Origin of the sequence: Paenibacillus sp. CAA11 (assembly GCF_003060825.1) — a bacterium.
Taxonomy (GTDB): Bacteria; Bacillota; Bacilli; order Paenibacillales; family Paenibacillaceae; genus Fontibacillus.
The window spans coordinates 4,037,843-4,153,185 of record NZ_CP028922.1; the positions used below are offsets into that span (position 1 = coordinate 4,037,843).

Here is a 115,343-nt window from a genome sequence, read left to right on the forward strand (position 1 = left end):
TCGAGTCCTACCCAACTCACTTTACCGGAAACCCCATCCCAGTCCGTAAAGGAATAATACATCCCCATCAGAAACGGAATGACCATCATGAGTATAAAGCACAGAGCTGCCGGGCCTAGGAAAAAAAGCTGCTGGCCCAGCTGGGACCGCTTGCTGCCGCGCATATCATGGTTCCCCCTTTCTTTCTATCGCCTGTTTGTGATCTAATAATATTATCTGGATTTTGAAAGGGCATACACACCCACATAAGTGATCTATCAGGTGTAATATATTGATCGGGAGTGACATGATTTGACAAGATGGAACAGTATTCGAACAAAACTCACACTATTCCTGGTGCTGCCTACCATTCTCTGCGTGGCTGCCACGATGGTCATCAGTTACTCCTATACGACACAGACCCTCCGGACAAGGGCTGTAGATGAGAATAAGAATCTATTGTTTCAAGGGAACCGGAATATCAGCAGCCTCATTCAGGAGATTAACCGGTTCTCCTTAACGGTCTATTCCGACTCGGATTTCTACCGTATGATTGGGGCCGGGTATGACAATATATCGGCTAATATTCAAATCTACACCCAGCTTAACTACATCGCCAAATCTATGCCCGATATATTTCAAGTCTATTTATACAGTGTAAAAGACAACAAGGCGACACTCGTTACCCAGAATACGCCCAAACGCTGGCAGTCCCTGAAGCCTTTCCCCGATTCCGTGCCCGCCCAAGATCGCTCCCTCTCTATCCAAAGCACTCATCCCAGTCATAATTACGGGCTTACAGCACCGAATCCACAGACGACGGTCAAGCCGGTATTTACCCTTCATCGCCGTATCGAACAGGTTCCCTCTACCCGCTCGCTCGGTTACCTGTCCATTGACGTCAAATTGTCTGCCTTAAGCAGTATCATGGACCAGTTATATGACCACCTGCGGGAAAAAATCTATCTGCTGGACAGCAGCGGCAATATGATCTATGCGAGTGCTCCCGAGTTGACCGGCACCAGGCTGCAAAGCAGCTGGTATCCGTCCCAGCTTACCGCAGCGAGTGCCGCTCAGGGCTTTTTCGAGCAGGACAAATCCGTCTTCGTCTATCAGCGCATTACCGATAACGCCGACCTGAATTGGACGCTGGTCAAAGAGATCCCTGTCTCTGTGTTGTTCCATGAAGCGAAGGAGTCGGTTCGCATTAACCTCCTGCTGCTGGCACTGCTGCTGATTACCATGATCAGCGTGATCGTGTTCATCTCCTTTCGCATTACCGCTCCGATCAAGCAGCTTGCCCGCTATATGACTCAGGTGCAGACGGGAAACCTAGAGATCGACATCCGCCCCTCAGGCAAGGATGAGGTTGGATTTGTGACTGAGCGGTTCCGCAGCATGATGGATACTATTAACAATCTCATTTTAAGAGAATATAAGCTCGAACTTACCAGCAGGACGCATGAGCTGCGGGCGCTGCAGGCTCAGGTCAACCCCCATTTTCTGAACAATGCGCTGCAGATCATCGGGACTCTGGCTCTGGAGCTCAAGGTTCCCCAGATTTACTCCTTGCTCTCCGCCCTCGCCAAAATGATGCGCTACAGCATGCGCAATGACGAGAAGGTCGTCACGCTGCGCGATGAGCTGGAGCATGTGAAGGCCTATATCGAGCTGCAGAAGGAGCGCTTTGAGAACAAATTCAGCTTCCGGTACGATGCGGAAGAAGCCGTGATGGATGCGAAGCTGCCCAAGATGGTGCTGCAGCCCATTGTCGAGAATTACTTCAAGCATGGATTTCGGCTTGCTGACCCGGGCAGCTGGATTGAGATCAAGGCCCGCAAGCAAAGTGCGCAACGGATTGAGATTGTAATTCAGAACAATGGCCGCTCGATATCCGCAGAGTCTCTTGCCCGGCTGCAGCGTGAGCTGGAGCGTCCGGACGGCCTTCAAGTGAGCGAGCTGCATGAGGAGAATCGCCTGGAGGTCAATCCCGGCAGCGGGATCGGCCTGTCCAATGTGCTTGCCCGGCTGAGGCTGATCTGCGGTGATGATGCCTCGCTAACGGTAATACCCATAAGTCCAAACGGTGTAAGTGTTCGATTGGAATTCGAAATACAAACGGAGCGTGAAGCGAATGAAGACCTTAATTGTGGATGATGAAGCGCGTGTGCGCAAAGCGATTCGACTGCTCGTAGACTGGGAGGCTCATCAGATGGATGAGATTGTGGAGGCCGCAAGCGGCAGCGAGGCCATTCAGCTGATATGCGAGGACAAGCCCGCCATTGTCATCATGGATATCATGATGGATGACGGCAATGGCCTGGAGCTGATGAAATGGGTGAACGAATATGCAGGGAGTATCAAATTTATCGTGGTCAGCGGACATAATGATTTCGAGTTTGTACGGCATGCCGTTCAGCACGGGGGCATCGACTACATTCTCAAGCCGATTGAAGCTGAAGTCATCAATGCAGCGATGGCCAAAGCCGCTGCTGCCTGGCGCGCCGAGGAGCAGGAGCGAGCGGCAAGACAGCTGCAGTCCATTCGCCTGAACGAGTTCAAGCCTGTCTATGGCGAGAAGCTTCTGTCCGCCCTTATTGACGACCCGCTGAATGCCGAAGCCTCCTATCGCCGTCTTTGTGACGAAGGGGTTGTCCCCCGCCAGGTGAATGCCACCCGTCTGATTCTGCTCCAACTGGACCTGGGGCATGGTCCGCTCTTGACCCGGTTTGGCGGGGATAGTGAGCTGCTGCGCTTTGCCATGATTAATATCTGCAATGACTTCCTGAGCCTGCCGAAGCGGGGTCTGGCCTTCCGCTACTGGGGGGCTGCCTCCGAGATCGCCATCCTATTCTGGGATCAGCATACTGCTATCTCCTCCTGGATCGACAATCTGAATCAGGGCATGTTCCGTACGCTGCAATGCCGCGTGCATTTCGGAATCAGCAGCCTGGGGGCTTTCCCCAAGCAGGCATCCAGACAATATGCCGAGGCGGCCGGAGCCTTATCCCGGCGAAACCTGCTCGATCAAGAGACTTATGCGCATTTTGCCGCTCACGAGGACCAGCATATCCACAGCATAGCTGAGCACCGGATGGAATTTGCTGATGTGCAGGAGGAATGGAAGATCGCTGTGCTCAGCGGTAAGCCGGAGCTAATGGAGGCCGCTGCCCAGCGCTGGATTGATGCGTGGAACAGAGGCGGTGTGGTGACTCCGGAAATGCTCAGGGCGTGGCGTGCTGATTGTCTCTCGTTCCGGGCTAAAATGGCCCGCGATCACTTAGGAGAGGGCTTTGAAGCGGTTCTTGGCGAGCTGGAGCAGGCCGATCACACATCCCCGGTTCCATCTGCCTCGGGCTATTCCTTCTCCATGTATTCCTGGCGTGACTGGGGGACCCGGCTCATGCAGCAGCTATCAAGAGAGCTCCTAGCCCGAAGAGTTCAGGAACGGACTATTATTAACAACATCGTAAAATATATCGAGCAGCACTACTCTTCCGAGCTCTCGCTTCAGGAGGTTGCCGGCAAATTCTTCGTCAGCCGCGAGTATATATCCCGCAAATTCAAGCAGGAGCTGGGCATTAATTTCTCCGAGTACTTAGCGGAGTTCCGAATTCAGAGATCCAAGCTGCTCATGCAGAACCCCCGGCTGAGTATCTCACAAATCTCCGAGATGGTAGGCTTTCAGGATGTGAAATACTTCAGCAAAGTATTTAAGAAGATCGAAGGCGTCTCGCCGAAGGGATACCGGAGCAAGCTGGATCTATTGTGAGTAAGGATGCTGCTCGGGAGCATCCTTCAGGCTTCATAAAGGCGTTGTTAACGCGGGTACAATAAACCGCTTCTGGTACATATAACTGTGCTCACCTGAACATTTGCAGGGTTTGTCGATCAGTCAATCAGCAGCACTCCAATTCCTGACGGCAAAATTGAACCCTACCCAAAAGCGGCCGCTCCCGAACCTCTGCCGAGAACTGCCGCCTTTTAGTTGTAAGGCTATACCCACATGCGAATGAACGTACTGATGTGATAAGAGAGATTCTTCCGGGCTTGGTCTGAGAGGCTGCCCGGCTTGCTGCTATCCAATTGTGCCAGGAATTTATTCAAGAATTTAAGCGCTTGTTCCTTGGAGCCTTTATTCAGATGGTGCTCCGCCTGCTTCAGCGAATTCCCTAACTGCGCGCGCAGCGAACTGGTCAGCTCGCCGCCCTCTGCATATGCATCCAGCATGCGGTAAGCGGCTGGCAGCATGCCCGGCGCCTGGTAATCAGGGACGGGAACTTCCGCGAAATCGGTGTCTGATGCAAAATAGAAGCTGGTGTATGAAGGCTGGTTATAGGTCGTATTCTGGCGGGCGACCTCTGCCCGGTACTGTGGATCATGCATCAGCGTGTACAGCTTCCGGCTTGTGATCTCTGTGCTCAGATAGATGCGCAGCGCCTTGCTGTCCGTGGTCCGCAGGACAAGCTCCTCGCGCCAATCACCTAATATATCCGCAACGAGGCCTGGATTGCCCTTGGTTCCGTTGTTCGCACGTGTTCCCTCAGCGGTAAGCAGCACTCCTTTCCCCCATGCCTCTATGACTGGGGTCTGATCCAGATTGCCGTTTACAATCTGAGTCGTCATATCTGCAGACCACTTGATATTCATATTCGTACCCGGCATATCATCTGAAATCCACTTCCCGTCTGCGGTCCAGGTACCTACCGCCCAAGCCTCAAGCCCCCGCCGGGTCGGATCAATGTCCCCGACCATGCCGCGGCCGGTGTCCTTACCGGTGTAACCTCCGAAGATCAGCTCGCCCGTAGCTGCATCTCGCATCGAATATCCGTAAGGGGCATACGGTCCACCTTCATGCACCATGAAGATTTCAAGGCCCGGCCGATCCGGATCGATATCGGTGACGTGCATCGCATCCCCATGTCCCAGCCGGGCCACGGTGCCGGGAACCGCACTCTCAGGCGGCATTACATCCATGGAGCTGTACAGCAGCGTGCCATCATGATCGATGGTGGCGGAGCCGTACACAATTTCTTGCTTGCCATCCCCATCCACATCAGCCGAAGAGAGGGAATGCGCCCCCTGTGTCGTCAGCTTGCCGAACACCGGATCAGTGCCATCCCGGCCATGCGGGCCATCATTGAACGGATTGGTCATGGGAGTCCATCCGGAATCAACATACCAATGCTCGCTCAGCTTGCTGCCGTCCCACCTATAGGATGCAAGCGTGGAACGGGTATAATATCCTCTGGCGAATACGGCATAAGGATGCTGTCCGTCAAGATAAGCTACGGTAGCAAGGAAGCGGTCCACCCGGTTCCCCGGCTCGATCCGGGCCATCGCGTAATCGCCCCACATCAATCCGTCGTCATGCCGCTGGGGTTTATACGGGACTTTATCCAGCTCCTTACCTGTGGCTCCCTCAAATATGCTGAGGTACTCCGGTCCCTCCAGGATAAAACCCTCGAAGTCGCGCAGCTTGTTGCGTTCACTCCGCTGCGGCGCATAGGTGTCCATGAAATAGTCAACCAGCTTCTTGGCATCCGTTCGGGAGAGCGGATAAGTGTACTGCCGCTTGATGCCGAAGCATTCCTCCAGTGTGGCCGGCCACTTCCCGCTTACAACCTCCTCATGCTGCTGCCAGTTCATGAACAGCTGAACCATGTGTTCGAAATAATCCGCCTTGCTCATCCGGTAATCGTCGGTCACCCGGTAGCCAGCCTTCCAGTCTTCGGGCAGGATGGAGAGATAGCGTTCCGAGGTCTGGCGCCCATTCTTATCATAATGAATTACTTTGCTTCCCGGAGCCGTCTGGAGCATCAGTTCGGCTTTACCGTCTCCGTCAAAGTCGTACACCATGAACTGAGTATAATGAGCACCGGAGCGAACGTTCAACCCGAGATCGATCCGATAGAGCAGCGTCCTCTCTAGCGTATAACAGTCGATATAGGTATTGCCGGTATAACCGACCTGAGAGACGTCCTTAGCGTTTGAGGGGTACCATTTCACAAAAAACTCGTATCTTCCGTCGCCATCTACGTCCCCCACGCTAACATCATTGGCAGAGTACGTGTAGGTCTCTCCTGCCGGCGTCACGCCGTCGGCTGGCTTCTTCAGCGGCAGATCATAATGGCTGTCTTCCCAGCGAATGGCCGGATTACGGTCAACCTCCTTGCCGCCGATAACAGCAGCTACCTCATACGTAGAGGATGCCGATCCGGCTGGATCTAAGTAATTTGTGCTGTCCGTCACGGTGGCAATCTTCTTTCCATCGCGGTACACATGGAAGTTCGCGCCAGTCAGACCGTTCTTGCTGTACCCCGAAACTTCATGGGCCAGCAAGCGCCAGCTCAGAAATACCCCCTCCTTCGTCACCGCAGCAACCAGGCCGCGGTCCAGATGCTCCAGCTGAATTTTCCCGCTGGCTGGAACCGGTTTGGCCGGGGCGGCAGCAGACGAGGTATCGACCGGGCCAACAGCGAATAGGGGTAAAATCAAGACGGCGGACAACAGGCCGCGAAGTAACTTTTGCGTTTGGCTTAACATAATTCACCTTCCCTTTACAGAACTCTTTTCCATGACAATGTACATGAATGCGGTTTCAATAAAGCCAATGACACCTCCCTCATTCACCTTGAGGCATATGGCGATTCGTGAATTCCCCGTTATTTTAAGCCTAAGCCGGGCGCCAAGAACATTTAATAATCCGGTCAATTTCTTCACAAAACCGGGTTTTTCTTGCTTTTTGACAGATGTATTGAAAGAGCGAGAAAGATGTGCTAGGATAAGGCTGAAATTTAGTAAATTTATTAACTAAACAAAGGTGTGAGCGCTGTGGCAACGATCAAGGACATTGCCCGGGAGGCTGGAGTATCCGCTGCAACGGTGTCCAGAGTTCTCAACAACGACTTATCTCTGTCGGTTAGCGCGGAGACGAGAAGCAGCATATTTTCAATTGCCGAGCGACTTCAGTACAAGCCTGCCCGTCTAAGACAGCTCAAGCAGAACACGGAACGGGCCGGAAAGACGGTCTCTCTGCTGCTGTGGTGTTCTATGGAGGAGGAGCGGGACGACCCCTACTACGCTTCCATTCGGCGCGGCATTGAGGTGCGCTGTGAGGAGCTTGGACTGACGCTCGGCCAGACCCTGCGGGGCCGTTCTTCCATCACCCAGCTGCAGAACACCGACGGACTTATCGTTGTCGGAGGGGTAGATCCCAAAGAGATCATCCAGCCCTATACGAACACAGGAACGATCGTCTTTGTGGACCTTTATGAGGAACTGCTCGAGTTCGATACGGTAAAACTCCACTTTCGGCAAGCTGTCGAGCAGGCGCTCGGACATCTGCTGGAGCTGGGCCACCGTAAAATTGCCTTCATCGGCGGCGAGAGCACTGGAGAGAGACGGGCGCATTATTTCAAGAAATTCATGCAGGAACGGGGTCTGTATACCCCGGAGCTCGTTCGTTTAGGCGCCTGGAACAGTGCCGATGGCTACCGTATGATGAACGAGCTGCTTGCAGAGCCCGAGAGGCCGACAGCCATCTTCGCTGCCAGCGATCCCCTCGCCGTCGGTGTCCTGCGTGCGCTGCACGGCCAAGGAGTCAAGGTGCCCGAAGAGATGGCCGTCGTCGGCTTTGACGACATTGAGATGGCAGCCTTCCTGCAGCCTCCGCTCACAACGATCCGGGCTTATCCCGAGCAGATGGGCAAGGCCGCTGTTCAGCTGCTGGCTGAGCGGCTTGGAGGGCGGGAAGCCCCTGCTCACAGCGTCATTGGGACGAAGCTGATCGTCCGGGAAAGCACGGCTCCAAGCCGCCGCTGACCGCTTTAAGTCAGAAGCTGCGGCAGCATGATTACATGCATCCAAGTCATCCACGCAATCATTATCTATGACCTATGGGAGTGATATTATGAAAATCCATGTAGACGAAGCGCTCGGCTTATTCCACCTGCAGTCCAAGGACTCAAGCTATATTTTTCAAGTAGTAGAAGGCTACCCTGCCCACCTATACTGGGGGGCACAGCTGAACCATGACGCCGGTCTGGCGCATATTCTGGAGCTGCGGGAACGCTGCTCGTTCTCCCCGAATCCGGTGCCTGCGAACCGTCCGCTATCGCTGGACACGCTACCCCAAGAATACCCCCAATACGGGACCAGCGATTTCCGGCAGCCTGCATACCAGGCTCAGCTTGACGACGGCAGCCGGATTACGGAGCTCAAATACAGCGGCTACCGCATCGCACCCGGCAAGCCTAAGCTGACAGGACTCCCCGCCGTATATACCGAGTCGGAGAAAGAAGCCGCAACGCTGTATCTGTACCTTAAGGATGAGTATTCCGGCCTCAAGGTAACCCTACTGTACACCGTATTTGCAGAACATAGCGCCATTGCCCGGTCTGCTTTTTTTGAACAAGAGGGAAGCGCTATCATCCGGCTTGAGCAGGCGATGAGCGCGTCCGTGGATTTGAGTGACTCCCGCTATCAGGCGCTGTACCTCTCTGGGGCTTGGGCACGCGAGCGCCATATTCAGCGCAGAGACTTGGCTCCAGGCGCCCTGCGCCTGGAAAGCCGCCGGGGTTCCAGCAGCCATCAGATGAACCCCTTCCTCGCCCTGCTCCGTCCGGAAGCAACAGAGGATCATGGCGATGTATACGGGTTCAGCCTGGTGTACAGCGGCAACTTTGCCGCCCAAGCCGAGGTTGAACAGTTCAACCAGACCCGGGTCAGCATCGGCATAAACCCTTCCGACTTCTCATGGAAGCTTGAGCCGGGCCAGTCGTTCCAGACTCCCGAAGTCATCATGGTCTATTCCGGGGAGGGAATCGGCGGCATGTCACGCACCTATCACCGCCTGTACCGCCAGCGGCTGTGCCGCGGCAAGCACCGCGACCAGGTACGGCCGATTCTGATCAATAATTGGGAGGCCACCTATTTCAATTTCGATGCCGACAAAATTGAAGCTCTAGCCCAAGAAGCCCGTCCCCTCGGCATTGAGCTCTTCGTCCTCGATGACGGCTGGTTCGGCAAGCGGGACAATGACGACTCCTCCCTCGGCGATTGGTTCGAGCATGAGCGTAAGCTGCCGGAAGGCCTAAGCGGACTGGCCAAGCGGGTGAACGAGCAAGGCCTGCAGTTCGGGCTATGGGTTGAGCCCGAGATGGTATCCCCGGACAGCGAGCTGTATCGCCAGCATCCGGACTGGTGTCTGCACGCGCCGGGCCGCCGCCGGACCGAAGCGCGTTCCCAGCTGATCCTTGACCTCTCGCGAGAAGAAGTGTGCGATTATCTATACGATACCTTGAGCAAGGTATTCGCTTCCGCACCCATCACTTATGTGAAGTGGGATATGAACCGCAACATGACGGAGATTGCCTCGGCGCAGGCACCAAGCGATCGGCAGAAAGAAACAGCCCACCGCTACATGCTCGGGCTATACGATTTGCTGGAGCGCCTGACCACAAGCTTCCCGGACATCCTGTTCGAAAGCTGCTCCGGGGGGGGCGGGAGATTCGATCCCGGGATGCTGTACTATATGCCGCAGACCTGGACCAGCGATGATACCGATGCCATCGAGAGACTGGCCATCCAATACGGAACGAGCATTGTCTATCCGGCCAGCACAATGGGGGCACATGTGTCAGCCGTGCCGAACCATCAGGTTCACCGGATGACCTCCTTTGCCCTCCGCGGAGATGTTGCAATGAGCGGGAACTTCGGCTATGAGCTGGACCTTAGTTCACTCTCCCAGGAGGAGAAGACGCTTGCGGCCAGACAAGTTGCCCAGTACAAGGAGATCCGTTCGCTTGTGCAGCAGGGCGAGATGTACAGACTCCTCAGCCCGTTCGAAGGGCGCGGAGATACCGCCTGGATGTTTGTCAGCGAAGATCAGTCCGAAGCGTTTGTCGCTTTCTTCCGCGTACTGGCCGAGCCGAATGGGCCGATCCGGCGCCTTACGCTGAAGGGCCTCGATCCGAACAAGAGATACAAGCTGGAGGCCGGAGTCTCGGCTGCGGCAGCAGCATCCGGCGCAAAAGGTTCTGCGGATGACGCGTCTGCTTTCCGGGAAGCGTTCGGCGGACAGTCCTTCATGGGCGATCAGCTGATGCGCATCGGGCTTGTCGTCTCCGACCTGCAGGGCGATTTCGCCAGCCTGACGTTCCGCCTGCAGGCCGTCGAAGCTTAGATCAAGTTATCACATGCAGAAGTAACAGCCAGTCACCGGGGATATCCCCCCGGGGGCTGGCTGTTTGTTTGTTTGTTGTTCATTTTGGGCAAATCAGAGGCTCACTGCTCTACTCTGTCCCTTTGCAGTTGACTTTGCCCTTAGGATAAGGTGTATACAAGAATAGAAGAATAACGTATCGATACTTCAAGCATGCGCATGCCCCTACCAGGATCAAAATAAATCATGGAGGTGACCCCTTGCTGTCGATTGGAGAATTTTCAAAAATCTGCAAGGTCTCTACAAAGACCCTTCGCTATTATGACGAGATGGGATTGATTCATCCAGACGAAATTAATCCGGAGAACGGATATCGGTATTATTCCATCCGCCAACTCAAGAAAATGCTCTTTATCAATCGTCTGAAATCGTATCATTTCTCTCTCGAAGAAATTAAAGCTCTGCTGGAATCGGAAGAGAATTCGTCCGAAGAGCAGCTAGCCTCTGCCCTTCACCGCAAACGGAGAGACATTCAAGAAAAGCTGGATGGTTTGCAGTACACCCTGAAGCAGATGAATCATGACATTGTAAATCTAGAGATGGGCATTCCTTTGATGGCCTATCTGGAGCAGATTGAAGTACAGCTTGTCCAGAGTAGGGCTATGAATATTCTCTCTGCGCGCCTATTGCTGAATAAGGATGACTATGCGGCGGGATATGGACAACACATCGGCAAACTATATGAGAGAATCGCTAAGGAGAATCTCACCCTGCTGGGCCCTCCCATGACCATCTATCACAGCTCAGAGTACGATCCTGCCGGGAATGATACCGAGTTTGCGATCCCGATCAAAGAGGAGGTCAAGGGAACCCGGGACTTGCCTGGCTGCCTTTGCGCCCGGTCTGTATTAAAGGGAGCCTATCCTGAGCTGACCTCGGTCTATGCCAAGCTTAAGGAATGGATAGAACAGGAAGGCTATACCCTGGTGAGCCCGCCTTATGAAGTGTATATAACCGATCCCAACCAGGCGGCGGTGCCTGAGGATCTGGTGACAGAGGTTTATTTTCCGGTCAAGAAAAGATAGAGGTAGACACATCTCATATAAGGGAGAGAAGCACATTATGCCCAAAAACTATTGGCCCACTGCACAGTGGAAAGCCGCAGACCCGGCAGACTTAAATCTGGACTCTGCTAAGCTATCCGAGCTTGAGTCTCTGATCGCATCTGAATATAGCAATATCAGCGGGATCGTTATCGCAAGATACGGCAATCTTGCTTACGAGAGTTATCATCACGGCTGGGGACCCGACGACCCCAAACATGTCGCGTCTGTTACGAAGAGCATCCTGTCCGCCCTCATAGGCATAGCTATACATGCAGGATATATCCATCATCCGGACCAGAAAGTGCTGGATTTTTTTCCGGAGTACATTCCAAATGCGGCTAATCCCAAGGTACGGGAAATTACGATCCGCCATCTTCTTACGATGACAGCCCCCTATTCATTCGAGGATTGGCGCGAGCCGCTGGACAAGCTGTGCATGGCACCTGACTGGGTGAAGTACACCCTGGATATGCTGGGTCAACAGGGGGACATCGGAGCGTTCAAGTACTCTACCGCAGGAGCGCACCTGCTATCCGTTATACTCAGCCGCAGCACAGGCCGAAGTGCCCGTGAATTTGCCAATGAGCATTTATTCAAGCCCACCGGTATGAGAGAAATCCCGGATCATCCGATGGCTTCCTATGGGTTTGAGGATTTGTTCGGAACGCGTGTACAGGGCTGGGTTAAGGACCCGGCTGGAAATTCCACCGGAGGCTGGGGACTTACACTCACTCCCCGGGATATGGCGCGTTTTGGGCTCCTTTATTTAAATCGCGGGCGCTGGCAACAGCATCAAGTGATTCCGGAGGCATGGGTCCTTGAATCTACAACAATGACTCCTCATAGATATGGTTATTTGTGGTGGCTTATGGAAGAGGAAGGCGTATCAGCCTTCTCAGCCCTAGGCGATGGCGGAAATATCATCTGCTGCATTCCGGACAAAGACCTCGTCATCGCCATTGCCTCCGAATTCATGATGAATCCCCGGGATCGCTGGACACTGATCAAGGAGCATATCCTTTCGGCTGTACTAGAAGAGTAGCTCCCTTGCCCCTATGACGTTATGGGAATCACTGAAATCACATGTATCACTGAAATCACTGAAATTGCCGGAATATAGAAGGCTCTAATACGTGTTTTACCTTATAAAAAAGAGACAGGGCGACGGCATGAAGATGCTGTCACCCTTGCTTCTTGTTCGTTCCTGAATCAATCCACTTGAACGAAGTTCTCTTGATACCAACGGGCCGCTGCCTGCGCTTCCGACTGCGTAAGCTGATGCCCAAAGCTCTCCCAGTGCACCGTCACCTTAGCGCCCGCATCCTCCAGCAGCTTCTGTAATTCTTCCGTTTCGCTCGGCGCGCAAAGCGGATCATTCTTCCCGGCCCCGATGAAGATGGGAATACCGGACAGATCGGGAAGCTGTAGGCCCCGGATTGGAACCATCGGATGATGGAGAATCGCCCCGCGAAATGCATCCTGATAATGAAACAGCAGACTGCCGATAATATTTGCCCCGTTAGAGTATCCAACCGCTACAAGCTTCTCCCGATCCAGCTCATAATCAGCAGCTGCCTGCCCCAGGAAATCGTAAATCTCCTTGGTACGATACACCAAGTCTTCCTCATCGAAGACACCCTCGGCCAAGCGGCGGAAAAATCGCGGCATCCCGTTCTCCAAGACATTCCCTCTTACGCCTAGTAAAGACGAGCCTCGAGAGATCAGTCTGCCTAATCCAAGCAAATCCCTCTCTGTCCCCCCCGTCCCGTGGAACAACACAAGGGTCGGTGCATTCAGATCCTGTCCTTTTTCAAAAATATGCTTCATAACTTCTTCGCCTCCAGTTCACGAACCTGAATCGGTTCCAGATTAGCTTCAATTTCGACCCGCTGCGGCTCGTACCAGGATGGAAGCATGAGCTTCTCCCCCATCGCTTCTGCCGGCTCATCGACTGCAAATCCCGGAGGATCGGTAGCAATTTCAAAGAGAATGCCTCCACCCTCACGGAAATAAACGGCGTTGAAGTATTGACGGTCGATAATTTGGGTTGGCTGATAGCCGGACGAGGATACCATCTCCTGCCAGAGGGCATGCTCCTCGTAGTCTTTAGCCCGCCAAGCAATATGATGCACCGTGCCTGCACCGCCGGCTCCCCACGGCATATCTCCCATCCGCACATCAATGATATTGCCGATATTGCCGGATGCCTTAAAGCGTGCATATCCCGCATCTTCGCCGACCTTCGTCAAGCCGAGAATGTTCTCCAGCGCGTCCATCGTCTTGCTTGCATGGACACTATAGAGCACGGCTCCGCCAAAGCCCTTTATCGCCTTATCGGCAGGGACCCCGCCGAAGGACCATTCACTATTTGAGCCTTCTTCCCGTTCGACAATCTCCAGGCGCAGACCATCGTTATCAGCGAATTGCAAGTAGTCTTCAGAGAAGCGAGTGGTCTTGGTTACTGAAATGCCAAACTGTTTTAACCGTTCTTCCCAGAAGCCAAGCGCACCCACCGGCACCACATAAGTGGTGATCCCAACTTGCCCGCCGCCGATTCGCCCTCTCCGGTTCCCGGATGAAGGAAAAAATGTAATGATGGTGCCCGGATCGCCAGACTGGTCGCCAAAGTACAAATGATAGACCTCCGGAGCATCGAAATTAATCGTTCGCTTCACCAGTCGAAGCCCCAAAATCCCTGCATAGAAATCAACATTTTTCTGCGGATTACCGGCAAAAGCTGTAATATGATGAATTCCAGCTGTTTGTAAAGTCATGACTATTCACTCCTTCTAACCAAGTAGTATTTTTAATTTAATTATCTTAATGCAAAGACTTCGGACGAACCTTTCCTACTTCCCCCTGCTTTTCTAACCTTCTGCTTTTCTAAGCTTCTACTCTTCAACGCCTTTGCCTAATTTCTTGATCAATTCAATCGTATTAAGCTTCTCATCTGTGGTGAGTGTATTCATCATGCCATGGATCACATCGGCATGCTGCGGGAAGATACGATCGAAGAGATCGTCCCCTTCCTTCGTAATTTCCGCATAGGTTATTCTGCGGTCCTCAGCGCTGGGGACCCGTCTTAATAGGCCCTTTTTTTCTAATTTATCAATATTATAAGTAATGCTTCCGCTCGTAATCAGAATTTTATCGCCAATCTGCTGCAGCGGAACCTTACGTTTCGAGTAAATCACTTCCAGGATCATAAATTCCGACGGGGAAAGCCCGTGCTGCTTCATATCCTTCGTCGCCCGTTCCATCATCGTCTTGTATGCTTTGGACAACACCACAAAGAGCTTCAAGGATAGCATCGCTTCATTATTCACTACATTCACACTCCGGCACTTTTCTTCTCAAATTGATTTCTAGACTATTCCTTAACGGGGCCTCTCAATAGTAAATATCTCCCCAACGGCTGCATAGTCATTGCCAGCCAATCGGCTGACCGCAGCCAGTTTATAAGGATCAATTCGTCCTTCATGATAAATCTCTTCATTTATATGGAACTGTACGACTCTGCCAATGATCAAATCACAGCCGGGAAAGTCCATGTGCCGCTCTAGCGTACATTCCATTCGGACTTGGGCTTCTTGAACCCCTTGGACGGATATGTTCACACTATCCACTGGAGTGAGTCCAGCTAGTGTAACTTCACTTTGTTCTGGAGGGAGATTAGCCGCAGTTTGATTCACCTTTTCCACATTATGCTGGTCCACAATATGAACCACGAATTCTTGTGCCGTCAATATATTTCTTGCCGTATCCTTCCGCTTGTCTCCAGCGTGCTGAATCGATAAAGAGATCATTGGCGGATTGGATGAGACAATATTGAAATAGCTGAAAGGCGCACCGTTAAGAACTCCGTCCTCAGATCGTGTTGTCACAAACGCAATAGGTCTTGGAATAATGCTTCCGATTAGAAGCTTATAGTTGTCTCTCTCCGTCTGGCTAGCCGGATCTATGGTTATCACAGCACATCAGTCCCTTCTTGGAATGATTCAATCTAACTCCCTTACCTCAAATGGAAGCAATACACGTTCAAGCTGTTCCCGGTGCGGCTCATACTGTGCCGGAAGCATGAGATGGCTTCCCATCGTTTCAGCGGATTCATCCTGAGCGAATCCTGGAGGATCTGTCGCAATCTCGAACAGGATCTCCCCGTGTTCCCGGAAGTAAATCGCATTAAAGTAATTACGGTCCCTGACCGGAGTTACTCCATAGCCACTCGCAGAAATATAGTCTTGCCATTCCAAGTGATCCTGATCATCGGCTGCCCGCCAGGCAATATGATGAACCGTTCCAACTCCCATATCTCCGCGTGCTACCGCCGTTAATTTCAGGTCGATGATATTTCCAATTTCAGCAGTGGACCGGTACCGGGCGATATCCCCTTCTTGACCGACATAGTCCAGTCCCATAACCTTCTCCAGGAGTTCAGCGGTTCTCTCAGGCTGTGCGGACAGCAGTGTAGCGCCGCCAAAGCCCTTGATCGCCACCCCAGAAGTTACCTCTCCAAACGTCCATGTGTTCCTTTCGCCTTCTTCTCTCTCAACAAGCTCCAGGTGAAGCCCATGTGGATCGTCAAATTCCAGATAGTGCTCCCCAAACCGCTCTAACTCGGTAAAAGGCACTTTGAATTTATGAAGTCTGTCTTTCCAGAACTCCATAGCGCCAGCGGGCACTACATAAGAGGTTACGCCGACCTGGCCTGCGCCAATCTTGCCTTGATAAGCATTCGCCCAGGGGAAGAAAGTTATAATGGTTCCCGGCTTCCCGCCTTCATTCCCGAAATAAAAATGGTACGTCCCTGGATCGTCAAAATTGACCGTTTGCTTGACCAGTCTCAGCCCCAACACGCCGGCGTAAAAATCTACATTTTCCTGCGGATGACCAACAATCGCCGTAATATGGTGAATTCCTGCTGTTTTCTTTGTCATTCTCATTCACTCCATTCTTAGGATTATTCCGATATTATATATCTTAGATCAAAGAATCTTAAATTAAAGATATTTGTTAATTTCATTTTATGATTGATCAAGCTAAAAGTCAATAGTAATTTACTATATTTTTTATAGTGGAATTTGATCCTTGGATGGAATCGGTATGTACACAGATCCTGCCGCCCTAATGAAGTAGAGCGGTATGGTATAATTTTATAATATAGTAGATATGTAGCAAATTTTAATATATTGATCATTCTGGAGTTGATGATGTGATGCAGCCCTATATTTTAACGGTGGAAGACGATCTGGAGATCAGTCAGCTGATCGTGGATACACTCTGTGAAGAGAACTATAAGGTAGATGCGGTATATGACGGGCATACGGCTTGCGAAGCCTTACAGAATCAAGTTTATCATTTGGTCATCCTTGACATCATGCTTCCTGATATGGACGGCTGGGATGTACTGCAATGGATTCGGGAACATATGAATATTCCTGTTCTGATCTTGACCGCCCGGGACTCGGAGCTTGATACCATACATGGGCTTAATCTCGGTGCAGACGATTATCTCACCAAGCCCTATCATATGGGCGAATTCATAGCGAGGGTCAATGCCCAGCTTAGACGATACCTGAAGCTGAACGAGCAGACCCCGGAAGACGCCTCGGTGCTGATTCATGGTGACCTGATGCTCAACTGCCATACGTGCGAAGCCACGGTCCGGAATCAGACCATTCCTTTAACCGCCAAGGAATTCGCCATTTTGGAGCTGTTGATGCGCTCGCCTAAGCGAATATACAGCAAGTCTCAAATTTTCGCAGCGGTATGGCACGATGACTATACTTCGGATGACAATACGGTCATGGTTCATATTCGAAGACTACGCAGCAAAATTGAAGAGGACCCTTCTCATCCTGTCTATATTCAGACGATTTGGGGGATCGGCTACAGAATGGGCAAACTTGATCCGGAGATCGCGTCATGGTGATGCTCCTATTCATATATGCCTCGGCAGCAACTCTGCTGCTTGGAGGGCTGATCGTCAGGCAGAGACACCTGCTTGGGCAAATCCGCAAAATAACCCATACGCTGTCCCGCATCCGAACAGCCAATGACCATCAGCGTCTGCGTGTTCAATCCTCTATGCAGCTTCTGCATCATCTGGCCGATGAGCTTAATCAATTCTTGGAACATCATAAACAGCTAGGGGAACGCTCCCTCTTTTTAGAGGAGGAACGAAACCAGATGCTAATGCATCTCTCCCATGACTTAAGAACCCCGTTAACTTCGTTGTTAGGATACGTAGAGGTAATTCAGCGAAAGGCGGCCAGCTTATCTCCTAAAGACACGCATTCCTATTTAAATGTAATCCATGCTAAGGCCATGAAATTAATTACACAGATCAATGACTTTTTTTACTTTGCAAAGCTTGATTCCACACAGTCCCCGCTGGATCTCGCTTCCTTTGACATTGTTGCTGTTGTTCAGGAGGTCCTTCTATCCCTGCATCAACCTATAGAGCTCAGTCAGATTGAGCCGGTGCTGAACCTTCCCGGTCACCCGGTGTTTGTCTACGGTAATGCGCTTGGAACAGAGCGGATTCTGCTTAATTTGATGACCAATGCGTATCGCTACGGAGCAGAAGGCGGGCTGCTAGGTGTGGAAATCCGGGAGTCTGCGCATGAGGTCGTTGTTGAGGTGTGGGACCGTGGAAAAGGGATTGCGCCATCGGATTTGCCTTATATTTTCAACCGATTCTACACAGGCCAGCGATCCAGAGGACATCATGTGCAAGGAAACGGTCTCGGCCTAACCATTGCTAAGAGGCTGGCCGAGAAGCAGCATGGCTCCCTGACCGCTACGAGTATCCCGTACGAGAAAACGTCCTTCCGCCTCACCCTTCCCGCTCATCCGTAAGGATTATGTAAGATCTTGGAATTACAATCTTAGACAAGAAAGGAGTGGCGATATGGAGCCTATTCTAAAGACTAATAATCTAACTAAGGTTTATGATCAGCATGTAGCGGTCAACCGGATCAATATGTCGATCCACAAGGGTGAAATTTATGGTTTTCTCGGACAGAATGGAGCCGGAAAAACAACGGCCATCCGCATGATGCTGGGTCTCGTGAAGCCCACCTCGGGAGAGGTCGAAATGTTCGGAGAGAGAGTCACTAAGAACAGTTTTAGGGCTTTTGAAAGAGTCGGCGCCATCATTGAGACGCCCGGTTCATATAAGAACCTTACAGCTTATGAAAATTTGGATATCCACCGAAGACTGATGGGAATGTCCGCAAAGTCTTCCATTGAAGAGGCGCTAGAGCTTGTAGGTTTGCTGGATGTGCGAAACCGGAAAGTTGGCAAATTCTCACTGGGCATGAAACAGCGGCTTGGACTAGCCCGTGCCCTGCTCCATCAGCCTGACTTCCTGATCCTTGATGAACCCACCAACGGTCTGGACCCTCAGGGGATCAAAGACATTCGGTATCTCCTGCTTGATTTGGCCAAGCGCCGTGATATTACCATTCTAGTATCCAGCCATATTCTTAGTGAGATTGAACAGCTCGCCACCCGAATTGGCATTATACATCAAGGGCAGCTTCTGGAGGAATTGGATATGGAGCAGCTGCGGCAAAAGAACCGGCACTTTTTGGAGGTCACGGTCTCGAATGACCAGCAGGCTGCATTTATTCTACAAGAGCATCTGGGTATAGCGGATTTTATAATCACAGAGCTGGGGAAAATCAGAATTTATGAACGTATGGATGAGGCTATGCTCATTAACCGGACGCTGGTTGAACATGGGGTCGATATCGCGGAGCTGCTGCTCAATAAAGGGAACCTGGAAGAGTATTTCCTCCAGCTTACAGGAGGGAATGCTGGTGTCTAATCTTCTCTATACAGAAATCACCAAGCTCAGACGTTCTCCGGTTGCCGCAGTCTTATCTATTTTCATTCTGTTACCGCTGCTCCTGCAGACTGTTATTAGCCTAGGGATCTTCAGCAACGGGCAAAATGTAGGTTGGTTTGACATTTGGGCTACCCATGAATTCCTGGTCAATTTACTGCTGGCACCCGCCTGCTTTGCCCAGATCGCTGGCTTCATCTTTGCGCGTGAATATCAGGAGAACACGGTCAATTATATCTTCATCTCCCCCTACTCAAGATCGAAAATCTACTTCACAAAAGTTCTCTTGTTGGGACCTATCATTCTATGCAGCTTGTTCTTATCCTATGTGCTTGTAGGAATTGTGGGGCTATTCCTGACCCAAGAACAGCTAACCGGTGAGACGCTAAGTATCCATGCAATCAATCTACTTTTTATTGCGATATGGCATTACGCCTTATGCTTTATTGCCCTCGTGCCGGCTATTTTGTTAAAAAACAGCTACTCCAGTGTGATTGTAGGCGCAGGAGGCGTGGCCGCTTCCATCATGACCGTCCTTACAAGCGTGCCACCCAAATACTCTTCACTTAACCCTTATTACTTCCCTGCCTACATGGTTAGTCAATTAACGGCAGGCAACGCGATCGCTGATGAGATCCTATGGAGAGGCTTGATCACCCTGTTCGTTTTTTTTGCACTCAGCCTGTCGATTACCCTTTACAGTTATACACAGTCGGATATTCACAGTGGTATATAGAATGAACTAAAGAAATGAATGTTATAGGGCCGTATTAGGCCGTGATCATAGAAAGTTCAATATAAAACTTTAGTTCAATCTATATAGCTAGAAAATAAGCGGAGGTAGTCCAATGACAACCGTTCTATATACCGAACTCTTGAAATGCAGACGGGCTTCAATCTTATGGATTATTGCGGCCTTGATTGCCATTCCTTCTCTCATCTCGCTGTTTCTCGGTTTGGGTTCACTGTTTGTGCTAAATTCCCCACCGAAATGGAGCGGATTCTTAGTATTCAGCCAATCCTTAATTAATATGTTAGTGGGACCTCCTGTGTTTGCCATGCTGGCCAGTTTCCTGTTTGCCAGAGAGTACCAAGAAGGAACGGTTAACTCCATTTATTTGTATCCCCGACATCGCGCTTCCTTCTTCTTCGGTAAACTGGGCATTCTGTTCCTGCTAATCGCCACGACCATCATAGTGATCTTCCTCATTAACCTGGGAATGGGCTTCTTATTTACAAAAGCGCCTTTGACCCAAGATTTATTTGTCGGGAAAGTTCTGGAGCTGTTGAAGATTATAGGACTGCAATTTCTTCTGCTTCCGATCGCTATTGTTGCAGGAGTGCTCAGCCGCCAGATCATCGCCGGAATCATCGTAGGAATTGCGGGAGTCACTTCTTCGGTCATTCTGATGATTGCCGCCACGCCGCTGAAATACTCGGTCTATAACCCTTATTCCTTCGTCACTTTTATTATTGATAGCCCGCTGGAAAGCCCGCTTATGATCCGCGGATTTGGAACCTTACTGACCTTGTCCGTCCTATGCACGGCCATTAGCTACTATTATTATGTATCCAGTGATGTGCATGGTGCTGGAGTGTAACAAGCACGTTCATCAATAGTTAAGGATGCTTGATCCCATGTAAACAGCTCTTTAATTTCTCCCATAAGGCGTGTGCTCTAGATCCCTAATCGCTGTGAACGATTAATTTGGCTAGCAGGCACGCCTATTTGCAGTACGCCATTGTACTGAGCTTCTCCCCTGCCAAACCTATTAAAAATGCACCCCTTATAATTCATCGGTTGCCTAAACAGGACCAATGTCTATTATTAGGGATGCACTTCATACTAATTGTAATTAATGCCCATTGATGTTCTAAATATCACATTTTGGACCGTAAGTAGGACAACCTTTGAATGTAGTAAGCCAACAACGATCTCCATCACAAGAACCAGGAGTACAAATCAATCTGCTCTGAGCCAATTGTGCACTTGCCTCTTCTTTCACCGACGTTACTTGAACATCCAGATCAAACATGGAGTTTTTAGCCATTTGCCTTACCCCTTTCAAAAATTTTTTTGTAGATCATCTACACTTTCATCTTAACATATAATTCTATTTTTACAATATATTTCTATTTTATTTTATAAGAAAAATAGAGTCCCATGCCATTTCGCTCTCAAATACAGTATCCAATAGTGCTAGACTGATTCCTGCCAAACCTTCCAAAAGTCCTGGTTTGCTTAATTCCACCAACTGTCCATCCACGGGAACGACATCTAAATATCTAAATGGGGCATTGGGCTGATACGAATCAAGAATACGTTGAATAAGCCGGTTGCGTTCTCGCCGCAAGTCCTCGTGTCCGCTCTCTTTCCACATCCGACTCGTAATTTGCAGCAGTCCACTCCACCCATGGCAAAATATTGGAGAGAACAGATTCCACTCTTGTTCGGGTCTTTTAAAAGTCGCAAGCATTGCGGCTAATGCTGTATCTTTCCATTCTTGTTGATCTACCGCAGTACCGGCTAGCCATAGTGACCTTGCGACACCGGGTGAACCATAACACCAGGCTTCTCGGCTTTTGGGCTCCCTCAAGAATGTCCCGGCTATCTGTTCTTCCCAGCTGATACAAGCAGGCCACATAAGCCCGTATTTATCCTCCCTAGCCCATTGAATAAGCCAATGGGCAACCGTATCGATCGCTTCATCTTGCCCCTCAACAGCTATGCCTTGTTCATAAGAAATCGACAGGAAAGCCAATACTCCAGGAATTCCGTGGCTCAATCCGCAATTAAACAGGCCGTTAGGATATAACTCACGCTCATGTTGATGGATGAGAAAGCGGGAAGGAATATGCCATCCTGGTACAAGCTGACCGTCTACAATTTTAGGCTGGGCAACAAGCACACAGTATTTCAATATATCTTCTACGGCCTCTCTAATTCTGGGATGGTCTATGAAGTTTAACAAACAACGCCCCATGCCGCTCCACCCCTGGATCACATCATAGTGAAACATATCAACTCCGGTTGATATGGCTTCTACAGCAGCCTTCAGCTGCGGTTTATAATAATCCGCAAACAAATCCAGCATCTGGTCTATAAAATGTGTATACCGGGTACGATCACGCGATAAAGCTAGCGCCCCCATAAGGATCCCCGATAGCCCGCCCCATAAAGAAAGCTGCTGAATGCCTTCCTTGTCGATTCCAGCCTTCATATCCAGCATATATTGGTGTCCTATCTCGTCATAACCCTGATCGGGATCCATGCGATCCAACTGTCCAAACAATATACAAAGACCCGGCAATCCATGAGACAGGCTCAAGTCTCCCCAGGAGACTCCTAACAAGGAGTGCAACTCCGTCTTCTCTGCCTCCTGTAACACCCTTTCCCGGACGTATTCACGGTCTCTAAGTACAGCGGCTGCTTCAATCACCTCGGACAGCACTTTCTCCTTCAGCGCGTCTTCTTCTAAACCGATCAGATCTACTTTTGTCATATTTCCACCACCTTTTCATTATCTAGATAAGCCGAAGCCTGCATGGTATACAATTCGTGATATAGACCTCTCATCGCCATTAACTCGTAATGACTGCCGTACTCCACAATTCTTCCTTCATCCATAACAGCGATTTTATCTGCGTACCGAACAGACGAGAAACGATGGGATATAAATATGCCCATCCGGTCTGCCACAAGCTCTCTAAACATTTGGAAAACTTCATACTCTGCTTCCGGGTCCAAAAACGCGCTAGGTTCATCCAAAATGTAAAGATCGGCATTTCGGATATAAGCCCTGGCGATGGCAACCCGCTGCCACTGCCCTCCAGAGAGCTGATGTCCTTCCTCAAACCACTTGCCCATTTGCGTATCCAGCCCTTGAGGAAGCCGGTTAACCAAAGGTAAAATCCCAGCTTTCCTTGCAGCCTCCATAAGCTCTTCGTCATGATCTACCTGTTGAACCTCACCAAACCCAATGTTATGCCTCATAGGCATTTCATAATGTACAAAATCCTGAAAAACCACACCGATCTTCCGCAATAGCTGGGTTTGATCCAAGTTCCGAGCAGGGTATCCATTAATGAGAATTTCCCCGGCATAATCTTGGTACAGTTGAGTGAGTAATTTCACCAAAGTCGACTTGCCCGAGCCATTTTTGCCGACCAAGGCCAGCGTCTCTCCTTGGTTCAGCTGAAGACTGATCTCTTGAACAGCATTTCTGGAGCTTTTGGGGTACTTAAAACTAACTCCTTTAAGCTCTAACTGTTTTATTCTGTAATTCCAAGGATCTCCCGTTTCCAGACGGCTGCCTGTGTTCTCCACCTTCAAGTCCAGAAATGCAAATAGCTGTTGCATATATAGGTTGTGTTGGCAGAGCGATAGTAAGTGCTGAAGCACTCCCTGGGAAGAGGATTGTGTATTGCTTACAGCCTGCACCATGGCTACAAGACTGCCGATCATGATTTCTCCGGTATAAGCAGACCATAACACGAGGAGGATAACGGAACTGATCACCGCAAGATTAAGCAGCTGAAAAGCGCTGGAAAGCGAAAACCTTCGAAGCGCCAGCTTCTTATCTTCAGCAAAAAACTGCCGGTATATTGCCTGATAGTGACCCAGCAAATAATTGCCCAGATTGTACAGTTTGATTTCTTTGAAGCTAGCATCTTTAGTTAATAAGAAAGATAGATACCAGGATTCCCGCATTTTGGGGGCCCGCTTGAAATGAACGTCAAACTCGCGCTGGCCTAATTTTAAATAGGAGACAAATGAAGCTACAGGCAGCAGGATCAATATCACTGCCACCCACCACCGCCAGACTAATAAGATAGCTGCAGTAGAAATGAGCGTAACCGTCCCGCTAATTAGAGAGAGAATCGTCATAAATATCTGGTAAGGCCGGCTATTCGCTTCGCTTTGCGCCCTAGTTAGCTGGTCTTGAACTTCAGCATCTTCAAATGTCGCCAGGGACAGCTTTATAGATTTCTCCATAATTTTGATATTCACTTCATTGGAGAGCATGGTTTCAAACAAATGATGAAAATAGTTATCCGTATAGCCTAAAAGCTCGTTGAATAAGGTAATGGCCACCAGCCAGATAAAGGAGGTGATAACACCTTCAAAGACGCCATTACCATGTGCGATAATCACACTGTTGATCAGGTTCTGGGTCGCCAGCAGCAACGCAGCGGGAATGAGGCCCTTTACCACATTTAAGATCAAAATGGTAAGGAAGTAGAAGTGGTGGGTCTCCCATAGTATTTTAAAAACACGTGGAAGTAACTTAAAGGAGCGAATAATATTGATTACTTTAAAATGAAGAACCTCTTCCCTGGCTGTCATGACTTCACACCTCGTATCTGCGCTAAGTTCCTCATGGTGTGTCTAACCAGGGTCAAAATCCGCCATTCTCTAGCCCGGTCTGTTCCAATCAACCGGTTTAAATGCATGTGAATGATACTTCTTACTAAGTGCTGCGGATGATTCCGCAAGTCTCCCTGCAAGCCGATCCTCCGCACCTGTTCAGCATACTCCCGAATCGAAGCGCGCCTTCCCTCAAGCGACTGCATGACCAGAGGGCGGTCGGTATTGTCCGAAGCCTTGAATAGACCAGGTTCAGTCCAGCTTAGCAGCCTAGTACGGTATTTACGGTATAAATCCAAATGTTCCTTATGATCTGCCCCGGGGATAAGCCAATCCATAGAATCAGATAACACATAGCTGAATTGCTCCAAAATATCCATCACACTCACGATGCCAAAGAAGTCATAATCCATCTCGAGCAAACCTGACTGCTTGTTCCGAATCCACTCCGTAACCATAAGACTATCCTGGCTAAATACGCTCTCGGCCGCCGAAATAAGCGCCCTACCTCCGTATCTCTCAATTTCAGGATCATAGCTATCAATAACCATCCGCGATAGTAAGCCTTCCTGCTGAAGGCTTCTCGCCCACTGATAGAGCTTGGGAATCCCCTTCTGGACTAACCCCGCAGAACTCCCGTGAAATCTAATCCGCAAATGTGAGCCCTCATCATAGTAACGAATAAAGAAAAATTGGTCTGTCCATCCCTCTTGCAAGGACTCTCTAACAAAATTGTACAGTGGACCCGCAATAAGCTCTTCTTGCCGCTGACTAAAACCATACAATTTGACATACAGCCAGTCACTACCTGGAAGCTGCAGACGCTCTGCCCTTGGAATATAATCATGCTTAACAAGGGGAACGGAAGAACCCGAACCTTGGGCTGAAGCTTTAGATCTGACCAGCGGCACTACGAACTCTGTCATATATCTGCCTTCGGGGCCTGTACAGCAGTGATCTTCCGGGTGCATTCCGGTTTCTGTTAAGCGAATCAACTCACCAGGCTGCAACCGTTCATATTCCTGGCGAATTAAATCCACATGGAGGATCTGATCCAGATTTAGCAGCAGACGATGATCCTCTTCTCTCAAAAAGACGTACTGAGGGATATTCATTCTCTTCCGCCAGGCTGTGAAACTATGCATCCACTCTTCGAGTGACATCCTCTCATCCACTTCAAGGGTACTGTGATTAAGCCTCCATTCAGCCGGGAGCAGCACTACGCGCCCTACGCGAAAGCGCGGGACAAACGGGAGAGTCTCCTTGCTGGTCCAGTGGAGGGGAGACCATCTTCGTTTGCCTTCAAAGGCCAGATCCGCTAGAAACCGGTATAGGTTAGGAGCTTTAGTCCAGTCAAGCATGTTGTTAATATGAGGTATAATTCGTTTGCCTAGTGACTTCGATTTCAGATAAAAGCAATTATCATGGCAGCCTACCAAAATATCCGTAACGGCAAGGGTATGTTTCTCAGACTTTGAAGAATGCGTACCTATGGCCAATTCATAGAACGAGTTATTTTCACTGATGACTAAATTTGCGGAACGTCCAGCTGAAGGCAAATAAACAAGCTCTACCCAGATTTCATCCTCGCTAAGCCTCTTTTCCTCTTCATGTAATCGCTTAAGCTTGTCTTTCATAGGCTCGTCCATCATATGCATGAAACGTCCGAACGTCTTTCCTGCTCCCAGGGAGCCAGGATTAGCGGCAAGAGTAAGTTGATAATCCCCTTGATCCACAGCAGAGCTAGAGGCAGCAAATAGGTTAAAATAGAGCTCCATGGAGGTAGGCAGTTCGTGTTCTTGGAGTTCCGCTTCCTGAAGCTGATGGATCTTCTCCTCTGTCAGCTCAATCTCCATACCGTTTTCCCTAATCGCATGTTGAATCCACTCTTCCACTAAGACATCCCTTTTTTTATGAAAAATCTCTGGTTTCTGTCCCAGTGTTCGACTGGAAGGGGGATATAAATAAGTTGCTGGCGCTCCCAACCCTAAATCAGGATCCAACAATTCCACTAATGGAATTTCCTGATCGACCCCATAATGCTCCATAAAATCATTAAGATACGATTGTATATGAATGGACCCCGTCATAGTAGGTGATAGTCTCCATAGAACATCTGCCGTACGTTCAATTTCCATTTGAACGGAGTTGTGGATGTGAAGAGGTTGACCAGCCAAAGACAAATCTACTTGCAGGAGATCCTTGGTTTCATGGATTTGCTTCATGAATTGCTGCATGTTTCTCAGCTCGGTCTCCCCTTCTCCGATCGGCAACCCGTTATAGTCCTGCAGCATCTTGTAAAGCATATCTAATGCATCCTTAATATCTTCTATCCCGTTAATTTTCCCGAGCTCTTGCAAGAAGTAAGAGAAAGGCTCTGTATTCATTAATGGAGGCCGCAGCGAAGTCATTAAGAATTCCTGGCGAATGAGCTCTTTTAAAAATGGCTTAATCACTTCACGGTCAGTATCAGGATATTGATTGTAAACCCAATCTACTAATTCATGAAAAGGAAGAGGTGTTTGAGCTTTATCTAATACGTCTTCAACAACCGGAGTCCAGCGTATCGTCACAGAATCGTTCTGAAATGATTTTCCTACTTTTAAATTTTGTCCATACCCTGTATGATAAGGATTTTTCAATCTGCTCCCCATTCTGTAAACCGAGGTGTTGCTTTGAACCGTAATGGCGCCGATCACCCGGTCATCCTTTTCCAGATCACTCATTAATTTCAGTAACCATTCCATATCGGGACGTGTGTATTTCTTGTAGCTTCCTAAAGGTTCTAGAACCAACTGGGTATGATCAGTAAAGGTGCCATAATCAAGACCTGACAGCAATCCAAAAGGGGTTGGACGGGTTGTTATGCGTATCAGATAACGAATTAAACTGCGAACTCGCTGCATGCTCTTCTTATGGCTGAAAGAGAAATCAAAATTGTCGAGGGAAGCTAGCAGACTGGGGCTTGAGACCGCAATCGCTTCCCGAATGATGGGATGAAGCGCATTTTTCACAAGGTAACTAGCACGAGCCTGATACTCATTTAGAGTACGATCCTGCTTTCTTTCTTCCTGACTAGAGAAAAAAGCATCGTAGAAATCGAGCGGTAATAAAGGAGTACGAAACATGAAAAAGTCTGTTGTTTTGAAAGAATAGGACGCTTGTACTCTTTCTAGTGTCATTAGACTTGAATCCGGCATTTCTACCACTCCTTAATGATGAAGTAATATGGGCGCTAAATCGAAATGAATTGTCAATAAAACCATTTTTAATCCAATATATGGGTATATGATAACATAAAAAATAGAGTATAGCATATTTAATTGGTTTATATAGGATAAAATACCACTTCAACCAATCCAGCGTGCGCCATCGCGGTTAGCAATCGTCAGATTATACGAACATCGTGTTTAGAACTGGCCTGATAATAGAAATAGCGGCAGCCACTGGACCAAACTTAAAGTCCTAGGCTCCCGCTGTTTTAACAAACCCACCTGTCATTTATAAACTACAGGCGGGTTTCTGCTATTTCGTAAAGGCACTCGCTATTTTGTGATTCTTATGAATATCCTCCGTCCCGGCATCCAATGCAGTCCTATAATATGAGCATTTATGTTCAATGACTTCCATGGTCTTTTTCAGTTCTTCCATCTGTGCTTCTACAGTGGCTTTGCGCTCCATGAACATGTCATATCTTTGCTGCAATGTAGCATCTCCCTCAGAACACCAATCAATGAAATTTTTAATTTCCTTGATCGGCATCCCAGTACATTTCAAACATTCAATGACTTTTAAAGCCTCAATATCAGATTCCTTAAATGATCTAGTTCCGCTGGGTGTCCGTTCTACAAAGGGCATAAGCCCCTCCTTGTCGTAGTAACGCAAAGTATATGGGGTAAGATTCAATTCCTTGGCAACTTCGCTGATAGAATAGCTCTTCATTCCGCATCTCCTATTCATCATGATATAGACTTCGAGTTAACTCTAAAACATAAAGGGACTTTATCATGCAACTTGTTGAATGTCAAAATCAGCATCTTTCTAATCAAGGAGCTTCCCAAGAAAATAAAATCTACGGCTTGACTTAGAGTTAACTGTAAGGATTAACATGGATTTGCAAAGAGCAACAAGTAGGGCTAGAAAGTAGAAATTTTAGGAGGTTTTATGATGATCACTGCAAAAGCACGAGCTGTCGATGGTCCAGACCAACCGTTTCGCACGGCTGAAATTAAACGACGGGATCTGGATTCCCACGACGTCCTAATTGAAATTAAGTATGCCGGCATATGCCATTCCGATATTCACACAGCCCATGGAGAATGGGGTCCGGTAAACTACCCGCTGGTACCAGGACATGAGATCGCAGGAATTATCACAGCTGTGGGACCAGAAGTTACAAAGTACAAAGTCGGTGACCGAGTTGGGGTTGGCTGTATGGTTGATTCCTGCGGCGAATGTGAGAACTGCCGTAAAGGCGAAGAGCAATACTGTCTCAAAGGAAATATCCCTACTTACGCTGGTGTAGACAAATACGGTGAGCCAACCCAAGGTGGATATTCTACTCACATTGTCGTAACCGAAGGTTTTGTCGTTAGAATTCCAGACAACATTGAGCTTGATGCAGCTGCTCCATTACTGTGCGCAGGGATTACGACCTATTCGCCGTTAAACCACTGGGGAGCGGGTCCAGGTAAAAAAGTAGCGGTTGTGGGAATGGGCGGTCTTGGCCATATGGCGGTCCAAATTGCACATGCTATGGGAGCCGAGGTGACCGTTCTCTCACAATCCTTGAAGAAAAAAGAGGATGGGCTACAGTTAGGCGCAGACAACTACTATGCCACAAGCGATCCAGAAACATTTGAAAAGCTTGCCGGGCACTTTGATCTGATCATTAACACGGTAAGTGCAAGTATCGATATGGATGCTTATTTCTCCCTGCTCACGCTGGATGGAACTTTAGTGAACGTTGGTGCCCCTGGGGAGCCGCTGTCAGTCAATGTGATGTCCCTCATAGGACATCGCCGTTCGTTTGCCGGTTCCATGATTGGAGGCATTCGCGAGACACAGGAAATGCTGGATTTCTGTGCAGAGCACAGCATCGTGCCTAAGATCGAAGTCATAACGGCCGACCAGATTGACGAAGCCTACAAGCGCGTACTAGCTTCAGATGTGAAGTATAGATTCGTAATTGACATTAGTACAATGTAAGTTGCGTAAAGAGACGGAGAATTATCGGGTACCTATTTCCATCTCTCCTTAAAAAAGAGGGCAATCCGTTGATCTGGATTGCCCTCTCCATATTCATACCTTTCCCTGAGCTACTCCCTTTGCTCACTCACTCTAACCCTTCATAAACGATTAGACATTACTGAATAATATCAAATTACATTCCCCACCACATTCTTCCTTAACAATCCGCTGGCCGTGCTTACACTTGTGCTCAAGCATCCCAGATCCCCAAATGCAAAAAAGTGATCTTTGGCCCGGGAGACCGCCACATTCATCAGACTCTTGTTTGCATCCATAAAATAGCACCCATCCCCACTGCCATACACCGTGGATAGAATGATCAGGTTCCGCTCTGCGCCTTGAAAAGTATGAACCGTTCCAACACTCACTTTGAAGAGCAATTCCGGAGCCCTCCTTCTCATCTCGGCGCGAATGCAGCTAACCTGTGCCTTGAAGGGAGTGATGATGCCCACAAGATTATTTTCTTTTTCGGACGGATAAGCGGCTTGGATTTGATCAAAGTTTTCGATGAGCCACTCCACAATTCGTGCGGCTTCCGGGCGGTTGTATCTGCTTGATCCTTGTTTGCTCGATTTCGTGCTGCCGATCTGGTGGTGGCCCATCTGCGGCCAGTGTGCTAGCGCTCGTCCAGTCTTTTCGCTGCCTTTGCCTCGTTTGGGCTCCAGCTTCCCCTTATATACTAACTTGTTACAGTACTCAATAATTTCGTCATAGCAGCGACGATGTTCGGAGAGGAACAATCCTCTTTGCTCATATTTCTCATAGTTACAGCTCTTAGTGGCAACCTTCATCACACTGGAGTCGAAGCTTGTTAACCCGCTCTGTTCCAGACGCTCATATTCATCCAGTGAACCGATCGCGCCATGACTCCAAGCAAGGGCTTTATCCAGCGCCCTATTCAGACTCCACACCGGCTCGATCTGATGCACGTCCCCAACGACAATGGCCTTCTTCGCAAGAGAAAAAGCGCCAGCCGCAATCTCAGGAGAGACTTGGCCTGCTTCATCCACGATTAACAAGTCAATAAAGTTGAAAAGATGGGACTTCTTCTGCTCACCATAAGCGGCAAATTGTCCTGGAAGCACAAAAAACGTCATTACAAGACAAGGTGTGATCATCGCCAGCCGGCTATAGAACTTTTCTAATACATTTTTATGGGTTGTGCCTGTTTGCTTCGCAGTCAAAGCATCTTCTCCACTAGCCCACCTACACTCGTAATAATGGACGGCTAGCCAGAACTCCATGTAACGGATTTTCCGATCCAAAATTTCATTCATCCTGTCACTCGTCATTTCGTATGTGGCTGCCAATTCATCATGTAATATGACACCGTGTTGTTGTAACACAGCCAATTCATTATCATACTTGGTTATCCACTGCTCTACCTGGTCCTTAAGCTTCTTCAGGTCCGCCAGTTTCCGGTTAACATCCTGGTAACGAAGACTGTAGGCTTCCTTGATGTCTTTGTATTTCATATTTTCATTTAAAAAGTCCAATTCGTCCTCATTCATCCACAGCCGGACCTCCGTCCGTACTCGCTTGGAAAACCATCTCAAAACAAACGGGATCCTGCGAAAACATTCCCGCCATTCCTCAAGCCTCATGCCTATAGCCTGAATAGAAGCTGTCAACTGCTCAATCTCTTTTTCCAGATAGGCTAAATAGGCATCTACAGCCCTCCCCTGCAGATCGAATTGGCCCGCTTCTACATATAAATTAAGCAGACTATTTCTGCGATTGTCGAAAAACTTTAATTCCTCATGCAGCTTCGCCTGACAATCACTAAGACTCGTATAATGGGTACCAAAATACTGATTGCAGCTTTGCAGCATTTTAGTTACAGAGTTCTCCAGATTATTCTGCGCTTCAATATCACTGACAAAATGGTGCCCTCTCGAATTTGTAAACTGATATCCCTGATCACGGGCTTCCTTCACTTTGGTACTGGATGGGAAATAAGTTGCGAAACTGTGCACGCCTTCGATCCAGCGTTCCTCCAGATTCGAGATGCCTACTTTAGGAATATTTCCAAAAGAAGCGATAATGTTCGTTACCGCCTGATTATTCGTTGAAGTCGCCACGATTAGAGGTGCTTTCTCGGTGGCCAGCGCTCTCTTCACATACATATCCGCCACGACAGATTGCAAAAGAGTGGTTTTTCCCGTTCCCGGTGGACCATTCACGGCCAGGATCTCACCTTCTTGAAGGAGGTTCATATGATGAATGGCTTCCCTTTGGGATGGAGATAAAGGATACTCGCCCCCCATTTGCCCATGGTGAAGGCGCATATTGTCCACACTATTCGGGACCAAGGGACGCAAGCTGGCGGGCTCTATAGACATGAACTGTTCATATAACGGTTTTGGATCTTTATTCTGAAGCAGCTCATTGTACAGATCCATAATTTGTCTTGTGGTGTTCACCGTCGGATCGAGCACAAGGTATACTTTCTGCTCCAGTTCAACGGGCGAATCCCCATCCTCCATGTTAGGAAGCGCATTATCTTCAAATCCGACCTTCGTTACCGACTCATAGAAATCTCTTAAATACGCCGCATAATCAGACCAAGTCTTTATTTGTTCCTTCTGATCCACATGGCTGCTGATGAATTGATCCACCTCATCTACATACCCAATAGACAATTTAGGTTCGACCATAGGTTGCAGGTATTCTCGCGGGAACCATGGGAGCTTGTTATTCTCATCATCAAACGCCAGTTTCCCACTTTTGTAGAGGATGGCCGGAATAAAATAAACACCCGTTAACTCATCCACTTCGTCCTGTGTTTTGACAAAATCTTTGTAATTGGTTTTGACCGTCTTGGCACTGATCACTACATTCAGTTTCTCTTGAGACTTTTGTCCTTTATTCTTCTTGCTAGCTTCAGCAAAGATCTTCGCACTCGTCTCCGTTGATATCTGACCGTCCACTAAAATACTTGGATCCAGTATATGAAACGATTCATTTTTAAAATCAATTCCCAAGTGCAAGGCCCCCGCGATTGCACTTCGAAAATACTGCGTCATAGCTTTATGTTCTTTATTCATTGGATTCTTCTAAGTCTTATGTAAGTGTTCCTGTTCATTTTAAATCCTACCATATCTTGGGTTATGGTACGTGGAGAAATTATACCTACTCTTGACACGAACAGAGGCATTGAAAGATTGGAGAGGACTCTATAGATGAAAATAAGCTTTTTTTGTTAATATAAGGGGATTATTTATATGGGGATTACACACAGGTATATTAGTTGGATGAGGGTCATTTGGTACTTGGTGGTAGCCCGTGATGATATTTCAGTATTCTTGATAATTTATTTGACCTAAGTAATTTAGTATTCAAATCACTTATTTGTTGTAACAATTTTAATGTGCTATTGTTAATCTCATTATTAAACTCTACATAGTCAATAAATGTTTCTGGATCGTCTACACTTAGTTGGACAGAAAAAATAAGGGCTAGTAGAATGAAAACAACACTATGAGGAGCGGATCTCTACAATGCCAAAACAACAACGTCGAACCTTCACCTCTGAATTTAAAAAGCAAATGGTTCAACTCTATGAAAACGGGAAATCCAGAGTAGCTATTGTGGAGGAATATGGCCTCACAGCTTCAGCTTTAGATCGCTGGATCAAGCAAGCCCAGACGTCAGGTTCCTTCAAGGAAAAAGACAATCGTTGGTCAGATGAAAACGAACTGGTGGCCTTGCGAAAAGAGAACCAGCGTTTGAAGATGGAGGTCGATATTTTAAAGCAAGCCGCGCTGATCATGGGACGAAAGTAGCTATCATCCAGAACAATCGTGATAAATACTCGGTATCAGCAATGTGTGACGTCCTGCAAATCGCAAGAAGCACCTTTTACTATGAAGCGAAAGAACAACCGAATGAAGACGAGATCACAGAAGCTATTGTGGGTATCTTCCATAAAAACCGAAAAGCCTACGGTACCCGAAAGATCAAAACCAAACTTCAGGAACAAGGACTTATCGTGTCCAGACGCCGTATTGGCCGAATCATGAGCGAGCAGGGTCTGGTCTCAACCTATACCATTGCCCAGTTTAAACCCCACAAGACGTCCTGTAATGAGGCGGCAACGACGAATGTGTTAGATCGTGAGTTTGATCAGGCTGAAGCTAAGCGCTTCGTCGTTAGCGATTTGACGTATGTGAAGGCGGGGCACCGCTGGCACTACATTTGCGTCCTCATTGACCTATTCAATCGAGAGATCATTGGCCATAGTGCAGGTCCACATAAGGACGCTGTTCTGGTTTCGCGTGCCTTTGCTACGGTAGAAGGCGACCTAAGCAAAATCCAGTGGTTTCATACGGACCGTGGAAGTGAATTTAAAAACCAGAAGATGGATGAGCTACTGGAGACCTTTAGGATCGGTCGGTCGTTAAGCGCGAAGGGGTGTCCTTATGACAATGCTGTGGCAGAAGCTACCTACAAGGTCATGAAAACGGAGTTCATCCACCAGATGGATTTCCAGAGTCTTGATCACCTGCAGTTGGAATTATACGACTACGTCAACTGGTTTAACAAACATCGAATCCATGGATCACTGGGATACATGACGCCTGTTCAGTATCGCCAAGCAGCCCTTAAAAAAGCTGTCTGATTTAATGTTGACAATCCACTTTCGATGTTGATGAAGAATCCACATCCGAACAACTGATCTCCAAAATAGAATCGGAATCTCCAGTATCATTTGTTGAATCTAAATGATAACTTTGTACATTATTGAAAATAACCTTAATTTCTTTCATTTCATCTTCCTCGCCACTGTAATTTTTCTGTCTCCAATTACATAGATCAATAACGAGAACCAATTTCTCACTCTTAATATTAATATCTTCCATCAGGCTATCATGCAGATCGTATTCTTTAATAAAGGTATCTATCTTCATACCTACTCACCGTCCTTTGTTACAATATGAAAGGCTTTAGAACCTTTACCAACTTCGAAACCTCTCTTGCAGCTTTACTTCTTTCAATATTATCATCTAGTACTAACTTTCGTAGCTCTTCTCTAAGTTTATGGTTTAAAATTAAAGCGTTTAATGTGCGTACAACCGAGATGAAGTAATCTTTATACAGGTATTACAAAGGTTATATGTGTTATTTGTTGGATGATGGGTTCATTCGCACTGGGGGTGATCTATTTCATCTACCCGCCATACATATAGAGGATAAAAAAGACCACAACACGGGCGGCTAGCTCGCATTGTGGCATTGTTGGTTGTTTTGTACTAACTTATTGTTAAGGTTTAAATGGCTCTACACAATCTATTTTACAGATTCATTTTCTATACTCTTAACTTCTAACATTTTTTGTTCAATCCAATTCATAACCATTTCTGCCTCCTCTAGAGCAATCACTCCCCTCTCGCTTTTATATTTATAAGTTTCGTAAGCCCATAGTAATATAATTTTCACAAATTCAACTGTCTCTAATTTACAGATCGGTTCAATTTCATCTTCTTCCTCATCATAAAATGGATCTTCAATTATTGTATAGTCTTTATAAGATATAACGCTGGATGCATTTCCTCCATGTCTATATTCGGGTATATTTCCCCTTAATAAATCAACATAATTCTCAATATCCTTTTTCAAATCTTTAAATCTCCAAGGTATATCAGATCCTAAGGGATCACTTATCATACTGGCGAACTCTAGTGATTTTTCCTCGTCAAAATCCAATACAACCATATTAAATTCATCCATATATTTCAATTTATATTTATATTTTATCATCATTGAAGTACCCTCCAATTCAGTATATTGGATATGCTGAGATTATCTTATCATTTCTTAAAATAAACTCTATTTCCATTCCCGTGCTTGTTTTCCCTATATATTTGTTGTTTTTTATATTTACTTTATTATTAAAAGCTTCATTTACTGAATCTATTACCTGTTGTGGTGTCCATTCCTTTGGAAAAAATGTAGATTTAGGTCCTTTTAGTACTCCATTAATTTCAACATTGGCTTGATAGACACCAAACTCATTAGGTGGGTCAACATTCCCGACAATTTTACCGTTACTATTTGGCATCCCTTCATAATGAAAACCATTGGCATTCCCATTCTTGAGTATTTCACCATCAAAAATATGGTTTAATCCATTTTCTTTAGTTCCTTGTTTAAAGTTATCTGTGTTTTGTAGACTCCCGAGCCATTTCTCTTTCTCTATAACAGACTTGGGAATTTCACCCTTCCCCTCAATCCCCTGCCGTTCCTCATGAATCACTTTCCAAAAGTTCTTCTGCGTATCGTTCTGTTCAATCCGTATATCCGGTACCTTCGTATCCGGGATCGTCATATTAAATCCGTGCTCTGTCATGCCGACCGGCTGCTTTTTCAAAGTGTCGGCGATCTCAGGGAGCACCTTTTTCAGCTTCTGCATAGCACTGCTGGAGAGTTTGATTCCCGCTTTACCGGCGCTAAGGGCAACCAGAAAGACCTGAGCCACCTTCGTGACAGCCCTTCCGTACTCCACACACTGGGCGTAAGTCGCGTCCCCGTTCATGACCTTCCAGGACAAGCGATCCAGCGTCTTGAACGGCTCCTTATATTCCTCTGCCAGGCTCTCCCCTATGCTGTTCTTGATATCCTCAAAGCTAATCTCTCCGTTGCAGATCGCCTTCGCCAGCGTATAGGATTGCGGTACAAAATTGATGATCCCCGTCACGGTATCGACGGCATCGTCCCCGACCTGTCTGACGACCCCTTCGGCTACACCTACAGGCGTGAGCCAGCCTGCTTCTTTGGAATTCTCTACTAATTGTACTAGCTGCGCATCGATTTTTCCATCCGGCTGGGTGTTCCCGCTCAGCTGCTGATAGGTCTTCATCGCCTCTAGGAACTCCTCGTCATACTTGCCATTCACTTCTCCAAAATACAGTTCCTGTTTCTTTAAATACTCCTGTACTTTCTCAATATCCTCCGATGAAATCTCACGGTTGTACTCTTCAATTTGGCGCTCCCGCTCTTTACGTTCCTGGATCATCTTCTTAACTGCCGTCTCGATCTGGGGATAATTCGCCTCTGCCCAGCTGCGGTACTTCCCATCCAGCATGCCAATCTCAACAACAAGCACGAGCTCGCTCTCTTTGGGCATGGGCGACCCGTCTGTAAGCAGCGGGTTATACTTACAAGCTGTGCTCGGAGAGCCTTTAAAGTGTACTCTCAAGTCTACCCCCGGCCCATACCACTTGGAATCGACGCCGAGCCCGGCCAACAGGTTTCTTTGCCTTTCCGCCTCCGCACGAGCCTCATCCATATATCCCTGTCTCCCATACGCCTGGTAAACCCTGTAGGCTACCTGGCTTTTGGAGATTTCGCCAAAGGCTGCAGAGATCTTCTCCAGCTCTTCCCGTGCCCAAATCTGGTCCTTCTCTTCTCCCGTATGTAAAATGTCCAGCAAGGACGCGATCCGCTCATCTTCCTGGAAGGGCTTCAGCCTGCGCTCCAGCGAGAAATCCTTCGCTTGATTCACCAGCGCCTTAACCATATCCATCAGGGTGGGCGGATTCCTCAGCAGATTTATGTAGGTGTCCATCATTTGCTGACGCAGCTCACTTGCCCGCTCCGTAAGCTGGGTGAACGTCCACTTCATCACCCCGAATTTTGAGGAGAGGCTCTGCTTGGTTTTGGCCTTCGCTTCCGCCTCTGCCTTCCGGTACTGTTCTGCCGCCCACTTAAGGTCCGCTTCCTTCTTCTCCATGCTTCCAAACAGCTGATCCATGATCCGCTTCATCTCGCTGAGCAGCTGGTCCACTTGCCCCGCTGCCTGCCGGACATAGGCCTCCGAATAATCCTTACGCGTATTGTCCACCAGTCTCTGAATCTCCCGGTGCACCCCGATCGAATGGTTCTCCACGGCACTGCTCAGGGTCTTGAGCTGGCGGGATAGATCCATAACCTTGGCCGGGTCTACCTTTTGCTCCATATAAACCTCCTCATTCAAGGCTATATTTAATCCTTCATCCCTACTTATGTACATGCTCGATTTGCTTAAGGATAATTCTGTAAAAAACTCCGTTCTATGAGCATACTCCATTCCCTCGCAGCCAGAGAAGGTGCTTAGGTCTGTTTCCTTATGTGGCGAAGGAACTATTTTACAATTCAAAAAAGCTCTGTTCCGTAATAGTGCTTGGTACCTGTAGTAATAGCGGCATAAATCGGCTGATTCGTCGTAATCCACTCCCGCGCGTCTTTCTTTTCATTATGACAGGGGAAAGTGACTTCAGGTTCTCAGCGAATATCTGTTCTATGATGCACTAAAAACTAAACAACCTAAGCCCATGTGAAAATCGGACTCAGGTCGCTTAAGGTTGCTTTTTCAATTACGGGCCGAACTCTGTTCTTTCACTTCGATTCCATTATTGGTCTTCGTCACCCTACAACCTCTTTAATTCTCTAAAATAAGGTAACTTAGTAGCCCGCTTAATGTTGCATTCTTTAATTTGGCATTGGAAGATGCATAATAAACGTTTTGTATAACTTTAATAACATCATCTTCGTTTACATCATCACTTAATCGAACAATGAAGGTTTTCTCATTGCCTTTTAAAAATTTTAGAAGGTTATTTTTATATTCAGTCGGAGAATTAATCTCCAGCCCCTTCGTTCTGTAATAATCCAATGACTTGTCTTTACTAACAAATTGCTTCAACCCTTCATCTGTCCAATAATCTTTATCAAAGGTAAACTCCAGATCCTCTGCTGTTTCATCGTCAGAATTATATAATAAGTAACCGACGCCCGAGTTTGTTTCATTATTGGTTGAATCGACATTGTACCACTTCCCATTGATCTTCACCTTATTCCACGCATGCGGTACGCCTCCAAGGTAACCTGTTACGACGATGCTATCTAAGCCTGCTAAATCACTAAGCAGCTTGTAGGTTGCCGCGTAGCTAGCACATACTCCAATTTTGTTTACCATGATTCCATAGGCCGTAAAAGAATCATTAAATTTTTTATCAATCGTCTTAAAATTGTTTTTCTCGGCATTTTCCAAAGCTGCGTCATCATATTTTGCATGATCATTTAAATAATCATATATCGCTTGTTGCTTTTCGGCATCACTCATATCATTTGTAATAATCTGCGAGAGGATTTTGCGCGCTTCTTGCATGATTTCTTTTTGTTGCTTGGCAATATTATCTTTACTCTCGCTATAACTAATAAATAGAGTGGATTTTTTAAAATCGAAGCCATAATTCTCAACATCTAATATTAATGGATTTTGGTATTTTACTTTGAGTAAGGTATCCGCTAAAAAGTCGATATTTAGGGCCTCTGGGAATGCCTTCAATGAAATCTCTTGGTTTGCGGCAATTAAATTTAAGGCCAAGTACTCTTCTAATGCAGAATCTGCATTGATTTTATAATCATTAGCCGCTTCTGTTAGAGGAACATATTCTTTATTGCCCTCATCCAGCTGCTCCCGTGTATTTGCTTTCTGATGTTCAATCAAATCATCATTATGACTTGTTGAATTATCGACAATAGAAGGGTCGGGAGCGTACTCCATGACGTTTTCCGGCTCAAGTAGACCTCCATTGCTGTGATCTCTAGTATCCTGCTTATCTATAAAGGCACTCCATTTTTGTTTATCAAATGAGTATACTGTGGTTGTACCGCTAATCGCTGTTCCTTTCACTTTATAAGGAATTAGTGCAAAGCCATCTTTGTCATATTCAATATGATTTTCATAAATTAGATCCCGCTCCAAAATCGTTGTATTATCTATTGCATACAATTTGATTTTTTTAGGTAACTCATCAATGGTTTGAAATCCTGAGTAATATAGTTCGTGCAACTCTTCCATACCAATTACCAGGGTTTTAGATAAATGAAATGTGCTAACTGCAGGGCTGAAATTTGATTCATTTCCATTTTCATCAACAGCCGTTACATAGAACTCTCCTTCGACCATCCTATTTTGTGCGATCGTTGCCTTTCGTCTGGAACCATGCGGGTTCCGATCTCCATATAACAATCCTTGATTTCCATCTGATGCAAAGTCTTGAAATTCCGTATCGGTAACCGTGCCAATTAAATAGGGATATGTATGTTTAAAACCTTCCTCCGCCCCACTGATTTTTTCGGCATTATGCATGGACATTACATTATAAACATTATACTTCTTAGCACCTTTTACCTTGTTCCATACCAGTTTAAATCTTCCATCAGCATCAATTTGATAGGCAGCATTCGGTGATGGTAGTGGAGATTTGATTGTAAAAGGTATAATTATCGGTTTTTTCAATTTTGTCGGTGTTTTTGCATCTAAGTCATAACGGATACAAATATAATACATAGGGGCGTTTCCCCAAGAGTTTTCTGTATCCCTAGTAGAATCAAAAGAGGTTAATACCGGCTTGAATGCACTTAGGGTTAACACACTTTGACTAGTATTAGTGTCTTCAACTGCTTCGAGTGTAGATACTTCACTTTCATATAAACACCTTGGGTCTGTATGTACAGTTGCGATACTTTTCTTAAATCTAACAGCATCATCTTGTCTAAACCGTTCGGCAATTTCCTTATCGCTATGAGCGAAGGCATGTGTAGAATATAAATTTGAGTTGAATTTTATTTTAAAAACTTGATTGTAATTCACGTTGTACATCGGTGATAAGTATTGCGTTTCCTCTTCTCCGTTATACTTCTTTTTTAGATCTGACACCGTTGTATGTGTTGTATGCGTTGTAAGGGCAGGTGACTTTTCTTCTGTTTTTGATACTTTTTGATCCTTTTTCTGGTCCTCCACACTATTTCCTTCACAACCCGATAATATAAAAGCAATTACTAAGACTAGAGACAGTATTCTTTTCAAAATTTTTCGCTCCTTTGAGTGATAATAAAGCAATATATCGTTAGGAATCCGGCAAACTCTATTTAGAGATTCACCACACGACTAATTCCGAATATAAGCTTAGTAACCGTGATCAAATTCTAAGTCATATATATATGCCCAATTAATAAGGGCCATTCTAGATAAACATCCTCATACTTAAAAACAGCTCCTCTCAACTACCTAGCAGCGCTCTTAGTATTATTGGCTTGGCACCTTGCTATCCCCGCTAATGACTTCAAGCTCTTCAATAACCAAATGCTTCATTAAAGCAGGCATCGATCAGCTATATTTGTCCCCCATCCAAACTTATGTACATGCTAGATTTACTTAAGGATAATTATGTAAAAAACTCCGTTCTATGAGCATACTCCATTCCCTTGCAACCAGAGAAGGTGCTTAGGTCTGTACCCTCATATGGCGAAGGGACTATTTTACAATTAAAAAAACCTTGAAAGCCACGAGTCTGCATTTCAAGGTTTGAATTTTACACAGGATAAGTTATGAATCATAGTTTGTGTAGACTCAAAAGCCCAGTAGAATGAAGCAGTATAAACAAAAAGCCCGAACGCTTCGTCCGGACTTTCCCTTTCACTTATTACAGTTCCATCTTACTTCCCGCTTATTTATGCTTATTAATCATCTCTTGCAGCGCGCTTTTGGATTGGACGCCAACGGCACCATCGACGGGTTTGCCGTCTTTGAACAGAATTAGTGTCGGAATGCTCATGACTTTGAATGCCTGCGCAGTCTCTGGGTTTTCATCCACGTTGAGCTTAGCAATCGAAGCTGCGCCGCCCAGTTCCTGATCGAGCTCTTCCAATACAGGAGCGATCATGCGGCATGGTCCGCACCATGGAGCCCAGAAGTCCACCAGAGTCAGCCCGCTTTGAATGTCACTCGCAAAAGTTTGGTCATTAGTATGTGCAACTGCCATTTTACATTCCTCCCAGTTTTATTAATATAAATGGTTAACCGTTATAGATGTGATGCAGATGATCCAGCTTCTCTCGCAAATCCCCGAACCGTACAAAACGATCCTCCCGCAAATACTCCCTCTGCCCAATGATCAGCAGCATGATCGGCGCACTTAGAATCAGCAGCTTCTCCGCCACCTCCGGAACCTCACTAGCATCCACATGACCGAAATGGATTAGCGGGTAATCGGCAAGCAGCTCCCTTAGCTTCGGTAAAAGCGCGTGGCAAGTGCTGCAATCCGGACTGGATACGTATAAAAAACTCCATTCGTGCTGCTCAACAAATGCTTCAACTTCCCGGATTGATGTCAGTTTCAGTTCTTTTTTCATCGTTCCACCCCATTTTACGAAGCCTGCCCCAAACGCAACTGTCCGAATGCTAACCATCCCTCATAAGCCGACTCAGGCAGCTACTATTCGTAGGTTTCACTTAAGCTGTGGTCCGTGATTCAGGGTACGTGGTACGTAATTCTAATCGGTAAAGCATGATCGCGTAACACGATTCCTTAAATTTGTTTGTAGAGCATCTGTCATCATCCAGCAAATATAAACCAGTTAACTAGTTAAATAATCATTTATGTATATAGAGTAATCCTAAACCTTCACATTGTCAAGTTACGTGGGAAACTTGATTTTTGCTGCCTACTTCTTTAAGCTTTAGTTATCTAAATCAATAGACAATTAAGAAAGCGGGGCACTTAAGCATGAAAAACACAGGCTTGATTTTGAAAATTGATCCCCACTCTCCGCTGCCCATTCATATCCAGCTTAAAGAACAGATCAAATGGCTAATCGGCAAAGGTCACCTCGAACCTGGAGATACACTTCCCTCCACCAATCAGCTTGCTGAACAGCTGTCGATTAACCGGAACACCATTCAAAGCGTGTATGCCCAGTTAAAAGAAGAGGGTCTCCTTTTGATGCAAAAGGGACGGGGCACACAGGTCGCAGGTGAAGAACAAATCGCCCGTTTCCAAGCAAGAAACCCTCACTTTGCTTTTGTGGAGCAAATGATTAATGAAGCCCGCTCTTTACATTTATCCGTAGATGACCTGCTGTTATCGGGTTTTGCTTATGTCCAATTGTTTGATCAGCGGCCCAAAGGAAAGCAGCGCTATCTGTTCATTGAGTGTAAGGATGCTTCCTGCATGTTTTATTTAGATGAGATTAAGAAACTAAGCTATGCTGAAATTCAAACGATTGACGTCTCATCAAGCTCAGACGAGGCGCTGATTCGTGCGGTTGAAGAAGCTGATGTGATTGTCACAAGATCCGATCTGGCCGAGAGAATGAAGAAGATTGTAGACCATGCGCAGAAAACAGTGATTTCCGTAGGCTCGACTGAGGATATTTCACTGCTGCTTAATATGACTAGGCAGCCTTGACTTTAGGCATCCTGAAATACGGCTCCCGTCGGGAAGCGGAGGAATTTGTGCAGGAGCACCTGCACTTTAGTTTTTTTAGAGCAAGCGTGGGCCATTGAAGAAAGCATGGATAAATGAGACTAGCAGCGCATCCTCCTATTGGCTGAAGAGGAACTGCGGCAGGACAGCCCCCTCACGGGATGGGTTAGCCCATGGAAAAGGGCCGCATATGTGGCCTATAAGAAGCTGTTTTTGCCCAAACAGCAAGCCCTACTGGCGAAAGAACTTTTGCTGAATGGAGATTATACCTATTATGACGAGCTGGAGTCTCTGTATGAGGGCGGTAAAGAAACCTTTTACCGGAGCGTTCTTTCCGAACTAAGGGCAACCGGAGATTTTAGAATCCGTCAAGTGTACCTCAGACTGGTTGAGGATAAAAATCCATACGGCTGAATTATTGAACTCAAGACACAGTACAATCAGCGCCCCGCATTTCTGGACGAGCTGAGCAAGGCCGATTAACCTCCATATAGACGCATGATATTAGCCTAACCGGATGAAACATGCTTTAGCTTTGGCCTGATAAAGACAAAAAATAGACCGCTCCGACAAGGACACGGTCTATCTTCGCTGCGCTCTGGATGTTGTTAATATGCTCCGCTTTGGCCTCTAAATGAAGGCCCCTTCTACTACTCCCCCGCCTCAACAACATTCCTGCTTTCAAAATCATCGAGCAATGCACGCACTTCAGTCGTTGATTTTGTGTTCATTAAGGTATTTCTTAACTCGCTTGCCCCGCGAAATCCACGAACATAGATTTTGAAAAAGCGTGGAAGCGGCTTGTAGGAGCGCTGTTCCAAGGATGAATATTGATCATGAAGATCCAGATGCAGCCTTAAGAGATCCAGCAATTCCTTGCTGCTATGCTCTTTTGGCTCTTTCTCAAAGGCGAATGGGTTATTAAAAATACCACGCCCGATCATAACGCCATCAATTCTGTACTCATGAGCGAGCTTCAGCCCAGTTTGACGGTCAGGGATATCCCCGTTAATCGTTAGGAGCGTGCCTGGTGCCACCTCGTCACGGAGCTTCTTAATCTCCGGGATTAACTCCCAATGGGCAGGTACCTTGCTCATTTCCTCTCTTGTGCGCAGATGAATGGATAGGTTCGCAATGTCTTGTTCCAAAATGTGGGTTAGCCAACCCTGCCATTCGTCTACAGCCGTAAAACCAAGCCTTGTTTTTACGCTTACGGGAAGCCCGCCTGCTTTTGCGGCTTGGATTAAATCTGCTGCAAGTTCTGGACGACAGATCAGGCCGCTCCCCTTGCCATTCTCTGCAACATTAGGGACAGGGCAGCCCATATTGATATCGACCCCCTTGAACCCTTGCTCCGCCATGCCGATACTCATTTGCCGGAAATACTCCGGCTTATCTCCCCAGATATGTGCCACAATCGGTTGTTCATCATCTGTAAAAGCCAAACGCCCACGCACACTTTGGTGCCCCTCCGGGTGACAATAGCTCTCTGTATTCGTAAACTCTGTAAAAAACACATCCGGCCTGGCCGCAGCACTTACCACATGACGGAAAACAACATCCGTCACATCCTCCATGGGAGCCAGTACAAAAAAAGGCCGTGGCAATTCACGCCAAAAATTTTCAACCATATAAAAAATCCTTTCATTATGGATACCAGGACTTAATTTTATCCCAAAATTCAAAAGCAAAAGCACCATGCTTCTGCCTCTTTTACACTTATAGCATGCCCAAGCGCCTTTAGCAAAGACAGTAAATGACAAACTTATAAGCTATAGTTGACCATCAACAGAAATAAACAGAATTTGATTTAATTTATGTATTGACAAAATTTTATATTTGTGCTATAATTTACATCTATTCTATTCGTGTGTATAATAAGATTCTCCTGGCCAGGGGAATCTTTTTTTGTTATATCGGAGGGTTATTGTATGAAGAAGAATGAATCAAGTTTAACTTCCTTAATATCAGCCTTTGGTCGAGCATATCATAGCATATATGACACACCCAAAATTTTTGATGATTTTATTGCCAAAGATTTAATTTCCCAAAAAGAATTTGAAGATATTCGTGAAAACATGATTAAAGGAATTCAATTCTTTAATATTGAAATTGCTCAAAGATTTCATGATGCTCCAGAAGAAATATTAAAATGGATTACCCAAGTTCAGCTTTCTCCAACACCCTTAGCTCGTTCTGCGTATTGCGAAAAGGTATTATTTAATGAACTTAGGTTAGGAGTAAAACAATATGCCATACTTGGAGCTGGACTAGATACCTTTTGTTTCAGACACCCAGAATTGGAAGACAGCTTAAAAGTATTTGAAATTGATTACCCCTCCACTCAGGAATTTAAAAAACAAAGGTTAGCTCAGGCGAATCTTAAAATCCCAAGTCATCTACATTTTGTATCTATGGACTTCACCGATAAGTTCTCTTATCAAAATCTATTACAAGAAGGATTTGAAAACAAAAAAACGTTCTTTAGCCTTTTAGGGGTTTCATATTATTTAACCAAAGAGGACAATGCAAGACTGCTCAATGATCTATTTACCCAAGTTCCATCAGGAAGTTCTATTGTTTTTGATTATGCAGATGAGAAACTCTTTGAGGAGAAGGGAATATCTAACCGAGTTGAAAATATGGTGAAAATGGCATCAGCGAGCGGAGAACCTATGAAGTCATGTTTTACTTATGATGAAATCGAGAATATATTAGACAAGTCAGATTTACTGATATATGAACACTTATCTCCAACTATGATAAACGAGCGTTTCTTTAATCATCGGTCGGATTATTTGTCAGCATTTGAAACCATTCATTATATCCATGCTGTAAAAAAATAATATTCTATTTCGCTTACCGCTCAATCCAGATGGTTGAGCGGTTTTTAGTTAATCTATTTCGACATAGCATGTATGTCCCTATTTTAATATTAGACATCTTATTTTTTTGAAATGTAGCGCATCCGTAACCATGATAAAAGATATATAAAACACAAGAAAATCCAAAAGTAATTTTCAAATATAGGCTGTTGAATGATTATCGATAAAACAACATGGTAAACACAAGTGAATATAAAAAATGACAATAATAGCATGTTCGCTGTTTTGTATGACATAGATCTTAGTTTTAAATTCTTAGCAATCATGTAGAGAGTGATTAAAACTAATATTATTGAAATTAGTGGTCTGTACGTGTGGTTATTTGGAAGTAAGTCCTGCAAGGTTATTATGGCTGTAAGAAGAAGGAATAAAGCGATAATAAAGCTGTTGTTATTTTTCACATTTACCTCCTTGATAATATAAACAGATCCTTTATTTGTAATTATACATCTGTTTTTCGGAACGTCACCGGTTATATCTGTATTTATTTTACAAAGTAGTGAATTGGTCGATCTGTAAATTTTATATTACATTTTAGTTTAATTATTGGCCGGATTATCAGGCTATGTGCGCCAAAGCGAACTATTGTTGAAGCAGAAACAAAAAATCAATATAATTGTTGTAGTTTACCAAAGGGCGGAGGACAGACGGCCATGAACAAACAGGAACTGGTCATGATGGAATTCAGGGACTTATTTAACAAGATGGTTTGGCTTAATAAAAATAAGTTGGAAGACAGTCTTAAGGGCCATAAACCTTCAGAAGTTCATTGTATTGAATACATTGAAAGAAATGTAGATCCAAATGTAACAAAACTTGCGCAATCCCTATATATGACCAAAGGCGCCATAAGTAAACTAACGAAGAGGCTTATGGAGAAAGGCCTCATTGAATGCTACCAGAAGCCTGATAATAAGAAAGAAGTCTATTTTAGGCTCACTGAGCAAGGGAAGGAAATTTATAATATCCATGAAGATCTGCACCGAGAATTTCAAGAGCGGGATAAAGACATATTTGGACAGGTAACCGAGGAACAATTTGAAAGTATGCTTAGCTTCATGAAAAAGTATAGTCATCATCTGGATGCAGAAATAAAGAAACAGGGTCTAGAAATTAATTAAGCTGAAAAATTTGAATATTGAAAGTGAAACCACAGGCAGCCGTCTCTTTTCAGAGATAGCTGCTTTGCTTTTTTACGGACGTAATTTTGTTGACCAGGAAACTAAAATGATATATCATTTTGTTGACTAGGAAACAAAATAACTTTTTAAGAGGAGAATAAAATGGCAAAAAATAAAATGAAGAAAATAGGATTACCCAAAGAAGTCCTTATGGCGGCCTGGGCTATTGCACTTGGAGCTATAGCCCCTATGCTTGACTCCACGATGGTGAATACCGCCATCGACAAACTGACGAAGGACTTCAGCACAACATTGGATGTTATTCAATGGGCGATTACTGGTTATGTTTTAGCTCTTGCGGTTGCGGTTCCCATATCCGGCTGGCTTATGAACAAATTTAACGGCAAGAAAATTTTCGTTGGGGCCGTCATCGCTTTTGGTGTAATCTCTGTTTTAGTAGGAGTTAGCTGGGACATTTCCAGCTTCATCGTTTTCCGTTTGCTTCAAGGTTTTAGCGCTGGAGTAATTACCACGCTAATGTTCACGCTTTTAGTCAAAACAGCGGGTCAAGAAAATCTGGGCAGAGTGATGGCAATCGTCAGTACCCCAATGATCTTCGGTCCCATCTTAGGACCTGTTATTGGGGGGTTCATTGTTCAAGGGGCATCCTGGCGCTGGATTTTCTTTATAAACGTGTTCATCGTTTTGGTTTCTACCCCGTTTATGATGAAAAAGGTGCCCCATTTTGAACCGTTCAACAAAGATAGTAGACTCGATTTTTTTGGAATTATCGATTTGTCGCTAATGAGTGCGGCATTGATTTATGGAATTACGAAAGCCGCGGACCATGCTTCATTTAACAATAGCGAAACTATTATTTGGGTTGGCGTTGGCCTGTGTTTAGCCGTCATCTACTTCGTATATAATCTAGTAAGAAAAAATCAAACCGTGCTCCCATTGAATTTATTTGCACATAAGAGCTTCACAGCCTCCAGCATCGGGTTATTCTTGACAAATGCTGCTATCCTGGGACCTATGATAATTCTTCCTTTGTACTTCCAGAACTTTCGTCATTTCACGGCGACCGAAGCAGCGCTTGCGTTAATTCCTCAAGGGGTCGGGATGCTTGTGACCAGACCTTTGATAGGAAAAATGATTGACAAGATCGGTGCGAAATACGTGGTTATGGTTAGCTTAGTACTTGCACTTGTTGGGTCTGTTCCGCTTATCTTTATCACCGATAAAACAAGTATGATTTGGATCTCCATTATCTTGTTTATTCGTGGTGCCAGTGTTGGAGGAATCAGTCTTCCTTTGACAAGTGATGCATATACAGGACTTGACAGCAAACAACTTCCTGAAGCAGGTGTTGGGATTAATATTATAGAGAACTTGGGCTCAAGCTTTGGTTCAGCTGTTATCGCAACCGTTGTCGCAGCTGCCCTACAAGGATTGCAGCCAACCATTGCAAATAATTTAAAGGGTTATCAATCTGGATTTTTATTATCCGCTATTGCTCTAGCGGTAATCTTCATTCCAAGTCTCTTCCTTACAAATAAAAAGAATGCCTAGCAAAGAACCTGCGCTTGAACATTTGAGCGAAGCTAAAGACTTGAACGTGTGGTGTCACCAGTCCAAACCTTTTCGACAGATTGGCGGATTCATTGAACTAAACTGCCTTGTTAGCGTAATGAAGCACCCGCAAGTCTAAAGCTTTATGCTCTCAGTCTACAACTTTATTTTCCCTGCCCCACTTTCACTTAATGTTGCTTGAGAAATCCCAATCAAGTTTGAAAATTCATTCTAGTATATTCTGTTTGTTTTGCGGATAATTCTAAATTGATCTCCTAATTTTTGATACTCATAGTTTAATACATGCCCTTCCTTCTGCATTATCAGTAATATCAGAAGACCCATTTACCATAGCGTTCAACTCCTAAAATAGCTCCGATTCATGAAGAATGCAAAGGCCATATGTGAGATATTAAATTGACACTTTTTATAAAAAGTGATGTAGTAATAACGTGTTTTAAAATGGTATTATTTATCATTTAAAGGAAATGTTGAGATATTCAATTTCTAACAAAAAAGGATGATTGCTTTGAAACTCGCATCCGAGCGGCATGGGGAAATTATACGTTATCGCAGTGGACATATCACGATGGAAGAAGATCTTATCGTTACGGAGCATCCGATCACAATCAAAATAAACGGTGATGAATTCGTCACTCTGGTATGCACGCCTGAATATATCGAGGACATGGTAATCGGTTATTTGGCATCCGAAGGAATCATTAGAGGGTTCCAGGATATCAAGGCGATTTGGAGTCAGGAAGAAGAAGGTTTCGTCCACGTAACTATAGACCACTTAAGCCCATTACACCGTCAGCTGTTTGCCAAACGATATGTAACTTCCTGCTGCGGGTCTAGCCGGCATGGCTTCGTCTACATTAATGATGCCAGAACGGCCAAAATTGCGGACGGGGTACATGCATCACTTTCTTTCGACGATTGTTTCCGCTTAATGGAGGAAGTGCAAACCGGATCAGAGCTGTTCCACCGCACCGGTGGCGTCCATTCTGCTGCAATTTGCGATGCCGGCGGGGTGCTGCTGGCCCGCAGCGACATTGGTCGTCATAATGCACTGGACAAAATTTACGGCTACTGCCTGAAGCAAGATTTGGAACTCAATGACAAAATTATTGTTTTCAGCGGACGGATCTCTTCGGAAATCTTATTGAAAGTAGCCAAAATAGGCTGTGAAATGATTTTGTCCAAATCTGCCCCCACCGGACTAGCGCTTGAGCTGGCGGAACAGTTAGGAATCACCACCGTTGGTTTCATTCGTCAGAATTCATGTAATGTGTATACCCGTCCGGATCGAATCTCCGGCTGTCCCGCTTTCCCCCCTCCGTGAATCTCAAATTTCAAGCACAAAAGTCACTGTTCTCTATTTTTACTTTTGTTACAATTTTTTCTAGGTAATCGCAATTGTTATTTTTTGGTTATATGATTAATCCCCTCCAGGATAGGGAGTGATGTCAACGGAACAATTGCTAGATCGATTATATGAAGAAGAATCACTGGAAGCTCAAGAGATCATTGCTGTGCTGAGGAACCCGGACCAGAATCTAAAAAAGCGGCTTCATCATCTGGCCCATCTGAAAAGAATGGAATGTTATGGCGACCGTGTATTTTTGCGTGGGCTGATCGAATTCTCCAATATTTGCAAACAGAACTGCCTGTATTGCGGCATACGCTCCGGCAATAAGACAGTCCGCCGCTATCGGCTCCAACCTGAAGAAATCTTGGAATGCTGCCGGGAAGGATATGAGCTGGGTTATCGTACCTTTGTTCTACAGAGCGGAGAAGACGACTGGTACACCACTGAGAAGCTGGCCAAGCTCATTACACGCATTAAAACACTCTATCCGGATACCGCGGTAACACTGTCGATTGGTGAACGGGATGATGAGACTTACGCTACACTGCTCGCGGCCGGAGCTGACCGTTACTTGCTGCGCCATGAGACAGCCTCCCGTAAGCTGTACCAAGCCCTGCACCCGACCATGACCTTTGACAGTCGCCGGAATCGGTTGGAGGCTCTCAAGTCCCTCGGCTATCAGGTGGGTGCAGGGTTTATGGTTGGTTTACCCGGTCAAACGCCCGAGGATTTGGCTGAAGACCTGCTATATCTTAAGGCGCTAGAACCGGATATGATCGGCATTGGCCCTTTTTTGCCGCATCACGCCACACCCTTAAAGGACGAGCCGGCCGGAACAGTAATAAATACACTGGATATGATTGCTCTTGCCCGCCTCTTCGTGCCGAAAGCCCTAATCCCTGCTACAACAGCCATGGGAACCGCTCACCCGAACGGGCGGGAGCTGGCGTTGCAAGCAGGCGCCAATGTGGTCATGCCTAATCTCTCTCCTTTGAATGTACGAGCCCAATATACGCTCTATAATAACAAAATCTGTCTGGGCGACGAATCCGCCCAATGCAGATTCTGTCTGGAACAGCGGATTGAAGCTGCCGGATTCCATGTGGATATGGGCCGGGGAGATAGTCTGAATCATCTATCCCGCACTTCTGCACAGCACGTTCCATTGTAAGGAAGCCAGCGAATCAGCCTGTTGTCATCTCGCAACCGAGTTGGAAGAGTTCAAGTCTGCTTGTCAATCTAATAATAAACCCAGAAAGAAGTGGATGTTCGTGAGCAGAGTAAATGAAAGTCGTCCGGCGGATTTCATTCAGGACGAAGAGATCAAAGAAGCGCTGCGATTTGGAGAAAATGCGGGATCGGATCGGGCCAAGGTGTCAGCAATTCTTGAGAAAGCCCGACAATGTAAAGGACTGACCTCACAAGAAGCAGCTGTTCTCTTAAATGTGGAAGATCAGGAAACACTGAATGAGATTTATCAGGTATCCAGAGATATCAAGGAACGAATCTACGGCAACCGGATTGTATTGTTCGCACCACTCTATGTCAGCAACTACTGTGTCAATAATTGCGTGTACTGCGGTTACAAACATTCCAATTCTGAATTCACACGCAGCCGCTTAACCTCAGATGAAATTGCTCAGGAAGTTACCGTTCTGCAGTCTCTGGGACACAAACGGCTTGTGCTGGAAGCAGGTGAGGATCCCCGCAATTGTTCCATCGATTATATTCTCGACTGCATAAAGACCATTTACGATACGAAGCTGGACAATGGCAGTATCCGCCGGATCAATGTCAATATCGCTGCAACAACAATCGATGACTACATCAAGCTGGCTGAGGCGGGAATTGGAACTTATATTTTATTTCAGGAGACTTATCATAGACCTAGTTACAAGCAATACCATCCTCAAGGACCCAAAAGTGATTATGATTGGCATACGACCGCCATGGACAGGGCCATGAAAGCGGGTATCGAGGATGTTGGTATCGGTGTCCTGTATGGGCTCTATGATTATAAATATGAAACGATAGCCATGTTAAAACATGCCGAGCATCTGGAACAGGCCTATGGCTGCGGACCGCATACGATTTCCGTCCCCCGCCTGCGCGAAGCGGAGAATGTGAACCTGCACAATTACCCTTACTTGGTCAGCGATTCGGATTTCGCCAAAATCGTCGCCGTTCTGCGAATAGCCGTTCCCTATACAGGAATGATACTCTCTACACGCGAAGACGCTGAATTTCGTGATCAGATAATCAAACTGGGCATTTCCCAGATCAGCGCAGGCTCCGCCACGGGTGTTGGCGCATACAGTGTGAACAGAGATAAAGATGACAAACCGCAATTCATGGTAGGCGATCACCGCTCCCCTATGGAAATCATCAAAAGTCTCTGCCAGGACGGGTATGTGCCGAGTTACTGCACCGCCTGTTACCGGGAAGGCCGCACGGGAGACCGTTTCATGCAGCTGGCAAAATCCGGTCAAATCCATAATGTCTGTCAGCCGAACTCCCTGATGACGTTTCAGGAATACCTGCTGGATTACGCCGATGAGGAGATGCAGGCCATTGGAGAGCAGACGATTCATGACAATCTGGAGCGCATCCCCAAGGAATCGGTCAAAAAAGCGACCCTAAAGCAACTTCAGCGTATCCGTAACGGCGAACGAGATCTACGGTTTTAGGTCGCACCCAATGTACGCTGTCACAAAAAGGGGGTGTTCCAGCAGCCATTCAGATGGCTTTTGGAACACCCCCGCTTTAATATACGCATTAATGGTATACCCCCTCCTCCCAGGCTAGCATTGCAGACGGAAACATTTCGATGGCTCTTGGGAACACCCCCTGCACGTAGGCAATAAATACACCATAATTCACAATTGGAACACCCGCATGTTCCGCCTCTTCAAGCCTCCCCAGCATCGCCCTGCGGTTCAACATACATGCTCCGCAGTGAATGATCAGTGAATAACCCCCGAGTCCTGCGGGGAAATCGCTGCCTGCGGCATGTTCAATTTGAAGCTGCTTGCCTGTCAGTTCCCGCAGCCAGCGGGGAATCTTCACAGAAGCAATATCATCGGATTGCCGGTGATGCGTGCAGGCTTCCGCAATGAGTACCCGGTCTCCGTCCTGCAAACGACCAATAGCGCGAACCCCGCGTACAAGCTGAGGAAGATCCCCCTTATACCTGGCAAACAATATGGAAAAGGACGTGAGCGGGATATCCTTTGGGGTATCTGCCTGAACCTTAAGAAATGCCTGTGAATCCGTGATGACCACATTTGGCTTGCGTCCCAGCATCTTGAGCGTGTGTCCAAGCTCCTGTTCCTTGGTGACAACAGCAACTGCATCACATTCCATGATGTCGCGAATGGTCTGCTGCTGGGGCAGAATCAGTCTTCCTTTAGGTGCTGCCTTATCGATCGGCACTACCAGAACAGCCAAGTCTCCGGGATTCAGCAGGTCTCCCACTAGCCGGAACCGGTCTTCGTCCCTCGGCAGCTCCCGGACGATTGAAGCTTTTAGATCCTTGATCCCAGTATTCCTGAGAGCACTGAATAGCACTGGCTTCAAATGAAGCTGTTCTTCTACCTTTGCCGCCACTACAGTGGGTTCCTCACCGTCACCATGCTCTTCGAGCAAGTCTACTTTGTTCAAAAGTAGAATGACCGAAATCTTCTTGACAGACAGGTTCTGTAAAAGATTGTGCTCAAATTCACCTACTCCTTGGACAGCGTCTATCACCAGCAGCGCCAGATCGGTTTTGCTCAGAACCTGATTTGTTTTGCGAATCCGCTGTTCACCCAAACTTCCGCTATCATCCAATCCGGCGGTATCAATGAGCACTACCGGTCCCACCGGCAGCAGTTCCATCGGTTGATAAACCGGATCTGTCGTTGTCCCGCTTACCGGAGAAACAATGGACGTCTCCTGACCGGCTAAAGCGTTAATCACACTGGATTTGCCGGCATTACGCCTTCCAAAGACTGCAATGTGCATTCGTTCTCCACGCGGGGTATTATTTAAGCTCATAACATGCGCTCCTTCGTTATCCTAGAACCTTTATAAATCACTTGATCTTCCAGGGATGCCTGGTTTGGTAACCTGCAGCGGGTGCAGAATGGCATCGATCTGCTTTTTCGTCATCAGTCCTTGTTCCAGCAAAATCTCCTTTAACGGCCGGTCCGAGGCCGCCGCAGACTTAGCCAGTTCAGCTGCAGCGTCATAACCCAGATACGTCACCGCTGCGGCAGCCATGACGCCAGAGCGTTCCAAATGCTCCAGACAATGCGCAGTATCGACTTTCAACCCACGCACGCATCGCTCATGAAAGAGCCGTACAGCCTCAGTAAGAATTTCAAGAGATTCAAGCAGAGATTCTGCGATTAAAGGAGCAAAGGCATTCAGCTCCAGCTGTCCGCTGGCCGCCGCCAAAGTGACTGCTGTATCATTGGAGATCACCTTCATAGCGACTGACCCGGCCATCTCTGCGATGACCGGGTTCATTTTACCGGGCAGGATTGAAGAACCTACCTGCATGGGCGGCAGGATGTATTCTGCAATTCCGCCGGAGGGCCCGGAATTAAGCAGCCGGAAATCGCCAGATATCTTCAGCAAGTTCACCGCAGCAGCTTTGAGCAAACCTGAAACTTCCACAAATACATCCATATTCTGTGTGCCATCCATCGGAAAATCGCTGCGGCACAGCCCCATTCCGGATAGTTCCCGCAGCTCTTCTGCAATGGCATAAATATAAGCAAGGGGGGCATTCATTCCTGTGCCCACTGCCGTTCCTCCAAGGTTAATCTCCCGAAGCCGTTCCTCCGCCTTGTACAGCCTCCACCTGTCCCGTGCAACCGCTTTGGCATAAGCTCCAAAGCTTTGTCCGGCCATGATAGGCAGTGCGTCCATGAGTTCCGTCCGTCCTAACCTTAACACATCGGCGTATTCCCGCTCCTTCTCCTGCAATGCCTCCTGAAAAGAGGCAAACTCTTCACTAAGCGAGCGAAGCAGCGGAATCATCGCAATTCGCATGGCAGTGGGATACACGTCATTGGTAGATTGATAGAGATTCACATGATCTATCGGATGGACCAGCCGGTAATCCCCCTTATGTCCACCAAGTTTCTCGATGGCCAGATTGGCTATCACCTCGTTAACGTTCATGTTCGTACTCGTTCCCGCTCCGCCCTGATACGCATCCACAATAAAATGTTTATCCATCTGGCCTTGCAGAATTTCATCGCAAGCGGATAAAATACCCGACGCCACCTGCTCGGAAATATTCCCTTGCCTGCCATTTACTTTGGCTGCCGCTTTCTTCACCATTACAATGGCCCGCGTGATCCGCGGATTCACCGGCCGGCCGCTGACCGTAAAATTATCCCGCGCCCTTACCGCGTGAATTCCATAATAAGCCTCACTAGGAACCGTTTCACTCCCTAGAGCATCCGATTCCACCCGAAACATTGGATCGTCGTTCAATGTTTTTCACCCCCCAATTTGCGACATCAGGCGCATTGTGGCCTTCAAGGGTGGCTTGCTACCCGGTTGGTCCATCATTATATGCTGGCCAGGTTTGGCTTCCAAGGCGCGCAGAAACAATTGCTTCAGCAGCTCTGATTGAGCGATGTAAGGCCGGATATACAGCTCTTCGTTCCAGAAGAGGCACGGCTTAACGTGACCGTTTGCTGTAATACGCAGCCGGTTACATGAATTACAAAAATGCTGGCTGACCGGATGAATCAAGCCAAATTGCCCTGCCGCACCTTGGATGCGAAAATAATGGGCCGGGCCGGAATCTGCTGCTTTTTCAGTCGGCTCATCAGTTGTCCTACCCGAGTCTGGACCTGCTTCAAGACTAAAACCAGCCTTGACACAGCGCTCCAGTATTCCATCCAAAGGCATATATCCCGCTTCCCATCCGTTGATATCATGACCCATGGGCATATATTCAATAAAGCGGACGTGCAGCGGATATTTCTGAGTCAGCTGTAGAAAGGATTCAATTTCATCATCGTTTACACCTTTCATCAAGACCATATTCAGCTTCAGTATCTCGAAGCCAGCCTTAAAACCAGCTGCTAAAGCATGCAACACCTTGCTGACATCGCCGCCCCCAGTGATTCTGGAATAGCGTTCTGGAATTAGAGAATCCAGGCTGACGTTGAGATCTGTAAGCCCGGCATCACGCAGCTTCTGCACTTTGGGGGCGAGCAGCAGTCCATTCGTGGTCAGACCGACACGTTCGATCCCGGAGATGGCCCTTAACCTGGCAACCAGTTCTTCCAGGTTCGGACGAATCAACGGTTCTCCTCCGGTAAGACGCACCTTGGTTACCCCCATCTCAGCGAGTACCCTTACGATCCGTTCAATCTCGTCAAAGGTAAGCGGATTACCCTCCACAGCCTTTTCTACTCTGCCCGGATTGCAATACTGACAGCCCAAGTTGCAGCGCTCTGTAACGGAGATACGTACATAATTATGTAAACGTCCAAAGTGATCGACCAAGATATCGGACAAACGCTCCACCTTGCTTTCTGCGTTATAGTGACTGAATTAGAGATGCGGAAAACCGCCGAACTGCAGTAATGACTGCGCACTGGCCAGTCTTTTTCGGGAAATGGAATCCTCAATCTGGCTTGGTACGGTGAATTGGAGTGCATTGGTGGGGCATACCCGCACGCATTCCGGGCCATTTCCGCTACCTTCACACAAATCACATTTGTTCGCCACAATTCTCTCCTTGCGGCTCCATGAACCCGCTGTATTGGAACGAAGCCCGGATTGAAGTTGCTTTTGGCCACCTTTATGTGCCGGAACCATTGTAATCGCCCCATAAGGACATACCAGCATACAGGTCTTGCAACCAATACAGCTATCCTGATTGATGAAAATGCTGTCGTCTTTGTTCGTAATGGAGCCATTCGGGCACACATTGGCACAAGGAGCATCCTCGCAATGTCTGCACTGCACCGGTGCGGTAACTTCGCCGGTCTCGACGACTGTCAACCGGGGATAGAAGTCGGCCCCGCTCTCTTCTTGAAGAAACATATTATTCCCGGCATGGGCAACTACGCAGGCCACTTCACAAGTATGGCAGCCTATACATTTATCGGGATCGGCAATGACAAACCGGTTCATGACATCTCCTCCTTTAAACTTCTGTCAACAAATTTGGTATGCAGCAAATGATGTGAAGTATGGCCTAACGGTTCACCTAAGAAGTCCTTATACAATTTGATAATATCTGGATTCTCATGAGATTTGCGGACCTTCTGATGAGAGTCGTGGCGGTAAACGGCGCTCTTTCTGGCCTGATAAGCAATTTTCCGTTGCGTTTCCAACAGGAGCTTGGGCTGTCCGCCGCCGCTGACACAGCCTTCGGGACAAGCCATCACTTCAATGAAATGATACGGGCAGGTGCCCTCTGCAACTTTTGCCAAAACAGCATCCACATATTTCAGTCCTGCGACTACTGCCACTTTGAGCTCCAATTCGCCAATCTGAACTTCTGCCGTCCGGATGCCTTCCTCTCCCCTGACAAAATCCAATTGCAGATTGGGAATCTGCTCATGGGTGATCAGTTCATACCCCGTTCGTATCGCAGCTTCCATCACACCGCCTGTGACGCCGAAGATTGAGCCTGCTCCTGAGTATTTGCCCAGCGGTGAATCAAACGGCTCGTCGGGAAGATGAATGAAATCGATGCCTTGATCCTTGATTAAGCTGGCCAGTTCCCTTGTAGTAATAACTACATCCACTTCACGGCAACCGTTCACACTCATTTCTTCTCTGCTGCATTCAAATTTTTTACAAGTACAGGGCATAACGGCGACGCTGAAAATATCCGAAGGTGCAATTCCATCCAGCTCCGCTCCGTAGGTCTTGAACAAAGCTCCAGCCATTTGCATCGGGGACTTGCAGCTGGACAAATGCTCCAGCAGCTCCGGTGCTACCGTCTCCGCATGCTTCACCCAGGCCGGGCAGCAGGAGGTGAACATTGGCAGCCGCTCTCCTGACATCACTCTGCCAATCAGCTCTGAGCCCTCTTCCATAATCGTCACGTCCGCAGCAAAATTTGTATCATAAATCCGGTCAAACTTAAGCCGTCTCAGCGCCGCCGCCATTTTCCCCGGGGTTAAAGTGCCGAAGGGCAGCCCAAACTCCTCCGCCAGAGATACTCGGATCGCAGGGGCACACTGCACCACCTTGAACCGTTTCGGATCAGCCAGAACAGCTTTTACCTTTTGAATATCCCCTGACGAATAAGCAGCGAACAAAGGCTCACGTACGTTGGGGAGCTGCCCTCTTTCCTGTAACTTTACCGCTCGTAAGGCTGTCGTCGACTCGTTGTCCGCAGCATAAGCGGTACAAATCTGCACACACTGTCCACAAACGACGCAGCGATGAGCATCAATAGTCTGCGGGTGGCCCGGTTCGCCGATAATGGCATCCACAGGACATACAGCCGCACAACGTCTGCAGCCGGTACATAATTGTTCGTCAATATGAATGATTGGATCCTTATACGACATAGCGCAACCTTCTTTTCTGAATTGAAGTGGTATTACAGTCGCATAGCTGCTGCTGTCCGTGACCTGGATACACTGGTATCCGGATGAACCAGTGACAGTGCCTCTACCGGACAGACCTCTACACAAGCCGGAACGTTTCCCATAGCTCCGTCCTTATGGTCCCTGGTCCGGCATAAATCACATTTATAGGCGATCACTTTGGCGCTACGTACCATCGCGCTATGCTGCCGCTCCTTCAGTTGAATCTGAGGGACTACCTTGCCGTTGCTGTACGCTTTATACAGACTGATGGCACCAAACGGACAGGCCATGGCACAGCCTTTGCAGCCTATGCAGCTCTCTTCATGAATAACTATTGTCCCCTCCTCCCGCCGGATCGCCTGAACCGGACAGGCTTCCGCACAAGGCGCATTCTCGCATTGACGGCATTGAACCGGCAGTGTGAAGCTCTCTGTTCGAATGACATGCAGGCGGGGAATAACCGGTACCGTAACAGTGCCCACAGCCGCCACAACCCCATTGTGATCGTTATGAACTGCGAAACATGCCAGTTCACACGCCTTGCAGCCTATGCATTTGCCCGCTTCGGCAATGACAAACGGACTCGGCTGTACATTATTCATACCGGTCTCGCCTCCACATGCATCTGCGCTCTGAGCGCCTCATATTCCTGCTGAACCTGTTGTTCCGCGCGCAGTTGATCTGCAATTTTCTCGATGCGGATCGCACAATACTTGTATTCCGGAGTTTTGGAGACCGGATCCAGATAATCACCCGTCAGCTCATTGCAGGCCCCAATCCAGAAATGGTAGGTCATATAGGTGGCTCCGGTTTTGACACGGTTGCTGATCTGTGCCCGGGCTAACACTCTGCCTCGGCGGGATACAACATGTACAAGCTGGCCGTCTTCAATCCCTAAGCTTGATCCGTCCTCCTGACTCATCTGGATGAAACCAGGCTCATCCGAAAGTTGACTAAGAGCACGGCAGTTGCCGGTCATCGTCCTAACCGAATAATGCCCTACCTCACGCACTGTGGACAAGGACAACGGATATTCCTGATCCGGCTGCTCCAGCGGTGCCCTCCATTCACAGGCAAACAGCTGTCCTTTGCCGCTGGAAGTGGTAAACCGGTTCCCCTCATATAAATACGGTGTGCCCGGATGATCTTCTGACGGACAAGGCCACTGAACACTGCCCTGTTCTTCCATCTTCCGATAACTGGCTCCGGCAAACAACGGGGAGAGCCCCCTCATTTCATCCCATATTTCTTCCGTGTTCCGGTAGGACATCGGATAGCCCATCGCCGTGGCAAGCTCGCTGATAATTTGCCAATCGGGCTTTACTTCACCGGGAGGCTCGATGGCCTTTCTGATCCGCTGGAATCCACGATCAGCTGAGGAGTAGACCCCGTCATGCTCACCCCAGGAGGTGGCTGGCAAAATCACATCGGCATGCAGGGCCGTCTTGTTCATGAAGATGTCCTGGACAATTACAAATTCTAATTTATCCAGTGTCTCTCTCACTTCTGAAGCATTCGGATCGCTCTGCACCGGATCTTCGCCAAAAATATAATAAGCTTTCACCTTGTCTTCCTTTAGAACGAGATGAGGAATCTCGGTAATCCGATACCCGACTTTGCGAGGTAGAGCCACTCCCCAGGCCTTTTCAAATTTTTTACGGACCTTGTCATCCGTAACAGACTGGTACCCCGGATAGACATTTGGCAATGCCCCCATATCGCAGGAACCCTGTACATTATTTTGGCCGCGGACCGGACCAATCCCGACGCCAGGTCTGCCTAAGTTACCGGTCAGAAGCGCCAGTGAAGCCAGACCCTTTACAACGTCCACGGCTTGGGCAAATTGACATACCCCCATACCGTACAAGATCATCGCCTTGTTCGCACTCGCATATTGCCTTATTACTTTGCGGATTTCAGCCGCTTGCACACCTGTAATGCTCTCCGCATATTCAGGTGTATATTTCTGTACAGTGGCTTTATATTCCGCAAAACCTTCCACATATTTCTCAACATACTGCTTGTCGTATAACTCCTCAGCAATTAACACATGACCAAAGGCATTAACAATCGCCATGTTCGTGCCGCCTTTGAGGGGCAGCCAAGTATCTGCAATGCGGGCCGACTCCGTCTTGCGGGGATCGATTACGATGATCGTTGCGCCCTTCTGTTTCGCACGCACAATTCTTCTCGCCACAATGGGATGGGTAACCGCTGCATTGTATCCAAAAATAAACAACAGATCCGTGTCCTCAATTTCAGGAATTGAATTGGACATTGCGCCATCCCCTAGCGAATAGGTAAGCCCAGCTACGGACGGCCCGTGACATACCCTAGCGCAATGGTCAACATTATTGGTTCCGATAACAGCGCGCATAAATTTTTGCATGACATAATTGGCTTCATTTCCCGGGCCACGGGCTGAACCGGTTCCCATGATTGCATCCGGTCCATACTTTTCCTTGATTGCTGTTAGTTTTTCGGCTGTATACTGAATGGCTTCTTCCCAGGATACCTCTGTCAGTGTCCCTGATTTACGAATCATCGGCTTGCGGATACGGGCGGTAAGAATCTGCGGATCATTCAGGAAATCCCATCCATAATGACCCTTAAGGCACAGATTCCCTTCGTTCGTTCTTCCATCCGCTGGTTCAGCGCCTACAATTTTCCCCTCTTCAACAATTAAATTCATCTGACAACCACTTCCGCAATAAGGACATACAGTCAGCACTTTATTCTCCATAGTTCCTCACCTCTCCTTGTGATTTTTTGCACAATTATAGCAACAAAAAAATAAGCCAATACAAGGTATAATCAGAAATACACAATGTACTGGCTTATTAAAAAGCTAAGGAGCAAAAGTCCATTCTCTCTAATCAAACCGATTTATTCAATTGAATAATAATTGCCCTATCCCCTGGATTCAGGTCTTCGATCTTCCAGGTATATGTAAAGGGGCTGCCAAGCGTTTCTACGATTTCTGCCATAAACTCTCTCTCCAAATAAGGCTTCAGCACCTTCCAATATTCTGTAACTAAATGTACCGCACCTTCTTTGAGCAGAATTTCAGATAAACTGGAGAGAATTCCACGAATCTCTATAATGATTAAGGAGTCATCCTCCATGCTAACCTTTACATTCTCCGGACCTTTGCCGCGATAATGCTTCACAATCTTAACGGCAAGTCTTCGCACCTTCTCCTGGCATTCAAAAACAGTCTCAGACATCACTACATCCCAGCCTCAACACCCCTATTTTGGTAAATTATTTAATTAATTACATGTTAAACCTCCCCAATGAAGATTGTCAAACCACAAAAAAGGTCAAATCCTTTCATTTCAACGTGATTTCATCCACTTCTTCCATGATATCCATAAATTCCTAAAACGCTTGTTCAATCCAACGATATTTAAAAAAGAGCAGCAAAGGTCTAAATTCCGCTTTTCCTGCCGGATTCAGGCCTTTACTGCTCTTTGCTAGCTACGTTATCTAAGTTGTGTACGAATAGGTATTAATGTCTCTGCAGATGGGTTACTATTTCCCAGTTCAATCTCGCTCAGGTTCCGATGAGAAATTCCTATGCTTTTTGCAAATTGAACTTGGTTTGAATTGTTTTCTTTATGGATACATTTTATTTTATGGCCAATGTCATTCAACATTTTCACCACTAATTATAAAGTATGTATAATGTTTTTTTAGCATTTAAAAGGGAGCCACGAATCAAACGCTCGGGCTCCCTTGTAGATGCTGAAAATCATTCATCTTGCATTTCGGTTCACGACTTTTTTTACTGGTTCACAACATTTTTTATTGGTTCACGACATCTTTTACTGGTTCACGACTTTTTTATCATCTAACATTAAGACCTCTAAAATCTACCTCTTACTCCACCGTTACACTCTTCGCCAGGTTACGTGGTTTATCCACATCATGACCCAGTGCCAGAGAAGCATAGTAAGCGAGTAGTTGAAGTGGCACTACAGAGATTGCTGGAGCGAGCATAGGCAGTGTCTTAGGAATAGCAAAGGCTTGATCCACGGATTTGAGCATATCAGCTACATGCTCTTCATAGGTGAGTGCCATCACATCCCCACCGCGTGCCTTCACTTCCTTGATGTTGCTGACTGTCTTCTCCATTACTGCTTCCTGGGTTACCAGGGCAATAACCGGAACGCCTTCTTCAATCAAGGCCAATGTTCCGTGCTTCAACTCACCCGCAGCATAAGCTTCAGAGTGAATATAGGAGATTTCCTTCAGCTTCAATGAGCCCTCTTGAGCCACTGCATAGTCCAGGCCACGTCCAATGAAGAACAGGTTTGGATGCTTGGAAATTTGCTCTGCATAAGCCTTGATGGAGTCCGTATTCGCCAGCATGCTCTCAACCTGCTCAGGCAAGGCCTGCATAGCAGCAATGATATGAGCGATTTCCGCCTCGCTCTGCGTTCCACGTACCTCAGCAAGGTACAAGGCGAACAGATAGAAAGCGATCAGCTGGGAAGTATAAGCTTTAGTTGAAGCTACGGCAATTTCCGGTCCAGCCAGCGTAGCAATCACATCATTCGCATCACGGGCAATCGAGCTGCCCACCACGTTAGTGATAGCCAGTACATGTGCACCGTTAGCTTGTGCCTCACGCAGTGCTGCAAGCGTATCTGCAGTCTCACCGGATTGGCTGACAACGATCACCAGCGTCTCAGGTGTAATCAGCGGAGAACGGTAGCGATACTCGGATGCCACATCAAAGGCTACCGGAATACGCACCAGCTGTTCGATAACGGAACCGCCGACCAATCCAGCATGATAAGCCGTACCGCAAGCTACGACATGAATATTGCGGATGTTACGAATTTGCTCCGGTGTCAGCTTGAGCTCGGGCATAATCACCTTACGGCCAGTTTCATCAATGCGTCCGCGCATGGTGTCACGGTATGCCTTTGGTTGCTCATGAATTTCTTTAAGCATAAAGTGATCGAAGCCGCCCTTTTCTGCAGTCACTTCGTCCCAATCGACATTAATCATTTCCCGAGAAATAAAGTTCCCCTCGATTGTCATCAATTCGACAGAATCCGGAGTAAGCACTGCCATTTCCCCGTCGTTCAAGATGTACACTTTACGAGTGTAGTTCAACAATGCAGGAATGTCGGAGCCGATGAAGTTCTCTCCTTCTCCGATCCCGATGATCAGTGGGCTTGCCTGACGTACAGCTACCAGCTTGTTAGGCTCATACTCTGTCAGTACGCCAAGTGCAAAAGCACCGCGCATATGGCTAATCGCCTTCTGAACGGCTTTTACAATATCACCGTCATACTCGCGAGCTACCAGATGAGAAATAACCTCAGTGTCTGTCTCGGATACGAAAGTGTATCCTTGTGAGATCAGCTCGTCCTTCAACTCCAGATAGTTCTCTACAATCCCGTTATGAACTACAGAGAATTTCTGAGTACGATCTGTATGAGGGTGGGAGTTCACATCCGAAGGCTTACCGTGCGTTGCCCAGCGGGTATGTCCAATACCAGCAGAGCCAACCAGCGGAGCCGATTCCAGCTTGGACTCCAAATTAGCCAGACGTCCAATCGACTTGGTAATCTTCAAGCCCTCAGGTGTATAAACAGCGATACCCGCAGAATCGTAACCACGGTACTCCAGCTTCTTCAAGCCCTCAATCAACACAGACTGCGTATCTCTTTTACCAATATATCCAACAATACCACACATATTATAAAATCCTCCGTTCGTTCTTCTCGTATTTTTTAGGATGCGAGGAACCAAACAGAAGACCCGCGCAGCAAGTCGACATCAATAAGTCCTTATGCAATTATCAAGGATTCCATGAATGTACGTCTGCTATCTGCCCATGATCTTCCGTTCTTCCCCGTACACTCATTTTCACATTTAGCATCCTAACGAATAGTTTGTGGGAAAGGTCGCCCCTTCCTTTTGCTATTCGAATTACGGTCGGATGAATCTACCGGGAGGCCCCCGCCGAACAACTCGAACACCTCCACCTCGTCAGCTTCCCCTCCGCCGATTAGGAATCCAGCCACTGTGGCTGCCCCATAAGGGTGCCATTAGCTGATCTCCATACTCGCGCGACCCAGGCGGAAGCTCTGGCGCTTATCAATCTAGGTAAACCTCACTAACCTCACTTTCCATGTTCGAATATGATTAATTATATGCATCCTGCAGTGGTTTTGCAATCATTGATGCGCCTTTTCTGAAAAAACAAGACTTTCCAGCTAGTCTAACAAACAAAATAAGCCGCCAGAAACAGACAAATTTCCAGCGGCTGTGACTCTCGTCCCTTTAAAGGACTAAAATATATATCTACTTACACTAGTTCGCGTTCTACTACACCAGCAATATCTGCTACATAGCGTTCAAGCTCCGCCTTATCTGGGCCCTCGGCCATAACGCGGATCAGCGACTCGGTCCCCGATGGACGAACCAGCACCCGGCCATTATCCCCCAAGGTCTTCTCTACAGAGGCAATCGCTTCAGCGATCGCAGTATTGCCGTTATATTTGCTCTTATCCTGCACACGAACATTGACAAGGACCTGCGGATATTGAACCATCAGCTGCTTCAGCTCACTGAGTTTCTTGTCAGCCTTCCGGAGGGTATCCACCAATTGAATCGCCGTCAGAATTCCGTCACCTGTCGTATTATAATCCAGGAAGATCACATGCCCGGACTGCTCACCTCCAAGGTTATAGCCTCCCTTCCGCATCTCAGCCATCACATAGCGGTCGCCAACGGCTGTCTTGGCGGTGTTAAGACCAAGCTGCTCAGTTGCCTTATAAAAGCCGATATTACTCATGACCGTAGTTACAATCGTGCTCTCCTTCAATTTTCCAGCGCGATTCATCGCTTCTCCGCAGATGCACAGAATATGGTCACCGTCCACCTCTTGGCCTAATTCATCAATCGCAATCAGACGATCTGCATCACCATCGAAGGCGAGACCCAGATCCGCCCCATGGCGGACGACCTCTTCCTTCAGCTTCTCGGGATGTGTAGAGCCGCAATGATCATTGATATTGAGCCCGTTAGGCTCAGCAGCCAAAGTGATGACATCAGCGCCTAGCTCTCTAAACAGCTTTGGAGCAAGCTCAAAGGCAGCCCCGTTCGCACAATCCAATACGATTTTGAGGCCAGCAAAAGAAGACGTAATCGTTGATTTCAGATGCTCCAGGTACTTCAGCTTGGAATGCTCGTCAACCTCCACGCTACCCAAATCTCCTCCTACAGGGCGAGGAAGCTCATCCACTTCTTTATCCAGCAGCTCTTCAATTTGAAGCTCGGTTTCATCCGATAGTTTAAACCCATCACTGCCAAAGAACTTAATTCCATTATCCTCCACAGGATTATGGGAAGCAGAGATCATAACCCCCGCATCCGCTCCCAAAATACGCGTTAAATAAGCAACAGCTGGTGTAGAGACTACCCCCAGACGTACAACGTTAGCCCCGATGGACAAGAGACCTGCCACCAGTGCAGATTCAAGCATCAAACCGGAGATCCGGGTGTCCATGCCAATCACCACTTTAGGCTTGGACGCCTGTCCTGTTAATACGTACCCGCCTGCACGTCCAATACGGTACGCAAGCTCTGCGGTCAGCTCCTTATTCGCTACTCCGCGTACACCGTCCGTTCCAAAATATTTCCCCATGGTTTCACTCCTCTTAAATTCTCTGTTCATTGTATTGTGTTATAGCCAAAAACTGTGACACTTGCTCAAGGAGCATTAGTGGAATTTGTATTGCTCTCATCTGTGTTGTTCCCTGAATTACTGCTGCCTGTTCCTCCATCGGCGCCGCTCCCACCGGTCCCGCCTTTGGACGCATCACCATCAGTCTGATCCGGCTCGGTCTGCACCTGATCCGGCTCCTTATCTTTATTTGTCCCCGGAGCCGTTGTAGCCGGCTTATCTTTGGCGGTAATCTCAACCTCTGCCGTAAGAGAGGCGTCATCGGTCAGATGAACATAACGCGGCAGATCCAACTGCAGGGTCAGCTTGTGAGTACCAGGTCCAAGCCCGCTTAAGTCCGCGACCAGGGCAATATCCTTCGTCGTCAGACCGGATACTCGATCTGTGGTTCCCTCCACAGGAATGGACAAAATCCCTCCTGGCGGCGTTAATATCTTGGCCGAGTAATCGGTACCCAGGTTATTCAGCGTAATGGGAACGCCCTCGATGGTCCTGGCGATAAAAGGTGCTGCTTTAACAGTCACCTGCAAAGAGCTCGGCTCGATTTTCTCAAAACCTTTAGGCGGCGTCAAGTCTACCGTAAAGACAGACTCCTTTTGTCCCTGCAGCTTGCCTAGATCCACCGTGATCGGGTAAGAAGTAATAGTGTCTAATGTTTCTTTAGGCCCATATACGACGACCTGCTCTACGCTGCTCTCCACATCGGAGAGGGCATAGCCTTCAGGCAGCTTTCCTGTCGTTTGTATTGTGACCGGAACGCTCTTGTAGAGCTTGATGACCGGGACATCGACTTCAACCGTATCAGGAGAAATTTCGGCATTCTTCATAATCTGCCCAGCCTTATCGTAAGCTGCAAGCTTTACGGATTTCCCTTTGATAGACCCGTCAATTCCGGACACATCAAGCGTGGCTTGCACCTTTTGTACCTCTCCAATTTCACTTTCAGGCAGGGTGACCTTTACCTTCCCTCCATCCTTCAATACAGGTGTGCCGATCTGGAGCCCCTCTGAAGGCTCTCCGGTGGTCACAACATTCGCTTCAAAGGTCTTTGAGGCTTTAGCCTCAATTGTAACCTTGACGTAAGACGGAGTTAATGCCACGACGTCTACCCCGGAAGGAACCTCTGTAATCAAAGGCAGGGTCTTTGTGCCCGGAGTGACATTTTTCAAATCCAACTTTACCTTGTAATTATCATCGGAAAAAACCGAAGTGATGCTTGTACGCTTACCTGCAACCTCAAGCCGGACTTTATCCGGCTCAAGGCCATACAGCACATATTTATCCTCGTCAAAATTAGCGATCTGAATCTTCAAGTTATCAATGGTCTTCGTGCTGACCTGGGGCGTAACCGGAGCGACCGTCGTCGTACTATCCAGGTGCACCATCGCCCACAGAATAATACTGATACAAAGGGCGATCACTTTCGCAATATTATTGTTATTGAACCATTTATCCATGCTTCTTCACTCCCCACCGTTTCCAAAAAGGAGTCTTCTTCTCGATGGAGGCTGACTTTGGCCGCAGCTCGTCGTAGAGCTTAGAAATTAAAGATTCTTCATTAATATCCCGAACTACTTGTCCGTTGAGTGCAAGCGAAATCTGTCCTGTCTCCTCGGATACTACAATCGATACGCCATCGCCAACCTCACTTATGCCAATCGCCGCACGGTGACGGGTTCCAAGCTCCTTACTAATGAATGGATTCTCTGACAGCGGAAGATAACAAGCTGCAGCCGTAATCCGGTTGTCTTGAATAATGATAGCTCCATCATGCAAAGGCGTGTTCGGGATGAAGATATTAATGAGCAGCTCTGAAGTAATCACGGACTGCATAGGAATTCCGGATTCCACGTACTCGTTCAGTCCCGTCTCCCGTTCAAAAACAATTAAAGCCCCAATCTTTCTTCGTGATAAATAATTCACGGCCTTAATAATTTGGGAAATCACCCGCCCGAACTCCTCTTCATCTGCGGTACTCCGACCAAATAGCTTACCGCGGCCAAGCTGCTCCAGTGCACGTCTGAGCTCAGGCTGGAAGATGATGAACACGGCCAGTACGCCGAAAGTGAACATCTGATTCATGAGCCATTTTAGAGTATAGAGATCCAGCCAAGTGCTGACAGCCCAGATGATCACTAACACCAGAATACCTTTAAGCAGTTGGACGGCCCGGGTGCCCCGAACCAGCAGAATGAGGTGATATATTATATAAGTAACAATTAGAATATCGATAATGTCCTTAATGGACTCCTGCCAAGTCATATTTGAAAAATAGTCCATGCGAAAAACCCCCGGTCTTTCCTCATCTAGGTATGTAATACCTCTAGGTTATAACGTTCCTCCAGCTGTTGCAAGGCTATCGGTTCAGAATGTACGAGCGCTTCCGATGTTAGCCCTAATCCCTATTGTATCCTAGCTTACCCCTTTACAGCAAAAAAGACGCCTGATCCCCTAAAGGGAGGCGCCATGGCTGTTATCTTTCAAGCCGATAAACTTTAACGATAAGCAACTTCTGAGAATGTGTTCGTAATCCTGTACCATATCCAGTCCAGTGCCTGATCGATTATTTTGGCATCTCCGGCAATTTTAGCGGTTGAAGCCTGATAAAGGGCTCCATCTATGACGGTCAGGTTGCCCTGAACCTCCCCATATACCTGCGTATTGCCGTTCTCCACCGTCAAATCTCCGGCAATGGTTGTTCCTTCCGGAACAATGACCGTATGTCCTTCTATCTTGACTTGATCCAGATTAGGACCCTTTACAATAAGCTGGTCATTCGCCTTCCATACGGATAGCGTACTGAAGACCATAACCACCAGAAATAGCGCAGCAGCCGTCAACGCCGGATGCCGTCTGATCCACTTTAACCAAGCCTGCTGCTTACGCTGCTTCGGTATTTTCCGCATGATCTGCTCTACCAATGTATCCGAAGCTGATGGAACAGAGGTTTTAACCGCAGCAAACAGCATCAATTCAGTCTGCTCCAGCTGTTTGAACCGCTGCATGCAGGACGGGCATGCATCCAGATGAGCTTTGAGTTCGCGCGCTTCTGTCTGAGACAGATCTTCATCCAAATAGTCATGCATTAAAGTGGCAGCTTGTTTGCAATCCATTTGAGCCAGTCCTTTCCGATCATTCTGTATTTCCTATATATAACGGCGAACAACACCAGACACGCTTTATGCTTTAAATACGCATCAGGATTCGAAGCGTTTCAGGAAATTCAAATAAAAAATTTAGAAGATTCTAACTTTTTGCGCAAAAACTCCCGCCCCCGATGGACACGGGTCTTGACCGTCGTTACGGGCATGCCTAAAGTATCCCCAATTTCCTGCAAAGACATCTCCTGCAGATAACGGAGAATCATCACCGACTTATACTTCGCAGGCAGGCTGTCTATCGCCTGATGGATGCTCTGCTGGGTTTCCGACAGCATATACTCACTCTCCGGTGTACGTTCATCTCCCGGGATGAGTGCGTAACCATCGGTGCCCTCCTGATCGTTCAATTCCGCATCCAAAGAATAGCTTGGCTTGCGCTTACGCAGTCGGTCTATAGAGAGGTTCGTTGCAATACGGTATATCCAGGTAGAGAACTTCTGATTCTCATCGTAACGCATCCAGTTCTTATGTACACGCAGGAAGGTCTCCTGCACGACATCCTCGGCTTCATGCCGGTTATTTAACATGCGGTATGCTAAATGATAAAGCTTGTCCTTATACAGCTCTACGAGCTCAGCGAAAGCTTCCTGGTTCCCTTTACGGGCCAGCTTGACCAATCTCGTATCAAAATGTTCAACCATCCGTTATCCCCCAGATCCCGCTGACGGGCTTAATCCCGGTTCACATTTGTCGTCCCCGTCCACATACAATACCCTCTACGGACGACACTTCATTCCAAATGGTAATTCAGATAAGTTTAAAATGCAAGGTAAATCAAAAAGCTTCCTTCAACAACAAAAACGGGTACGCAGTGAAGCGTACCCGTTGAAGCTTCTCTTATATCAGCCAGTATTCCGAAGTCCTGCAGCAATTCCATTGATCGTAAGAAGCACTTCCCGGAGCAGAACAGCGTCATCCTGTTCTTGTGCTCTAAGGGAGCGAAGCTCTGTCAGCAATTGAACTTGCAAATAGCTGAGCGGATCCACATATGGATTGCGCTGGCGAATCGACTCTTGAAGAGCTGGCTCATGATCAAAAATTTCTTCCACTCCTGTGATCTTCAGGATCAAGGACTTGGTCAAATTGAACTCCTCTTCAATTTGACCGAAAATCCGCTCTTTGATCACCGGATCATCGCACATATTGGCATATTCCTTGGCAATAACGAGGTCTGCCTTAACAATGGCGAATTGAAGGGTGTCGATCAGCGAACGGAAGAACGGGAAGTTCACATACATATCCTGCATGATCTTCAGATTCTCTTCATTATTCTGGTAGAACTGCTGAAGCCCTGTTCCCGCAGCATACCATGCAGGCAGCAGATAACGACTCTGTGTCCAGGCAAAAACCCATGGAATTGCACGCAGGTCTTCGAACTTATCGCTATTCTTACGCTTCGATGGGCGAGAACCGATGTTAAGCTCACCCACCTCAAGCAGCGGTGTTGATTCCTTGAAGAACTTCATAAAGTCCGGGTCCCGGAAAATTAAATCCTGATATTTATGAAGCGACGTCTCAGAGATTCCTGCTACGATCTGCTCCCATTTCTCTTCGTAGAGGTCATTCTGCTCCGGCAGACGTGCCGCTACAGCTGCCGTAAGCAGCGCAGAGGTTGCTTGCTCCAAACTCCGGTATGCAATGCCTCTAAGGGAGTATCTGGACGAAATGACTTCTCCCTGCTCCGTGATCTTAATCCCTCCGCCAATCGTCTGCGGCGGCTGCACCAGAATGCTGCGGTTGAGCGGCATTCCTCCACGGCCCAAAGCTCCTCCGCGGCCATGGAAGAACTTCAACTTAATGCCGAATTCCTTGGCCGTAGCAGTAAGCTCCTTAAGAGCCACTCGCAATTCCCAGTTTGCCGTAACAACCCCGCCGTCCTTGTTGCTGTCAGAGTATCCAAGCATGATCTCTTGGAGATCGTTCATTGCAGCTACCGACTCACGGTATACCGGAATGCTGAACAGTTCCTTCAGAATAGCAGGCGCTGCATGAAGATCATCTATCGTTTCAAATAACGGCACGGATTGCAGCGTACAAGTGACAGAACCATCCGCTTCTTGACGGAACAGCCCTACCTCTTTGGCGAAGACCATGACTTCCAGCACATCACTTGTTGCCTCAGCCATACTGATCAAATAACTGGAGATGCATTTCTTGCCGAACTCCTGCTGTGCCTTGTAAACGGTGCGGTACACCTCAAGGCATTCCGTTGTGTTCTCGCTGTACTCCTGATAAGGAGACGTTAGAGGCCGTGGATCATTAAGCAGCTGCTCGAGCAGCTTAACCTTATCCGGCTCCCCGAGCAAAGAGTAATTCTCGACAATATTCATATGTGCCAAAATTTCTGTCATCGCATTTTCATGCTCTTTACTATGCTGTCTAATATCCAGAGTTGCTGTATGGAATCCAAACAGCTCAACCTGACGAATCAAATTGCGGATATGAGTATCCGCGACGTAATCGGCGTAGTGATGTCGCAGGCTGCGATCAATGATTTTCAAATCCTTAATAAACTCTTCGGGTTCACTGTATTGAGCTGGTGTTCCCTTCTTAGATGAATCCAGCACATTATAGAGCTTCTCAGTCATATACGTCAGCTTAATCCGGTAAGGTTCCTTCTCATTAGTCCATTCTGGAGTCTTATTGAGAATGACTTGGGCGCTATCCTGCTCAATCGAGCTTAGCAGCTCATCTGTAACATTAACAATGGATGTACTGAAGCTTAAGTATTTGAATAGGTCCGTCAAAATCCGCTGGTATTCTCTCACAGCTAGCTTCCGCTGCATTCTCAAAGTCTCCCAGGTGACATTCGCGGTTACCGATGGGTTCCCATCCCGGTCCCCACCAATCCAGGATCCGAAACGAAGATAGGCTGGCACATGCCAGTAATGCTCCGGATAATACTTACTTAAGCAGCGCTCCAACTCCTGATAAACATCAGGCAGGACATGGAATAAGGTTTCATGGAAATAATACATGCCGTTGCGGACCTCATCCAGTACGGTTGGCTTCCGATCTCTCAGCTCATCTGTCTGCCACAAAGTAATGACTTCATTTAGGAGCTTCTCGCGAAGCTGCTCCCGCTCGCGGAAAGTAAGAGTCGGATTATCCAGCATCATCACATCATCAGCGATCCGTTTATGAATATCAAGAATCGCTCTACGCATAGCTTCTGTTGGATGTGCTGTCATAACCAGCTCCAGGGACATCCCCTGCAAAATATCCTGGACCTCCTCATAGGTAAAGCCACGCTCTTTAAGATCCTTGACGGAAGCTTCGATTGAACCTTGCTGAACGGCCTCTCCAGCAGAACGCTCATAATCGCGTTTCCGCCGAATCCGGTGATTCTGCTCAGCAATATTAACTAGTTGAAAGTAAATAGCGAAAGCCCGGATCACTTGATGACGGATTTCAGGTTCAAGCGTATTGACCAGCTGCTTGAATTCCTCATGCAGCTCTGGCAAGAACACAGCGCGCAGCGACTTGCTCGCCTCACGTATCTTTTCGACAATATCTAAGAGCTCATTGCCGCCTTGATGGACAAGGACTTCTCCTAATATATTGCCCAAAAAACGGATATCGCGCCGCAGCAGGTTGTTGGAATTACTCTTGTTGGCAGTTACCGTTAACTCAGTCATGCTTCTCCTCCCATTTCATCCCGTAGTCCAAATTGCTTTACGCTTTTCTAACATCATACAATATCAAGACTTGAAAAGCTTCATTAAAATACTGGTTATGCCTCGAATACTCGTCAAATATATAAAATGAGCAAGAACTGCATTCGGTATTCAGGACCTCTTCATACTATAACACGTCAAAGCGATAAAATGATAGGATAAAAAGACAACTGCGATTATTTTCTATCGCAGTGTGTTACTTTGACAAAAAGCATCATCGCTAACGATGATGCCTTGCTTATGTATGAAGCGGGTGATGGGAATCGAACCCACGCTACCAGCTTGGAAGGCTGGAGTTCTACCATTGAACTACACCCGCAAAATATGATGGTCGGGATGACACGATTTGAACATGCGACCCCCTGGTCCCAAACCAGGTGCTCTACCAAGCTGAGCTACATCCCGACAAACAATAAAAAAATGGCGCGCCCTAAGAGATTCGAACTCCTGACCTTTTGATTCGTAGTCAAACGCTCTATCCAGCTGAGCTAAGGGCGCATGGAGCGGACGACGGGAATCGAACCCGCGACCCTCGCCTTGGCAAGGCGATGCTCTACCGCTGAGCCACGTCCGCATAAATAATGGTGCGCGTGGAGGGACTTGAACCCCCACGTCAAAGACGCTAGATCCTAAGTCTAGTGCGTCTGCCAATTCCGCCACACGCGCACATTTGAAAAGTGAGCCATGAAGGACTCGAACCTTCGACACCCTGATTAAAAGTCAGGTGCTCTACCAACTGAGCTAATGGCTCATATGGCTGGGGATATAGGATTCGAACCTATGCATGACGGAGTCAAAGTCCGTTGCCTTACCGCTTGGCTAATCCCCATCAAAGGATTTCTTTGATGCCTGAAACAAATTCACTTTTCAATAAATGGTGGAGGCTGAGGGGTTCGAACCCCCGACCCTCTGCTTGTAAGGCAGATGCTCTCCCAGCTGAGCTAAGCCTCCGTATTGGAATGACCCGTAGGGGAATCGAACCCCTGTTACCTCCGTGAAAGGGAGGTGTCTTAACCGCTTGACCAACGGGCCTTATCATGGAGCTCTCAACCGGGATCGAACCGGTGACCTCATCCTTACCATGGATGCACTCTACCTACTGAGCTATGAGAGCAGGTGGCTCCCCGAACAGGACTCGAACCTGTGACAACTCGATTAACAGTCGAGTGCTCTACCAACTGAGCTATCAGGGAATAATATTAAGTTCGCTTGGCGGCGTCCTACTCTCCCAGGACCCTGCGGTCCAAGTACCATCGGCGCTGGAGGGCTTAACGGTCGTGTTCGGGATGGGTACGTGTGGAACCCCTCCGCTATCGCCACCAAACAGGTTTTTTCCGGTCGCTATCGCTCCCTGAAATTCATCAAGGAAAATAACCCACCTTCAAAAACAACCTGCGAGAAAATATCAAACCTTGATATCTACCCACAATTCTTCAGATGTTTGATCACCTGAAAACTGGATACGAAACTTCATTGCGTTCTAGTTATTCTCTGGGCCCCGCCAAAGTACTCGGAATAAGCTTCGTCAGCCTTTTCTTCACTTTGTGGGGTCATTTTAGGATAAGCCCTCGACCGATTAGTACTGGTCAGCTCCATGCATTGCTGCACTTCCACCCCCAGCCTATCTACCTCGTCGTCTTCAAGGGGTCTTACTAATTGGGAAATCTCATCTTGAGGGGGGCTTCACGCTTAGATGCTTTCAGCGCTTATCCCTTCCGCACTTAGCTACCCAGCTGTGCTCCTGGCGGAACAACTGGTGCACCAGCGGTGCGTCCATCCCGGTCCTCTCGTACTAAGGACAGCTCCTCTCAAATTTCCTACGCCCACGACAGATAGGGACCGAACTGTCTCACGACGTTCTGAACCCAGCTCGCGTACCGCTTTAATGGGCGAACAGCCCAACCCTTGGGACCTACTTCAGCCCCAGGATGCGATGAGCCGACATCGAGGTGCCAAACCTCCCCGTCGATGTGGACTCTTGGGGGAGATAAGCCTGTTATCCCCAGGGTAGCTTTTATCCGTTGAGCGATGGCCCTTCCATGCGGTACCACCGGATCACTAAGCCCGACTTTCGTCCCTGCTCGACTTGTCAGTCTCGCAGTCAAGCTCCCTTTTGCCTTTGCACTCTTCGAATGATTTCCAACCATTCTGAGGGAACCTTGGGGCGCCTCCGTTACTCTTTAGGAGGCGACCGCCCCAGTCAAACTGCCCACCTGACACTGTCCCCGCACCGGATTACGGTACCAGGTTAGAACTCCGATACGATCAGGGTGGTATCCCAACGTCGCCTCCACCGAAGCTGGCGCTCCGGCTTCCTAGGCTCCCACCTATCCTGTACAAATCGTATCAAAGTCCAATATCAAGCTGCAGTAAAGCTCCATGGGGTCTTTCCGTCTTGTCGCGGGTAACCTGCATCTTCACAGGTATTAAAATTTCACCGGATCTCTCGTTGAGACAGCGCCCAAGTCGTTACGCCATTCGTGCGGGTCAGAATTTACCTGACAAGGAATTTCGCTACCTTAGGACCGTTATAGTTACGGCCGCCGTTTACTGGGGCTTCGGTTCACAGCTTCGGGATTACTCCCTAACCGCTCCCCTTAACCTTCCAGCACCGGGCAGGCGTCAGCCCGTATACTTCGCCTTGCGGCTTCGCACAGACCTGTGTTTTTGCTAAACAGTCGCTTGGGCCTTTTCACTGCGGCCCCCTCGGGCTATTCACCCTACCGAGGCACCCCTTCTCCCGAAGTTACGGGGTCATTTTGCCGAGTTCCTTAACGAGAGTTCTTCCGCGCGCCTTAGAATTCTCTTCTCGCCTACCTGTGTCGGTTTACGGTACGGGCACCTTCACCTGGCTAGAGGCTTTTCTTGGCAGTGTGAGATCATGACCTTCGCTACTGTAATTTTCACTCCCCATCACAGCCCAGCCTTAAAGTGTGCGGATTTGCCTACACACCAGCCTCACTGCTTGGACGGACATCCATCAGTCCGCGTCACTACCCTGCTGCGTCACCCCATCGCTCATAGCGGTTTACGGTGGTACAGGAATTTCCACCTGTTGTCCTTCGACTACGCCTTTCGGCCTCGCCTTAGGTCCCGACTTACCCTGAGCGGACGAACCTTCCTCAGGAACCCTTAGGCTTTCGGCGGATCAGATTCTCACTGATCTTTTCGTTACTCATACCGGCATTCTCACTTGTATGCTGTCCAGCGCTCCTTACGGTACACCTTCAACCTACATACAACGCTCCCCTACCCCTGATACATTCATATCAAGCCATAGCTTCGGTGGTGTGTTTAGCCCCGTTACATTTTCGGCGCAGAGTCACTCGACCAGTGAGCTATTACGCACTCTTTAAATGGTGGCTGCTTCTAAGCCAACATCCTGGTTGTCTGTGCAACTCCACATCCTTTCCCACTTAACACACACTTGGGGACCTTAGCTGATGGTCTGGGCTGTTTCCCTTTTGACAATGGATCTTAGCACTCACTGTCTGACTCCCGGATATGAGTCCATGGCATTCGGAGTTTGACTGAGCTTGGTAACCCTTGGCGGGCCCCGCACCCAATCAGTGCTCTACCTCCACGACTCTTTTCTTCCGAGGCTAGCCCTAAAGCTATTTCGGGGAGAACCAGCTATCTCCGAGTTCGATTGGAATTTCTCCGCTACCCCCACCTCATCCCCGAACTTTTCAACGTTCGTGGGTTCGGGCCTCCAGTGCGTGTTACCGCACCTTCACCCTGGACAGGGGTAGATCACACGGTTTCGGGTCTACGCCCACGTACTCAACTCGCCCTATTCAGACTCGCTTTCGCTGCGGCTTCGGCTCTTCACCTTAACCTTGCACGGGAACGTAACTCGCCGGTTCATTCTACAAAAGGCACGCCATCATCCATATAGAGGACTCTGACTTCTTGTAAGCACACGGTTTCAGGTTCTGTTTCACTCCCCTTCCGGGGTGCTTTTCACCTTTCCCTCACGGTACTGCTTCGCTATCGGTCGCTAGGGAGTATTTAGCCTTACCAGATGGTCCTGGCGGATTCATACGGGGTTTCACGTGCCCCGCACTACTCGGGATCCGTCTCGGAGGGATTAGAATTTCGGTTACAGGGCTTTTACCTCTTCTAGCGGGCCTTTCCAGACCTCTTCGCCTACCCTAATCCTTTGTAACTCCATGTGAGACGTCCCACAACCCCAGAGAGCAAGCTCTCTGGTTTAGGCTGTTCCGCGTTCGCTCGCCGCTACTGACGGAATCACTCTTGTTTTCTCTTCCTCAGGGTACTTAGATGTTTCAGTTCCCCTGGTCTGCCTCTTCACACCCTATGTATTCAGGTATGAGTGACTGGCTATTACACCAGCCGGGTTTCCCCATTCGGACATCCCCGGATCAAAGCTTGCTTACAGCTCCCCGAGGCCGTATCGTTGTTCGCCACGTCCTTCTTCGGCTCCTAGCGCCTAGGCATCCTCCGTGTGCTCTTAATAGCTTAACCTAATCGCTCGGATTTTGGGCCGATACGCTCTGTTGTTCCTTGGTTTCTCGATTGAAATGAATCAAAGTTGAAACCCACTCACAAAGGATCGATCGTCTCCAAAATACCTCGCTCTGTAGCTATCACTTCACTTGTTCTCTTCGATCACAAGTTTCAGCTAAAGAAATGTTTCTAAAACGCAATTTCGTTTCGTTATCCAGTTTTCAAGGATCAAAGCAGTTTCATAGAAACTGCGACCTGTGTGAATTTCGGTCAATCCCATTGGGTTGATGAAATTCATGCAGATCCATTTTGAGAGTTTGAGCTCTCAAAACTGACCAACGAGTGAGATCACAAGCTTTACAAAGTAAAGCTACTTCGAAAGCAGGTGTTTAGCCCAAGGGCTTTATTTGAATGTCTTCACCACCGAAGACGATTCTCCATAGAAAGGAGGTGATCCAGCCGCACCTTCCGATACGGCTACCTTGTTACGACTTCACCCCAATCGTCTACCCCACCTTCGGCGGCTGGCCCCCTTGCGGGTTACCTCACCGACTTCGGGTGTTGTAAACTCTCGTGGTGTGACGGGCGGTGTGTACAAGACCCGGGAACGTATTCACCGCGGCATGCTGATCCGCGATTACTAGCAATTCCGACTTCATGCAGGCGAGTTGCAGCCTGCAATCCGAACTGAGACCGGCTTTTCTAGGATTCGCTCCAGATCGCTCCTTCGCTTCCCGTTGTACCGGCCATTGTAGTACGTGTGTAGCCCAGGTCATAAGGGGCATGATGATTTGACGTCATCCCCACCTTCCTCCGGTTTGTCACCGGCAGTCACTCTAGAGTGCCCAGCTTGACCTGCTGGCAACTAAAGTTAAGGGTTGCGCTCGTTGCGGGACTTAACCCAACATCTCACGACACGAGCTGACGACAACCATGCACCACCTGTCTCCTCTGTCCCGAAAGAAAGGTACATCTCTGTACCGGTCAGAGGGATGTCAAGACCTGGTAAGGTTCTTCGCGTTGCTTCGAATTAAACCACATACTCCACTGCTTGTGCGGGTCCCCGTCAATTCCTTTGAGTTTCAGTCTTGCGACCGTACTCCCCAGGCGGAATGCTTAATGTGTTAACTTCGGCACCAAGGGTATCGAAACCCCTAACACCTAGCATTCATCGTTTACGGCGTGGACTACCAGGGTATCTAATCCTGTTTGCTCCCCACGCTTTCGCGCCTCAGCGTCAGTTACAGCCCAGAGAGTCGCCTTCGCCACTGGTGTTCCTCCACATCTCTACGCATTTCACCGCTACACGTGGAATTCCACTCTCCTCTTCTGCACTCAAGCCACCCAGTTTCCAGTGCGACCCGGAGTTGAGCTCCAGGATTAAACACCAGACTTAAATGGCCGCCTGCGCGCGCTTTACGCCCAATAATTCCGGACAACGCTTGCCCCCTACGTATTACCGCGGCTGCTGGCACGTAGTTAGCCGGGGCTTTCTTCTCAGGTACCGTCACCTCAAGAGCAGTTACTCTCTCAAGCATTCTTCCCTGGCAACAGAGCTTTACGATCCGAAAACCTTCATCACTCACGCGGCGTTGCTCCGTCAGACTTTCGTCCATTGCGGAAGATTCCCTACTGCTGCCTCCCGTAGGAGTCTGGGCCGTGTCTCAGTCCCAGTGTGGCCGTTCACCCTCTCAGGTCGGCTACGCATCGTCGCCTTGGTGAGCCGTTACCCCACCAACTAGCTAATGCGCCGCAGGCCCATCCGTAAGTGACAGATTGCTCCGTCTTTCCCAAATCCCTCATGCGAGGAACTTGTGTATCCGGTATTAGCTACCGTTTCCGGTAGTTATCCCAGTCTTACAGGCAGGTTGCCTACGTGTTACTCACCCGTCCGCCGCTAAGTTACTTAGAAGCAAGCTTCTAATTAACTCCGCTCGACTTGCATGTATTAGGCACGCCGCCAGCGTTCGTCCTGAGCCAGGATCAAACTCTCCAATAAGGTTTTTTCGAGGTGACATCTTCATCGAATTGCTTCGAGAAAATAACCATCCGAAAATGTATTGAATAAGCTGATGACTCATTTTGAAACTGACGAGAAAGGATCGAATTTCAAATCGAGATGGATTTGAAATTCATCCGTTATTTCTCATTTATATCTCACTCGTTGTTCAGTTTTCAAAGATCAAACTTTCTCGCTTTTCATCATCACCGCATCTCAGCGGCGACTTTTATAATATATCATGTATTACTTCGTTTTGCAAGAGTTTTTTTAATTTATTTATTACTTATTAAAATTCATGCTCTTGCCGAGTTGCTCCCAAAAGGGAACGGAAATTAATTTATCATATATTCGCCCAGATAGTCAACATCCAATTTTATACTACTGCTTGACGGGCATTGCCTTATTACGTCTTGCATATTTTGAAAGCTCTTTGGAAGGAGCAAAGCGGGCATACATTCTGAATACGGTATTATATCTTTTGGCTATAGCATTCCGTACTTCCTGATCTAGCCTCTGGTCACTTAAATCAAAAAGCATCTCATCAAGCTCCTTGCGCAGCACATAATCCAGTTCCCTGCATTCTTTCTCGTTTAATAGCATTCCAAGCATATCCATCTCTCCTTTAGCTCCACTGCAATGTAAATTTAGTATGGGTAAGGGTCCTAGTAAGGTTGATTACCCCTATTCATGTTGGCATGAACCCGCTTCTGAATAACAGCTTTATTGTTATGCTCACATTTTTGTAAAAATATGATTCCTCAGCTAAATTCACACTGATTTTTCTTAATCAGCGAATCAAGTACAGCGTTATCGTGCTCTCGATTCCTGCCGCAATCAGAAGCAGCACAATGATCCAGAACGATGCCCTTATGGCTGAACCCATAAACGCTCCCCAGCTCTCTTTGTCGCTTCTCCTCCCTGTTAATCCTTCTCCTATGCTCCTCCAGACCTTGTATCCAAAGTGCAGACCAAAGGCTCCTGCAATCATAATAGCCGGAATTTCAATAATGCCATGTGGAAGTAAACCTTGAACAATGAGCCTAGTAATATCTTCTCCTCCCTGAGCAGCCGTCTGCAGCACATAACCAATCGCCATTCCATTGATCACCATAAATAACGCTGGAATGATGCCCAGAAGAGCCCCTGTGAATAGAACCAATACTCCTTTAACTGCATTGTTAATAAAAATGAACCTAAAAAAGCTTAACTCTTGATTGCTCTCTGTCTTCAATTGGGAGCTTATTTCACCGAGCTTCTCAACCTGCGCTCCTATAAACTGCTGCAAGAACTCAGCGTTTACTGTACCCCAATAGACTCCCGCCGCAAAGAGAAAAACCGACAATAGAAGTGACTTTCGATACTTGATCAGATCCTTAGCAAACCGGTGTACTGACATATGCTTTTAGTTTTCCTCCACTCTTCAACTTTTCTTCTAATACAAACTGTTTCATTTCAATATTTCCTCCCCAGAAAATCATGACCAAGCTGTCATATCGAAAGAGGGTCCAAGCATACATTATACCAATTGAGACTTAAGCATGTTGTGGAGATACCTACGTATATTTTCAAACCAGAGAGGGGCAGGCCAAGGAATGAACAATTTTTTTTATGTCATGAATGGTAGGAAGATTAAGCGGCTGTTCTTTGTATTTGCTGCAGCAATTATGGCAGCTGGTGTCGTCTATGTGGAAAGCGGAAATATTAGCGTCTTCTCCGAAAACAATCCTTCCGCAGTTTACAGCGTATCTACCGAGAAAAAATTAATCGCCCTGACATTCGATATCAGCTGGGGAGACAAGAGAGCCGAGCCCATTCTAAATGTGCTGAAGGAGAAAAACATCCAAAAAGCTACCTTTTTCCTTTCCTCCCCATGGAGCAAAAGTCATCCTGAAATTATAAAGACAATTCAGGCACAAGGCTATGAAATTGGAAGCCATGGTCATAAGCATACCAATTACAGTCAATTAAGCGAGGAGGAAATTGTAGAGCAGTTAAAAACGTCAAAGGCCATACTGGCTGAGACTACTGGTAAAGCCCCTGATCTTCTGCGCCTGCCCAATGGAGATTTCGACAAGCGTGTATTGCGGATCGCAGACAGTATGGGATTTAAGGTTATTCAATGGGATACCGACTCCCAGGATTGGATGAATAAAGGTGTGGATACCATCGTTAATCGAGTAGTATCTCGGGCTCATCCTGGAGATATTATACTGATGCATGCCAGCGATGCCTCCAAACAGACCCATGAAGCACTTCCTGAAATTATAGATCAGCTTCAGAGCCAAGGGTATGAATTCGTCTCAGTGACGGATTTACTAAACCAATCTGAGGTTAAGGGCAATGAAGTTAAAGATCAAGCTTGGATACAGCGCCAATATGAAACAGCTATAGGTTTATAGTCCTCCTCCCCGTTTTCTTCGGAAAACGGTTTTTTTATAACCATGATTTGTAAGAGCATAAGTTCCCTCTCCAAATCGCATAATACAGTCAGCGAGAGATGATTTTCTAAGGAGGAAGGAACCTTGAGCAGGAGAAAGGGTTACTGCCGTGCGATCTGTCTCATTTGTATCCTCATTATCCCCTTAACCGCATGTGGAGCGGAAGAAAGCTCTTCCTCCTCCTCACAAGGCGGATATAAAGAGACTAAATCCATGATATTAGATATCCTCAAAAGTGATGATGGTAAGAAAGCGATTATGGAGTCCATTACATCGGGTGGTCAAAGCGGGGGCTCCTCTGGAGGCAGCGGCTCAGATTCAGGATCTGGGGGATCTGGCGGCACTATGGGCATCAAAATGATTATGCCTTCCCAGACCTCTGACCAGCTTCGGTTAGCAGTCAAAGACACGATGATCTCTCCAGAGTACAAGAAAGAAATCGAAAACATTATGAAGGACCCTAAGTTTGCAGGAGATTTTGCCAAAGCAATCAATTCAGAGAGCAAGCAGCTTCACATGCAGCTGATTAAGGATCCAACTTATCAAAAGTCGGTTAGCGAAATTATGAAGTCGCCCGAAGTGAGTAAAATGTTTCTGGATTTAACCCAAACCCCAGACTTTCGCAAGCAAACTATGACTGTCATGCAAGAAACAATGCAGAGCCCCCTATTTCGTATGGAGGTTATGGAACTGTTAAAAACGGTCGTCCAAGAACAGCTTCAGCCAAAATCGCAAGGTGGTCAGCAAGGCGCCTCTAAAGGAGGCCAAGGCGGACAAGGCGGAGGCCAGGGCGGAGCTTTAGGTGGTGGCGGTGGTGGACAGGGTGGGGGAGCCTAAATCCACCATTCTCCATCAATCATAAAAAAAGACTGGCTCTAAGAGTCAGTCTTCTTTGCATTTTTGAATAACGACCGCTGCAAGGTCATCATATCTTCTTCCGATTGGAGTATCATCTTTATACACAGAAGGAGAAAAGTCCGGCTCAGAAGGATGATTGTCAGGGCTGCCTAATGGAATTTGTGCAAGCAGATCCGTACTCAGCGTCTCTGCCAGTCGCGCTCCTCCTCCTTTTCCAAAGACATATTCTCTTTCACCGCAAGAAGTGCACTCGTAAAATGCCATGTTCTCCACTACGCCCACAATCTCATGGTCTGTCTGAATGGCCATAGCTCCCGCTCTGGCAGCCACATAAGCGGCCGTAGCATGCGGCGTTGTGACAATGATCTCCTTGCTCTGTGGAAGGATCTGATGAACATCTAGAGCTATATCGCCTGTCCCAGGAGGCAAATCCAGAAGCATGTAATCCAACTCTCCCCAATTCACTTCACTAAGGAACTGGCGAATCATACGGCCGAGCATAGGGCCCCGCCACACGACAGGGTTGTTCTCTCTAACAAAGAAACCCATAGACATGACTTTGACGTCAAATCGCTCTACAGGAAGCATTTGGCCATTCTCAACATGTGGAACTTCCTCTATCCCCATCATATCTGGCACACTGAAGCCATAAATGTCCGCATCGATTATTCCTACCCGCTGACCCATTCGGGCTAATGCCGCAGCTAGATTCACAGTAACCGTTGACTTGCCTACCCCGCCTTTTCCGCTAGCTATCGCAATAAATTTAACCTTGCTATTTGGATCAAGCAGAGGTAGCGATTCCAAACCGGCTCCATGACCCTTCAAAGGGGCTTTGTCCGTATCCTGAGTAGGATGTGTTTGAGAATAACCTGCTTCAGCAAGCTCGCTTTCAGAAGCGTTCCTTATACGAATATGTACCTCTTGTATTCCGGCTTGCTGCAGGCGCTCACGGATTTCCCGTTCTATGGCTTCATTCGCAGCATGGTCTTTGTCTTGGCTGACTAAGGTCAGAGATATCCTCTCTTCCTTGATCATAATATCTCGAATCCACTGCATCTCTACGAGACTGCGACCGAGCTTCGGATCCGCAATTGGACGTAAAGCTGCTTGTATCCATTCTTTTGTAACCAAAATACACGCACCTCATTTTTCACATTTGCTTTATTATCATTATATCATTTCCCAGACTTTTGTGCTGAGTCACTGGAATGAGACCGCTCCCCCGCTTCATAGCGCAGAATCCCTTTATAGATGGAAGCTGCTACCTTACGCTGATACGTATCATCGTCGAGAAGTCTGGCCTCTTCGGGATGAGATAGGAATCCAACTTCGACCAATACCGAAGGAATTTTCAGGGCCTTAAGCAGATAAGGATAATCCGCACTTTTAGCCACACGATCCGTATTCTCTAAATTGCGCTTAATCTCGTCCTGCACAAGCTCTGCAAAGACACTGCTCTCCGGATGACTGGAATGGTAAAAAACTTGAGCGCCCCTCCAGCGGTTGGATGGGATGCTGTTCATGTGTATACTCACCATGAGTTTTGCCTCTTTCTCTTCAACAAACCGAACCCTCTGCAGCAGATCCTCTGTTTTACGCCGGCTATATCCTTTTGTCTCTGCACCTGCAAGGTCCTTATCCACCTCTCTCGTCATATAGACGATAGCCCCTGCCTGCTGGAGATAATCCCGTAAATAAAGGGCTATAGACAAATTGATATCCTTCTCGATAATTCCTTCCTTGCTGACTGCACCCCCATCAGGCCCCCCATGCCCTGCATCAAGAGCAATCACCTGTCCCGCAAGCGGCAGATTCCAATACTTCGATACTTTGGAAGAGGGGATCTCATAAATGAATACCCCAACCAGAAGCGCAAGCAAAATAATACTATAGATCACCCTCTTCACATGACTTAGTGAAATCCACACGGTTACCCTTTTATCCTTGTTCTTCATAAAAAAAGCCACCTTTCGCCCCATAATGCTTCGTAACATGTATATGGGACAAGGTGGACAATTATACTCAGCCTGTATAGGACGAGTGATTCAGTTATCTCTGTGTCCATGTTCTTTTAACAGAAGAAAATTAAATAAATAAAGCCGACACTAGGCATCCGTCTTATTTATAGTGGCTACTTACACATAATCTGTAAGAAAAACACGAGGAGATGAGATTATGAGTCATATTCCTATAAAAGGTTATGTATACCATTCTAACGAACAAGACGGCAGTCATTCTCACAAATTATATATTACCTCTTGGAATGGAAAGCCGGTTCAGCATGTTCATCAACTTAAAGGCGTAACCTCATTTGACGTCGGGCATCATCACCATTACGCCGCAGTTACCTCCCCAGCCCCTTCAGGGGTGCCTCACACCCATACGTACAGAACAGTTACATCTTTTGATGCCGGCCATACCCACATGATTAGCGGTGTTACCGGACCTGCGATTGAGGTACCCGGCGGTAATCATATACATTATTTTGAAGGCTATACGACCGTGAATGGGAGCCAGCCCCATAGACATCATTACAGTGGTACAACCAGTTATGAGACCATGGTCTAAAAGGAAATTCGGCTTACGAGCATCGCTCCTGGCCTAAAAATTTGTGCATATTCCTCATAGCGATTCGACAATACAGGAAAGCCTGGGGATCTCTTTCCGGGCTTTTCTATATTCCCTCTCTGCTACGACGCACTCCCCCTACTCCCACAAGTTACTCATATATATGTTGGGGCCACGATGGTCCCTGATGGCAAAACAAAAGCCCTTGACCATAAAGGCCAAGGGCTTTGATTCCTTGATACACAAGGGATATTAACGTTTCGAGAACTGAGGAGCACGGCGAGCTGCTTTGAGGCCGTATTTCTTACGTTCTTTCATACGAGGGTCACGAGTCAGGAATCCTGCTTTCTTCAAAGCTGGACGGAACTCAGGGTCTGCTTTCAGCAGAGCGCGAGAGATACCATGACGGATCGCACCAGCTTGACCGGAAATACCGCCACCATGAGCGATAACCAATACATCGTAGCTGTTCAGCGTCTCTGTCAAAGTCAGAGGTTGCTTAACGATCAGTTTAAGAGTTTCCAGACCGAAATATTCATTGATATCACGTTTGTTAATGACAATGCGTCCTTCACCCGGTACAAGGCGAACACGAGCTACCGAATGTTTACGACGACCTGTCCCATAGTATTGTACTTGTGCCATGAAACTGTCCTCCCTTTTAATTACCCGCGAAGTTCGTAAACTTCAGGTTTTTGTGCTGCATGTGGATGCTCAGTACCTGCGTAAGCTTTCAGTCTAAGCTTCATCTTCTCACCTTGACGTGTCTTTGGAAGCATACCGTAGACAGCAGATTCGATTACACGCTCAGGCTTGTTCTTGATCAGTTCTTGAGCCGTTGTCACTTTCAAACCGCCCGGATGGAGGGAGTGACGATAGTACTTCTTGTTTTGCATTTTCTTACCTGTCAAAGCAATCTTCTCGGAGTTGATAACAACTACGAAATCTCCAGTGTCAACATGTGGAGTGAATTGTGGCTTGTTCTTACCACGGATCAGAGCGGCAACTTCACTTGCCAGACGGCCCAAAGTTTTGCCTTCGGCATCAACGATGTACCATTTGCGCTCTACTTCGTTTGGCTTCGCCATATAGGTGGTACGCATGAAATGATCCTCCTTCATTCTCTAAACAAATCGTCTTTTAGTATGCAATATCTGCCGATTTAACAGCTTCAAGTTACATATTTATGTTCGTTTCAAAGATTAATTTTCAATGGTTGGTAAAACATATTTACAGCAATGATTGTGTAATTCTTGGTCGGGGCTGTGGGATAGCCATCAAGAAAACACAACTTTTATTCTACAGGATAAACGTTGAATAAGCAAGTGATTTTTCGGATTAATCAAACAGGTCTCCGAAAACATCTAATACCGACCGTTTCTTCTTCTTGTGGTGCTTGGAACGGTGATAATCATCATCCCGGTATTGCCCCGATGCTTCATACTCCGGCTGCCGCTCCCTATAAGATTGTTCATAATGCTCATCATACATGGGGCGAAGCTCACGGATTCCCTCCAGAAGCTTGTCTAATTCCCCACGGTCCAGCCATACTCCTTTACAGCTAGGACATACATCGATCAATACGCCATCCTTCTCGACTTCCCTCATACGAACAGAATCACAGACAGGACAATTCATAGGTTTTTCCTCCTCAGAATAGTTTGTAACTACTACGCGGGAAGAACTCCTGAGGTTTCATTCCTCATCCTCATCTTCATCTGACTCCATACCTATTTCCGACAGCGGATCAGGGAAAGCTTGCGTATAATCGTACTCTACCTGCCAGAGCATCAGGCCATGGCTTACCGCAGTCGGTCCTGCAGCACTCCGATTACGAGCGGCCAATATATCTGCTATGTCCTGTGGAGTCCTTTTCCCTTCCCCCACCTGCAGCAAAGTTCCCATAATAATGCGAACCATATGCTGTAGGAAGCCATTGCCCGTAATATAGAATTCAATTATCCCTTGATCTCGTGAATCCGGACGACAGCTGGACGTATCAACAGTTATAAAAGCATCATAAATAGTTCGGATATGACTGGGCTTTGTCGAGTGTCTAGATGCAAAAGAGGTATAATCATGGGTACCTATTAGGTACTTCAAACCTTCCTGCATGGCTGACACATTAAGCTTGCCTGGATGATGGAACTGGTAGTGCCGCTGAAATACGTCGACGAACTGATTAGCATTAATCGTGTATCTATAGGTCTTACGCTTCGCTGAACGCCTCGCATGAAACCCTTCAGGTACCTCTCTGGTATCTACGATTACAATATCCTTAGGAAGCCGGCCATTCAGAGCCATACTCCAGCGCTCAGTAGGAATAGCTGAGTCTGTAAGAAAATTGAACACCTGTCCTCGGGCATGTACACCAGCATCGGTTCGACCAGATCCGATGATTTTGATCTTCTCGCCTGTTAATCCTTGCAGAGCCTGTTCGATCACATCCTGAATCGTGTTACCGCCAGGCTGTGATTGAAAGCCGTAATAACTTGTACCATCAAAACTGACGGTCATGCATAAATTCCGCATGCTCTACCCCTTCCCACGATCTTCTCCGGCTGCTTGGGAAGCTTCTAGGGGATTCACGCTTAATAACCGGGAAACATCCCCGGAGTAAGAGGCCTACAATTAGGGTAATTTAAAATTACCTTCAAAGTTCTTCTCTCGGCCATCCCATAGCTGCTGACACACTAAAACTCCCTGCATGCAGAGTGAGTCCTCGCCCGCTAACAGAGAGTGGCATTATCGATTAATGAACCAAGTATCAATTTACATTAAAAAAGAGCAAACCCCGTGCAAACCAGATGGCTTACCCGGGGCAGATGGCCGCGGGCAGAGCCAAGCTCATCCGCGCAGTCGCTCTATATGTTATCCCTACAACCACCCACAATCTATAACGATTGCGGGTGTTCCAAGATATTCTTAGATCCCATAAGGGGCAGGGAAGTTGATTACTTAAGCGCGGTCAACCAGTTCCAAATACACGATTGGAGCAGCGTCACCACGACGTGTTCCAAGCTTCAGGATACGTGTGTATCCGCCTGGACGGTCTGCGTAACGAGTAGCCAATTCAGAAAACAGCTTTTGGATTGCATCTTGTTCCCCATCGATAGACTCGCGACGAACGAATGCCGCTACTTGACGGCGTGCATGCAAATCACCACGCTTAGCTTTCGTGATCAGTTTCTCCGCAATAGAACGAACTTCCTTTGCTTTAGCCTCAGTAGTTTGGATACGTTCATACAAGAACAGATCCGTTACCAAGTCACGAAACAGTGCTTTACGAGCGCTGGAGTCACGTCCCAACTTTTGGTATGCCATGTTTTTCCCTCCCTTTGCTGAGACGATCTGTAAACTATTCTTCTGTACGCAATCCCAAACCAAGTTCCTCGAGCTTCTCTTGAACTTCCTCCAAAGATTTGCGTCCAAGGTTCCGGACTTTCATCATATCTTCTTCGGTCTTCGTAGTCAGCTCTTGCACGGTATTAATACCGGCACGTTTGAGGCAGTTGTAAGAACGAACAGAGAGATCTAGCTCTTCAATCGTCATTTCAAGAACTTTCTCTTTTTTGTCTTCTTCTTTCTCAACCATAATTTCAGCATCTTTAGCTTCGTCCGTAAGGCCTACGAACAAGTAGAGATGCTCGGTCAAAATTTTCGCTCCCAAACTTACTGCCTCTTCTGGGCGAATGCTTCCATCCGTCCATACTTCAAGAGTCAGCTTGTCATAGTTCGTTACTTGACCAACACGTGTGTTCTCAATAACGTAGTTCACACGGGAAATTGGGGTATAGATCGAGTCGACTGGGATGACGCCGATTGGCTGATCATCACGTTTGTTCAAGTCAGCCTTCACATAACCGCGTCCACGGTTAGCGAAAATTCGCATGTGAAGTCTGGATCCCGGACCCAGCGTAGCAATATGCAATTCCGGATTGAGGATTTCCACATCACTATCCGCACGAATATCACCTGCAGTGATAGCACCCTCGCCTTCAGCATCGATTTCGAGCACCTTCTCCTCGTCCGAGTGAATTTTTAGCGAGAGAGCTTTCAGGTTCAGAATGATTTCCGTAACGTCTTCCATGACGCCAGGGATGGTCGCGAACTCATGAAGAACACCATCGATTTGAACCGAGGTTACCGCTGCACCTGGAAGAGAAGAAAGTAGAATCCGGCGAAGCGAGTTGCCGAGAGTCGTTCCATATCCCCGCTCAAGCGGTTCAATGATAAACTTCCCATAAGTGCCTTCATCGTTAACGTCTACGGTCTCAATTTTTGGCTTTTCAATTTCTATCACTGCATTACCCTCCTTCGAAACGTCGCTCCTTATGAAACTGTCACCTGTGAGTCAGTCATGTAGTATGCCTAAACATCCATTCTTACCAAGTTGCGATGCGGTTATACCACACTAAGGCTGGCTTCATTAGACACGACGGCGTTTTGGAGGACGGCATCCGTTGTGCGGGATTGGTGTTACGTCTTTAATCATGTTAACTTCGAGGCCTGCAGCTTGAAGCGAGCGGATTGCAGCTTCACGGCCGGCGCCAGGACCTTTAACCATAACTTCAACAGTTTTCATACCATGTTCCATTGCAGCTTTGGCAGCGGATTCTGCAGCCATTTGCGCAGCGAATGGAGTAGATTTACGCGAACCTTTGAATCCGAGACCGCCTGAGCTAGCCCAGGAGATCGCGTTTCCGTGTGGGTCGGTAATCGTAACGATCGTATTGTTGAAAGTGGAACGGATATGAGCCACTCCAGATTCAATATTCTTACGGTCACGACGTTTAGTACGTACGACTTTTTTCGGTTTAGCCATTGTCTGTTATCCCTCCTTCTTACTTCTTCTTGTTCGCTACAGTACGACGAGGACCCTTACGAGTACGGGCATTCGTTTTCGTACGTTGTCCGCGAACAGGCAGGCCACGACGGTGACGCACGCCGCGGTAGCAGCCGATTTCGATCAAACGTTTAATATTCAAGGAAATTTCACGACGCAGGTCGCCTTCTACTTTGACCTCTTTGTCGATCGTTTCACGAAGTTTGCTAACCTCATCTTCTGTCAGATCCCGAACGCGAGTATCAGGATTGATGCCTGTTGTGCTCAAAATTTTCTGGGAAGTCGTCTTACCGATTCCGAAAATGTAAGTCAAGGCGATCTCAACGCGTTTATCACGTGGCAAATCCACTCCAGCTATACGAGCCATTTTACGCTACACCCCCTTCATTAACCTTGTTTTTGTTTGTGTTTCGGATTTTCACAAATTACCATAACAGTGCCTTTACGACGAATGACTTTGCATTTCTCGCACATAGGCTTTACAGAAGGTCTTACCTTCATGTTTATTACCTCCTCAAAGTTTTACGAAAGTAAAACTGGCTTCAAAGCATAGATGAAGTTTTACGGAGTAAAACTGGCTTCAAAGCATTTCACCCAGTTTTGCTACGCAAAACCCTCTTCGCAGCATTCGTTAAGCTCTACAGATAAAGCTCAACTCTATTATCATACCACGAATTCATGAATTAGCGGTATGGAATCTATTTACGGTAAGTGATACGACCCTTAGTTAAATCATATGGCGATAATTGTACGACCACTTTGTCTCCTGTCAGAATACGGATAAAGTGCATCCGCAGCTTACCGGAAACATGGGCGAGAATTTGATGACCGTTCTCCAGCTCAACCTTAAAAGTAGCATTCGGCAGCGGCTCGATCACCGTGCCTTCGACTTCAATGACATCCTCTTTAGCCACAGTCAGTCTCCTTTCTCTTCGGTATAAATTTCGGTGGACTGTTTATACGCAATTACTGCATGACGCAGTTTTCCGTTTGTCACCCGACCGCTTTCCTTTAAACTGTTTACAACCTCGCTGCTGATGTAAGGCAAGAGCTCAAGATGCAAAAGGCTCTTACGCTTGGCCGAATCAAATTTTCTTTTGCAGCCGTCTGCAATAAGTACAAATTTATCATCCACCAGCTCGACGATCACTCCTAGAGTGCCCGCGTCCTTACCTCTCAGCACTTTCACAAGCTGTCCGACTTCCGCAGTCATCCGGTTCTTCAAAACCATCGTCTACGCATCCAGCTTTGTAAAAATTTCTAAACCATCAGGTGTTACGGCCACTGTATGCTCAAAATGAGCGCATAATGAACCGTCGACCGTGACTACTGTCCAATGATCCTCAAGCGTTCTAACATAACGCTTGCCGACATTGACCATAGGTTCAATCGCTAGCACCATCCCCGGCTTAAGCCGAGGCCCGCGGTCCGGAACGCCATAGTTCGGAATCTGAGGTTCTTCATGAAGCTTGGCGCCAATGCCATGACCGACATATTCCCTAACCACTGAGAAACCCGCATCTTCAATATGACGCTGAATGGCATGCGATATTGTAAACAAGCGAACATCTGGCTTGACTAGTGCTAGCCCTGCATACAGAGAGCCTTCCGTAACCTCGAGAAGCTTCTGGGCCTCATCCGAAATTGTACCTACCGGATAAGTCCAAGCCGAATCGCCGTGGTAACCGCGAAATTCTGCACCGATGTCAAGACTGATAATATCGCCTTCGTTTAGTTTGCGTTTACCGGGAAATCCATGTACCAACTCTTCATTGACCGAAGCGCAAATATTATGAGGAAAACCGTTGTAACCTTTAAAAGATGGCACCGCGCCTTGACTGCGAATGTACTTGTCAGCGATGTGATCGAGTTCCCCCGTCGTAATACCCGGCTCGATCGCTTCAGCCAAAAGCTTGTGCGTCTCCGCAACAATCCGGCCTGCTTCTCTCATAAAGCCCAGTTCCGTTTCGGATTTACAAATGATCATTACACCTAACCTCGCAGTAAAGATACGATTTCTTCAGATACCGCATCAATTTCCTGTTCACCGTCAACCTGACGCAGCAAACCTTTATCTTCGTAGAACTTAAGGAGTGGTGCTGTTTTGTTGATATACTCGTCTAGGCGTGTGCCTACGCTCTCTTCGTTATCATCAGAACGTTGGTACAACTCGCCACCGCATTTATCACAAACACCTTCCTGCTTGGGAGGATTAAAGATCACATGGTAAGTGGAACCACAAGATTTGCAAATGCGGCGTCCCGTAAGACGCGCAAGCAACTTGTCGCGATCCACTTTCAAATTGATTACATGATCCAGTCGGCGTCCTAGTTCACCAAGCAGAGCTTCCAGCGCTTCCGCTTGCGAAAGGGTTCTTGGAAAACCATCCAGTAAGAAACCTTTTTCGCAATCGGACTGCTGCAGACGCTCGCGAACAATACCGACAGTCACATCATCAGGTACCAACAGACCTTGATCGATGTATTCTTTGGCTTTCTTCCCTACAGGAGTTCCCTGTTTGATCGCCAGACGAAATGCATCGCCTGTCGATACATGAGGAATACCAAAGGTACCAACAATCGCTTCTGCTTGTGTTCCCTTTCCTGCTCCAGGAGGCCCCATGAATAAAATGTTCATGCCTTATCGCTCCCTCTCAGACTAACACATGCTGCAACAAACAGCACAATAGGTGCCGGCGAATTCAATTAAGAATCCGATCCGGAACCTACCCGCTTACTTATTAATAAACCCTTTGTAATGACGTTTGATCAATTGGCTCTCGATTTGCTTCATAGTATCCAGCGCAACGCCGATTACGATGAGCAGCGAAGTGCCGCCGATTTGCACTGACTGAGGCAATCCTGCCAAGGCGCCAAAGACAACCGGAAGGACAGAGATTACCGCCAGGAAGAGCGCGCCGGTCATCGTCAAACGGGACATAACCCGTGTCAAATACTTCTCTGTAGTTTTACCCGGACGTACACCCGGAATATAACCACCGTTCTTCTTCATTTGATCCGCCATTTGCGTTGGATTCATCTGAACGAACGTGTAGAAGAATGTGAATCCGATGATCATGATCACATACAGCACAATGCCGAGCGGCTGCGTCGTCTTCAAATGTTCGGTAACCCATCTAGCCCAAGCATGTGTCGACCAAAAGCTCGCGATAATAACCGGGAACTGAAGGAGCGAGATAGCAAAGATTACTGGAATTACGCCTGCCGCATTGATTTTCAATGGGATATGCGTATTTTGTCCACCGTACATTTTGTTGCCGACTACCCGTTTAGCATATTGAACCGGAATCTTCCGGATCGCTTGCTGGATGTAAATGACACCCACCACAATTGCGATACAGATGATCAGAATAATCACCGATTTGATGATATTCAGGAACATCTGTCCGTCTTGCATGAAATCCGATCTAGCAATCGTCTGAATATGTGCAGGAAAAGCAGCTACGATACTCGCAAAGATAATGATCGAGATCCCGTTACCTATTCCCTTCTCGGTAATTTGCTCACCGAGCCACATCAAGAACGAAGTACCTGCGGTTAGAACGATGGCAATCAACAGATAGTCGACAAATGTAGCACCTGGAACCATCTCTGTGCCATACAGACGGTTAAAGCCAACGGCCATGGCAAAGGATTGAATCAAAGCCAGCACGATCGTCATATATCGAGTTAACTGTGCAGATTTCTTCTTCCCTTGCTCGCCTTGTTTGGCCCATTCCGCAAGTTTCGGAATAACATCCATCGACAGAAGCTGAACTATGATGGAAGCCGTAATATAAGGCACGATCCCCAGGGCGAAGATCGAGAATTGCTTCAAGGCACCGCCTGAGAATGTGTTCAAGAGCCCGAACAATTGGTTACCAGCATCATTATTGGAAGCTTCGAATACATCCTTATTGACTCCCGGTACCGGTACAAATGTACCGATCCGGTAGATAATAAAGACAAACAAAGTGAACAAGATCCGGTTGCGAAGCTCTTTCACGTGCCATATATTTTTAACCGTCTTAAACATTAGATCACCTCGGTTTTACCGCCGGCAGCCTCGATTTTCTCTACCGCAGATTGAGAGAACTTGTTAGCTTTAACAGTCAGTTTGACAGTGACTTCACCGTTGCCAAGGATCTTGATTCCGCTCTTCGCGTTCTTCACGATGCCTTGTTCGAACAACAGTTCAGGAGTAACTTCTGTGTCCGCCGCAAAGCTGTTCAGTTCTTCGATGTTCACAATCGCATACTCTTTCCGCGTTGGATTCACAAAACCGCGTTTCGGCAAGCGACGATACAGCGGGTTTTGACCGCCTTCGAAGCCCGGACGCACACCACCGCCGGAACGAGCGTTTTGACCTTTGTGACCACGACCTGATGTTTTACCCATGCCGCTGCTGGTACCGCGACCCACGCGTTTGCGCTCTTTACGGGAACCAGGAGCTGGGGAAAGCTCATGTAACTTCATCGTTCGTTGCACCTCCTTATTAATTGTGGACTAGTTATGAATAACTTAGTCTTGAATCTCTTCAACCTTAACCAGATGGCTCACATGATTAACCATACCACGAATGGCAGGATTGTCATTGTGAACAACCTTTTGATTGATCTTGCGAAGACCCAAAGTTTTAACGGTCGTACGTTGATTCTCTGGACGTCCGATCAAACTGCGTACGAGGGTAATTTGAAGTTTTGCCACTTTGATTCCCTCCTTAACCGAGAAGTTCTTCGACGGATTTACCGCGCAACTTCGCTACATCCTCAGCGCGTTTCAGACGGGACAAGCCCTCCAAAGTCGCGTTGACCATGTTCATCGAATTCGAAGAACCTAAAGATTTTGTCAAAATGTCGCCTACACCAGCCAATTCGAGCACCGCACGAACCGGTCCGCCAGCGATAACCCCAGTACCTTCCGATGCTGGTTTAAGCAATACGCGGCCTGCACCGAAGTGACCAGTAATTTGGTGAGGAATTGTTGTTCCAACCAGTGGTACATGTACCAGGTTCTTCTTCGCATCCTCGATACCTTTACGGATCGCATCAGGAACTTCGCCAGCTTTACCGATACCAGCGCCAACCCAGCCCTTGCCGTCGCCGACAACAACCAGTGCGCTGAAGCTGAAGCGACGTCCGCCTTTAACTACTTTAGCTACGCGGTTAATATTTACAACTCTTTCAGTCAGTTCTAAAGTATTAGGATCAATACGCAAGTCGTTTACCTCCTTTTGTAAGTGTCTTAGAATTCAAGTCCTGCTTCGCGAGCAGCGTCAGCCAGCGCTTGAATACGTCCATGGTACAAGTAACCTCCGCGGTCAAATACCACGTTTTTAACGCCTTTTTCCTGTCCGCGTTTAGCGATCAATTCGCCAACCTTACGAGCAGATTCCACGTTACCGCCATTACCGATTTCCTTGCTAAGCTCTTTATCCACAGTGGATGCAGAAGCAAGTGTTACACCTGCTACGTCATCGATAATCTGAGCATAGATGTGCTTAGCAGAACGGTAAACGTTCAATCTTGGACGTTCAGCAGTTCCTTGGATTTTCTTCCGTACACGCAAATGTCTTTTCAGACGAGCTTTGTTCTTATCTGGTTTCGTGATCATGAGTTCCATTTCACTCCCTTCGGTTTACCATACCAATGCTTCCACATGAAAAAGCCAGAGGGGGTTACGGTAAAGAAGCTTATTTCTTCTTACCGGCTTTACCCTCTTTGCGGATAATACGTTCGCCTTCGTACTTGATACCTTTACCTTTGTAAGGTTCTGGTTCGCGTACAGAGCGGATCTTAGCAGCGTATGCACCTACGCGCTCTTTATCGATACCTTTAACAATGATCTTCGTGTTAGAAGGTACTTCGAACTCGATGCCTGGTTCCGGAGTGATTTCTACCGGATGGGAGTACCCAACGTTGAGTACGATCTTGTCGCCAGATTTGCTTGCGCGGTATCCGACACCAACCAGCTCGAGAGATTTGGAGAAACCTTCAGTTACGCCGCTCACCATGTTGTTTACTACGCTGCGCGTAGTACCATGCAGGGAACGATGCAATTTATTGTCAGAAGGACGTTCAACAGTGACAGAGTTATCTTCAACTGTTACCTTCATGTCTTTGTGAAGCTCACGGCTCAAAGTTCCTTTAGGACCTTTAACCGTAATTACAGTGTTATCGAGTGTGATGCTCACACCACTTGGTACTGTTATTGGTTTACGACCAATACGGGACATTTGCTGCACCTCCTTGTTTTGTGACGTTAATTACCAAACGTAGCAGACAACTTCGCCGCCGGCTTTAGCCTGACGCGCTTCCTTGTCAGTGATTACTCCCTTGGAAGTGGAGATAATCGCGATACCCAATCCGCCGAGGACACGAGGAATTTCGTTACTCTTCGTGTACACGCGAAGACCTGGCTTACTGATTCTCTTAAGACCAGTGATTACGCGCTCGTTGTTCGGGCCATATTTCAGGAAAATACGGATAATCCCTTGTTTGTTGTCATCGATATATTCAGCGTCACGGATAAATCCTTCACGCTTCAAAATCTCAGCGATTTGTTTCTTGATTGTCGATGCAGGCATTTCTACCGTCTCGTGACGCACGATATTGGCGTTACGAATACGTGTAAGCATATCTGCAATAGGATCTGACATAGTCATTCGTGTAAACCTCCTTCCCGTCGTTGATTGATTACCAGCTTGCTTTTTTCACGCCAGGGATCTGGCCTTTATAAGCTAATTCACGGAAACAAATTCTGCAAATTTTGTACTTCTGCAGGACCGAATGTGGACGACCACAACGTTCGCAACGGGTGTATGCCCGCACCTTGAATTTAGGTGTACGTTGTTGTTTAACTTTCATCGAAGTTTTTGCCACTTAGCCTGACACCTCCCAGATCGATTCGGAGAATCGGATTTTTCCTTATTTTACAAAAGGCATTCCGAGCCCGGTCAGCAGTTCGCGGGACTCTTCATCGGTTTTAGCCGTCGTTACGATTACGATATCCATACCGCGCACTTTATCAACTTGATCATACTCAATCTCAGGGAAAATCAATTGTTCCTTGAGTCCAAGTGTGTAGTTACCGCGTCCGTCGAACGCTTTGTTCGATACGCCGTGGAAGTCACGTACGCGAGGCAGGGTAACGTTGAACAGTTTGTCGAGGAAATAGTACATGCGATCTCCGCGAAGAGTTACCTTCACGCCGATTGGCATGTTCTCACGAAGTTTAAATCCAGCGATGGATTTCTTCGCTTTAGTGATTACTGGCTTTTGACCAGCGATCAGCTGCAGATCGTTAACCGCTGCATCAAGTACTTTAGAGTTAGATACTGCGTCACCAACACCCATGTTGATAACGACTTTCTCGATCTTAGGTACTTGCATTACGGTCGAATAGTTAAACTTTTGAATCAAGGCAGGTGTTACTTCATTCAAAAAACGCTCTTTCAATCTCGTTGCCATGAATCATGGACCTCCTTTCTTACATTACTGGATTAGTCGATTACTTCTCCGGATCTTTTTGCTACACGTACTTTCTTACCGTTGTCCAATACTTTGTAACCGATACGAGTTACTTTTCCGTCCTTAGGATCAACGTGCATTACGTTAGAAACGTGAATCGGAGCTTCTTTCTCAATGATTCCGCCTTGCGGATTCAGTTGGTTAGGCTTTTGGTGCTTTTTCACCATGTTTACGCCTTCTACCAATACACGGTTTTCACGAGGATAAGCAGCGATAACGCGACCTTTTTTACCTTTGTCCTTACCGCTGATTACGATAACAGTGTCCTCTTTCTTCACGTGCAGTTTGTTGTTGTGAGACTCCAGAACTTTTTTCAGTCTAGGCATTCTTTACACCTCCTGTATCAACCGATCTTAATGTTAAGTCTATTAGATAACTTCCGGAGCCAAGGAAACGATCTTCATGAAGTCCTTGTCGCGAAGTTCGCGAGCAACTGGTCCGAAAATACGAGTACCGCGTGGGCTCTTATCTTCTTTAACAACAACTGCTGCATTCTCATCAAATGCGATGTAAGAACCGTCTTTACGACGTACAGAACGCTTCGTACGAACAACAACAGCTTTTACTACATCACCTTTTTTGACAACGCCGCCTGGTGTTGCTTGTTTGACAGAACATACGATCAAATCACCGATATTAGCCGTGCGACGACCAGTACCACCCAGAACGCGAATACACATCAATTCCTTCGCTCCAGAGTTGTCAGCCACATGCAAGCGTGTAAATGGTTGAATCATTGAAATTTCCTCCTTTCGGTTAAGCTCCGTTGCAATTAGATAATTACCGCTTCTTCTACGACTTCAACAAGTCTCCAGCGCTTATCTTTGGAAAGCGGACGAGTTTCGGCGATTTTAACGATATCACCGATTTTCGCAGTGTTGTTCTCGTCGTGTGCTTTAAATTTCTTAGTAACCTTAATGCGTTTGTGGTACAGGCTGTGCTTTTTGTATGTTTCAACAGCTACCACGATGGTTTTATCCATTTTGTCGCTGACTACTTTACCAATTTGCACTTTACGGGCATTGCGTTCGCTCATGGTTGGCCTCCTTCCTGAGTTCAGGCGCTGCGCATCGCAGCATTGCTTTCATTAACTAGTGATCCCAAGTTCTCTTTCACGTAATACGGTTTTAGCACGAGCTATTTCTCTGCGCACGTCACGGATCCGAGTAGGGTTATCAAGCTGACCGGTAGCCAATTGAAAACGGAGGTTAAAGAGTTCCTCTTTAAATCCGGCAATCTTCTGTTCGATTTCAGCAGTGGTTAAGTTGCGAAGTTCATTAGCTTTCATTTGCTTCACCACCCAATTCTTCACGTTTCACAAACTTAGTTTTGATCGGCAGTTTGTGAGCAGCAAGGCGCATCGCTTCACGAGCAATTTCCTCAGATACTCCAGCAAGTTCGAACAGGATCTTGCCTGGTTTAACAACTGCGACCCATTTTTCTACGTTACCTTTACCGCTACCCATCCGGACTTCGAGAGGCTTCTGAGTAATCGGTTTGTCAGGGAAAATTTTAATCCATACTTTACCGCCACGTTTGATGTAACGAGTCATCGCAATACGCGCTGCTTCGATTTGACGGTTTGTGATCCAAGCTGGTTCAACGGCTTGCAGACCGAATTCACCAAAGTTCAGCTCAGTGCCGCCCTTTGCTTGGCCTCTCATACTACCGCGTTGTTGTTTGCGGTGTTTTACGCGTTTTGGTACCAACATGATTAGTTGCCTCCTTCCTGAGCAGCTTGTTGTTTCTTAGCCGTAGGAAGAACCTCTCCACGATAAATCCATACTTTTACGCCGATACGACCATATGTCGTATGAGCTTCAGCCGTTCCGTAGTCGATGTCGGCACGAAGGGTATGAAGTGGAACAGTTCCTTCACTGTAGCCTTCCGAACGTGCAATTTCAGCACCGCCAAGGCGACCGCTGACTGCAGTTTTGATTCCTTTAGCACCAGAACGCATTGTTCTTTGAATCGCTTGTTTCAGAGCGCGACGGAAAGATACACGACGTTCCAATTGTTGAGCAATGCTTTCTGCAACGAGAATAGCGTCCAGATCTGCTTGCTTAATTTCAGAGATATTGATGTGAACTTTCTTGCCGCCTGCAATCTTAGTGATTTCATTGCGCAGGTTCTCAACTTCAGAACCACCCTTACCGATAACCATACCTGGCTTAGCGGTGTGGATCGTCACGTTCACACGATTAGCCGCTCTCTCGATTTCAATACGAGATACAGCAGAATCCTTCAATTTGTTTTTCAGGTGTTCACGGATTTTTACGTCTTCCAGAAGAAGATCACCGAAATCCTTGCCTGCGTACCATTTTGATTCCCAATCACGGATAATACCTACCCGTAATCCGACCGGATTTACCTTTTGGCCCACACGTTTTCCCTCCTTATTTTTCGGATACCACCAAAGTGATGTGGCTGGTGCGTTTGTTGATCCGACTTGCACGTCCCATAGCCCGTGGACGGAAACGTTTCATTGTCGGTCCTTGGTTTACATAAGCTTCTGTAATAACCAATTTATTTACGTCCATAGAATAGTTATGCTCTGCGTTAGCGATCGCCGAGTTCAGAAGCTTCTCCACTACCGGAGATGCTGCCTTCGGAGTGTGACGGAGAATCGCGATAGCTTCACCCACTTGCTTACCGCGGATCAAGTCAACAACGAGTTGAGCTTTACGCGGAGCAATACGGATAGACCTTGCATGTGCTTTTGCTTCCAATTCTGTTACCTCCTCTCAAAAGAAGAACGTATAATTAACGTCTAGTTTTCTTGTCGTCGTCCGTATGTCCTTTGTACGTACGAGTTGGGGCGAATTCGCCCAGTTTGTGTCCGACCATGTCTTCCGTTACATATACCGGTACATGCTTGCGGCCGTCATAAACGCCGAATGTGTGTCCGATAAACTGTGGGAAAATCGTGGAGCGGCGGGACCAAGTTTTGATAACCGTCTTCTTGCCGGCCTCATTCACTTCTTCCACTTTCTTGAGCAGGTATCCATCAATAAATGGTCCCTTTTTCAAACTGCGACTCATAGGTTAAATCCTCCCTTCAAATCAGCCTGTCAGCCAATCTTCATCGATAGTTGCCGAGAAGTTATGCGTAAGAACGCATTACTTCGTGCGGCGACGAACAATATACTTATCAGATGCTTTGCCTTTTTTACGCGTTTTGTAACCAAGGGTTGGTTTGCCCCAAGGAGACAATGGCGACTTACGACCGATTGGAGCACGACCTTCACCACCACCGTGTGGGTGATCGTTAGGGTTCATTACTACCCCGCGCACTTCAGGACGTTGTCCAAGCCAGCGGCTGCGGCCTGCTTTACCGATCTTCACGAGCTCGTGATCTTCGTTACCTACAGAACCGATAGTCGCACGGCAAACTTTAAGAATTCTACGAACTTCGCCAGAAGACAAGCGAACTGTTACGTATTTATCTTCTTTACCGAGCAATTGAGCTTCAGTACCAGCAGCACGAACAAGTTGTCCACCTTTACCTGGTTGCAGCTCGATGTTGTGGATAACTGTACCTACTGGGATGTTTTCCAGTGGCATAGCGTTACCGATTTTGATATCGGAACCCGCGCCGGATACAACCTCGTCGCCTACTTTCAATCCTTTAGGAGCGATGATATAACGCTTCTCACCGTCAACATAATGGATCAGAGCGATGTTAGAAGTACGGTTTGGATCGTATTCAATCGTAGCAACGCGACCTGGAATGCCGTCTTTGTTACGTTTGAAGTCGATAATCCGGTATTTACGTTTGTGTCCGCCGCCATGGTGACGAACCGTAATTTTACCTTGGTTGTTACGGCCTGCAGTTTTGCTAAGTGGTGCAAGCAAGGATTTCTCCGGTACATTCGTAGTGATTTCTTCGAATGTAGATACGGACATACCGCGTCTAGCCGGGGATGTCGGTTTATACTTTTTAATTGGCACTGTGTTTCCCTCCTAACTTTGAGAAGTTATTATACCGATTCAAAGAACTCCAGCGGTTTGCTGTCAGCCGTCAGAGTTACGAACGCCTTCTTCCATTCCGGTCTGTAACCGAAGTGACGTCCATACCGTTTAGGCTTCGCAGGAACGCGCAAAGTGTTTACATTGCTTACTTTGACGTTAAAGATCGCTTCAATAGCCTGTTTAATTTCGGTCTTGTTAGCACGAATATCCACTTCGAAGACATATTTCATGTCACCCATGTATTCAGCCGTACGTTCCGTAATCACTGGACGTTTGATAATATCACGAGGATCTTTCATTACGCGAGCACCTCCTCTACCTTCTGAACTGCTTCTTTCGTAATGATCAGTTTGTCGTGCGTCAGCACGTCAAGAACATTAATGCCGTCAGCTGCTACAAATTTAACACCTGGGATGTTACGAGCAGAAAGTGCAACATTGTCATCATAGCTAGGAGCTACGATCAATGCTTTACGATCTACCTTCAGGTTGTTCAAAATTGCTGCAAATTCTTTCGTCTTAGGAGCGCTCAGTGTCAAAGCATCGAGTACGATGATTTCGTTGTCGAGAACCTTGGAAGACAGAGCGGATTTAATCGCAAGACGACGAACCTTCTTAGGCAGTTTGTATGCATAGCTGCGTGGAGTTGGTCCAAATACCACACCACCGCCAACCCATTGTGGAGAACGGATCGAACCTTGACGAGCGCGACCTGTACCTTTTTGTTTCCAAGGTTTACGTCCACCGCCACGTACTTCGGAGCGTCCTTTTACTTTGTGGGTGCCTTGACGCAGGGAAGCGCGCTGCATAACAACAGCATCATGAAGGACATGTACATTCGGAGTGATTCCGAACACTGCATCATTCAATTCCACTTCGCCTACTTGGCTGCCACTTACATTATAAAGTGATACTTTTGGCATTTCTTGTTCCTCCTTTCTTCAGCAGATTATTTCTTCACCGATTCTTGAATTTTCACAAAGCTGTTCTTAGGGCCTGGGATAGATCCTTTTACGAGCAGTACGTTACGTTCTGCATCTACACGAACAACTTCCAAACGTTGAATGGTAACCGTCTCATGACCCATATGTCCTGGCAGGCGCTTGCCTTTAGGAACGCGGTTCGCTTGGATAGAACCCATGGAACCTGGTCTGCGATGGTAACGGGAGCCGTGCGCCATTGGTCCGCGGCTTTGTCCCCAACGTTTGATAACACCTGCAAAACCTTTACCTTTAGAAATACCAGTTACGTCAACAAATTCGCCTTCAGCGAAAAGATCAGCTTTAACTTCTTGGCCAACCTCATAACCCGCCAAATCAACACCGCGAATTTCACGAACGTAGCGCTTAGGTGCAGTATTAGCCTTCTTGGCATGCCCTGCTTCTGGTTTGTTCGCTCTCTTCTCTTTCTTATCGGAGAAACCGAGCTGTACCGCTTCGTACCCATCGTTCTCAACGTCTTTCTTTTGAAGAACAACATTGGGTCCTGCTTCGATAACTGTTACTGGAACAACGTTACCTTCTGGGGTAAACACTTGAGTCATTCCGAGTTTTTTTCCTAAGATACCTTTCATGTTGACACCTCTTTTCTTTTCCTCATCATGTTACTGCACTTGACTTACAGTTTAATTTCGATATCTACACCGGACGGCAGGTCCAAGCGCATCAAGGCATCCACAGTTTGTGGAGTCGGATTAACAATATCGATCAGACGCTTATGCGTACGTTGTTCGAATTGTTCCCGAGAATCCTTGTACTTGTGTACCGCGCGGAGAATTGTAATGATTTGTTTCTCAGTTGGAAGCGGAATCGGACCGGATACACCAGCACCGGAACGCTTTGCAGTCTCAACGATTTTCTCTGCGGATTGATCAAGAATTCTGTGGTCGTAAGCTTTCAAACGAATACGAATTTTTTGCTTTGCCATTTTAGTCCCTCCTTCTATCGCCCAATTTGGTATCGGACATACTCCGTGAAAATTTTCTAACATACCTCCCATGGCAAAGGGGCCGGGTGTGTCAGTAACCTCTCACATCATCGCAACGTCACAGAACAACATTCATTATTATATAGAATAGTTAGGCGTTATGCAAGTGAAAATGTATATTTTTTTTGTGAGTCGATTTTCTACATATATATAGCAAAAACAGTTTCCTATCAAAGGCCTTCAATAAGGGCTCTCTGATCTATAATGCAGCTTTCATTAAAAACAAACTATACACCTTATGACATTCCAGTGTTAGTTCTTCACAGTATTATTCATTTTAACCTAATCTTGTGGATATCTACATGAATTGCGAATTACTTATTCACAAGTTACATTGCCTTTTCTCTTTAAACAAGTGGCTTAATCAACATTTTACTAAAAGCTACTGTGAGTATCTGTATAAGTCTGGGTATATGTGTCTAACTCACTCTGTTTACCTGTCCCTGCCACATAAATATCCACAACAAAAAAGGTCCGCCCCCGTAGAGACGAACCTTTTAAGTCTTTCGTTTACGACACACTGTTACTCGTTCCAGTACACTGTTGCTTTATATGAAATAAGACTTGTTCTGTCTTATTACTTGATGATAGTTGCTACGGAACCTGCACCAACTGTGCGTCCGCCTTCACGAATGGAGAACTTAGTTCCTTCTTCAATCGCGATTGGGGAGATCAGTTGAACAGTAACCGTGATGTTATCACCAGGCATTACCATTTCGCTGCCTTCTGGCAGGTTGATGATACCAGTTACGTCAGTTGTACGGAAGTAGAACTGAGGACGGTATCCAGTGAAGAAAGGCTTATGACGTCCACCTTCTTCTTTAGTCAGAACGTAGATTTGAGCCGTGAATTCTGTATGTGGGTTAACAGAACCTGGCTTGGACAATACTTGTCCACGCTCGATTTGTGTACGATCGATACCGCGAAGCAACGCACCGATGTTGTCACCAGCTTGAGCGGAGTCCAGCAATTTGCGGAACATTTCCACACCGGTAACTACGGATTTCTTAGTTTCTTCTTCGATACCTACGATTTCAACTTCGTCACCAACTTTAACAGTACCACGTTCTACACGACCTGTAGCAACGGTACCGCGGCCAGTGATGGAGAATACGTCCTCGACAGGCATAAGGAAAGGCTTGTCAGTTTCGCGTTCTGGCAATGGAATGTAAGTGTCGATCGTTTCGAACATTTCAACGATTTTCTTAGCCCATTCGCCATCAGGGTTTTGCAGAGCTTCACGAGCAGAACCGCGAGTGATTGGAGTGTCATCACCTGGGAACTCGTATTCGTTCAGCAAGTCGCGAACTTCCATTTCAACCAGTTCCAGAAGTTCTTCGTCTTCAACCATGTCGCACTTGTTCAAGAATACAACGATGTAAGGAACGCCTACTTGGCGGGACAACAGGATGTGTTCGCGAGTTTGTGGCATTGGGCCGTCAGCTGCGGATACAACCAGGATAGCGCCGTCCATTTGAGCCGCGCCAGTGATCATGTTTTTAACATAGTCGGCGTGACCTGGGCAGTCAACGTGTGCATAGTGACGGTTAGGAGTTTCGTATTCTACGTGTGCAGTAGAGATTGTGATACCGCGTTCGCGCTCTTCTGGAGCTTTGTCGATTTGATCGAATGCTACAGCAGCACCGCCGTAAGTTTTGGACAATACAGTAGTGATCGCAGCAGTCAGAGTTGTTTTACCATGGTCGACGTGACCGATAGTACCGATGTTAACGTGCGGTTTAGTACGTTCATATTTAGCCTTAGCCATTTTAAACATTTCCTCCTCAAATATGGATTATTATGTTGAGCTGATCAGAGTCATTGTGAAGTCACATGGGACTCCGACCAGAAGTAAAAATTATTCTCCGCCTTTGCTCTTGGATGCAATTTCTTCAGCAATGCTTCTAGGCACTTCTTCATAGTGAGAGAGAACCATAGAGAACACGCCGCGTCCTTGCGTACCGGAGCGAAGCGTTGTGGAGTAACCGAACATTTCAGAGAGAGGCACTTTCGCACGAATAATTTGAGCGCCTGCGCGGGAATCCATACCTTCGATACGGCCGCGGCGGGAGTTCAGCATACCCATAACGTCACCCATGTACTCTTCAGGGACAGTTACTTCAACTTTCATGATTGGCTCAAGCAATGTTGGTTGACACTTGTCTTTAGCTGCTTTAAGCGCCATGGAACCGGCAATCTTAAACGCCATTTCACTGGAGTCAACGTCATGGTATGAACCGTCTACGATTGTGGCTTTAACGTCAACAACTGGGAACCCAGCGATGACACCATTCTTCATAGCTTCTTCAATACCCTGTTGTGCAGGACCAATAAATTCTCTAGGCACGGAACCACCGACGATCTTGCTGTCGAACTGGTTGCCAGTACCTGGCTCAAGAGGTTCGAACTCAACCCATACGTGACCGTATTGACCACGACCACCGGACTGACGAACGAATTTACCTTCGACGCGTCCTGCTGCCTTGAAGGTTTCACGGTAAGCAACCTGTGGTTTACCCACATTGGTGTCTACCTTGAACTCACGACGCATACGGTCGATGATGATGTCCAGATGAAGTTCACCCATACCTGCCAAAATGGTTTGGCCGGTTTCTTCGTTCGTATGTGCACGAAGAGTAGGATCTTCCTCTGTCAATTTACCGAGAGCAACACCCATCTTATCTTGGTCTGCTTTCGTCTTAGGTTCAACAGCGATCTCGATAACTGGCTCTGGGAAGTCCATGGATTCCAGAATTACTGGACTCTTCTCATCACACAGTGTATCACCTGTTCCTGTATCTTTCAAACCTACAGCTGCCGCGATGTCACCAGCGTATACTTCGCTGATCTCTTGACGGCTGTTAGCGTGCATCTGAAGGATACGTCCGATCCGCTCGCGTTTGCCTTTCGTTGCATTCAGCACATAAGAACCGGATTGAAGAATACCGGAGTATACGCGGAAGAACGTCAGCTTACCAACGTAAGGGTCGGTCATGATTTTAAATGCCAGAGCGGAGAATGGCTCTTCGTCAGAAGAATGACGAACCGTCTCAGTTCCGTCTTCAAGGGTACCCTCGATTGCAGGAACGTCGAGTGGGGATGGCAAGTAATCAATTACAGCATCCAGCATCAGCTGAACGCCTTTGTTGCGGTAAGAAGAACCGCAGATTACTGGGAAGATCTTAACTTCTACAACACCCTTACGGAGAGCTGCTTTCAGTTCTTCAACGGTGATTTCCTCGCCTTCGAGGTATTTCATCGTCAATTCTTCATCCAGTTCTGCAACTTTCTCTACCAGTTCCATACGAAGTTCTGCAACTTGATCTTTGAACTCTGCTGGAACTTCTACAACTTCGATGTCTTGTCCCAAGTCATCTTTGTACATGTAAGCTTTCTCTTCGACAATGTCGATAATACCAACAAAGTCATTCTCTGCACCGATTGGCAGTTGAATTGCAACTGCGTTCGCTTGCAGACGCTCACGCATGTCTTTGACAACGTTCAGGTAGTCGGCACCGATAATATCCATTTTGTTAACATATGCGATCCGAGGTACGCCATAGCGGTCAGCCTGTCTCCATACAGTCTCAGACTGCGGCTCTACGCCTTCCTTCGCACTGAAAACGCCTACGGCCCCGTCCAATACACGCAGGGAACGTTCTACTTCTACAGTGAAGTCAACGTGCCCCGGAGTATCAATGATATTGACGCGGTGACCCTTCCATTGAGCGGTTGTTGCAGCAGACGTGATCGTAATCCCGCGCTCCTGCTCTTGCTCCATCCAGTCCATCGTTGCCGCACCTTCGTGAACTTCACCGATTTTGTGCGTACGGCCTGTGTAGAACAAGATCCGTTCAGTGGTAGTTGTCTTACCGGCGTCAATATGCGCCATGATACCGATGTTACGTGTATTTTTCAAGGAGAACTCTCTTGCCATGAATGTGTCTCCCTTCAAAATTGAAGTTAATGGTTATGACCTTAATCCTACCAGCGGTAGTGAGCAAACGCTTTGTTCGCTTCAGCCATTTTGTGTGTGTCTTCGCGTTTCTTCACGGAAGCGCCTGTGTTATTGGAAGCATCGATGATCTCTGCTGCCAAACGCTCTTCCATGGTCTTCTCTCCGCGGTTGCGGGAGTAGTTCACGAGCCAACGTAATCCAAGGGATGTACGTCTTTCTGGCTTAACTTCGATCGGCACTTGGTAGTTTGCACCACCAACACGACGAGCCTTAACCTCGAGAACCGGCATGATATTCTTAATAGCTGCTTCAAAAACTTCCATTGGATCATTGCCCGTACGTTCTTGAATAAGGTTGAACGCATTGTACAGGATGCTTTGAGCAACTCCGCGTTTACCGTCGAGCATGATGCGGTTGATCAAACGGGTAACAAGCTTGCTGTTATACACCGGATCTGGCAACACGTCTCTCTTTGTAACTGGACCTTTGCGTGGCATGGATATCCCCCTTTCAGAAATGATTCATCATTAATTTATCTTAAGACTTCTTCGCTTTAGGACGCTTAGCACCGTATTTAGAACGAGCTTGCATACGGTTGTTAACTCCAGCCGTATCCAAAGCGCCGCGAACGATGTGATAACGTACACCTGGAAGGTCTTTTACACGACCGCCGCGAATCAATACGACGCTGTGCTCTTGCAGGTTGTGTCCGATACCCGGAATGTAAGCAGTCACCTCTACACGGTTCGTCAGACGAACACGGGCATACTTACGAAGCGCGGAGTTCGGCTTCTTAGGAGTCATAGTACCCACACGAGTACATACCCCACGTTTTTGAGGAGCGCTCAAATCAGTAGCCTCACGTTTCAGGGCATTAAACCCCTTTTGCAATGCTGGCGATTTGGACTTCTCTACTTTAGCTTGACGACCTTTACGCACCAATTGGTTAATAGTTGGCATGTTGTTGCCACCCCCTTCCTCAATTCTTCATGTTTCTTTACAAACCATTCTTTAAGCCCACAGACCCAGGCGGTTCATAAAAGAACAAAGGAAAAGTCCTTGCCTCGGTTATCCCTAGCAAAAACATTTTCAATCCATTATTGTCTTACAATCGCAGCCATCGCAGCTCCTACTTCAATGCCGCATGCCTTGCCTAGTTCAACCATTGTATCGACATAGGTGATCTTGACAGACGCTTCATTGCAAAGCGCTATGATCTTCGATGTAATTCGACTGTCTGCATCTTGAGCCACATAAACCTCATCGGCCAATCCTAGCTCGACAGCTCTTACCGTCTGCTTGGTGCCGATCTTGACATGAGCATCCTGTAGTCCTTTATCATTAGACAAGTTTATCCCTCCAAAGAAGAACAGGTTATGCCGCACTCACGCACTTTGCTATATTAGCACTAGTTCTAGGCATTGTCAAGAAAGATTCTTTATATTTTTCTCAAGTAGAAAACAATGGCGCAACCAGCTAGAAAAAGCTGGTGCGCCGCTGTTTTGTTAGCAGGTCGATGTTACTCGGCCGTTACAGTTTCTAAGCCTTCTTCTGCAGTCTCTTCGCCTTCCGGACCGTCAAATTCAACACTCCGATAGCGGTTCATCCCTGTACCTGCAGGAATCAGCTTACCGATGATGACATTTTCCTTCAGGCCGAGCAATTTATCCACTTTGCCTTTGATCGCTGCATCGGTAAGAACACGAGTTGTTTCTTGGAACGATGCCGCAGACAGGAAGGAATCCGTCTCGAGTGAAGCTTTGGTGATCCCGAGCAGAACCGGTTTAGCCACAGCTGGCTCTTTACCGGACAGAATAGCTTCTTTGTTCGCTACTTCATATTCGTACAGATCTACATAAGAGCCCGGCAGGAGCTGAGTATCCCCAGCATCTACGATCCGAATCTTCCGCAGCATCTGTTTGATCATAACTTCAACGTGCTTATCGTTAATTTCTACGCCCTGGTTCCGGTATACGCGCTGAACTTCTTGCAAGATATAGTTCTGTACCCCACGGATTCCTTTAATGCGCAGAATTTCCTTAGGATCGATAGAACCGTCGGTGAGCTCGTCACCCGCTTCAATCTCTTGGCCTTCGCTGACGCGGAGGCGTGATCCATAGGTTACCGAATACACTTTCGTTTCAGCTTCGCCCTGAACCTCGATTTCACGACGGTCCTTAGCTTCGCGAATTTCCTTAACTACACCGTCAATTTCACTGATGGTAGCTTGACCTTTCGGATTCCGAGCTTCAAAAAGCTCCTGAATACGCGGCAAACCTTGTGTGATGTCATCGCCGGCAACGCCCCCGGTATGGAACGTACGCATGGTCAGCTGGGTTCCTGGTTCACCGATAGATTGCGCCGCGATAATACCTACAGCTTCACCAATTTCAACGTGTTTGCCTGTTGCAAGGTTCCGGCCATAGCACTTCTTACATACCCCATGACGGGCACGGCAGCTGAGTACGGAACGGATTTGCAGCTTCTCAACGCCAGCGTTAACAATGGCATTCGCTTTGTCTGTATCAATCAATTCGTCACGACGGATAATGATTTCACCAGTCTCCGGATGACGAATTGTCTCGAAGCAGTAGCGACCTTCAATACGGTCGAACAGATCTTCGATAATCTCCTTACCATCTTGAATGCGGGTAACTGTAATCCCTTTATCGGTACCACAGTCATCTTCGCGGACGATTACATCTTGGGCTACGTCAACCAGACGGCGTGTCAGATAACCGGAATCGGCTGTCCGCAGCGCTGTATCCGCCAGACCTTTACGGGCACCGTGTGTCGAAATAAAGTACTCGAGGACGGTGAGGCCTTCACGGAAGTTCGCTTTGATCGGCAATTCATAGATCCGGCCGGATGGCGTTGCCATCAGACCGCGCATGCCGCCAAGCTGAGTAATCTGCGATTTGTTACCCCGAGCTTTGGAATCGACCATGAGCATGATGGAATTGAAGCGGTCCATCGATTTCATCAGTACGTCTGTCAATTGGTCCTTGGCTTTGGACCAAATATCGATAACACGGTCATACCGCTCTTCGTCCGTAATCAGACCACGGCGATATTGGTTAGTGACAATCCGTACCTTCTCATCCGAATCGCTCATAATCTGTTTCTTCTCTTCTGGAACTACAACGTCGGAAACAGCGATGCTGACACCGGCGCGAGTCGAGTAAGTGAAGCCGAGCTGTTTGATTCTATCGAGAATAACCGAAGTTTCGGTCGTATGATAAATCTCGAAGCAGCGAGCAATAATTTGTCCAAGATACTCTTTACCTACAGCGCTGGCAATCGGAGAATCTTGAAGCCGCTCCAGGATGTTCGCACCCTTTTCGTAAATAAAGTAACGCTCTGGTGTGCCATTGAACAGGTTATCACGTGTAGCTTCGTTAATATATGGGAAGCTGGCCGGGAAGATTTCGTTGAAGATAATCTTACCTACCGTTGTAATCAACATTGCCTTCTGCTGAGCTTCGGTAAAGACGGTCTTATTCAGCGCCTTAACCGGGATAGCTACCCGTGCATGCAGATCAGCTGCACCGCGCTGATAAGCGGATACGGCTTCGTTCACATTGCGCAGGATCATACCTGACCCCTTGGCTTCCATGTTATCCATAGTCAGATAGAAGGAACCAAGTACCATATCCTGAGAAGGCGTAACTACTGGCTTACCGTCCTTAGGGTTCAGGATGTTGCCAGAGGCCAGCATCAGAATGCGTGCTTCCGCTTGAGCTTCAGCAGACAATGGCACGTGGACGGCCATTTGGTCACCGTCGAAGTCCGCATTATAAGCGGTACATACGAGAGGGTGAAGACGAATTGCGCGTCCTTCAACCAGGATCGGTTCAAATGCCTGAATACCGAGACGGTGAAGCGTAGGTGCACGGTTCAGAAGAACCGGATGCTCCTTAATAACTTCTTCAAGAACGTCCCAAACTTCTGGGCTAACGCGCTCTACTTTGCGTTTTGCGCTCTTGATGTTATGAGCAAGTCCTTTGTTAACGAGCTCCTTCATCACGAACGGCTTGAATAGCTCCAGCGCCATCTCCTTAGGAAGTCCGCACTGGTACATTTTCAAATAAGGTCCTACAACGATAACGGAACGGCCGGAATAGTCGACCCGTTTACCGAGCAGGTTCTGACGGAAGCGTCCTTGCTTACCCTTCAGCATATGGCTGAGGGATTTCAGCGGACGATTACCAGGACCCGTAACTGGACGGCCGCGACGGCCGTTATCGATCAACGCATCCACGGCTTCTTGCAGCATCCGCTTCTCGTTCTGAACGATGATGTCCGGTGCACCCAGGTCCAAAAGCCGCTTCAACCGGTTGTTCCGGTTGATTACACGGCGATACAGATCGTTAAGATCGGAGGTTGCAAAGCGACCGCCATCCAGCTGAACCATCGGACGCAGTTCCGGAGGGATGACCGGAAGCACGTCGAGAATCATCCACTCCGGCTCGTTACCGGAGTTGCGGAACGCCTCGATGACCTCAAGACGCTTGATTGCACGGTTACGTCGCTGACCTTGAGCCGTGCGGAGCTCTTCTTTCAAGAATTCAAGCTCTTTATCGATATCAAGATCCTGAAGGAGCTTCTTCACTGCTTCGGCACCCATGCCGGCTTGGAATCCATAACCGTATTTCTCACGGTAGCTGCGGTATTCCTTCTCGGACAAGAGCTGCTTTTTCTCAAGCGGCGTGTCTCCTGGATCGGTTACTACATAAGATGCAAAATAAATAATCTCTTCCAAAGATCTTGGGGACATATCGAGTGCCAGACCCATCCGGCTCGGAATCCCTTTGAAATACCAGATGTGAGAGACAGGCGCTGCAAGCTCAATGTGACCCATGCGTTCACGGCGCACTTTAGCGCGGGTAACTTCCACACCACAGCGGTCGCAGACTACACCTTTGTAACGGACACGTTTATATTTACCGCAGTGACATTCCCAGTCTTTCGTAGGGCCAAAGATCTTCTCACAGAACAGCCCTTCCTTCTCCGGTTTCAACGTACGGTAGTTGATCGTTTCCGGTTTCTTTACTTCTCCGCGGGACCAAGAACGAATTTTATCTGGGGAAGCAAGCCCAATCTTCATAAACTCGAAATTGTTGACGTCCAACAAGGAGCATCCCTCCTTAACCAAGTCCTGATTTTTACTCTATTCTACGCCGACTTCGGAACCTTCCAAATTGAGGCTCAGTTTGTCGCCGGCCGTATCTTCTTCATCATCGATCTCTTTCATTTCGATCTCTTCTTCATTTTCGGTCAGGATCTTAACGTCCATGCCCAAACTTTGAAGCTCTTTGATCAGAACCTTGAATGATTCAGGCACGCCAGGTTCCGGCACATTCTCGCCTTTGACGATGGATTCGTAGGTCTTCACACGGCCCACAACATCATCGGATTTGACGGTCAAAATCTCTTGCAGGGTATAGGCAGCGCCGTACGCTTCAAGCGCCCACACTTCCATCTCCCCGAAGCGCTGTCCACCGAACTGTGCTTTACCACCCAGCGGCTGCTGAGTAACCAAGGAGTAAGGACCTGTCGAGCGGGCATGGATTTTATCATCAACCATGTGTGCCAGTTTGATCATGTGCATGACACCTACGGTAACTTCACGTTCAAAGCGTTCGCCGGTGCGTCCGTCATACAGTACCGTTTTACCATTGCGCTGCATGCCGGCTTCTTCCATCGTATCAAATACGTCATACTCGTTCGCACCATCGAATACCGGTGTAGCTACGTGGATACCCAGTTTCAGTGCCGCCATACCCAAGTGGATCTCAAGCACCTGTCCGATGTTCATCCGCGAAGGTACGCCCAGCGGGTTAAGAACGACCTGTACAGGAGTTCCGTCCGGCATGAACGGCATATCTTCTTCTGGAAGAATACGGGCTACGACACCCTTATTACCGTGACGTCCGGCCATCTTATCGCCTTCAGAAATTTTACGCTTCTGGGCAATATATACGCGAACCAGCTGATTCACGCCTGGTGGCAATTCATCACCGTTCTCACGGGTAAACACCTTAACATCCACAACAATACCATCGGTACCGTGAGGCACACGCAGGGAGGTATCACGCACTTCGCGCGCTTTCTCACCAAAGATGGCATGCAGGAGGCGTTCTTCCGCAGTCAGTTCTGTAACCCCCTTAGGCGTTACCTTACCAACAAGAATATCGCCGGCAGCAATTTCCGCACCGATGCGGATGATGCCGCGCTCGTCGAGATTCCGCAGTGCCTCTTCCCCAACGTTAGGGATATCACGAGTAATTTCCTCCGGTCCAAGCTTCGTATCACGAGCTTCGGATTCATATTCCTCGATATGGATGGAGGTGTATACGTCCTCTTTGACAAGCTTCTCACTCAGGAGAATAGCATCCTCATAGTTGTAACCTTCCCAAGTCATGAAGGCAACGACTACGTTGCGTCCCAGAGCCAATTCACCCATTTCAGTAGAAGGACCATCCGCCAAGATGTCACCCTTCTTCACGAAGTCGCCGCGTTTCACGATCGGACGTTGGTTGATACAGGTCCCTTGGTTCGAACGCATAAATTTGTGTAATTTATACTTAACAATGTCACCCTTAACTTCTTTACCGTCCACGGTCTCTACTCTACGCAGCCAAATCTCATTCGCCGCAGAGCGTTCAATGATCCCGTCATATTTCGACACGACACATACGCCGGAGTCCTTAGCTGATTTATGTTCCATACCCGTTCCGACCAATGGAGCTTTAGGAATAAGCAGAGGCACCGCTTGGCGCTGCATGTTAGATCCCATAAGAGCACGGTTGGAGTCGTCATTTTCAAGGAACGGAATCAGGGCTGTCGCCACAGATACTACCTGTTTAGGAGAGATATCCATGTAGTCTACCCGGTCGCTAGGCATCGTCAAAATGTTATCGGACTGCTTGTTATAACGAACGATAACCATCTCGTCCTTGAAGCTTCCATCCTCATTCAGTTCAACGTTAGCCTGAGCGATAACATAGTTATCCTCTTCATCGGCAGTCAGATAGGCAATTTGATCCGTAACCTTACCTGTCTTCGGATCAACCCAGCGATACGGAGCTTCAATAAAGCCGTATTCGTTGATGCGTGCGAAGGTGGACAAGGAGTTGATCAAACCGATGTTCGGACCTTCCGGTGTCTCAATCGGACACATCCGGCCATAGTGAGAGTGGTGAACGTCACGCACTTCCATGCCCGCACGTTCCCGTGTCAGACCGCCCGGTCCGAGTGCAGACAGACGACGCTTATGCGTCAGCTCCGCAAGCGGGTTCGTCTGATCCATAAACTGGGACAGCTGCGAGCTTCCGAAGAACTCTTTGATCGATGCGATCACTGGACGAATATTGATCAAAGCCTGAGGCGTGATGACATTCGCATCCTGAATGGACATTCTCTCACGAACTACACGTTCCATACGGGACAAACCGATCCGGAACTGGTTCTGCAGCAATTCACCTACGGAACGGAGACGACGGTTACCCAAGTGGTCAATATCGTCCGTGCTTCCGATTCCATGCAGCAAATCAATAAAGTAGCTGATGGAGGAAATGATGTCTGCAGGCGTGATATGCTTCACCGATTTATCGATATTGCGGTTAGCAATAACTTTGACGACTTTACCGTCTTCAATCGGAGAGAAGATATCGACCGTTTGC

106 protein-coding genes, 11 tRNA genes and 3 rRNA genes (2 of these 120 running past the window's edge) are annotated in these 115,343 nt (G+C 47.3%); 24 read left to right on the forward strand and 96 right to left on the reverse strand.

The window, feature by feature from the left end; genetic code table 11:
• A protein-coding gene (locus DCC85_RS18970) for a carbohydrate ABC transporter permease (protein ID WP_108466968.1) crosses the window boundary here: on the reverse strand, positions 1-164 show its start. It extends 718 nt beyond the left edge of the window; only the first 164 of its 882 coding nucleotides appear in the window; the start codon lies at positions 162-164; its stop codon lies beyond the left edge, outside the window.
• A gap of 127 nt (positions 165-291) precedes the next feature.
• Here DCC85_RS18970 and DCC85_RS18975 point away from each other — a divergent pair, with 127 nt between their 5' ends.
• Together DCC85_RS18975 and DCC85_RS18980 are read left to right on the forward strand one after the other, a co-directional pair.
• Positions 292-2,136: a cache domain-containing sensor histidine kinase gene (locus tag DCC85_RS18975; protein ID WP_234414240.1), complete on the forward strand. Its 1,845-nt coding sequence runs from the start codon at positions 292-294 to the stop codon at positions 2,134-2,136.
• Complete coding sequence (locus tag DCC85_RS18980) at positions 2,114-3,751, forward strand: response regulator (RefSeq protein ID WP_108466969.1); 1,638 nt, start codon at positions 2,114-2,116, stop codon at positions 3,749-3,751. Before DCC85_RS18975 ends, DCC85_RS18980 begins: the two co-directional genes overlap by 23 nt.
• A 224-nt stretch (positions 3,752-3,975) precedes the next feature.
• Here the strand turns inward: DCC85_RS18980 and DCC85_RS18985 are convergent, their stop codons facing one another.
• Positions 3,976-6,525, reverse strand: a complete 2,550-nt coding sequence (locus DCC85_RS18985) for a rhamnogalacturonan lyase (RefSeq protein ID WP_108466970.1) — start codon at positions 6,523-6,525, stop codon at positions 3,976-3,978.
• Positions 6,526-6,813: 288 nt separating this feature from the next.
• On the opposite strand from DCC85_RS18985, the gene DCC85_RS18990 reads away from it, so the two are divergent.
• The 4 genes from DCC85_RS18990 to DCC85_RS19005 all read left to right on the forward strand — a co-directional run bounded on the left by DCC85_RS18990 (position 6,814) and on the right by DCC85_RS19005 (position 12,292).
• Entirely contained in the window at positions 6,814-7,803 is a 990-nt protein-coding gene (locus DCC85_RS18990) for a LacI family DNA-binding transcriptional regulator (protein WP_108466971.1), read from the forward strand.
• Between the two features lie 88 nt (positions 7,804-7,891).
• The gene (locus DCC85_RS18995) at positions 7,892-10,165 is read left to right on the forward strand and encodes an alpha-galactosidase (RefSeq protein WP_108466972.1); all 2,274 of its coding nucleotides are present in this window, start codon (positions 7,892-7,894) and stop codon (positions 10,163-10,165) included.
• A gap of 239 nt (positions 10,166-10,404) precedes the next feature.
• Entirely contained in the window at positions 10,405-11,229 is an 825-nt protein-coding gene (locus tag DCC85_RS19000; protein WP_108466973.1) for a MerR family transcriptional regulator, read from the forward strand.
• Between the two features lie 37 nt (positions 11,230-11,266).
• Entirely contained in the window at positions 11,267-12,292 is a 1,026-nt protein-coding gene (locus DCC85_RS19005; RefSeq protein WP_108466974.1) for a serine hydrolase domain-containing protein, read from the forward strand.
• Positions 12,293-12,459: 167 nt separating this feature from the next.
• On the opposite strand, the gene DCC85_RS19010 is transcribed toward DCC85_RS19005, so the two are convergent.
• From DCC85_RS19010 to DCC85_RS19030, 5 genes are all read right to left on the reverse strand, one after another.
• Complete coding sequence (locus DCC85_RS19010) at positions 12,460-13,077, reverse strand: alpha/beta hydrolase (protein ID WP_108466975.1); 618 nt, start codon at positions 13,075-13,077, stop codon at positions 12,460-12,462.
• A complete protein-coding gene (locus DCC85_RS19015) occupies positions 13,074-14,024 on the reverse strand; it encodes a ring-cleaving dioxygenase (protein WP_108466976.1) in 951 nt (316 codons plus the stop codon). The genes DCC85_RS19010 and DCC85_RS19015 overlap by 4 nt, the downstream gene beginning before the upstream one ends.
• A gap of 117 nt (positions 14,025-14,141) precedes the next feature.
• Positions 14,142-14,561 (reverse strand): MarR family winged helix-turn-helix transcriptional regulator, encoded by a 420-nt coding sequence (locus DCC85_RS19020; protein ID WP_108467966.1) that lies wholly within the window; start codon positions 14,559-14,561, stop codon positions 14,142-14,144.
• 66 nt (positions 14,562-14,627) lie between these two features.
• Positions 14,628-15,221 carry a flavin reductase family protein gene (locus DCC85_RS19025; RefSeq protein WP_108466977.1) on the reverse strand — a complete coding sequence of 198 codons (594 nt, stop codon included), beginning with the start codon at positions 15,219-15,221 and terminating at the stop codon, positions 14,628-14,630.
• A gap of 27 nt (positions 15,222-15,248) precedes the next feature.
• Entirely contained in the window at positions 15,249-16,187 is a 939-nt protein-coding gene (locus DCC85_RS19030; RefSeq protein WP_108466978.1) for a ring-cleaving dioxygenase, read from the reverse strand.
• Between the two features lie 278 nt (positions 16,188-16,465).
• Between DCC85_RS19030 and DCC85_RS19035 the strand changes: the two genes are divergently transcribed.
• The 5 genes from DCC85_RS19035 to DCC85_RS19055 all read left to right on the forward strand — a co-directional run bounded on the left by DCC85_RS19035 (position 16,466) and on the right by DCC85_RS19055 (position 20,703).
• Positions 16,466-17,182, forward strand: a complete 717-nt coding sequence (locus DCC85_RS19035; protein WP_108466979.1) for a response regulator transcription factor — start codon at positions 16,466-16,468, stop codon at positions 17,180-17,182.
• On the forward strand, positions 17,176-18,111 hold the full coding sequence (locus DCC85_RS19040) for a sensor histidine kinase (protein WP_108466980.1): 936 nt from the start codon (positions 17,176-17,178) through the stop codon (positions 18,109-18,111). The genes DCC85_RS19035 and DCC85_RS19040 overlap by 7 nt, the downstream gene beginning before the upstream one ends.
• A 52-nt stretch (positions 18,112-18,163) precedes the next feature.
• On the forward strand, positions 18,164-19,084 hold the full coding sequence (locus DCC85_RS19045) for an ABC transporter ATP-binding protein (RefSeq protein ID WP_108466981.1): 921 nt from the start codon (positions 18,164-18,166) through the stop codon (positions 19,082-19,084).
• Positions 19,077-19,838: an ABC transporter permease gene (locus DCC85_RS19050; protein ID WP_159081928.1), complete on the forward strand. Its 762-nt coding sequence runs from the start codon at positions 19,077-19,079 to the stop codon at positions 19,836-19,838. The genes DCC85_RS19045 and DCC85_RS19050 overlap by 8 nt, the downstream gene beginning before the upstream one ends.
• Positions 19,839-19,950: 112 nt before the next feature.
• Entirely contained in the window at positions 19,951-20,703 is a 753-nt protein-coding gene (locus DCC85_RS19055) for an ABC transporter permease (protein ID WP_108466983.1), read from the forward strand.
• A gap of 273 nt (positions 20,704-20,976) precedes the next feature.
• On the opposite strand, the gene DCC85_RS23755 is transcribed toward DCC85_RS19055, so the two are convergent.
• The 5 genes from DCC85_RS23755 to DCC85_RS19080 form a co-directional block, all read right to left on the reverse strand.
• On the reverse strand, positions 20,977-21,153 hold the full coding sequence (locus tag DCC85_RS23755; RefSeq protein WP_108466984.1) for a gallidermin family lantibiotic: 177 nt from the start codon (positions 21,151-21,153) through the stop codon (positions 20,977-20,979).
• 87 nt (positions 21,154-21,240) lie between these two features.
• Positions 21,241-22,605 carry a lanthionine synthetase C family protein gene (locus tag DCC85_RS19065; RefSeq protein ID WP_108466985.1) on the reverse strand — a complete coding sequence of 455 codons (1,365 nt, stop codon included), beginning with the start codon at positions 22,603-22,605 and terminating at the stop codon, positions 21,241-21,243.
• Complete coding sequence (locus DCC85_RS19070) at positions 22,602-24,329, reverse strand: ABC transporter ATP-binding protein (protein WP_234414241.1); 1,728 nt, start codon at positions 24,327-24,329, stop codon at positions 22,602-22,604. The genes DCC85_RS19065 and DCC85_RS19070 overlap by 4 nt, the downstream gene beginning before the upstream one ends.
• Before the next feature lie 116 nt (positions 24,330-24,445).
• Positions 24,446-27,670 carry a lantibiotic dehydratase gene (locus DCC85_RS19075; protein WP_108466987.1) on the reverse strand — a complete coding sequence of 1,075 codons (3,225 nt, stop codon included), beginning with the start codon at positions 27,668-27,670 and terminating at the stop codon, positions 24,446-24,448.
• Positions 27,671-27,995: 325 nt separating this feature from the next.
• Positions 27,996-28,412: a MerR family transcriptional regulator gene (locus tag DCC85_RS19080; protein WP_108466988.1), complete on the reverse strand. Its 417-nt coding sequence runs from the start codon at positions 28,410-28,412 to the stop codon at positions 27,996-27,998.
• Between the two features lie 225 nt (positions 28,413-28,637).
• Between DCC85_RS19080 and DCC85_RS19085 the strand changes: the two genes are divergently transcribed.
• A complete protein-coding gene (locus DCC85_RS19085) occupies positions 28,638-29,678 on the forward strand; it encodes an NAD(P)-dependent alcohol dehydrogenase (protein ID WP_108466989.1) in 1,041 nt (346 codons plus the stop codon).
• 170 nt (positions 29,679-29,848) lie between these two features.
• On the opposite strand, the gene DCC85_RS19090 is transcribed toward DCC85_RS19085, so the two are convergent.
• Positions 29,849-32,767 carry an AAA domain-containing protein gene (locus DCC85_RS19090; protein WP_108466990.1) on the reverse strand — a complete coding sequence of 973 codons (2,919 nt, stop codon included), beginning with the start codon at positions 32,765-32,767 and terminating at the stop codon, positions 29,849-29,851.
• 453 nt (positions 32,768-33,220) lie between these two features.
• On the opposite strand from DCC85_RS19090, the gene DCC85_RS19095 reads away from it, so the two are divergent.
• A protein-coding gene (locus tag DCC85_RS19095) for an IS3 family transposase (RefSeq protein WP_108466991.1) occupies positions 33,221-34,341 on the forward strand; the annotation gives its coding sequence in 2 pieces (ribosomal slippage) (positions 33,221-33,470 and positions 33,470-34,341; 1,122 coding nt in all).
• A gap of 1 nt (position 34,342) precedes the next feature.
• Here DCC85_RS19095 and DCC85_RS19100 read toward each other — a convergent pair.
• The 6 genes from DCC85_RS19100 to DCC85_RS19125 all read right to left on the reverse strand — a co-directional run bounded on the left by DCC85_RS19100 (position 34,343) and on the right by DCC85_RS19125 (position 41,900).
• Positions 34,343-34,630, reverse strand: a complete 288-nt coding sequence (locus DCC85_RS19100; RefSeq protein WP_108466992.1) for a hypothetical protein — start codon at positions 34,628-34,630, stop codon at positions 34,343-34,345.
• A gap of 379 nt (positions 34,631-35,009) precedes the next feature.
• Positions 35,010-35,480 (reverse strand): hypothetical protein, encoded by a 471-nt coding sequence (locus tag DCC85_RS19105; RefSeq protein ID WP_108467967.1) that lies wholly within the window; start codon positions 35,478-35,480, stop codon positions 35,010-35,012.
• A 19-nt stretch (positions 35,481-35,499) separates the two neighbouring features.
• On the reverse strand, positions 35,500-37,677 hold the full coding sequence (locus DCC85_RS19110) for an EndoU domain-containing protein (RefSeq protein ID WP_159081929.1): 2,178 nt from the start codon (positions 37,675-37,677) through the stop codon (positions 35,500-35,502).
• A 462-nt stretch (positions 37,678-38,139) separates the two neighbouring features.
• Positions 38,140-40,575 (reverse strand): transglutaminase domain-containing protein, encoded by a 2,436-nt coding sequence (locus DCC85_RS19115; protein ID WP_108466994.1) that lies wholly within the window; start codon positions 40,573-40,575, stop codon positions 38,140-38,142.
• 640 nt (positions 40,576-41,215) lie between these two features.
• Positions 41,216-41,530 carry a thioredoxin gene (gene trxA / locus DCC85_RS19120; protein WP_108466995.1) on the reverse strand — a complete coding sequence of 105 codons (315 nt, stop codon included), beginning with the start codon at positions 41,528-41,530 and terminating at the stop codon, positions 41,216-41,218.
• 34 nt (positions 41,531-41,564) lie between these two features.
• Positions 41,565-41,900, reverse strand: a complete 336-nt coding sequence (locus DCC85_RS19125) for a thioredoxin family protein (RefSeq protein ID WP_108467968.1) — start codon at positions 41,898-41,900, stop codon at positions 41,565-41,567.
• Between the two features lie 374 nt (positions 41,901-42,274).
• Between DCC85_RS19125 and DCC85_RS19130 the strand changes: the two genes are divergently transcribed.
• Both DCC85_RS19130 and DCC85_RS19135 read left to right on the forward strand, forming a co-directional pair.
• A complete protein-coding gene (locus tag DCC85_RS19130) occupies positions 42,275-42,955 on the forward strand; it encodes a GntR family transcriptional regulator (RefSeq protein ID WP_108466996.1) in 681 nt (226 codons plus the stop codon).
• 138 nt (positions 42,956-43,093) lie between these two features.
• Positions 43,094-43,387, forward strand: a complete 294-nt coding sequence (locus tag DCC85_RS19135; protein WP_159081930.1) for a hypothetical protein — start codon at positions 43,094-43,096, stop codon at positions 43,385-43,387.
• Positions 43,388-43,623: 236 nt separating this feature from the next.
• Here the strand turns inward: DCC85_RS19135 and DCC85_RS19140 are convergent, their stop codons facing one another.
• A complete protein-coding gene (locus DCC85_RS19140; RefSeq protein ID WP_108467969.1) occupies positions 43,624-44,604 on the reverse strand; it encodes a tRNA dihydrouridine synthase in 981 nt (326 codons plus the stop codon).
• 300 nt (positions 44,605-44,904) lie between these two features.
• On the opposite strand from DCC85_RS19140, the gene DCC85_RS19145 reads away from it, so the two are divergent.
• From DCC85_RS19145 to hydG, 6 genes are all read left to right on the forward strand, one after another.
• Positions 44,905-45,819 carry a class I SAM-dependent methyltransferase gene (locus tag DCC85_RS19145; RefSeq protein ID WP_108466998.1) on the forward strand — a complete coding sequence of 305 codons (915 nt, stop codon included), beginning with the start codon at positions 44,905-44,907 and terminating at the stop codon, positions 45,817-45,819.
• 692 nt (positions 45,820-46,511) lie between these two features.
• Entirely contained in the window at positions 46,512-46,979 is a 468-nt protein-coding gene (locus DCC85_RS19155; RefSeq protein ID WP_108467000.1) for a MarR family transcriptional regulator, read from the forward strand.
• A gap of 162 nt (positions 46,980-47,141) precedes the next feature.
• Positions 47,142-48,551, forward strand: coding sequence for an MDR family MFS transporter (locus DCC85_RS19160; RefSeq protein WP_108467001.1), 1,410 nt, complete (start codon positions 47,142-47,144; stop codon positions 48,549-48,551).
• Positions 48,552-49,071: 520 nt separating this feature from the next.
• On the forward strand, positions 49,072-49,896 hold the full coding sequence (fdhD, locus tag DCC85_RS19165; RefSeq protein WP_108467002.1) for a formate dehydrogenase accessory sulfurtransferase FdhD: 825 nt from the start codon (positions 49,072-49,074) through the stop codon (positions 49,894-49,896).
• 121 nt (positions 49,897-50,017) lie between these two features.
• Positions 50,018-51,094, forward strand: coding sequence for a [FeFe] hydrogenase H-cluster radical SAM maturase HydE (gene hydE / locus DCC85_RS19170; RefSeq protein ID WP_108467003.1), 1,077 nt, complete (start codon positions 50,018-50,020; stop codon positions 51,092-51,094).
• Positions 51,095-51,194: 100 nt separating this feature from the next.
• Positions 51,195-52,610: a [FeFe] hydrogenase H-cluster radical SAM maturase HydG gene (gene hydG, locus DCC85_RS19175; protein ID WP_442789501.1), complete on the forward strand. Its 1,416-nt coding sequence runs from the start codon at positions 51,195-51,197 to the stop codon at positions 52,608-52,610.
• A gap of 88 nt (positions 52,611-52,698) precedes the next feature.
• On the opposite strand, the gene hydF is transcribed toward hydG, so the two are convergent.
• The 32 genes from hydF to DCC85_RS19335 all read right to left on the reverse strand — a co-directional run bounded on the left by hydF (position 52,699) and on the right by DCC85_RS19335 (position 80,898).
• Entirely contained in the window at positions 52,699-53,958 is a 1,260-nt protein-coding gene (gene hydF, locus DCC85_RS19180; RefSeq protein WP_108467005.1) for a [FeFe] hydrogenase H-cluster maturation GTPase HydF, read from the reverse strand.
• 30 nt (positions 53,959-53,988) lie between these two features.
• The gene (locus DCC85_RS19185) at positions 53,989-55,395 is read right to left on the reverse strand and encodes an aspartate ammonia-lyase (protein WP_108467970.1); all 1,407 of its coding nucleotides are present in this window, start codon (positions 55,393-55,395) and stop codon (positions 53,989-53,991) included.
• 21 nt (positions 55,396-55,416) lie between these two features.
• Complete coding sequence (moaA, locus tag DCC85_RS19190; protein WP_108467006.1) at positions 55,417-56,448, reverse strand: GTP 3',8-cyclase MoaA; 1,032 nt, start codon at positions 56,446-56,448, stop codon at positions 55,417-55,419.
• Positions 56,449-56,484: 36 nt separating this feature from the next.
• The gene (locus DCC85_RS19195) at positions 56,485-57,069 is read right to left on the reverse strand and encodes a 4Fe-4S dicluster domain-containing protein (protein WP_108467007.1); all 585 of its coding nucleotides are present in this window, start codon (positions 57,067-57,069) and stop codon (positions 56,485-56,487) included.
• Positions 57,066-58,463 carry a [FeFe] hydrogenase, group A gene (locus DCC85_RS19200; RefSeq protein WP_108467008.1) on the reverse strand — a complete coding sequence of 466 codons (1,398 nt, stop codon included), beginning with the start codon at positions 58,461-58,463 and terminating at the stop codon, positions 57,066-57,068. The genes DCC85_RS19195 and DCC85_RS19200 overlap by 4 nt, the downstream gene beginning before the upstream one ends.
• A gap of 32 nt (positions 58,464-58,495) precedes the next feature.
• Positions 58,496-59,086: a 4Fe-4S dicluster domain-containing protein gene (locus DCC85_RS19205; RefSeq protein WP_108467009.1), complete on the reverse strand. Its 591-nt coding sequence runs from the start codon at positions 59,084-59,086 to the stop codon at positions 58,496-58,498.
• Complete coding sequence (fdhF, locus tag DCC85_RS19210; protein WP_108467010.1) at positions 59,083-61,227, reverse strand: formate dehydrogenase subunit alpha; 2,145 nt, start codon at positions 61,225-61,227, stop codon at positions 59,083-59,085. Before fdhF ends, DCC85_RS19205 begins: the two co-directional genes overlap by 4 nt.
• A 133-nt stretch (positions 61,228-61,360) precedes the next feature.
• Positions 61,361-61,711, reverse strand: a complete 351-nt coding sequence (locus tag DCC85_RS19215; protein WP_108467011.1) for a Na-translocating system protein MpsC family protein — start codon at positions 61,709-61,711, stop codon at positions 61,361-61,363.
• A gap of 258 nt (positions 61,712-61,969) precedes the next feature.
• Entirely contained in the window at positions 61,970-62,143 is a 174-nt protein-coding gene (locus DCC85_RS23760) for a helix-turn-helix transcriptional regulator (RefSeq protein ID WP_108467012.1), read from the reverse strand.
• A gap of 223 nt (positions 62,144-62,366) precedes the next feature.
• Positions 62,367-64,199, reverse strand: a complete 1,833-nt coding sequence (gene glmS / locus DCC85_RS19225; RefSeq protein ID WP_108467013.1) for a glutamine--fructose-6-phosphate transaminase (isomerizing) — start codon at positions 64,197-64,199, stop codon at positions 62,367-62,369.
• A 613-nt stretch (positions 64,200-64,812) separates the two neighbouring features.
• Positions 64,813-66,153, reverse strand: coding sequence for a phosphoglucosamine mutase (gene glmM, locus DCC85_RS19230; protein ID WP_108467014.1), 1,341 nt, complete (start codon positions 66,151-66,153; stop codon positions 64,813-64,815).
• Between the two features lie 65 nt (positions 66,154-66,218).
• Entirely contained in the window at positions 66,219-67,649 is a 1,431-nt protein-coding gene (locus tag DCC85_RS19235; RefSeq protein WP_108467015.1) for a CdaR family protein, read from the reverse strand.
• Positions 67,642-68,472 (reverse strand): diadenylate cyclase CdaA, encoded by an 831-nt coding sequence (gene cdaA / locus DCC85_RS19240; protein WP_108467016.1) that lies wholly within the window; start codon positions 68,470-68,472, stop codon positions 67,642-67,644. Before cdaA ends, DCC85_RS19235 begins: the two co-directional genes overlap by 8 nt.
• 215 nt (positions 68,473-68,687) lie before the next feature.
• Positions 68,688-69,305, reverse strand: a complete 618-nt coding sequence (locus DCC85_RS19245; protein ID WP_108467017.1) for a zf-HC2 domain-containing protein — start codon at positions 69,303-69,305, stop codon at positions 68,688-68,690.
• A 110-nt stretch (positions 69,306-69,415) separates the two neighbouring features.
• Positions 69,416-69,994, reverse strand: a complete 579-nt coding sequence (gene sigW, locus DCC85_RS19250) for an RNA polymerase sigma factor SigW (RefSeq protein WP_108467018.1) — start codon at positions 69,992-69,994, stop codon at positions 69,416-69,418.
• 201 nt (positions 69,995-70,195) lie between these two features.
• Entirely contained in the window at positions 70,196-72,991 is a 2,796-nt protein-coding gene (gene ppc / locus DCC85_RS19255) for a phosphoenolpyruvate carboxylase (RefSeq protein ID WP_108467019.1), read from the reverse strand.
• A 287-nt stretch (positions 72,992-73,278) separates the two neighbouring features.
• Positions 73,279-73,349 (reverse strand) — tRNA-Gly (locus tag DCC85_RS19260).
• Between the two features lie 9 nt (positions 73,350-73,358).
• Positions 73,359-73,435 (reverse strand) — tRNA-Pro (locus tag DCC85_RS19265).
• A 16-nt stretch (positions 73,436-73,451) separates the two neighbouring features.
• Positions 73,452-73,528: transfer RNA gene (locus DCC85_RS19270), tRNA-Arg, on the reverse strand.
• Between the two features lies 1 nt (position 73,529).
• Positions 73,530-73,604, reverse strand: a tRNA-Gly gene (locus DCC85_RS19275).
• An 8-nt stretch (positions 73,605-73,612) separates the two neighbouring features.
• Positions 73,613-73,696 (reverse strand) — tRNA-Leu (locus tag DCC85_RS19280).
• 12 nt (positions 73,697-73,708) lie between these two features.
• A tRNA-Lys gene (locus DCC85_RS19285) sits at positions 73,709-73,781 on the reverse strand.
• A 3-nt stretch (positions 73,782-73,784) separates the two neighbouring features.
• A tRNA-Gln gene (locus DCC85_RS19290) sits at positions 73,785-73,859 on the reverse strand.
• A gap of 46 nt (positions 73,860-73,905) precedes the next feature.
• Positions 73,906-73,981 (reverse strand) — tRNA-Val (locus DCC85_RS19295).
• A 9-nt stretch (positions 73,982-73,990) separates the two neighbouring features.
• Positions 73,991-74,062, reverse strand: a tRNA-Glu gene (locus tag DCC85_RS19300).
• Between the two features lie 6 nt (positions 74,063-74,068).
• Positions 74,069-74,144, reverse strand: a tRNA-Thr gene (locus DCC85_RS19305).
• Between the two features lie 3 nt (positions 74,145-74,147).
• A tRNA-Asn gene (locus DCC85_RS19310) sits at positions 74,148-74,223 on the reverse strand.
• 14 nt (positions 74,224-74,237) lie between these two features.
• A 5S ribosomal RNA gene (gene rrf, locus DCC85_RS19315) occupies positions 74,238-74,354 on the reverse strand.
• Positions 74,355-74,586: 232 nt separating this feature from the next.
• Positions 74,587-77,518 (reverse strand): 23S ribosomal RNA (locus DCC85_RS19320).
• A 425-nt stretch (positions 77,519-77,943) separates the two neighbouring features.
• Positions 77,944-79,499, reverse strand: a 16S ribosomal RNA gene (locus tag DCC85_RS19325).
• Together the 16S, 23S and 5S rRNA genes with 11 tRNA genes alongside form the textbook arrangement of a ribosomal RNA operon.
• Before the next feature lie 381 nt (positions 79,500-79,880).
• Positions 79,881-80,111, reverse strand: coding sequence for a hypothetical protein (locus DCC85_RS19330; RefSeq protein ID WP_108467020.1), 231 nt, complete (start codon positions 80,109-80,111; stop codon positions 79,881-79,883).
• A gap of 178 nt (positions 80,112-80,289) precedes the next feature.
• A complete protein-coding gene (locus DCC85_RS19335; protein WP_108467021.1) occupies positions 80,290-80,898 on the reverse strand; it encodes a stage II sporulation protein M in 609 nt (202 codons plus the stop codon).
• Positions 80,899-81,094: 196 nt separating this feature from the next.
• Here DCC85_RS19335 and pdaB point away from each other — a divergent pair, with 196 nt between their 5' ends.
• Complete coding sequence (pdaB, locus tag DCC85_RS19340; RefSeq protein ID WP_108467022.1) at positions 81,095-81,901, forward strand: polysaccharide deacetylase family sporulation protein PdaB; 807 nt, start codon at positions 81,095-81,097, stop codon at positions 81,899-81,901.
• 123 nt (positions 81,902-82,024) lie between these two features.
• Positions 82,025-82,777 (forward strand): spore germination lipoprotein GerD, encoded by a 753-nt coding sequence (gene gerD / locus DCC85_RS19345; RefSeq protein ID WP_108467023.1) that lies wholly within the window; start codon positions 82,025-82,027, stop codon positions 82,775-82,777.
• A gap of 45 nt (positions 82,778-82,822) precedes the next feature.
• Here gerD and DCC85_RS19350 read toward each other — a convergent pair whose 3' ends face one another.
• Positions 82,823-83,932, reverse strand: coding sequence for an Mrp/NBP35 family ATP-binding protein (locus DCC85_RS19350; RefSeq protein ID WP_108467024.1), 1,110 nt, complete (start codon positions 83,930-83,932; stop codon positions 82,823-82,825).
• Between the two features lie 44 nt (positions 83,933-83,976).
• Positions 83,977-84,756, reverse strand: a complete 780-nt coding sequence (gene cwlD / locus DCC85_RS19355) for an N-acetylmuramoyl-L-alanine amidase CwlD (RefSeq protein ID WP_108467025.1) — start codon at positions 84,754-84,756, stop codon at positions 83,977-83,979.
• A 220-nt stretch (positions 84,757-84,976) separates the two neighbouring features.
• On the opposite strand from cwlD, the gene DCC85_RS19360 reads away from it, so the two are divergent.
• On the forward strand, positions 84,977-85,369 hold the full coding sequence (locus DCC85_RS19360) for a YmaF family protein (RefSeq protein WP_108467026.1): 393 nt from the start codon (positions 84,977-84,979) through the stop codon (positions 85,367-85,369).
• 252 nt (positions 85,370-85,621) lie between these two features.
• Here DCC85_RS19360 and rpsI read toward each other — a convergent pair whose 3' ends face one another.
• The 42 genes from rpsI to rpoB all read right to left on the reverse strand — a co-directional run.
• Entirely contained in the window at positions 85,622-86,014 is a 393-nt protein-coding gene (rpsI, locus tag DCC85_RS19365; protein ID WP_108467027.1) for a 30S ribosomal protein S9, read from the reverse strand.
• A 20-nt stretch (positions 86,015-86,034) separates the two neighbouring features.
• Positions 86,035-86,472, reverse strand: a complete 438-nt coding sequence (gene rplM / locus DCC85_RS19370) for a 50S ribosomal protein L13 (protein ID WP_108467028.1) — start codon at positions 86,470-86,472, stop codon at positions 86,035-86,037.
• Positions 86,473-86,707: 235 nt separating this feature from the next.
• The gene (locus DCC85_RS19375; RefSeq protein WP_108467029.1) at positions 86,708-87,007 is read right to left on the reverse strand and encodes a TFIIB-type zinc ribbon-containing protein; all 300 of its coding nucleotides are present in this window, start codon (positions 87,005-87,007) and stop codon (positions 86,708-86,710) included.
• A 57-nt stretch (positions 87,008-87,064) separates the two neighbouring features.
• Positions 87,065-87,901 (reverse strand): tRNA pseudouridine(38-40) synthase TruA, encoded by an 837-nt coding sequence (truA, locus tag DCC85_RS19380; protein ID WP_108467030.1) that lies wholly within the window; start codon positions 87,899-87,901, stop codon positions 87,065-87,067.
• A 426-nt stretch (positions 87,902-88,327) separates the two neighbouring features.
• Positions 88,328-88,693, reverse strand: a complete 366-nt coding sequence (gene rplQ, locus DCC85_RS19385) for a 50S ribosomal protein L17 (RefSeq protein WP_108467031.1) — start codon at positions 88,691-88,693, stop codon at positions 88,328-88,330.
• 34 nt (positions 88,694-88,727) lie between these two features.
• Entirely contained in the window at positions 88,728-89,672 is a 945-nt protein-coding gene (locus DCC85_RS19390; protein ID WP_108467032.1) for a DNA-directed RNA polymerase subunit alpha, read from the reverse strand.
• A 126-nt stretch (positions 89,673-89,798) separates the two neighbouring features.
• Positions 89,799-90,194, reverse strand: coding sequence for a 30S ribosomal protein S11 (gene rpsK / locus DCC85_RS19395; protein ID WP_009226663.1), 396 nt, complete (start codon positions 90,192-90,194; stop codon positions 89,799-89,801).
• Positions 90,195-90,213: 19 nt separating this feature from the next.
• Complete coding sequence (gene rpsM / locus DCC85_RS19400; RefSeq protein WP_108467033.1) at positions 90,214-90,582, reverse strand: 30S ribosomal protein S13; 369 nt, start codon at positions 90,580-90,582, stop codon at positions 90,214-90,216.
• A gap of 20 nt (positions 90,583-90,602) precedes the next feature.
• Positions 90,603-90,716 carry a 50S ribosomal protein L36 gene (rpmJ, locus tag DCC85_RS19405; RefSeq protein ID WP_026688601.1) on the reverse strand — a complete coding sequence of 38 codons (114 nt, stop codon included), beginning with the start codon at positions 90,714-90,716 and terminating at the stop codon, positions 90,603-90,605.
• Positions 90,717-90,913: 197 nt separating this feature from the next.
• The gene (gene infA, locus DCC85_RS19410; protein ID WP_006212898.1) at positions 90,914-91,129 is read right to left on the reverse strand and encodes a translation initiation factor IF-1; all 216 of its coding nucleotides are present in this window, start codon (positions 91,127-91,129) and stop codon (positions 90,914-90,916) included.
• Between the two features lie 2 nt (positions 91,130-91,131).
• On the reverse strand, positions 91,132-91,446 hold the full coding sequence (locus tag DCC85_RS19415) for a KOW domain-containing RNA-binding protein (protein WP_108467034.1): 315 nt from the start codon (positions 91,444-91,446) through the stop codon (positions 91,132-91,134).
• Between the two features lie 3 nt (positions 91,447-91,449).
• Complete coding sequence (gene map, locus DCC85_RS19420; RefSeq protein WP_108467035.1) at positions 91,450-92,202, reverse strand: type I methionyl aminopeptidase; 753 nt, start codon at positions 92,200-92,202, stop codon at positions 91,450-91,452.
• 5 nt (positions 92,203-92,207) lie between these two features.
• A complete protein-coding gene (locus DCC85_RS19425) occupies positions 92,208-92,852 on the reverse strand; it encodes an adenylate kinase (RefSeq protein ID WP_108467036.1) in 645 nt (214 codons plus the stop codon).
• Between the two features lie 96 nt (positions 92,853-92,948).
• Positions 92,949-94,250, reverse strand: a complete 1,302-nt coding sequence (gene secY, locus DCC85_RS19430) for a preprotein translocase subunit SecY (RefSeq protein WP_108467037.1) — start codon at positions 94,248-94,250, stop codon at positions 92,949-92,951.
• On the reverse strand, positions 94,250-94,690 hold the full coding sequence (gene rplO, locus DCC85_RS19435) for a 50S ribosomal protein L15 (protein ID WP_108467038.1): 441 nt from the start codon (positions 94,688-94,690) through the stop codon (positions 94,250-94,252). The genes secY and rplO overlap by 1 nt, the downstream gene beginning before the upstream one ends.
• Before the next feature lie 45 nt (positions 94,691-94,735).
• Positions 94,736-94,921 carry a 50S ribosomal protein L30 gene (rpmD, locus tag DCC85_RS19440; RefSeq protein ID WP_108467039.1) on the reverse strand — a complete coding sequence of 62 codons (186 nt, stop codon included), beginning with the start codon at positions 94,919-94,921 and terminating at the stop codon, positions 94,736-94,738.
• Between the two features lie 13 nt (positions 94,922-94,934).
• Entirely contained in the window at positions 94,935-95,432 is a 498-nt protein-coding gene (gene rpsE / locus DCC85_RS19445; RefSeq protein WP_108467040.1) for a 30S ribosomal protein S5, read from the reverse strand.
• Positions 95,433-95,458: 26 nt separating this feature from the next.
• Positions 95,459-95,827, reverse strand: a complete 369-nt coding sequence (rplR, locus tag DCC85_RS19450; RefSeq protein WP_108467971.1) for a 50S ribosomal protein L18 — start codon at positions 95,825-95,827, stop codon at positions 95,459-95,461.
• A gap of 79 nt (positions 95,828-95,906) precedes the next feature.
• Positions 95,907-96,449 carry a 50S ribosomal protein L6 gene (rplF, locus tag DCC85_RS19455; RefSeq protein WP_108467041.1) on the reverse strand — a complete coding sequence of 181 codons (543 nt, stop codon included), beginning with the start codon at positions 96,447-96,449 and terminating at the stop codon, positions 95,907-95,909.
• A gap of 30 nt (positions 96,450-96,479) precedes the next feature.
• Positions 96,480-96,878: a 30S ribosomal protein S8 gene (gene rpsH / locus DCC85_RS19460; protein ID WP_108467042.1), complete on the reverse strand. Its 399-nt coding sequence runs from the start codon at positions 96,876-96,878 to the stop codon at positions 96,480-96,482.
• Positions 96,879-96,909: 31 nt separating this feature from the next.
• Complete coding sequence (locus tag DCC85_RS19465; protein WP_009226651.1) at positions 96,910-97,095, reverse strand: type Z 30S ribosomal protein S14; 186 nt, start codon at positions 97,093-97,095, stop codon at positions 96,910-96,912.
• A gap of 45 nt (positions 97,096-97,140) precedes the next feature.
• Complete coding sequence (rplE, locus tag DCC85_RS19470; RefSeq protein WP_108467043.1) at positions 97,141-97,683, reverse strand: 50S ribosomal protein L5; 543 nt, start codon at positions 97,681-97,683, stop codon at positions 97,141-97,143.
• 32 nt (positions 97,684-97,715) lie between these two features.
• Entirely contained in the window at positions 97,716-98,069 is a 354-nt protein-coding gene (gene rplX / locus DCC85_RS19475) for a 50S ribosomal protein L24 (protein ID WP_108467044.1), read from the reverse strand.
• A 42-nt stretch (positions 98,070-98,111) separates the two neighbouring features.
• Entirely contained in the window at positions 98,112-98,480 is a 369-nt protein-coding gene (gene rplN, locus DCC85_RS19480) for a 50S ribosomal protein L14 (RefSeq protein ID WP_108467045.1), read from the reverse strand.
• A 35-nt stretch (positions 98,481-98,515) separates the two neighbouring features.
• On the reverse strand, positions 98,516-98,779 hold the full coding sequence (gene rpsQ, locus DCC85_RS19485; RefSeq protein ID WP_108467046.1) for a 30S ribosomal protein S17: 264 nt from the start codon (positions 98,777-98,779) through the stop codon (positions 98,516-98,518).
• A gap of 51 nt (positions 98,780-98,830) precedes the next feature.
• Entirely contained in the window at positions 98,831-99,031 is a 201-nt protein-coding gene (gene rpmC, locus DCC85_RS19490) for a 50S ribosomal protein L29 (protein WP_108467047.1), read from the reverse strand.
• Entirely contained in the window at positions 99,021-99,455 is a 435-nt protein-coding gene (gene rplP / locus DCC85_RS19495; protein ID WP_108467048.1) for a 50S ribosomal protein L16, read from the reverse strand. Before rplP ends, rpmC begins: the two co-directional genes overlap by 11 nt.
• 2 nt (positions 99,456-99,457) lie before the next feature.
• Positions 99,458-100,126 (reverse strand): 30S ribosomal protein S3, encoded by a 669-nt coding sequence (gene rpsC, locus DCC85_RS19500; RefSeq protein WP_108467049.1) that lies wholly within the window; start codon positions 100,124-100,126, stop codon positions 99,458-99,460.
• 13 nt (positions 100,127-100,139) lie between these two features.
• Positions 100,140-100,472, reverse strand: a complete 333-nt coding sequence (gene rplV / locus DCC85_RS19505) for a 50S ribosomal protein L22 (protein ID WP_108467050.1) — start codon at positions 100,470-100,472, stop codon at positions 100,140-100,142.
• 34 nt (positions 100,473-100,506) lie between these two features.
• The gene (rpsS, locus tag DCC85_RS19510) at positions 100,507-100,785 is read right to left on the reverse strand and encodes a 30S ribosomal protein S19 (RefSeq protein ID WP_108467051.1); all 279 of its coding nucleotides are present in this window, start codon (positions 100,783-100,785) and stop codon (positions 100,507-100,509) included.
• Positions 100,786-100,863: 78 nt separating this feature from the next.
• Positions 100,864-101,694, reverse strand: a complete 831-nt coding sequence (gene rplB / locus DCC85_RS19515) for a 50S ribosomal protein L2 (protein WP_108467052.1) — start codon at positions 101,692-101,694, stop codon at positions 100,864-100,866.
• Between the two features lie 29 nt (positions 101,695-101,723).
• Positions 101,724-102,014 carry a 50S ribosomal protein L23 gene (gene rplW / locus DCC85_RS19520; RefSeq protein ID WP_108467053.1) on the reverse strand — a complete coding sequence of 97 codons (291 nt, stop codon included), beginning with the start codon at positions 102,012-102,014 and terminating at the stop codon, positions 101,724-101,726.
• On the reverse strand, positions 102,014-102,637 hold the full coding sequence (rplD, locus tag DCC85_RS19525; RefSeq protein ID WP_108467054.1) for a 50S ribosomal protein L4: 624 nt from the start codon (positions 102,635-102,637) through the stop codon (positions 102,014-102,016). The genes rplW and rplD overlap by 1 nt, the downstream gene beginning before the upstream one ends.
• 26 nt (positions 102,638-102,663) lie before the next feature.
• Complete coding sequence (gene rplC / locus DCC85_RS19530; RefSeq protein WP_108467055.1) at positions 102,664-103,287, reverse strand: 50S ribosomal protein L3; 624 nt, start codon at positions 103,285-103,287, stop codon at positions 102,664-102,666.
• Between the two features lie 44 nt (positions 103,288-103,331).
• Positions 103,332-103,640, reverse strand: coding sequence for a 30S ribosomal protein S10 (gene rpsJ, locus DCC85_RS19535; RefSeq protein WP_017692074.1), 309 nt, complete (start codon positions 103,638-103,640; stop codon positions 103,332-103,334).
• A 637-nt stretch (positions 103,641-104,277) separates the two neighbouring features.
• Positions 104,278-105,468, reverse strand: coding sequence for an elongation factor Tu (tuf, locus tag DCC85_RS19540; protein WP_108467056.1), 1,191 nt, complete (start codon positions 105,466-105,468; stop codon positions 104,278-104,280).
• Between the two features lie 90 nt (positions 105,469-105,558).
• Positions 105,559-107,637, reverse strand: coding sequence for an elongation factor G (gene fusA, locus DCC85_RS19545; RefSeq protein WP_108467057.1), 2,079 nt, complete (start codon positions 107,635-107,637; stop codon positions 105,559-105,561).
• A gap of 47 nt (positions 107,638-107,684) precedes the next feature.
• Positions 107,685-108,155, reverse strand: a complete 471-nt coding sequence (gene rpsG, locus DCC85_RS19550; RefSeq protein ID WP_091234482.1) for a 30S ribosomal protein S7 — start codon at positions 108,153-108,155, stop codon at positions 107,685-107,687.
• Between the two features lie 40 nt (positions 108,156-108,195).
• On the reverse strand, positions 108,196-108,618 hold the full coding sequence (gene rpsL / locus DCC85_RS19555; protein WP_108467058.1) for a 30S ribosomal protein S12: 423 nt from the start codon (positions 108,616-108,618) through the stop codon (positions 108,196-108,198).
• Between the two features lie 137 nt (positions 108,619-108,755).
• Positions 108,756-109,007 (reverse strand): ribosomal L7Ae/L30e/S12e/Gadd45 family protein, encoded by a 252-nt coding sequence (locus DCC85_RS19560; RefSeq protein ID WP_108467059.1) that lies wholly within the window; start codon positions 109,005-109,007, stop codon positions 108,756-108,758.
• Between the two features lie 170 nt (positions 109,008-109,177).
• Positions 109,178-112,792 carry a DNA-directed RNA polymerase subunit beta' gene (gene rpoC / locus DCC85_RS19565; RefSeq protein WP_108467060.1) on the reverse strand — a complete coding sequence of 1,205 codons (3,615 nt, stop codon included), beginning with the start codon at positions 112,790-112,792 and terminating at the stop codon, positions 109,178-109,180.
• A gap of 36 nt (positions 112,793-112,828) precedes the next feature.
• Positions 112,829-115,343 carry the 3' portion of a DNA-directed RNA polymerase subunit beta gene (gene rpoB, locus DCC85_RS19570; RefSeq protein ID WP_108467061.1) on the reverse strand. It continues 1,031 nt past the right edge of the window, so only the last 2,515 of its 3,546 coding nucleotides appear in the window; its start codon lies beyond the right edge, outside the window; it ends in the stop codon at positions 112,829-112,831.

Coding starts and splice junctions, on each gene's coding strand:
- DCC85_RS18980 (WP_108466969.1), top strand. CDS start 2,114: ATGAAGACCTTAATTGTGGATGATGAAGCGCGTGTGCGCAAAGCGATT.
- DCC85_RS18985 (WP_108466970.1), bottom strand. CDS start 6,525: ATGTTAAGCCAAACGCAAAAGTTACTTCGCGGCCTGTTGTCCGCCGTC.
- DCC85_RS18995 (WP_108466972.1), top strand. CDS start 7,892: ATGAAAATCCATGTAGACGAAGCGCTCGGCTTATTCCACCTGCAGTCC.
- DCC85_RS19005 (WP_108466974.1), top strand. CDS start 11,267: ATGCCCAAAAACTATTGGCCCACTGCACAGTGGAAAGCCGCAGACCCG.
- DCC85_RS19010 (WP_108466975.1), bottom strand. CDS start 13,077: ATGAAGCATATTTTTGAAAAAGGACAGGATCTGAATGCACCGACCCTT.
- DCC85_RS19015 (WP_108466976.1), bottom strand. CDS start 14,024: ATGACTTTACAAACAGCTGGAATTCATCATATTACAGCTTTTGCCGGT.
- DCC85_RS19020 (WP_108467966.1), bottom strand. CDS start 14,561: ATGCTATCCTTGAAGCTCTTTGTGGTGTTGTCCAAAGCATACAAGACG.
- DCC85_RS19030 (WP_108466978.1), bottom strand. CDS start 16,187: ATGACAAAGAAAACAGCAGGAATTCACCATATTACGGCGATTGTTGGT.
- DCC85_RS19035 (WP_108466979.1), top strand. CDS start 16,466: ATGCAGCCCTATATTTTAACGGTGGAAGACGATCTGGAGATCAGTCAG.
- DCC85_RS19040 (WP_108466980.1), top strand. CDS start 17,176: ATGGTGATGCTCCTATTCATATATGCCTCGGCAGCAACTCTGCTGCTT.
- DCC85_RS19045 (WP_108466981.1), top strand. CDS start 18,164: ATGGAGCCTATTCTAAAGACTAATAATCTAACTAAGGTTTATGATCAG.
- DCC85_RS19055 (WP_108466983.1), top strand. CDS start 19,951: ATGACAACCGTTCTATATACCGAACTCTTGAAATGCAGACGGGCTTCA.
- DCC85_RS23755 (WP_108466984.1), bottom strand. CDS start 21,153: ATGGCTAAAAACTCCATGTTTGATCTGGATGTTCAAGTAACGTCGGTG.
- DCC85_RS19065 (WP_108466985.1), bottom strand. CDS start 22,605: ATGACAAAAGTAGATCTGATCGGTTTAGAAGAAGACGCGCTGAAGGAG.
- DCC85_RS19075 (WP_108466987.1), bottom strand. CDS start 27,670: ATGCCGGATTCAAGTCTAATGACACTAGAAAGAGTACAAGCGTCCTAT.
- DCC85_RS19080 (WP_108466988.1), bottom strand. CDS start 28,412: ATGAAGAGCTATTCTATCAGCGAAGTTGCCAAGGAATTGAATCTTACC.
- DCC85_RS19085 (WP_108466989.1), top strand. CDS start 28,638: ATGATCACTGCAAAAGCACGAGCTGTCGATGGTCCAGACCAACCGTTT.
- DCC85_RS19090 (WP_108466990.1), bottom strand. CDS start 32,767: ATGAATAAAGAACATAAAGCTATGACGCAGTATTTTCGAAGTGCAATC.
- DCC85_RS19100 (WP_108466992.1), bottom strand. CDS start 34,630: ATGAAGATAGATACCTTTATTAAAGAATACGATCTGCATGATAGCCTG.
- DCC85_RS19105 (WP_108467967.1), bottom strand. CDS start 35,480: ATGATAAAATATAAATATAAATTGAAATATATGGATGAATTTAATATG.
- DCC85_RS19110 (WP_159081929.1), bottom strand. CDS start 37,677: ATGGAGCAAAAGGTAGACCCGGCCAAGGTTATGGATCTATCCCGCCAG.
- trxA (WP_108466995.1), bottom strand. CDS start 41,530: ATGGCAGTTGCACATACTAATGACCAAACTTTTGCGAGTGACATTCAA.
- DCC85_RS19125 (WP_108467968.1), bottom strand. CDS start 41,900: ATGAAAAAAGAACTGAAACTGACATCAATCCGGGAAGTTGAAGCATTT.
- DCC85_RS19130 (WP_108466996.1), top strand. CDS start 42,275: ATGAAAAACACAGGCTTGATTTTGAAAATTGATCCCCACTCTCCGCTG.
- DCC85_RS19140 (WP_108467969.1), bottom strand. CDS start 44,604: ATGGTTGAAAATTTTTGGCGTGAATTGCCACGGCCTTTTTTTGTACTG.
- DCC85_RS19145 (WP_108466998.1), top strand. CDS start 44,905: ATGAAGAAGAATGAATCAAGTTTAACTTCCTTAATATCAGCCTTTGGT.
- DCC85_RS19155 (WP_108467000.1), top strand. CDS start 46,512: ATGAACAAACAGGAACTGGTCATGATGGAATTCAGGGACTTATTTAAC.
- DCC85_RS19160 (WP_108467001.1), top strand. CDS start 47,142: ATGGCAAAAAATAAAATGAAGAAAATAGGATTACCCAAAGAAGTCCTT.
- fdhD (WP_108467002.1), top strand. CDS start 49,072: ATGATTGCTTTGAAACTCGCATCCGAGCGGCATGGGGAAATTATACGT.
- hydE (WP_108467003.1), top strand. CDS start 50,018: ATGTCAACGGAACAATTGCTAGATCGATTATATGAAGAAGAATCACTG.
- hydF (WP_108467005.1), bottom strand. CDS start 53,958: ATGAGCTTAAATAATACCCCGCGTGGAGAACGAATGCACATTGCAGTC.
- DCC85_RS19185 (WP_108467970.1), bottom strand. CDS start 55,395: ATGTTTCGGGTGGAATCGGATGCTCTAGGGAGTGAAACGGTTCCTAGT.
- DCC85_RS19195 (WP_108467007.1), bottom strand. CDS start 57,069: ATGAACCGGTTTGTCATTGCCGATCCCGATAAATGTATAGGCTGCCAT.
- DCC85_RS19200 (WP_108467008.1), bottom strand. CDS start 58,463: ATGTCGTATAAGGATCCAATCATTCATATTGACGAACAATTATGTACC.
- DCC85_RS19205 (WP_108467009.1), bottom strand. CDS start 59,086: ATGAATAATGTACAGCCGAGTCCGTTTGTCATTGCCGAAGCGGGCAAA.
- fdhF (WP_108467010.1), bottom strand. CDS start 61,227: ATGGAGAATAAAGTGCTGACTGTATGTCCTTATTGCGGAAGTGGTTGT.
- DCC85_RS19215 (WP_108467011.1), bottom strand. CDS start 61,711: ATGTCTGAGACTGTTTTTGAATGCCAGGAGAAGGTGCGAAGACTTGCC.
- DCC85_RS23760 (WP_108467012.1), bottom strand. CDS start 62,143: ATGTTGAATGACATTGGCCATAAAATAAAATGTATCCATAAAGAAAAC.
- glmS (WP_108467013.1), bottom strand. CDS start 64,199: ATGTGTGGTATTGTTGGATATATTGGTAAAAGAGATACGCAGTCTGTG.
- glmM (WP_108467014.1), bottom strand. CDS start 66,153: ATGGGGAAATATTTTGGAACGGACGGTGTACGCGGAGTAGCGAATAAG.
- DCC85_RS19235 (WP_108467015.1), bottom strand. CDS start 67,649: ATGGATAAATGGTTCAATAACAATAATATTGCGAAAGTGATCGCCCTT.
- cdaA (WP_108467016.1), bottom strand. CDS start 68,472: ATGGACTATTTTTCAAATATGACTTGGCAGGAGTCCATTAAGGACATT.
- DCC85_RS19245 (WP_108467017.1), bottom strand. CDS start 69,305: ATGGATTGCAAACAAGCTGCCACTTTAATGCATGACTATTTGGATGAA.
- sigW (WP_108467018.1), bottom strand. CDS start 69,994: ATGGTTGAACATTTTGATACGAGATTGGTCAAGCTGGCCCGTAAAGGG.
- ppc (WP_108467019.1), bottom strand. CDS start 72,991: ATGACTGAGTTAACGGTAACTGCCAACAAGAGTAATTCCAACAACCTG.
- DCC85_RS19330 (WP_108467020.1), bottom strand. CDS start 80,111: ATGCTTGGAATGCTATTAAACGAGAAAGAATGCAGGGAACTGGATTAT.
- DCC85_RS19335 (WP_108467021.1), bottom strand. CDS start 80,898: ATGTCAGTACACCGGTTTGCTAAGGATCTGATCAAGTATCGAAAGTCA.
- pdaB (WP_108467022.1), top strand. CDS start 81,095: ATGAACAATTTTTTTTATGTCATGAATGGTAGGAAGATTAAGCGGCTG.
- cwlD (WP_108467025.1), bottom strand. CDS start 84,756: ATGAAGAACAAGGATAAAAGGGTAACCGTGTGGATTTCACTAAGTCAT.
- DCC85_RS19360 (WP_108467026.1), top strand. CDS start 84,977: ATGAGTCATATTCCTATAAAAGGTTATGTATACCATTCTAACGAACAA.
- rpsI (WP_108467027.1), bottom strand. CDS start 86,014: ATGGCACAAGTACAATACTATGGGACAGGTCGTCGTAAACATTCGGTA.
- rplM (WP_108467028.1), bottom strand. CDS start 86,472: ATGCGTACCACCTATATGGCGAAGCCAAACGAAGTAGAGCGCAAATGG.
- DCC85_RS19375 (WP_108467029.1), bottom strand. CDS start 87,007: ATGAATTGTCCTGTCTGTGATTCTGTTCGTATGAGGGAAGTCGAGAAG.
- truA (WP_108467030.1), bottom strand. CDS start 87,901: ATGCGGAATTTATGCATGACCGTCAGTTTTGATGGTACAAGTTATTAC.
- rplQ (WP_108467031.1), bottom strand. CDS start 88,693: ATGGCATACCAAAAGTTGGGACGTGACTCCAGCGCTCGTAAAGCACTG.
- rpsK (WP_009226663.1), bottom strand. CDS start 90,194: ATGGCTAAACCGAAAAAAGTCGTACGTACTAAACGTCGTGACCGTAAG.
- rpsM (WP_108467033.1), bottom strand. CDS start 90,582: ATGGCTCGTATAGCTGGAGTGGATTTGCCACGTGATAAACGCGTTGAG.
- rpmJ (WP_026688601.1), bottom strand. CDS start 90,716: ATGAAGGTAAGACCTTCTGTAAAGCCTATGTGCGAGAAATGCAAAGTC.
- DCC85_RS19415 (WP_108467034.1), bottom strand. CDS start 91,446: ATGGTTTTGAAGAACCGGATGACTGCGGAAGTCGGACAGCTTGTGAAA.
- map (WP_108467035.1), bottom strand. CDS start 92,202: ATGATCATTTGTAAATCCGAAACGGAACTGGGCTTTATGAGAGAAGCA.
- DCC85_RS19425 (WP_108467036.1), bottom strand. CDS start 92,852: ATGAACATTTTATTCATGGGGCCTCCTGGAGCAGGAAAGGGAACACAA.
- secY (WP_108467037.1), bottom strand. CDS start 94,250: ATGTTTAAGACGGTTAAAAATATATGGCACGTGAAAGAGCTTCGCAAC.
- rplO (WP_108467038.1), bottom strand. CDS start 94,690: ATGAAGTTACATGAGCTTTCCCCAGCTCCTGGTTCCCGTAAAGAGCGC.
- rplR (WP_108467971.1), bottom strand. CDS start 95,827: ATGATCACGAAACCAGATAAGAACAAAGCTCGTCTGAAAAGACATTTG.
- rplF (WP_108467041.1), bottom strand. CDS start 96,449: ATGTCCCGTATTGGTCGTAAACCAATAACAGTACCAAGTGGTGTGAGC.
- rpsH (WP_108467042.1), bottom strand. CDS start 96,878: ATGACTATGTCAGATCCTATTGCAGATATGCTTACACGTATTCGTAAC.
- rplE (WP_108467043.1), bottom strand. CDS start 97,683: ATGGCAACGAGATTGAAAGAGCGTTTTTTGAATGAAGTAACACCTGCC.
- rplX (WP_108467044.1), bottom strand. CDS start 98,069: ATGCCTAGACTGAAAAAAGTTCTGGAGTCTCACAACAACAAACTGCAC.
- rplN (WP_108467045.1), bottom strand. CDS start 98,480: ATGATTCAACCATTTACACGCTTGCATGTGGCTGACAACTCTGGAGCG.
- rpsQ (WP_108467046.1), bottom strand. CDS start 98,779: ATGAGCGAACGCAATGCCCGTAAAGTGCAAATTGGTAAAGTAGTCAGC.
- rpmC (WP_108467047.1), bottom strand. CDS start 99,031: ATGAAAGCTAATGAACTTCGCAACTTAACCACTGCTGAAATCGAACAG.
- rplP (WP_108467048.1), bottom strand. CDS start 99,455: ATGTTGGTACCAAAACGCGTAAAACACCGCAAACAACAACGCGGTAGT.
- rpsS (WP_108467051.1), bottom strand. CDS start 100,785: ATGAGTCGCAGTTTGAAAAAGGGACCATTTATTGATGGATACCTGCTC.
- rplW (WP_108467053.1), bottom strand. CDS start 102,014: ATGAAAGATCCTCGTGATATTATCAAACGTCCAGTGATTACGGAACGT.
- rplD (WP_108467054.1), bottom strand. CDS start 102,637: ATGCCAAAAGTATCACTTTATAATGTAAGTGGCAGCCAAGTAGGCGAA.
- rplC (WP_108467055.1), bottom strand. CDS start 103,287: ATGAAAGGTATCTTAGGAAAAAAACTCGGAATGACTCAAGTGTTTACC.
- rpsJ (WP_017692074.1), bottom strand. CDS start 103,640: ATGGCAAAGCAAAAAATTCGTATTCGTTTGAAAGCTTACGACCACAGA.
- tuf (WP_108467056.1), bottom strand. CDS start 105,468: ATGGCTAAGGCTAAATATGAACGTACTAAACCGCACGTTAACATCGGT.
- fusA (WP_108467057.1), bottom strand. CDS start 107,637: ATGGCAAGAGAGTTCTCCTTGAAAAATACACGTAACATCGGTATCATG.
- rpsG (WP_091234482.1), bottom strand. CDS start 108,155: ATGCCACGCAAAGGTCCAGTTACAAAGAGAGACGTGTTGCCAGATCCG.
- rpsL (WP_108467058.1), bottom strand. CDS start 108,618: ATGCCAACTATTAACCAATTGGTGCGTAAAGGTCGTCAAGCTAAAGTA.